Origin of the sequence: Pandoraea sp. ISTKB, assembly GCF_001721285.1 — a bacterium.
GTDB lineage: Bacteria > Pseudomonadota > Gammaproteobacteria > Burkholderiales > Burkholderiaceae > Pandoraea > Pandoraea capi.
On sequence record NZ_MAOS01000036.1, the window covers coordinates 1 to 96,993 of the forward strand.

Genomic DNA, 96,993 nt, shown 5'->3' on the forward strand with positions numbered 1-96,993 from the left:
ATAACGGCGTTCGTGACCCCTGGGCCCGACGTCACTAAAGCGACGCCAACCTTGCCAGTCGCCCGGGCGTATCCATCCGCAGCGTGAACGGCTGCTTGCTCGTGACGCACGAGAATATGCTCGATCTTTTCTTGCTGCCCCAGCGCGTCATAGAACGGCAGGACTGCGCCACCGGGATAGCCCCAGATCGTATCGACGTCTTCCCTCGCAAGCGCTTCGAGCACCATCCTCGCACCGCTTATCCTGGTAAGGCGGGCCTGTTCGCACGCACCTGCCGTGTACGCTGATTTCACGACTTCAGTCTTCATGATGACAGGCAAGTGTCGTTCATCGGCAACCTGATGTCCGCCAGGAATTTCCGGGCACGTGGGCTTTCCGGAGATCGGAAGAAGCGACTTGGCTCTGCGCGCTCGACAATGCAGCCCTGATCCATGAAGAGGATGCGATCGGAAACTTCTCGCGCGAAAGACATCTCGTGCGTCACGCAAACCATCGTCATTCCATCTTTGGCCAACCCCTTCATGACCTGAAGCACTTCGTTGACCATCTCGGGATCAAGCGCGGATGTCGGCTCATCAAACAACATGACGGGAGGACGCATCGCCAGCGCGCGTGCAATCGCCACGCGCTGCTGCTGCCCGCCCGAGAGTTGCGAGGGATACGACGCCGCTTTGCTTGGCAAGCCGACGCGTTCGAGCAGACTCATGGCGAACGCAACGGCGTCTTTCCTGCTCTGCCGACGCAGACGCATCGGGGCCATGATGCAGTTTTCCAGCACACTCAGGTGCGGGAAAAGATTGAACTGCTGAAACACGAAACCGATGTTGCTACGCAATGCATTCACGTCGATGCCACGCTCATAGATGTTTTTTCCATCGACGTGAATCGAGCCGGACTGGATCATCTCGAGGCGGTTCAACGTCCGGATCAGTGTCGATTTTCCAGAGCCCGACGGGCCGCAAATCACCACAACCTCGCCTTTGGAAATCACTTCGCTCACGTCGACAAGGGCGTGATAATCGCCGTACCACTTGTTGACACTCTCAATCTTGATCATCTTTAGACCTTTGACGAAGCGGTGCGAATCGCGAGCCGCTTTTCCAGTGTGAATGCCGAGCGGGTCAACGCGAAGCACATGAGGAAGTAGCTGATTCCCAGAATCAGATAGACCTCGACAGATTTCGACACGACCTGCGCAGATATCTGACTTGCGATGAATGACAGCTCCGGCAGGCTGATGATGTAGCCGAGGGAGGTTTCCTTTATCGTCGACACCAACTGATTCAGCAGTGACGGAAGCATGTTGCGCAGCGCCTGTGGAAGGATGATTTTGAGCATCGCGTCCATGTAGCTGAATCCTAGCGACCTGGCGCTTTCCATTTGCCCGCGCGGCAAGCCCTGAATCCCCGCCCGTACGATTTCTGCGAGATATGCGCCGTCGAAGATGACAAGCGAGACAAGCATCGTGCTGAATTGGTCCGTGCGATGGCCCGTCACCGACGGCAGCAGAAAATACGCCCAGAAGATCACCATCAGCAATGGCGTTCCCCTCACGGCAAAGACCAGGGCGGTGACGGGCACCCGCAGCACTGCGAACGGGCTCGTGCGGCACAGCCCGAAAATCACACCGACCGGCACCGCCAGCACCAGACCGGCAGCGGCCAGCAGCAGCGTGAGCGCCAGCCCGCCGAGTGGGCCGTTGGGGTACTGACCAATGAGGTAGTACAGGCCGTAATTGCGCAAAACGTCGACCATGCTCAAACGCTCCTAACCGGAAACTTCCGCTGATACCAAACCGAGAACGCACATATCAGAATCGATACGCTGAGGTAGGCGAACGTCGCGAACGCGAACGATTCGAATCCCCGGAACGTTGCGCTCTCGACCTGCTGCGACTGATACATCAACTCCGCAACGCCGATCACGGTCGCAATGCTCGAGTTTTTCCACAGATTCAGCGTCTGGTTGGCCAACGGCGGCACAATCACCCGAAGCGATTGCGGCAGCACGATCAGCCGCATCGAATGAAGAAACCCGAAGCCCAGCGCGCGGCTCGCTTCCAGTTGCTCTTTCGGGATGGAACGAATCCCGCTTCGGATGTCCTCCGCCATGTAAGCTGCCGTGTACATCACCAGTGCGATCAACGCACTGACAAACTCGACATTCATGCTGTAAAGCCAGACCTTGATCACGTGCGGAAGAATCTGCGGCGCCCCGAAATACCAGAACAACATGTGCGCCAGCAGCGGGATGTTTCGCACTGTTTCCACATAGAACTGGCCCACGGCCCGTAAGCCGCGAACCGGTGACAAGCGCAATAGGGCAATACTGACGGCGAGTGGCAACGCCAGGAAAAAAGCCATCAGCGAAAGCAGTAACGACAGCCTGAATCCGCTGATGAGCCACTCAATGTATTGCCCGTGCAACACTGTTGAGATGTTGAAAGTCGAGTCCATTGAGCGTCGAATTGGTTAGGAGAATTTGATCGACGCTCAGTCGTCGATCTTGTCCGTCTCGATCTTGAAGCTACGTACCGGGAGATTGATTTTCGTGCCCGTGCCGAACCACTTTTCATACGCCTTCTGTGCGTCTCCGCTCGCCTCCATGCCAATGAGGATCTTGTCCACCTTCGCTTTCAGACGCGGCTCGTTCTTGCGGATGCCGAGCGCGATGTGCTCCTTGGAGAAGTACTCCGGTAGCAGAACGTAGTCCTTCGCGTCGCTGCCGATCTTGACGAGATTGCCGACCAGACTGGTTTCGTCGTTGACATAAGCCACGCCCTTGCCCTGCTGAAGGGCAAGCAACGCCTGTGGATTCGTATCGAACGAAATCGTCTGCGCACCCTTGAGCTTCGCCGCGATGTTGGCCTCCATCGTCGAGCCCTTGATGGTCAGTACGCGCTTTCCGTCGATATCTGCGAGCTTGTGGATACCACTGTCACGACGCACCATCGCTTTCTGGCCGGAAATGAACGTGGAAACGGAGAAGTCGATCTGCGATTCGCGCTCTTTGTTATGCGTCAGGGAAGCGGCGATCAAGTCCACCCGTCCCTGCTGCAACTCGGGGATGCGCGCTGCGGCCGAGATCTGCTTGAGCGTCGCCTTCACGCCCAGGCCTCTGGCAACGGTGTTGCAAAGATCCACGTCGTAGCCGACGATCTCGCGCGTACTCGGATCTTTCATGTAGCTGAATGGCTCGTCGGTACCGAGCACGCCGCACACCAATTCCCCTCGTCGCATGATGTCGTCAAGCTGATCGGCCTTTGCCGTCAGCGTGGTCGCCGACAAAACGATGGCGAGCCACGACAGGTACTTCGCGCGGTTTTGATTCATCTCATTTCTCCCGGAGTATCAAGCAGTTGTTTTGTGGGTCAGGGTACGGAGCGCCCGATCGAGGTCGTCCATGAGGTCGTCGACGTTCTCGAGTCCGATGTGAAGACGCACGAGCATTCCCTCGTGTGTCCATGTCGTCGCCGTGCGTGTCTCACGGGGATCGCACGGCAGCACAAGACTTTCGAAGCCGCCCCAGCTGTAGCCCAGGCCGAACAGCGACAGCCGGTTCACCATCGACACGACAGCGGCGGCGTCATAGGTGTCGCGAAGCAACACGCCGAAAAGGCCGCAAGCGCCAGTGAAATCACGCCGCCAGATCTCATGACCCGCAAACGTCGGTAGTGCGGGATGCAGGACATCGGCCACTTCGGGACGGCCGTACAGCCATGACGCGACGTTGATCGCCCCTTTCTGATGGCATGCAAGACGGGCCGACAGCGTGCGAAGTCCGCGAAGCGCCAACGCGGCATCGTCAGCCCCCACCGCCAGCCCCAGTTCGCGATAACACGCGCGAATTTTTCCGTAGACCGGTTCCGACGCCAGGATCACCCCCATGCAAAGGTCGGCATGCCCGCCGATGTACTTCGACGCGGAGTGCACCGAAATATCGACGCCATGCGCGAACGACGCAAAATGAAGTGGGGTTCCCCAGGTGTTGTCGATCATCAGCAACGCGCCGTGCGAATGCGCGATCTGCGCGAGCGCGGGGATATCCTGCATCTCGAACGTGATCGAGCCTGGCGACTCGGCGACCACCAGACGCGTATTCGGACGCATGAGCGCACCGATCTGAGCGCCGATCGTCGGCGCGTAATACGTCACTTCCACGCCCCAACGACCGAGTGTCCGATCGCAGAATTCGCGCGTCGAGCTGTACACCGAGTCGGCCACCAGAATGTGATCGCCCGGACGCAGAACGGCTGAAATGGCCGTCGTAATGGCGCTCAGACCGCTCGGTGTGAGCATCGCGCCTGCCGCGCCTTCCAGCTCGCAAAGGATGCGCTCGATCTGGCGGGTCGTCGGATTGCCATGCCGACCGTAAGTGAACACGGAGCCCTTGACCGCATCGAGTTCGGCCACGGTCTCGAACGTCAGCGTCGACTGCCGGTAGACGGGGGGGCTCACCGGCGTGCCCGGCTGCGCGTGCGACGCATGGTGATCGTAGCTATTCGTCAGCCGGGTACTTTGCCCGACCGTACTGTCCAACCTGTCTTCCATCGCCCTGCTCCTCTCGCTGATCTTGTCATTCGATGACGCCGTCAATTTCTCGCGGCAATCGCATCGTCAGTCATGCATGAATGACTGACGTTGGCGGTGCGATCGGAGATGCCACGAAGATGATCGGCGCGCCATGATCGAAATGTCATTTTTGGCTCGCGGGAGGTCTATCAAGAAATTTCAACAACGTGCGCTTGTCAGCGAAAGGAACGTGCGTCGCCTTACCTCCATTGCAAGCGATGCTCGAAGAGGTAAAGCACGGGTCGCCGAGCCTTGAACGGCATTAATGAATATGCGATAGTGCTTCGCACTCGATTGCCAACGCATCCTGCCGATCAGGCCAATTGCGCGCTGAAAAGATCCTTCCTATAAGGGTTTACGCACTCGCAATTTGCGCGCCGAGGGCATCGAGGTCTATCACGAAATTTCTGGCACGTATGACTGCGGCATCGTTAATGTGGGGGTAACGCCGATGACAGCTCATGTCACGCTCGACGCACTGGCAGGACGCGTCAATGTCGAGCTTCTCCCAGCCGCGCCCTATAGTGCTGACGATCCCGTCGAATCGCAAACGCTTGGTATTTCGCTGGGTCGTCAGCGGGGCGTGCACGCCATCGACTCTGATCGAAGGACGGATTTCTCCATTCTCCCCGGCGTATTGGCCTATACACCGGCCGGTGTGCGTGTGTTCTCTGAATCCGGTTCGGGTGGCGAATACCTTGTCATGCGATGGCGTGAGCATCCGAATGAAGATACGGGCTCGGCATGCGGCCGGCGCGTTGAAGCCTCGGGACACAATGCGGCGCTCGATCTGGGATTCACCATACGCCGTGAATTGCTGGCTGAAGACAGAGATACGTTACGTCTGGACGAGTTGCTGGTAGCCTTTAACGCGTTGCGTCCCTGGCATATCCCTAGCCGTAGCGTCGTGCTTCGCGGAATTCCGGAAGCGATTCTCGACAAGATTCAAGAGGAATTCTGGCGGCCGCTCACGCTGTCCGAACTATCGGCAGACGCCGGACAATCCGAGCTGCAATTTCTGCGCGAATTCAGCCGGGCGCTAGGCATGACGCCGCATGCCTACATCATGGAAACCCGCCTCCAGGCAGCCAGGCAGATGATTGCCAGGACCGACGCCCCGCTATCGATCGTCGCGGTCGAATGCGGCTTCTCGCATCAGTCGCATATGGGACGCATGTTCCGCATGTCGCTGGGCGTTACGCCGCAACAGTATCGTCGGACTTATGTCGCGAGCGACCCGGCGTGAGTGCCGAAGCATGCCTTCAGGTGCGATCAGACCGCTACAAAGGCGCGGGCCATGCTCTCATTGCAATTTCCACCAATCGCTTTAACGTTTCCTCAGACGCGCCATCGCAGGCCTGTGCGGACATCCCCTGGACGACTGCGCCGTAAAAGCGTGCGAGCGAGTCGGTATCGGTCTCGCGATCGAGCTCACCTTCCGCGATCGCGCGATCCAGTCGAGCCTTGAGCGTTTGCAGCCCGAGTTCACGACGCGACGCCACCGCTTTCGCTACGTCCTCACTCTTCTCCGAGTATTGAAGAAATGCGGTCGATACCATGCAACCGCGTGGCCGTCCGGGGTCCGCGAAGCGGTACGCCGCATCAAGCAGATATAACGTTACGGCCTCGCGAGCCGCCATCTTTCCTTGTAGCGCCTCAAGACCGACCTTGGTCTCACGAACGCTGGCAAAGTCGAGCGCCTGACTAAACAGCTCGTCTTTAGATCCGTACATCGCATACAGGGAGGGCGGCGGAATCCCCATGGCCGACGTCAGATCGGCAACCGAGGTTCCCTCATATCCGTGCTCCCAAAACAATCTCGCAGCGATCTCAAGCCCCGCATCTCGATCCAACAGCCTGGGTCTACCTCGCTTCCGGCCTGGCACACTCATTTTTATATCGATCCCTATAAAAATAATTGACAGCTTTTTCTTCGCATCATTATTATAGCGAACGCTATTTAATTTGATCTCGAAGGAGTTCTTGATGCCCGGCAAGCTTACAGACAAAGTGGCCCTCGTAACGGGTGGCTCACGCGGTATTGGTCGTGCGGTCGCTTTGGCCTTCGCGAAGGAGGGGGCGGCACTCATCGGTGTGCATTACGCAAACCATGCCGAAGCTGCGCAGGCTACAGTGCGGGAAATCGAAGCTATCGGCTCGAAAGCCGTTGTCATTCAAGCCGATTTGAATGAGGGCAAAGCAGCCGCCGACAGCATTTGGGAGCAGTTCAGGAATGCGGCGATGACGACGACCGGCGGGCCTCATATCGACATTCTCGTCAACAACGCCGGCGTAGCGTCAGCAACGTCGCTGTCCGACACCGACGAACCTCTATTCGACGAGGTGATGACTGTCAATTTCAAAGCGCCGTTCTTCCTGATCCAGGCGATTGCCGATCACATCCGGGAGGACGGGCGCATTATCAATATTTCCACCGGCTTCACTCGCGTTGCCGCGCCGATGCATCCGGCATACGCCGCATCGAAAGGCGCGCTCGAGACACTGACGCTCGCGTTGGCTCCCGAATTCGGCTCCCGACGCATTACGGTGAATGCCGTCATGCCGGGTGTCACGGAAACGGACATGAATGCCGCATGGATCACCATTCCGGAGGCGCGAGCCAACGCCGAGGCAATGTCGGTTTTCTCACGGGTGGGTCAACCATCTGACGTGGCCGACGTCATCACCTTCCTCGCCTCGCACGAGGCACGCTGGACGACCGGACAGGTGATCGATGCAACGGGCGGCGCCAGACTCTGACGTCACGGGCCCCTGACGAATGTCGGGGCGCTCAGGCATCGATCTGGCGCTGGCATTGGTGGAGAGCGACGTCGGCTACCCCGTCGCCGCAGCCATCGCCAGGAATCACGAGCCCGCCTATGCTAATGCCGGCCAGACCGCATCGGTCGACGATCTCCGACCGAACATCCCGTACCTGTCCCAGCGGTACGGCGTTACGTCTATGGTCGCTTCACGGCCAAGAATGAGATCTGTGACAATACGCGCGGAGCCGCATGCCATCGTCCACCCCATTGCGCCGTGCCCGCAGTTGAGCCACAAATTCTTGTGAGCGGACTTTCCAAGGAATGGCAAATTATCGGGTGTCATGGGGCGTTGCCCGACCCATGGTATCGGCTCAATGCTGCGAACGATTGGATACACGTTTCCAGCGAACTGCTTCAGCGCCCGCAAACGAGCTTCAACTTTCGCGCGGCCCGGAACCCCGATATCCGCAAATCCAGTGAACCGCACCGTCGCGTCACCGAACGCTGCCCACGCCACTTTGTGAGGAATCGAAACGGCGCCGACGCAAGGACGCGACGTTCCATCAACATGATAAGAAAGCGAATAGCCCGTCACGGGATAGATGGGCAGCGAGTAGCCCGCCGTCGCCAGCAATTGCTTTGATGCCAGTCCCGCTGTGACCACGACGGCGTCGGCCTCGTAATACCCATGCGTCGTCTCGACACCGCACACCGCGTCGCCGCGCACTTCGAGGCGAAGCGCCTTTTCACCGAAATGCACTGCGGCCCCCAAACTAAGCGCTTGATTCAGTGATGCGGCGGCGTAACGCGCGGCATCGCCCGTACCATCGTTGGCACAGAACACCCCTCTTGCGAATTTCACCGACGCGGACCCGAGCATCGGTTCGCGCTCAATTAGTTTGACGTGATCGAGACTATCAAACGATTCTCCCGCCTCGCGCAGCAACGCCACATCGTATGGTCCAGGTTCATCGTTCTCGCCATACAAGTAAAGAATGCCGTCATGGCTCCCCCCGTAGGCTTCAAGCGGAATGTTCCGGTCGTCAAACAGCAAATTGCGTGAGTAAGCGGAAAGTGCGAGTGCCGCCCTTGAGTTCGCAAGCCAACGATCTCGCTTGCCTTCACGAGCGAAGAGCGCGCCCCAACGCCATAGCGAAGGCATCCATGGCGCACAGACACCGATGCCATCGCCCATGCCGAATAGCGACTTGAGCGCCATGCCTGCGATACCGGGCTCCGCCCAACTGAAACAATGTCCCGGCGAAATCAACCCGGCATTGGCCTGACTTGCCCCTCGCGCCACTTCGGCCGCGCCATCAAGGAGGAGGACCTCATGCCCCTCCCGCGAAAGTGCCAGCGCGGTTACCGTACCTGCGATGCCTGCACCAACGATTACGACTCTCATCGCTTCAAGCCCTCGAAAACGTATACTCACATGCGTATTCGCAAAAACTCGCCAGAGGCGAACATGATGCACCACCATAGCATATTTTGCGTTTACGCAAAATATTGCATGATTTCAACATTGCTGTTTCCGCGCAGCGGTCTCATAAGACGGGGGCTGCCGATGGCACAAAACATAGCCGCAAGGACGAATACTTCGTGAAGGCGAAAACAAATACCGAAAAGCAGTCCGGCACAGCCCTGTCACCTGCGGCGTTGGGGCAACGCTTGCGCACCGCGAGAAAGCGCCTGGGCTGGACGCTGACCCAACTGGCTGAAAAGTGCGATGTGTCGATTACCACGATCTCTCGTGCCGAGCGCGGACAATTGGCGCTTGGGTACGAAAACCTCACTGCGCTGGGGCGAGCACTGGACATCGATATTGGATCGTTGTTCGCAAGCAACGCAGGCCAGGCGCAGCCGACTCAGGGCCCCGTGGTGACGCGAGCAGGCGAAGGCGTTGCGTACCGTGGCCTGTCTTTCACCTATGAGTTTCTTGCGCCCAATGCACCCGGCAAGCCTTTCGAACCCGTACTGGGAACAGTCCATGCCCGCGAATTCAACGGCCCGCAGGACTATGCCCGGCATGCCGGCCACGAATTCGTCTTCGTTCTGTCGGGCGAGATTGACGTGCACTTCGAGAGCGGAGATACGGTAAGGCTTAGCAAGGGGGACAGTCTCTACTTCGACAGCCGCATCGGGCATGCCTACGTCACGAAAAGTAAGACGCTGGCGAAGGTCGTCGGCGCCATCACCGACGAAAGCGAGCACATCGCGTTTGCCCGCCTGGGACATCCGCAATCGTCGTACTGACGCCTATCCGCATCTGCCCGCCCCCTTCCCCCGCCGAGCACCGCCCTCTCGAGATTTGTGAATTCGCAATTATCCGTCGCACCGGAGGGTGACGGTGTTTACCATTATTTGCGTATACGCAAATTTAAAATCTAATCCAATCCTCAGACGAAGCGCTTGGATCACGCAGACTCCATCGCGACGAAGTGTGCTTTCTCAAACGGGCAAGCGGCGACGCCGCCTGGCACGAGACGGCACGCGCGGACCCGTGCCTAGCCCTCTAATCAGGCCCGACAATTCAAGGAGCGAGCTCTCGCTATGACGTCAAAGGATTCAAAACTACTTAGCCCCCGCCAGTTATCGTTCATGGCGTTAGGCATGGCCATCGGGGTCGGACTCTTTCTCGGATCCGCCTCGGCTATCAAGGCCGCCGGACCCGCTGTGCTCGCCGTGTATTGCATTTGCGGCGGCGTGATCTTTCTTGTGATGCGCGCCTTGGGTGAGTTGGCGGTTCGCAACCCGTCACAAGGCTCCTTTACGGCATACGCCCATCGGTATCTTGGCCCGTTTTCCGGCTATCTCGTGGGGTGGAACTACTGGATCACGATGGTCGGCGTGGGCATAGCAGAATCGACGGCTGTCGCCGTCTACATGAAGATGTGGTATCCCGATGTGCCGCAGTGGATATGGGTTTTCAGCGCAATTGCAAGCATCGGGTTGCTAAATCTGCTGGCGGTGAAGGTCTATGGCGAGATCGAATTCTGGTTTTCGCTCATCAAGGTCGTCGCGATTCTTGCGCTGATCGTTTGCGGTATGACGATCATCGTTTTCGGATGGGGAAACCATGGCGTTCCGTTAGGCGTAGCGAATCTGTGGCGTCATGACGGCTGGATGCCGCATGGCATCGCGGGAATGCTCAACGCGATTCCGATCGTCGCCTATTCCTTTGCCGGTATAGAAATGATCGCTATCGCGTCGGCGGAAGCCAGAAATCCGCAAACGACGATTCCTCGCGCGATCAATTCCGTCATCTGGCGCATTCTGCTCTTCTACGTGCTGGCGCTCGGCGTGATTCTCGCGATCTATCCGTGGAACCAGATCGGCGTGAACGGTAGTCCGTTCGTTGTGACATTTGAGCGCATCGGCATCTCGCAGGCCGCAGGGATCGTCAACTTCGTCATTCTGACGGCTGCGCTATCGAGCTTTAACTGCATCCTGTTCAGCGGCGCGCGCATTCTGCGCAATCTGGCATTGCAGGATCAAGCCCCGAGCGCGTTCAGCGCTCTTTTCTCGAATGGCATTCCGGGACGCGCGGTGATTGCGACGCTCGCCTGCACGGCGCTGGGAGTTGTCCTGAACTACGTGATTCCCGACAAGGCCTTCGGCGCCATGATGTCGATTCTCGCGTTCAACGTCGTTTTCAACTGGGTGTTCATCGTACTCACGCATATCGGCTATCGACGCGCGGTGCCGCTTGCGCAGCGCAACGCCGGATTCGTCTTGCGTGCGCCAAATCTTTCCGCCGCGATTTCTCTCGTGTTCTGCGGCTTCGTGCTGTACATGCTCGGCGCCGACCCCGAATCTCGTATTTCGATTTACGCGGGAACGGCATGGACGCTCCTTGCCGTCGGCGCCTACTTCATCAGATCGCGCGGGCGTGTAGCGGTCCCCCAATCCCGGACACTGCGTTAAGTTTTTCTTCCGCTGACGCAGGAGCGCGTCCATCGTTAAATTGATGTGGGCGTAGCCCGGCTCGTAGGAGCCGTGTGGACGCCAACATCTTCATCGACTCGAAGTCAAAGTTTCCCCCGTCAACGGACATTTGCGATAGCCGCAATCAGTAGCCCGGCTGCAACGGCCACGTGCTCCAGGGCAATTTGCATGTCGGCGGTGCGCTTGGGCTCATCGAACTGCCAGAACGGGTGTCCCAGCGGAATGCAGACCAGGGTGAAGCCCGCCAGCAGCATTGCGCCCAACCAGGCCAGTCCGCCAACATTGCTGATCAATAGCAACGATCCGACCAGCTGCGTCGCAATGATCGCCAGCGCCAGCAATCTTGGCGCGGGTAAGTGCACCGCCATCACTTCCTGCACGACCGAAGAAAAATTGAAAACGCCGAAGATTCCGGCGATGAGGAAGAACGATGCCAACATCACCCGCGCGGCGACCATGAGCACAGGACTGCCCAGCACTGCACTTGCCATTTCATTCATTTCAACCTCCAGGAAGCGTTGGTCACGATTGGTAATTCAAATTACCAAGCAGAGCGGATAATATCCGATAACTTGGTAATGTGAAATACCACCGTTGACCAAGGGCACCATGGCCATCGTGGAAACGAATAATGAGTACCCGAATGTCGAAAGCTTCCCCTCCGCCCTCGCTTGCCAACGACCGCACAGGCGAAATGCTCAGAGCCGCCACTGAGCTGTTCCTGGAGAACGGCTTCGCGGGCGTTTCGATCGACGCGGTCATGTCCCGCGCCGGAGGATCCAAGCGCGATCTCTATAATGAATTTGGCGACAAGGAGGGTTTGTTCCGCGCAGTCCTCGCACGCATCTGCGACGACATCATGACGCCGCTTCGCGCCATTCCCGCTGACGGCACCACGCTCGAGCAAGCGCTGCGGTCTTTCGCCAGGACTTTCCTGACATTCCTGCTCACCCCACGCGTTATCGCACTACAGCGTCTGGTAATGAGCGAAGCGATACGTTATCCGGACTTCGCTAAGGCGTTCGTCCGACTTGGGCCTGAGGCCGCTTATGAAACGCTGGAGCAACTACTGCTGCAGCGAGCCGAGCGTGATCGACTGGTGATGAACGCTCCGCGGGTGTGTGCTGCGGTTTTCTGCGACTCACTGGTGTCGGATCTTCAGTTTCGCGCGGTGGCGGGCATCGAGGTGAGCGCGCAAGACATCGAAGCACGGGTGGATACCGCAGTCTCGATTTTTTTGAAGGGGATCACGCCTCAAGCTTGACCTTCAAGTTTTGACTGACCCGGGAATTTCAAACCAATCGGGAGCAAGATGACTTGCTCCCGATTCTCGATGGCAACAGCTCGCGAATGACGAGCCGAGCTATCTGATTACTTCTTGCCTTCTTGCGCGCCGAACATGGACTTGGCGTAGAAGATGCCCAACCCGTGAGCGCCACCGTACTTCTGGGCGATATCGGTCACGGCCTTGTAGGTATCCTTGCGTGCCCAGTCGCGCTGGTATTCGTACAGAACCTGCATCCAGGAAACCGGCTGCGCACCCGCTTGCACCATGCGTTGCACGGCGGCGTCATGCGCTTCCTTGCTCGAACCGCCCGAAGCGTCCACGACGATGTAGACCTCGTAACCTTCGTCCAATGCGCTCAGCACCGGCAGCGTCAGACAGACTTCAGTCCACAGACCCGCCATCACCAGCTTCTTGCGGCCGGTCTTCTTGACCGCGCTTACCAGATTCGGATCCTCCCACGCATTCATGATGGTCCGATCGATGATCGGCGTATTCGGGAAGGTCTTGGTAATGCTCGGATCGAGCGGGCCGGCAAAACCCGCGGAGGTGATGGAAGTCAGCACCGTCGGGACATTGAATGCCTTGGCAGTTTCGGCCAACGCCGCCACGCTATTCATCAACATATGACGGTCCTGACTTTCCACGCCGAAATACATCTGCGGCTGATGGTCAATCAGGATGATGGCCGAATTTTCCGGGGTCAACAGCTTGGGGCTAGCCCCGGCGGCGATTGCCGACACCGAGGAAATACCAACCGCGAGAGCGGCCAGCACTTGCATTAATTTCTTCATCTTAATCTCTGCTTTGGAAATGAAATTGGCAACGTGACGCGTGTGCGCGGACCCCGCCTAAATGGGCCATCGAAAGTCCACCGGATCCGTGAAAAGACAGCGCTGAACTTTGACAGGACTCATTCTAGGGAGAGTCCTATATGTTTAAAATGGAAATTGTGGAAACTCATGGTTTCCTTTTTTTGCATCTTAAATAGTGCGAGGGGAGACGGTTCGAGCTAAGCGCACGACACTCGCCTGGAGAGCCAGGTCCCTCTTTTTGCAGCATGGTCGCGTCGGTTGCTTCCGACGGATGGGGAAGGCATGGATGCCGGCGTACGACACCGGGAGGTTTTCGCCATCCCGGTGATATCTGTCACTGACCGTGTGCCCATGGCGCATCGGTCATGCGCTCGACCAGATAGTTGATGAGCGCCTGAACCCGAGCCGGTCGCCTGCGCCCCGGTGGCGTCACGATATGCAGCGCAATGGGCTCGACCTGCCAGTCCTCCATTGCCACTTCGAGCTCACCTGTCTGCAACTCCCGCCACACCAGGAACTCCGCCTGCAACGCAAGTCCTTGTCCTGCCAGTAGCGCTGGCGACAAGGCGTCGGCATTGTTGGCGTGCAGTTGAGCACGCACGATCTGCGAGTACTCTCCGTGCACGGCATGGTGGAAGCGCCAGCTTTCGCCGCTGTGCGAGTTGCTGTACTGCAATGCGCGGTGATCGGCCAGATCGCGCGGATGTTCGGGACGGCCGTGATGTTCGAAATACTTCGGCGCCCCCACCAGGAGCACGCGCACCTGGCATATCCGCCTCGCCAGCAAGCTGGAGTTCTCCATGCTCGAGATGCGAAGCGCCAGATCGAAACGGCCCCCGATCAGATCGACCTTCTCATCATTGAACTGAACATCGAGGGTGACGTCGGGATGCATCTCCAGGAATTCGGGGAGCATCGGCGCCAGGCGAGAGATCCCAAATGACATCGGTGCGGCCACGCGGATCAATCCCTGCAAGCTTGTGGAGTTTTCCGCGACGGCCGCTTCCAACGCTTCGGCTTCCTCAAGAATTCGTGTCGCGCTTTCCAGCGCAGAAGCACCGCTCTCGGTCAGCGAGATACGCCGCGACGTACGATGGAACAACACCGTTTTCATGCGGGCCTCCAGACGCGATATCGCCTTCGATACCGTGGCCTGGGAAAGCGAAAGATCGCTGGCAGCTCGCGCAAAGGAACCGGATTCCGCTACCTTGGCGAAAATCGCCCAGGCCTCCAGATCGGGCAGCCTTTTCATACAGACTCCTTGGCAAACAATCGGAACGACAACGCGAGATAGCGCACGAGTGGTTACCGTTCCGCCCGATCGGTCTCGCCGCTTTCGAACGCCGTCAGCGAAGGCAATGCAATCGCGAGATAGTCGAGCAGCGCGCGCACGGCCGGCATGAGTCCCGTTCGATACGGGACCAGCGCCGTGATCCTGGCATCCGCCGCCATCCAGCCGGGAAGGACTCTGCGCAACGTTCCCGCCGTCAATTCCGACTGGCAGATGTAGCCGGGCAATGCCGCGATACCCAGATTCGCACACGCGGCCTCTTTCAACGAGATCAGGTTGTTGCTCTGAAATCTGGGTTCGATCGGCACGACCGCAACGAGGTCGTCGGGACCCGCCAGTTGCCACTGCTCCACGCCCTTGCCTGACAGCGCAACGATCGCGTGTCGGGACAGATCCTGCGGCACCTCTGGCGGTGGATTCTCGGTCAGATATCTGGCGCCCGCAAACAAGTACCAGGGCGCACGCGCAAGCGGGAGTTGAACGAGATTGGAATCCTGCAACTGAGAGCTATGGCCCCGGATCGCGAGATCAAAACCTTCACCCACGATATCGACCAGCCTGTCGGTGGACGTCTCGACGATCTTGACCTTGGGATGCTTTGCCAGAAAACCCGGCAGCACGTCACGTAGCAGGAACTGCGCAATCTCAGCCGCCGTCGTCATGCGAACGACACCGCTCGGCTCCGTCAGGCGCTCACGCATCGCCTCCTCGGCCACCTCGGCGCTGCGCAGCAGTGCCGTGGCGTACTGGTAAAACTCCGCCCCGACCTCGGTCATCGCGAATTGTCGGGAAGTGCGATTGATCAGACGAACGCCCAGCGACGCTTCCAGCGCTTTGAGTCGATGACTGAGCGTCGATTTCGGCAGACGCAGTACCTCACCGGCCGAAGTGAATCCACCCCGGTCGACTACCTGCACAAAGTAATAAACGTCCTTCAGGTCGAGCATGGAAAGAGATGTTGAGAATTCGTCGTCCGGGCAGCGCCGACACTGGGGGCGTCTCGGCAGCACGATCTTACGTCATCGCAGCAACGCTCGCCTACGCCTCATTCCATCGTTCGGATTTTGCGAACCTTCCGTGCAGGTTTTGACGCCTTCTCAAGCAAATTCCGGAGATTTAGCTTATCGGCAGGGACGCCATGCGCCACCTCTTCATATCGATACATCGGAGCAGACAATGTCAATCATCAAGGGATTCCACCACCTGACGGCCGGCGTGCGGCACGCGCAGGAAGACGTGGATTTTTACGTCAAATTGCTCGGGCAAACCCTCGTCAAAAAGACGGTGTTGCTCGACGGTGAAGACCCCATTTACCACCTCTACTACGGCAACGCGAACGGAGAACCGGGGACTTTGGTGACGTCGTTTCCGTTCCGCCAGCGCGGCGTGATGGCACGCCCAGGCTCGGGTCAGGTCAGGTTCATCAATTACTCGGTGCCGTCGAATTCCCTCGAATTCTGGCGCGAGCGCTTCACGGCCAAAGGCATTGCCTTCGCCGCTGAGATGACCAAGCGCTTTGGCGAGCGCCGACAGCGTTTCCAACACCCGTGCGGCATCGAATTCGATCTGGTCGAGACAGACCTCGACACGCGCCAGCCCTGCGTCGCCAATGACATTCCGACGAGGTATGCCATTCGTGGCGTGCACAGCATCACGCTGTCGTTGCGGGAGGTGGAAGAGTCGGTGCGTTTCATGAGCGACGCCATCGGCTTCCGTCTGGCGGCACAGTCCGGCCCTTACTTCCGCTTCGAGACCCACACGGGCGGTCCCGGCATGGTGGTCGAATTCCTGCACGAGCCCGACCGCCTGCAAGGCTCGACCGTCTACGGTGAGGGCACCATTCACCATGTCGCCTTCGCGGTCGACAACATGGACGACCAGATGGCGCTGAAAGAGAAACTCATGGCGCTCGGCTACATCGACACATCGGAATCGGTGAATCGAAACTACTTCCGTTCAATGTATTTCAAGATGCCTGGCGGGGTGATGTTCGAGGCCGCCACGACAGACATCGGCTTCGCCATCGACGAAGCGCCCGATCATCTCGGCGAAGAATTCCAGCTTCCGCCCTGGCTCGTGAATCGCAAGGACGAACTGCTCGCCCGACTTGAGCCCATCACCGTCTGACGCAGTCCGACGCGCCGAAACGCGCAGGTCCGGCCCGGCAGGGTCGGGCCGACGCACGCCCAAAAAATGAATAAGCCGCCCGCCGCTTCTCGTACGCGCCCGACACGACGAAAAGATGCGGAGCACGGCAAACGGAGACTTCCATTGAACACCCCTGAAATCCACGGCGCGACAAGCGCCCCCTCCCCTACCACCCGAAGGAACGTCGTTGCCGCGCTCATCGGCAACGCCCTCGAATGGTACGACTTCATCATCTACGGCTTCATGGCGCAGGTCATCGCGACCGTCTTTTTTCCTTCGGACGGAAATCGCTATGTGTCGTTATTGCTGACCACCGCCGTATTCGGCGCAGGTTTCGTCATGCGACCGGTCGGCGGCATATTGCTGGGCATTTACGCCGACAAGCGCGGCCGTAAGCCCGCGCTGCAAATGATCATGTACCTGATGAGCGCGGCCATTCTCATGATCACGTTTGCCCCGCCATACGCGGCGATCGGCATCGGCGCCCCCGTCATCATTCTGATTGCGCGGCTGCTCCAAGGCGCCGCCACGGGGGGTGAATTCGCAAGTGCGACGTCGTTTCTGACCGAGCTGGCCCCGCCCGGCAAGAAGGGTTTTTACGCATCGTGGCAGTTCTTCGGACAATTTCTCGCAGTCCTCGTCGGCTCTTCGATGGCCGCGCTGCTGAATCGAAGTCTCACACCCGAGAGTCTGGAGAGTTGGGGCTGGCGCGTAGCCTTTCTTGCCGGCCTTGCCATTGCCCCCGTCGCCATCTGGATGCGACGGCATCTTGAGGAAACCCCCGTCTTTCTCGAAGCTGAACAGCAGGCCCCGACGCAGACATTCACCGAGTCGCTGAAAAGCAACTATCGCGGCATCCTCGTCAGCTTCCTGCTCAACGTGCCGGGCACAGCCGTCTTCTACGTCGTGTTGGTCAACATGCCGGGCTACGTGAGCAAACAGTTCGGCATTCCTGCGGATCAAAGCTTCACGATTCAGATGATTGCGGTGCTCTGGCTGGTTATCCTGACACCGACCATCGGCTGGTTCTCCGACAAGGTCAGCAAGCGCGCCTTTCTGACTTTTGCCTACGGCGGCCTGCTTCTGAGCATCTATCCCATGATGCAATGGCTCGGCGAAAGCCCCAGTACCGCACGACTGCTCGTCATGCAGATCGTTCTGTGCACGTTCCACGCAATCGTCTGCGGCGTACTGGCGCCCGCCATGGCCGAGCAATTGCCCGTTCGCGTCCGATCTACCGGCATGACTATCGGCTACAACCTCGCGGTCATGGTCTTCGGCGGATTCGCACCGTTCACGCTGGTCTGGCTGACGCAAGCCACCGGCTCATCGTTCGCCCCGGCGTTCTATCTGATGGTCTGCGCACCGATCGGGCTGCTGGGTTGCGCCTTCATGAAGGGACGCAAGCGCGAGGCACACAGCTTGAGCCCCGCCAGTGAGCACACTCAGTCGCAAATCAATCGTCACGCCGTATCGAAATGAAAAAAGCCTCACATCGCGCATCGGATCTGGTTCAGTTCAGTGCTCTCGAATTGTCCGCGGCCATTCACGCACGCGACGTGTCGTGCCGCGAGGTCATGACGGCCTATCTCGACCAGATCGGGCGCATCAATCCGAAGGTCAATGCCATCGTGTCGCTGCAACCGGAAGCACAGTTGATGGCGCAGGCGTTGCGCTGCGACGAGCAACTCGCCAGCGGCGAAACCGTTGGCTGGATGCACGGCTTTCCGCAGGCCATCAAAGATCTTTCGGCCACAGTCGGCATTCCCAGCACCATGGGATCGCCATTGTTTCGCGACTTTCTCCCGACCAGCGACGGCATTGCCGTCGCTCGTATGAAGCAGGCCGGCGCCATCATCATCGGCAAGACGAACGTGCCGGAATTCGGCGCGGGCTCCCAGACCTACAACCCGGTGTTCGGCTCGACCAAGTGCGCATACGACGAGACACGCACAGCCGGTGGCAGTAGTGGCGGCGCGGCCGTCGCATTAGCCACGCGGATGCAGGCGGTTGCAGACGGCAGCGACATGATGGGATCGCTGCGCAACCCGGCAGCATTCAACAATGTTTTCGGATTCCGGCCAAGCTTCGGCGTGGTGCCGATCGGCTCCCCCGAACTCTATCTCCAGCAGTTGGCAACCGACGGCCCGATGGGGCGCAACGTGCCCGACATGCTGGCGTTATTGCGCACGCAGGCCGGCTACCACACGGGCGTGCCGCTCTCGCGCGATCTGCCTGCCTTTGGCGACGATCTGCGCCTGAATGGCGGCGACATTCGCATCGGATGGCTAGGCAACTACCGCGACTACCTGGCGATCGATCCCGAAATCCTCCGTCTGTGCGAGACCGCGCTAAAACAGCTCGAAGCGCTGGGGTGCCGGGTCGATGCCACGCACCCTGACTTCTCCATGGCCGAGCTATGGCATAGCTGGCTGACGCTTCGTCAATGGTCGGTGGCCAGCGCGCGATATGCCGACTATGAGGAGCCGGAAAGACGAGCGAAGATGAAGTCGGAAATCGTCTGGGAGATCAAGCGCGGACTGCAATTGTCCGCGCTGGACATCTATCAGGCCTCGGCCATACGAAGCCGTTGGTATCGCGCTGTGATGGCACTGTTCGACACCTACGACTTTCTGGTGCTGCCTTCGGCGCAAGTCTTTCCTTTCGATGCTGATCAGCATTGGCCGAGAGTCATCGGCGACCGGGCCATGGACACGTATCACCGCTGGATGGAAGTCGTGATTGGTCCCACGATGGCCGGTTTGCCTGCCGTCAATGTGCCGGTGGGCTTCGGCCCGCATGGACTGCCGATGGGCATGCAAATCATCGGACGGCCGCACGCGGACATCGAGGTACTCAAGATCGCCCACGCCTATGACGCCGTCACCGGATGGGTCGAGAAACGTCCACCGGCCTGCTGAGGGCAGCGTTTGTCGGCAGACTACCGTCTGAGCATGCGGCACTCCGCACTCAGGGCGAGCAGGTTGGGATCGCGTTCGCGATTCCGGGGCAGCATCAGCACGATGTTCTGGCTTCGCGCGTATCGCCCGATGAGCGGAATTAACTGCACCTTCGGGCTGAAATCGGCAACGCGCCGGGGCAGTAGCGCGTAGCCGATGCCGCCGCTCACGAGATTGATCAGTGAAAAGATGTCGCCCACCTGCATCGCGATATCGGGATCGAATCCTGCGAGGTCGAAGGCCGATTTGAAGTCGTGATACGTCGCGAATTCGTCGCCCAGCGACACGAACTTTTCATGACGTACGACCTTGAGGTCGATTGCGGCCTCTTTCGCATAGGGCGAACCCAGCGGCGCGGCGAACAGGATATCGTCCTCGAACATCGGCACGACCATCATCGCGGGGTTTTTCGGCGGTTCGCCAAGTGCAATCACGATGGCGTCCAGCAAGCCGTCATCCAGTTTGGACAGCAGGTCGCGGTTCGAGCCGAGGGTCAGGTCGATATCCAGCGCAGGCCTGCGCGTTTTCAGTCCCACCAGCAATCGCGGAATCGTTCCCACGGTCATTGAGTAGAGACCGCCGATCTTGAGTCGCGTGGACGTGAATCCGGCCGCCTCCCGCGTTCGCTGCACCCCCGTCTCGCATTCGCTGAGTATTCGCGCCGCGTGCTCCGAGAACACGTACGCGGTTGCGAGCGGGATCAACTTCCGGCCGTCCTTCTTGAACAACGGACAGCGAAGCCCCGTCTCGAGCGAATGGAGCGCGCGGTGCACGCTCACCGTACTCTGCCCGAGCACGTCCGATACCTGCGCCATGTTGCCCAGGGCCATGAACGCCTGGAAGACTTCCAGCTTCTTCAGAGTAATGCCGTCGTCGATTGCCATGCCGGTACCTCGCTCGGATTCGATGCAGCCTCCGATCTCGTGGCCGCTGACGCCAATTATTAACCTAAAGCTAATGAACCGACACCTAGGTTGATTGAAATGAAGGGTTTTGCCGAATATGTTTGACGTTACCGACGACTCGAACCGCTGGAACCCACGACATGCAAGAGATCCCCGCAATCCCCGCCAAGTGGCGTCGCCGACGCGACGAGAAGGAGCGCCGCCTCGCTGCGGCCCGCAGGATCGCCAACGGCAAGGTCATTGACACGAGCGACATCGTTGCGGCGCTGGAGGTGCTGATCACCCCGGGCGATCGCGTCGTACTCGAAGGCAACAACCAGAAGCAGGCGGATTTCCTCTCCCGCTCGTTAGCTCAGGTCAATCCCGGCGCAGTGCACGATCTCCATATGATCATGCCCAGCGTCGGCCGGGCCGAACACCTCGACCTCTTCGAAGCCGGCATCGCCAGGAAGCTGGACTTCTCCTTCGCGGGGCCGCAGAGCCTGCGCATCAGTCAGTTGCTTGCCGACGGTCAGCTGGAAGTCGGCGCCATCCACACCTACATCGAGCTGTACGCGCGACTCGTGGTCGATCTGATCCCGAACGTTGCGCTGGTCGCCGGGTTCAAGGCCGACCGCGCCGGAAACATCTACACCGGCCCGAGCACGGAAGACACGCCCGCGCTGGTCGAGCCTGCGGCGTTCTCGGATGGCATCGTCATCGTGCAGGTCAACGAAATCGTCGACGACGTTGCCGAACTGCCGCGCGTCGATATTCCCGCTTCGTGGGTGGACTTCGTTGTCGTCGCGGACAAGCCGTTTTTCATCGAGCCGCTGTTCACCCGCGATCCCCGGCTGATCAAATCCGTGCATGTGCTAATGGCGATGATGGCCATTCGCGGCATTTATGAGCGGCACAACGTGCAGTCCCTCAACCACGGCATCGGCTTCAATACAGCCGCCATCGAACTGATTCTGCCGACGTACGGCGAGCGCCTTGGGCTGAAAGGCAAAATCTGCCGGAACTGGACGCTGAATCCGCACCCGACGCTGATCCCCGCGATCGAATCCGGCTGGGTCGAAAGCGTGCATTGCTTCGGCACTGAGCTTGGCATGGAGCGCTATGTCGCCGCACGTCCGGACGTTTTCTTCACCGGCCACGACGGCTCGCTACGCTCCAACCGGATGCTCTGCCAACTCGCCGGTCAGTACGCGGTCGATCTCTTCATCGGCGCCACACTGCAAATCGACGGCGACGGCCATTCGTCCACCGTGACGCGCGGGCGGCTCGCCGGCTTCGGCGGTGCGCCGAACATGGGACACGATCCGCGTGGGCGGCGTCACCCCACCCCTGCCTGGCTCGACATGACGCAGCCAGACACCCTGCTGGAACGCGGCAAGAAGCTCGTGGTGCAGATGGTCGAGACGTTCCAGGAGGGCGGAAAGCCGACGTTCGTGGAGACGCTGGACGCCGTTTCCGTGGCGAAGCAAAGCGGCATGCCACTCGCCCCGGTCATGATTTACGGCGACGACGTCACCCATCTGCTCACCGAAGACGGCATCGCCTACCTCTACAAGGCACGCTCGCTGGAAGAGCGGCGCGCGATGATCTCGGCCGTGGCCGGCGTCACCGCCATCGGGCTGAAACACGATCCGGCCGACACCGCCGCGATGCGTCGCGACGGACTCATTGCGCTGCCGGAAGACCTCGGCATTCGCCCAACGGATGCCAGTCGTGAGTTGCTGGCGGCCAAAAGCATCGGCGAGCTGGTCGAATGGTCGGGCGGCCTCTACGACCCGCCTGCGCGCTTCCGGAGCTGGTAATGGACAAGGCCCTGATTCGACAGATCGAGTCGCCATCGCAGCCCATCGAACTCGCGACGAAACTCGCCACGCTCGTCGAATTCGCCTTGATCGACGAAGTGACCCTATCCCCGAAGCCGGGGCTGGTCGACGTGCGGGGAAGCGGTGCGCATCACGATCTCACCTGGGCGTTGATGGTGCGCTCCGCCAACGTTCTTCGCCCGACCTTCGAGGCGATGGCCAAGGCAGGCGTACTGATCGGCGACCCCATGCGTCTGCGCGAGCAAATCGGCCGCCTCGGGCGCCTCGGAGAAAAGGCCATGCTCGCGGCGACCGGCGGCGTCAACACCCATCGCGGTGCGATCTGGGCACTGGGTCTGCTGATCACCGCTGCCGCACAGGCGCCCAACACGCTGGGAGCGACAGCCGTCGCACGTCGCGCCGCAGCACTTGCCCGCCTGCCCGATCGCTTCGCGCCCTGCGCCACCGGACACAAAGGGGAACGCGCCTGTCTCGACTATGGCGTCGGTGGGGCACGGGGCCAGGCATGGGCCGGCTTTCCTCACGTCACGAAGGTCGCACTCCCCGCACTCAGGCGAGCTCGTGCGGCAGGGGTTCGCGAGGACCACGCCCGTGTCGACGCCCTGCTCGCCGTGATGGCGACGCTTGACGACACCTGTGTACTCGCTCGAGGCGGGCCCGACGGCCTGCATGCTGTGCAAAGCGGCGCGAGCGCCGTGCGCGCATGCGGGGGGCTATCGACGCCGCAAGGCCGACGCCGGTTCCGACAGTTCGAGTCCGACATACTCGCCCGCCATATCTCGCCCGGCGGTGCGGCCGACATGCTCGCGGCAGCCCTTTTCCTCGACCGGTTGTCGCGCAGCGCACGCCTTCGTCCCAATCACCGCTCTTAAGTCTTTCGGAAACACGCCCATGGAACGACTTCAATTTCATTTCTCCGGCGGCGCACCCAGCGCGGGCCGCACGTGTGTGGGGGTCGTCGGCTCGGGCGACCTGGAGGTTCTGCTGACCCCGGGAACGTCGGGCAGCATCCACGTCGAACTCACCACATCGCTCAATGGCATGTCCGGCATCTGGCAGGCACAGCTCGATCGCATCTTTGCCTCACACACGTGGCCGGCGCTCAACATCGAAATTAACGATTTCGGCGCGACCCCGGCCGTTGTTCGCCTTCGCCTCGAGCAGGCGCGCGAAGCGCTCGAATCTCTGCAATAAAGGCCAACGAGATGACGAAAACTCCGATACAACGAGACAGCTTCATCGAGCGCGACGCACGCCGCCGCGCTATCGCCTTGCTCGACGCCGGCACATTCCGCGAACTGCTCGATCCGTTCGAGCGTCTGTCCTCGCCCTGGCTGCCGCGTCAGGGCATCGTCACGCAGGCGGACGACGGCGTGGTCGTCGCGCGCGGTACGCTCGACGCGCAACCGGCCGTGGTCCTCGCTATCGAAGGCGCCTTTCAGGGCGGCAGCATGGGCGAAGTCTCCGGTGCGAAAATCGCAGGCGCGCTCGAGTGCGCCGTCGAGGACAACCGCAACGGGATTCCGACACGCGCCGTCATCGTCTTCGAGACGGGTGGCGTGCGGCTTCAGGAAGCCAATCTCGGGCTCGCCGCCATCGCCGAAATTCACGCCGCGATCCACGAACTCAGCACGTTCGGCCCCGTCATCGGCATCTCGGCGGGCGTGGTCGGCTGCTTCGGCGGCATGAGCATTGCCGCCGGCATGTGCAGCTATCTCCTTGTCACACGGGAAGCACGGCTCGGGCTCAACGGTCCGTCCGTGATCGAGCAGGAAGCCGGTGTCGAGGAGTACGACTCGCGCGACCGCCCTTTCATCTGGAGTCTGACTGGCGGAGAACAACGCATGGCGACGGGACTGGTCGATGCCTGCGTCGACGACGATATCGCGATCATCCGCACGCAGGTGCTGACATGGCTGCGCGATGGTGTCCCCAAGTCCCCGCGCAGCGAACGGATCGGGTATTACCTCGACCGGTTGATGCAGGTGGACGTCACGCATCAGCCTTCCCCGGAAGACGTGCGCACGCTCTATGCCAGCGCACGAGCAGGAGACCTCTCATGAGCAATTCCGAACGATCCCCACGCGGCGCCGTCTGGATGCGCGCGCTGACATCCGAGGCGGCACCTTGCATCGAAACCGGCGATTACGGCAGCACGTTGCAGGTGGTGGACGCGTCGCTGGGCGATTCTCCGGCGCGCTTCATCGCCGTGGTGCCCGACGCAAACAACCGGTTCCCGCGTGTGCGGAATGGCGAAGTCGGTCTGATCGAGGGCTGGCAACTGGCCCGCGCGGTGCGCGACGCCATGGCACGCGACCGGAACAGCACTCGCAAGTGCGCCATCGTCGCCGTCGTGGATGTCGCCAGTCAGGCTTACGGGCGGCGCGAAGAAGCCTTCGGCATCCACCTCGCGCTGGCCGCTGCGGCCGATGCTTATGCCGCTGCGCGTCTGGCCGGGCATCCGGTGATCGGGCTCATCGTCGGACGCGCGATGTCCGGCGCGTTCCTCGCGCACGGATATCAGGCCAACCGTCTGATAGCGCTCGATGACCCGGGCGTGATGATCCATGCCATGGGAAAGCACGCCGCCGCCCGCATTACCCAGCGCTCGGTCGGTGAGCTTGAAGCGCTCGCGCAAACGATTCCCCCGATGGCATACGACATCTCCAGCTTCGCGTCGCTAGGCCTCTTGTGGCGTCTGCTGAAGGTCAGCTCCGCACAACACCCCACGCCTCACGATGTAGGCGAAGTCCGCGATGTGCTGATACAGGCGCTGGCAGATATTCAGGCGGATCCGTCACGCGGTCTTGCCAGCCGGCTTGGTGCGCCATCGCGACGAGCCTCCTCGACCGTGCGCGAAAGAATGAAGGTGCTCTGGTAGCAGACATCCCCCCGACAACCCGGCACTTGCCATAACACCAGAAACGCCGGGTTGGCGTTACATCCTCCAGGAGACAGCAAGTGATTATTTACGGTACGACCCTGCTCGCGATCTGCCATCTCGCGGGCATCTTCCTCGGCGATCTGCTTGGTCAGGCCATTGGCGTCAAGGCCAACGTCGGCGGCGTCGGCATTGCCATGCTGCTATTGATTTGCGCCCGCCTTTATCTGCACCGGCGGGGCCTGATGCCGGCGGCGACCGAAGCCGGCGTGTCCTTCTGGGGCGCAATGTACATCCCCGTCGTGGTCGCGATGGCCGCCCAGCAGAACGTCGTGACGGCATTACGTGGCGGTCCGGTCGCGCTGCTTGCTGCGATCGGCGCGGTGCTCGTCTGCGGTGTCGCCATCGCCCTGATCAACCGGACAGGCAACGCGCAACCATTGCCGCCGCTGTCCGAGTCGGCACAACCCAACGCCTGAGGGGCAACCGCCATGCTATCCATGTTCGAGAAAGTCTTGCAGCACAACGGATTGGTCACAGCCTTCGCGCTCGTCGGCATCATCATGGGGCTTTCCATGTGGCTGTCCCGACGGCTGACGTTCGGGCGTGTTCACGGCTCGGCCATCGCCATCATGATCGGTCTCGTACTCGCCTATTGGGGCGGTGTCGCCGCAGGCGGGCAACAGGGGCTCGCGGACGTCTCCCTGTTCAGCGGCATCGGGTTGATGGGAGGTGCGATGTTGCGTGACTTCGCCATCGTTGCCACCGCGTTCGAAGTGCAGGTCGCCGAAGCCCGCAAAGCGGGACTGATCGGCGCGATCTCGCTGATTCTCGGGACCGTGCTGCCCTTTGTCGTCGGGGCGTCGCTGGCACATGCCTTCGGCTACACCGATGCCGTGAGCATGACCACCATCGGTGCGGGCGCCGTGACCTATATCGTCGGCCCTGTCACCGGTGCGGCCATCGGCGCGAGTTCCGACGTGATGGCGCTTTCGATCGCCGCCGGCCTCATCAAGGCCATCATCGTCATGGTCGGCACGCCGTTTGCCGCGCGTCTGCTCGGGCTGAACAACCCGCGCGCGGCGATGGTGTTCGGAGGATTGGCGGGTACGGTCAGCGGCGTGTCGGCGGGGCTTGCGGCAACCGATCGCCGGCTGGTGCCCTACGGTGCACTCGTCGCCACCTTCCATACCGGGCTGGGCTGCCTGCTCGGACCCTCGCTGTTGTTTCTTGCGACGAAGGCTGTCGTGCAATGACACCTGCCATCGCCACGCATCGGCCATCATTGCGTCCGCACGATCTGCTCTGGTGCGATGAACTGGTGTTTCCGCCAGAACCGTCCGTCCCGGCGTGGGCGCACGATGCGATGACAGCCAGCGTGCCGGTCGTTGTACGAAGGGCCCCCGACGCGCAGCCCGGCCTCGTGCCGGTGGGGTTGCGAGGCACGACTCGGGATCAACGTATCGCGGCGCACGCGTCGTATCGGGCGGTGCGGCGCGTGGTCACGCCGGAGTCGCTGATCGACGGGGTGCGCGATACGTGTAACACCGATGTACTGCCCTGTCTGACGGCGCTTCGCGAGCTTGCTCCCGCCCTGAATGCACTCGGCCTGCACTGGGGACCCACCGGGGGCGTCGGCTTTGCGCTGGCGACCGGGATGCCAGTGCTGCACGCGCAAAGCGATCTCGATCTCGTGGTTCGCCTGCCCTTTCGGCCAGCGGACTCGCAAGTCGATACGCTCGCATGGATCGCCCGCGACAACGTTTGCCGGCTCGACATACAGATCGATACGGGGGGCGGCGGCTTCTCGCTTCGCGAGTGGTTGGGCTCGCCGACGCGCACCCTCGTGAAGACCCAATGGGGACCGAAGCTCGTTGCGGACCCGTGGGACAACCCGGGAGACGCACCGTGAGCGTCGTGTTCACCTACCCCGGTCAGGGCGGGCAGCGCATCGGCATGCTGGATTCGTTGCCCGACACGCCGGAAGTTCGCAAAACGTTGGCTGAAGCGCGTGACATCATCGGCATCGATCCGTCGGCACTTTGCACCGAATACGCGTTTCGTTCGACGACGTCCGTACAGTTGGTGCTGTTGGTGGCGGGTGTCGCGATGACACGAGCGCTCACCGCCGTGCATGCGACGCCGGCCATCGTCGCCGGACACTCGATCGGCGCGTGGGCAGCGGCGGTCGCAGCGGGCGTCGTGAGCTTCGACGATGCGCTGCGGCTCGTTCGTTTGCGGGGACGTCTGATGGAGACCGCGTATCCGAACGGCTACGGGATGACTGCGATCACCGGGCTACCCGTTGCCACCGTGAGCGCGATCGTGCATCAGGTACACACCGCCGACACGCCTGCGTATGTGGCCAATCTGAATGCCGAGCATCAGATCGTCGTAGCAGGCAGCACGGGCGCACTGAACAGCGTTCGGCTTCTCGCATTGAAGGCGGGTGCCGCGAAAGCGGTTCGGCTTGCCATGACCGTGCCATCCCACTGCGAGTTGCTCAACAGGCAGGCAAAGACGCTGGCGGAGGCCACCGCAAACGTTCGCGTGCAACGGCCGAGAATGACCTACATCAGTTGCACACGCGCACGTGCGCTCTTTCATCCCGATGACATCGCCGAGGATCTCGCGTGGAACATGGCACGCCCGGTGAACTGGCAGGACACCCTTCGCCATGCCTATGAGCGCGGCGCCAGGCTTGCCGTCGAGATGCCAACGGGCGGCATCCTGACGCGACTGAGTCAGCCGCTGTTCGGCGACGGCGGCGCCATCGATAGCGATGCGATGACGCTGCCGTCGGTCTCAACGCGAATCGCTCAGATTCTGCGGGCAGATCAGTGCTGAAGGGCGCCGCGCAAGTTGGGTGAACGCCGGAGTTTAGTGACGATGCTTGAGCACAACCCTCCGGCCTTCCACGTTACGCGCTGCCCGGTTCAGCGCTATGCACCGATCACTGACGCCACCTGCTGTGCTATCTGTAACAGCCCGCCGTCGTCCCCCGGCTTACCGATGATTTGCATCGCCGCCGGAAGCGCGCCCGCCGTTGCCGGCAGCGGAATCGAGATCGCCGGGAAGCCGGCAAGATTGAACGGCGCCGTGTAGGTCATCAGCGCCTCGCGAAGCGTGCCCGACCAGGCGCCGATGCTGACCTCCTCGCGATGCCGTACCGGCGCGACGCACGGGCACGTCGGCAGCAACAGATAATCGATGTCCGCCATCGCGGCATGCAACCGTGCGGCGAATTGACGTCGGCTTTGCTGAGCGTCGGCGTAAGTGGCAAGACTCATCGCGCGGGCGCGCGTCAGTCTGTCGACGGTCTGCGCGCCGTAGCTGGTGACAATTCGCGCCCAGTCGTTGCGACGGAAGTGCTCGATCCCGCCCTCGACCAGCACGATACAGGCGAAGGCGTCGAATGCGCCGTCGAACAGACCGGACGTATCGATGGGTATGCACGGGAACGCGAGTTGAAGACGGTCCGTTGCGCTATCAAATGCCTCGCCCACGCCGGCGCTCAACGGCACCGGCGCGATCTCGCGGATCACGCCCAGCCGCAGGCTCGTGCGGGCATCACTGCCGGGCGACGCGATGTCGAGGGCGGACGCAAGCAAGCTGACGTCGCTCACCTCCCTTCCCAGCCATCCGACGTGATCGCACGACGGCGCCAGCGCAAACACACCCCGCGTCGACAATCTGCCCCACGTGGGCTTGAAGCCCACGACGCCGCACAGTGAGGCGGGAATGCGCACGGAACCGCCCGTATCCGTTCCCACCCCGGCCATGACGGCACCATAGGCGATCGCTGCGGCCATGCCGCCACTGGATCCGCCGGGGATGCGAGAAGGGTCGAGCGGATTGAGCGTGTCGCCGAATGCCTCGCTCTCAGTCGTCACGCCCCAGGCGAACTCGTGCGTCGTGGTCTTGCCGATGATGACAGCCCCCTGAGCGCTCAACGCCCTCACGATATCGGCGTCGACCGTCGGCACATTGCCACGGTAGGTCGCGGCCCCATAACAGGTCTCGACATCTTTCGTATCGATCAGATCCTTGACGGCGATGGGAAGGCCTTCGAGAAGGCGTGCCGTGCCGTTCGCGAAACGTCGATCGCTTTCCGATGCCGCAGCGAGCGCCCCGGTGTGGTCGAGTGCGGCGAATGCGTTCACGTCCCGCTTGCAGTGCTCCGCTGTCTCCAGCGCCTGCTCCGTCACCGCCACCGCGCTGATCGCGCCCATGGCCAGCGTCGTCCGAAGTTCGGCTAATCCGGGGGCCCGATGTTGGTGGGTCCTGAGCGATGGCAGCACTGACATCACCACAGCCGCTCCAGAAGGTCGTCGAGTTTCTCGGCGGCGTTGTCACCGAGATCCGACACCTCCGAGGGGTAATTCTGCTTGAGCAGCGCCGCCACCTCGGGCAAATTCGCCCGGTCGAAATTCAGATCCCGCAGGCGGCTGGGCAACGCCAGCGACGTGACAAGACCCGCGATTCGATCCGAGAGTTGAGCGGCGCCCGCCTCGCCGCCGATACCGTTCGAGAAGATGCTGAGCTTGTCGCCGTACGAAGCGCCGGTAGCCCGAATCACCGGCGCGAGCGTGACGCAGGACGTAACACTGTGCGGCAGCCCGAACGTGCCGCCGAGAATGTGGCCAATGCGATGGCTGAGACCGTAGATGACCGAGGCCGGATAGAAATAGCACTGCCATGCGGCCAGTTGGAGATTGAGCAGATCGTCGGGCGATACATCACCGCTTGCGAGCAGCGATTGCGTCTCCTGTTGCTTCGGCCACGATTGCAACACACCGACGAAGCGCTCTACACCCTGTCTGGCCAGAATCGCGTGCGGATGGTCGACACCGACCCGGCGCATGCCTTCCACCGCATGATCGATGCCCTTGATCGCCGAACTCAGCAACAGATGACGCGGTGTTCCGGCGATCAGCGAGGGATCGATCGCGACCAGTGTGGGGACCGTCTCTCTCACGGCATAGCTGCGCTTGAATTTCTGCGCCCCATCGGTCTCGGTCACGCCGAAGTAGTGAGAAAACTCAGCGCCGGATAAGGTCGTGGGGAACGCGGCAATCGGCAGGTAGTTTCCCGTCAGTTCGAAATGCTGCCACGAGACGGCCTTTGCGGCGTCCAGCACGGATCCGCCACCCACGGCGACGATCGATCTCGCGCCCTTGTCGACGCAGGCCTGAAGCGCCTCGCGCACAGCGAAGTCCGGCACATGCGGGGGCAGATTGACGTAGCGGCCGACTTCGTCGCGAATGCCGGGTTGCAGATGCTCGCGATGCCACGTCTCAAGGGACGAAATGGTAAATGTCATCGGCCGATGGATGCCGTAGTCCCCAAGCGATGCGGATACGGCCTTCACGATGTCGTGCCCCCAGATCACCTCCATCTGCGGCAAGCATTTCAATTGATTCACTTCTGACTCCATGTTCGTAGCGGGTGCGCTCAATGCCCCGATCTGACTGGAGAAGATAGGTGATCCCGCGCCCGGCGTAAGCATCCGAATGCGCAACTCAGCGTTCAAGAACGTGAACGCTGGAGGTCGGTCTTGTGTTCAATGGCTCCCGCCGGCGAGGAGACCTCGCCCTTGCCTTTACCTTTACCCGCCCCTTCGGCGCGACAACGGCGTGTCGATTCGCCTGAGGCAGTCAGGCCGCGGGCGGCGCCGTCGATTCGCGCACGACAAGCGTTGGCAACAGCATTCGGGTGATGGGCGTGGCGTCGGGAGAATCGATGCGCTCGATAAACAGCGCCGCCGCCTGCTCGCTCATTTCCTCCAGCGCAATGCGCACGGTCGTGAGCGGCGGATTGATCAGGTCGACGAGCGGCATGTCGTTATGGCCGACGAGCGACACCTGCGCCGGCACGGCAAGCTTTCGTGCTCGGAGCACGTCGAGGGCGCCAAGCGCGAGCAAATCGTTGGCCGCGAAGATCGCCGTAAACGGCGCGCCGTCTGCCATCAATTGCTCGGTCGCCGCTCGCCCTGCTTCGCGTGTGAAAGCCAGGGACTCGACGACCGTCGACGTGGTCAGATTCAACTCGCGGGCCATTTGTTCGAATGCGACGCGGCGCGCACTGCCGGTCGACGAAGTGCCCGGCCCGGCAACATGTGCGATATGGCGGTGCCCGAGCCCCGTGAGATGTTCGAGTACCTGCCGTACGCTCTCGCGATCATCGTTGACCACCGCGGCAAACTGGCGATCACCCGAGCCACGGTTGACGAGCACCGTCGGCAAATTGCTGCGACGGGCGGCGTGCAGCAACGGATCATGATTTTCCGCCGCCAGAATCATCAACCCGCTCACCTGACGGCTCGCCAGCGCCACGATCAGCGACTCACGCTCCTTTGGATCGCTCGGCGTCTGCACGATCAGCGACAGATGCCCGCGCGCGCGAAGCGAGCGCTCGATGCCCTGCACCATCGGCCCGAACACCGGGTTGCCGAGGTCCGGCACGATGATCGCCGCAAGGTTCGACTGGCGCGTACGCAGCGACGCCGCCAGCGCATTCGGCCGATAGCCCATTTCCCGGGCAATACGCTCGATCTCCTCACGACGCCGCGCCGACACCTTGCCGGGAACGCCGCGCAGCGCCCGCGACACGGTCGCCACATTGACCCCCGCTGCCAGTGCAATGTCCGTGATCGTCGGCGAACCGTTCGATTCAGGTTTCGACGTCGAATTTTCAGGGCTAGCGCGTTTCATAAAGGCCGAATTTGCAATGGTTTGCACATTCTGCCACATCTCGCACGAGAGTCACGCAACCAGGTATTTCAGAGCTTCGCCCAAAAAACCGTTTGACAGGTCACCCATCGATGTCTACGATTCAGAGCAAATAAAGGACAAACGTTTGCCTTAATTTTGCCCTCGAAAGGCACGACCCAACACGGAGACTTCACCTTGACCACGCCATCCGCATCGCCCCAGCCAGAGGCGTTGCTGGCTGCCGTACTGGCCGCCAACGAAACAACGACGAATCCGCGCCTGCGAACGATCCTGGCCGCGACCATCCGGCACCTGCACGCGCTCGCCCTCGAAGTCGAACTGACGCCCGACGAGCTACAGACCGGCCTGGACTTCCTTGTCGCCATCGGCCAGGCGACCGGACCGCGCAAGCATGAAGGCATTCTCCTCGCCGACATCCTGGGCCTCGCGACGCTCGTGCAACTCAGCAATGCGCGCGATGCTGTCGCAGCAGGTGGTACGGAGCCCGCACTGGTGGGGCCGTTCTGGCGCGCGCATCAACCGCTTCGCGCCAATGGCGCCAAGGTCTGCTCCGACGACACCCCCGGCGCGCCACTGCAAGTGCGTGGTCGGGTGACGAGCCTTGACGGCACGCCGCTGGCAGGCGCGCGCGTGGAGACGTGGCAGGCGTCGCCCGACGGGCTTTACGAGAATCAGGACGAATCGCAGCGCGACATGAATCTGCGCGCCCGCTTCGAGACCGACGCCGAGGGCCGTTTCTGGTTCGATAGCGTGCGTCCGGCCGGCTATCCGGTGCCGACCGACGGCCCCTGCGGCAAGTTGCTCGCCGCACAACGACGCAACGTCATGCGTCCGGCGCACTTGCATTTCATCGTGGCAGCCGAAGGACATAAGGTGCTCGCCACGCAGTTCTTCGACGCGGAAGATCCGCACGTGCATGAAGACGTCGTCTTCGGCGCCGTGGGCTCGCTGGTGCGCCATTTCGACTCAGACGGTCGCGGTGGCTATGTGCTGAACGTCGATCTTCGCGTGGAGCCCGGCGAAACCCATCTGCCCCACTGCCCGCTTCCTTGAGTGCTCATCGATATCGTTATGTCCCATCAACTTCTTTCTCCATTCCGGCCGCAGGATCGTCTCGACGACAAGATCGCGGTGATTACCGGCGGCAATGGCGCTATCGGAAGCGCCACGGCGCACCGGCTAGCCGCGCTTGGCGCACGCATCGTAGTGCTGCAACGCGATTGCCCGGAGACGACGACCTCGCTGCTGGCGTCGTTGCCTGGCAACGGCCATTTTGTGGTGCAGGCCTCCGTGACGTGCAGCGACGAACTCGCCGCAGCGGCGAAAACCGTGGAAGCCGCCGGCGGTGCGTCGATCCTCGTGAATGCCGCGGGCTTTACGAAACCGGTCCCGGCGTCCGATCTGAACGCGTTGTCGGACGATCTGATCGACGACATCTTTGCCGTGACGTGGCGCGGGTCCTTTGCATCGATCCGCGCCTTTGCGCCGCAACTGGCCAGCCGCGGCGACGGGCTGGTGGTGAATGTGTCGTCGATCGCCGCGTTCACCGGCATGGGCAGCAATCTGGCATATGCCGCAGCGAAAGCCGGGGTGGATGCCACGACGCGCGCACTCGCCCGAACGCTGGCGCCGTCGATTCGTGTGCTCGCCGTCTCGCCCGGCGTGGTGGACTCCGGCTTCGTGACAGGGCGCGACGCGGCGTTCAACGAGCGCGTCGGCGCCACGATCCCGTTGCAGCGCGTGGGCACCGCTGACGATGTCGCTGCCGCCGTGGTGGCTTGTGCGACGTCATTGCGCTACGCCACCGGCAGCATCTTCGTCGTCGATGGCGGTCGCCATCTGAACTGAATTCACCGCACCACGACATCATGAAACCCACGATTCTGACCTGCGCCATCACGGGCAATCTGACCAAGCCCGAGCAAACCCCGCATCTGCCGATCAGTCCGACACAGATTGCAGAGGAAAGTCTTGCCGCCGCGGATGCGGGCGCCGCGAGCGTTCACCTGCACGTACGCGATCCGAAGACCGGCGCACCGTCGATGGACCTCGATCTGTACGCCAGGGCTGTCGAGATCATTCGCAGTCATCGCCCCGAACTCATCATCAACCTGACGACCGGCCCCGGCGGACGCTTCGTTCCGGGTGAAGACGACCCGCGTGTCGCCGGCCCGGGCACTACGCTGCTGCCGCCGCTGGCGCGCATCGAACACGTGGTGGCGCTGCGTCCGGACATCTGCTCGCTCGATCTGAACACCATGAATTCGGGCGATCAGGTGGTCATCAACACGCCGAAGAACGTCGCAAAGATGGCCGAGGCCATTCGCGCCGCCGGCGTCATGCCGGAACTCGAATGCTTCGACAGCGGCGACCTCGTATTAGCCCGCAAGCTGATCGACGACGGCGTACTCGACGGTCCCGGCCTGTTCAGCTTTGTGCTCGGTGTGAGCTATGCGTTGCCGTTCTCGCCGGCGTCGGTGGCATTCGCCAGATCGCTCCTGCCGGACGGCGCGCAATGGACCGCCTTTGCCATCGGACGTCACGCCTTTCCCGCCGTCGCGCAAAGCTGGCTGCTCGGCGGACATGTGCGCGTCGGCCTGGAGGACACGATCTATCTGGAGCGCGGCGTGCTTGCACGAAGCAATGCCGAACTCGTGTCCAAGGCACGCCACCTGGTCGAATCGCTGGGCGGGCGTCTCGCGACATCGCAAGAAGCGCGTGCCGAATGGAAACTGCCCGCGACGAATGCTCGCTGAGCCCTGGGAATTCCTCGTTACTTTTTACTCATCTTTATCATCATGACGACCCACACTGCCAATAGCGCCCGCAAGCTGGTCTTGCACGCCCAAGCCCGCGACGCCGAAGCGCTCGCGCCTGAAATCGTCGACGTCGGATTGCCCGACGTTCCGCCCGACCATGCGCTGGTGGAAGTGCGCGCTGCGGCCGTCAATCCGAGCGACGTGAAGGCTGCGCTCGGCTACATGCCGAACGCCGTGTGGCCGCGCACGCCAGGGCGGGATTTCTCCGGTGTCGTTATCGACGGCCCTGCCGTCTGGCTCGGCGCGGAAGTCTGGGGAACGGGCGGCGATCTCGGCGTGACGCGCGACGGCACGCACGCCCGCCATCTGGTCCTGCCGATTCAGGCGCTCAGCCGCAAGCCGGCCTCGGTATCGGTCTCCGCAGCTGCCACGGTCGGCGTGCCGTTCATCACCGCCAGCGAGGGTCTGCGTCGTGCGGGGCTGCGCGGCAAAGGCCAGAACGTGCTCGTATTCGGCGCGAACGGCAAAGTCGGACAGGCGGCCATTCAGATCGCCACACGCGCCGGTGCGCATGTGGTCGCCGTCGACCGCAATACGGATCGCTATCTGGGCCATGCGAGCGGCACGGTCCAGATGTTCCGCTCGGACGATCCCGATCTGGCGGCCAAGCTCAAGGAAGCGCTGGGAGGACGTGGGGCGGACATCGCTTACAACACTGTCGGCTCGCCGTACTTCTCGCTGGCGTTCGAGAGTCTCGCCATCGGGGGTACACAGATCCTGATCTCGACCATCGAACGCAATGTGACGTTCGACATCCTCGTTCTCTACCGTCGCAACTTGCAGATCCTCGGCGTCGACAGCCTTAAGCTGACGGCCGTGGAGTGCGCTGCCATCCTCAGCGAACTGAAACCGGGATTCGACGATGGCTCGCTGCGCGCTTTCGACGTGGACGACGCTTCGCTCCTCCCGCTCGAAGAAGCCGGCAACGCCTATCGCAAGGTGCTGGCCGGGTCGATGGATCGCGTCGTTCTGGCGCCGTGAGGCACACAGCATGCATCTCGTCCGATATCGCAATGCGCCCGGTTATGACGCCCCGGGTCACGTGAACATGGAAATGCGACGCTTGCAAGGTCGCGAGGCGGGTCCGTCCGACACGGCATGGATCGGGACGTCGCTCATCGAACCGGGTGGCGGCACGACCGCCAGCGCGTCGGACGTCGAGAAGTTCTATGTCGTGATCGAGGGTGAGCTGCTGATTCGCACAGGGCTTGGCGACGACACGTCGACTGCCGTTCTCGGACCGTTAGACAGTTGCCGTATCCCCGCTGGCGAAGCGCGTGAATTGCGCAACGTATCCACACGTCCATGCCGCGTTTTGCTGGTGATGCCCAATGCCTGACTTCGACACATTCCCACACATGGCGCAGCAGCCGCGCGTCAGTGCAACAGCGTTCGTGGCGCCGGGTGCGGTCGTGGTGTACGACGTGGAAATCGCCGACAACGCTTCGATCTGGTTCGGCGCCGTGCTGCGCGCAGACGTGCAGGCGATTCGCGTGGGACGCGGCAGCAACATTCAGGACCAGAGCGTGCTGCATGCGAGCACCGGAGGTGAACCCTGCATCGTGGGCGACGGTTGTACCGTCGGTCACGCCGCCGTGCTGCATTCGTGCACGCTGGAGGACTACGCGTTCGTCGGCTTCGGCGCGCGCGTGCTCGACGGCTGCCGTATCGCCACGAACGGTGTACTCGCGGCAGGCGCAGTCCTCACGCCCGGCAAGCAGATCGGCTCGGGCGAGCTTTGGGCCGGCAATCCGGCGCGCCTGCTTCGCACGCTCACCCCGGCGGAGTCTGCGGCGTACCGAAAAATTGCCGGTCGCTACGTCGCGCTCGCCGCCAGCTATCGCTCCCCCACCCATACCTGATTCCGATGCATCGACATCATCCGACCATTTGACACACAGATTCCACCAGCTCAAGAGGAGACAAATCATGACGACACTGCGCACGGCCTACAGCACCTCGCCCACCAACGACCGCATCAAGGAGATTCAGACGAACCCGGCACGCGTGAAGGACATGCCTTACGCGCCGGCGATCCGACTCGAAGGCGTTGGCCCGGTGCTCTATATCTCGGGGGCGACCGCGTCTCCGCTGTATCACAAGCATCCGCACGAGGAGGATGAACATCACCATCACAACAGCATCCGCGAGCAGACCCGCCGCGCGATGGAAACCATCGGCAACATCCTGGCGCACGAGGGGCTGACCTGGACGGACGTCGTCAAGGTCACGAAGTACCTCACCGACATGCGCGATCAGGACGGCATGGTCGCCGTCATGAAGGAGTATTTCGGCGAATGGAAGCCCGCCAGCACCACGGTCTGCATCAACCAGTTGTCCACGCCGGGCGCGCGCGTCGAGCTGGAAATGCTGGCCGCTTATCCGGTGGCTTCCTCGCGCTAATTCGTCATTTTCATCACGTTCGCCACTTTCTACATTTCCATGGATAGCCTCGATCTCTTACGTCTCCTGCTGGCTCTTGCGTTGCTTTGGGCGGCGGCGCTCAACGCCGTCGGTCCGCGATTCATCCGGCAGGAGTATTCGGACTGGGGTTATCCGGACTGGCTGCGCCATGCGGTCGCGGTCGCAGAGGTAGCGGCAGCGGTGTTGCTGTTCAGCGCGAAGTCTTGGCTCGGCGCAGCACTTGCCCTGGCGGTACTCGCCGGCGTGTACGTGTCGCTCGTTCGCAGTCGCGCGTGGATGCGGCTTGAGTACCCGCTCGTGCTTGGCGCTATTGCCGCGTTTCTTTGCTTCGCACGATGAGGGGCTTGCCTGCCAACGGAGTGATGTCGCGATAAACACAGCAGGCGCAGCGCCACTTCACATTATTTGATGACTTTTCAGGCGTCGCAGAGCGCCGAATTCAGGAGACAACCATGTCCACCCAGACGGTCGATGTGCAGGCGTTCATCGACAAAAATCCCTTATCCGGAAGTCAGCGCTACCTGTTTGTGCTGTGCTTTCTCACGATGCTAATCGACGGTTTCGATACCGCCGTTATCGGCTACGCAGCCCCTTCGCTGATGCGCGAATGGTCACTCGACAAGCTGTCGCTGGGACCGCTGTTGAGCGCGGCCATGTTCGGCGTTGCTGCCGGATCGTTGCTAAGCGGTCCGATTGCCGATCGAATCGGGCGAAAGACCGTGTTGCTGGTCGCCGTGTTCGGCATGGGCGCCCTCACGCTCATTACGGCCTGGACGACGAACATCGCCGAGATGACCGCGCTGCGCTGCCTGACCGGCCTCGCGCTCGGCACGGCGATGCCCAACGCCGTAACACTGACCAACGAGTACTGCCCCGGGCCACGTCGCGCGTTGCTGACAAATGCCATGTTCTGCGGGTTTTCCGTCGGTGCAGGGATTGGCGGGCTAGTCGCGGCATGGATGCTGCCGATCTGGGGTTGGCGGAGCTTGTTCGTCCTCGGGGGCGCTTTGCCACTGGTGCTGACGGTGATGATGCTCAGGATTCCCGAGTCCGTGCGGTTTCTCGTGTCGCGGGCGGGCGATGGCGACAATGCCACCGCGCATGAACGGATTGCTGTGGTGCTCAGGAAAATCGCGGCGCTGCCGGATGGCGCTCTGCGTTTCGCCCTGCACGAAGGGCCGAAGACGAACGTTGACGGCATTGCACCCAAGCGTGGTCTGGCACTCGTCTTCTCGAAGGCCTATTGGGGCGGGTCGCTGCTGCTCTGGATCACCTATTTCATGGGGCTGGTGATCTTCTACGCGATCGTGAACTGGATGCCGTTGCTGTTCAAGGACGCAGGCCTCACGCCGACGCAGGCTGTCGTGGTCGCCGCCCTCTTCCCTTTGGGCGGTCTGGGCGCAGTGGTAAGCGGATGGCTGATGGATCGTTTCAATCACGACCGGATCGTTGCGGTGGGCTTTCTTTGCACGGCCGTGTTCGTCTTTGCTATCGGACGCACGCACGGGCAGCTTGCCGCACTTGTCGTATGCGTCATGCTGGCGGGGTTGATGGCGAACACGTCACAAGCGTCGCTGCCGGGTTTGGCGGCGTGCTACTACCCCACGCTCGGACGCGCTACCGGCGTCGCGTGGATGATGGGCATCGGACGATTTGGCGGCATCGCCGGCTCGTTCCTCGTGGCAGAGCTCGCACGTCGTCAGTTCACGTTCGAAGAGATGTTCATGGTGCTGGCTGTGCCGGGCGCCGTAGCCGCAGCGTCGCTTCTCGTCAAAAGCCTGATATTCGCAGGCACCGGCGTGAGTCGTCGTGAATTGCGCGACGATCCGGCCGCATCGATGCATTAAGCGCGTTGGTCGATTCGTTGGCATGCGGTGCTTCGCGGCATGCCAACGTTCGACGGTTTGGTGACATGCGTTAGCGGATCACGCTGTCGAAACGGCGGTAAGATGCGGCGATCCTGAATTGGCATCCGGTGGCAACATGAGCGATCTCCTCCAAAAACTCTCCTGGGATGATCTGCGCATCGTCGGGGCTATCGGCGAGAACGGCAGTCTGGTGGCCGCGGCGCAAGCGCTCGGCGTCAATCACTCGACGCTGACGCGACGGCTCGGCATCGTGGAAAAGGCACTCGGGACGCCGCTCTTCGACCGGCACCGCAGCGGGTACGTGCCTACGGTCGCGGGCACCGACATTCTGGCGCTGGCAAGCCGCGTCGAACTCGACATCTCCGGGGTTACACGTCGGGTGTCGGGGCGTTCCCAGGGGCTTAAGGGCGATCTGCGCATCACGACTTCAGACGCCCTGCTGCTGGACTTCCTTACCCCCATCATTGGCGATTTTCAACGGCAGCATCCGGGAATCCGTGTCGAGGTCATCGTCAGCAACAAGCCGCTGAACCTCGCGCGCGGCGAATCGGATATCGCATTGCGAGCGACGATCGCACCGCCGGAAAACCTCGTGGGTCGCAAGCTGGCAACGGTGGCGTGGGCAATTTACGGACGCAGGATCGACTTCGTCGGTAGCACGCCAGCGCGCGATGCACTCTTCCGTATGCGTTGGGCAGGCTACGGCAAGGGGGTTTCCCGACTGATGGCGTACGCGTTCGTCAACGAGCACGTTTGTGCCGAGCGCATTGCGTATCGCAGTGATTCGGTGACGGCGGTCGCGTCGGCCGTAGCGGCGGGTATTGGCATCGGAATTCTGCCGTGCATGCATGCGGATCTGCTGCCGAGTCTTGTGCGAGTCAGTCCGGTCGTGACCGAGGTGTACGACGAGCTGTGGATTCTCACGCATCCGGACATTCGCAAATCCGAGCGGGTGACGGCGTTCATGACCCACTGCTCGCGCGTCATCGGTGAGCAGATCGACTTTCTGGAAGGACGAGCATCGAATGGACAGGGGTACGTGGGCGAGTAGCGGCCAGCGTCGATCACTGCCAACCAACGTCCGCATTTATGCAGAATCATCTCTGCAAACATGCCGATTTTCTCCGCTGCAATGGCCCCTATACTCGGAAACAGCAACGTCTCGGGATACATGCAAGGCGTTGCGACCCCGCAAGGCGAGACGCTTTGCCGACATCAACGTCCGGAGTTTCGAGAGGTCCCTCGTTATGAGCATCCAAGCTGTCGCAAGACCTGCCAAATCGCTACTGAGCCCCAACGACCACGCTTTGCTCCTCATTGATCACCAATCGCAAATGGCCTTCAACACGAAGTCCATTGACGTCACCAATCTACGCGCGAATGTCGGCATTCTGGCCGACACGGCAAAAGGTTTCGGTGTACAAACGATCATCTCGACAATCTCGAAAGACACCTTCGCGGGGCCGCTGTTTCCGGAAGTCACGGCAGCATTTCCGAACGCCGACATCGTTGACCGGACGACATCGAATGCCTGGGAGGATGAGAACTTCGTCGCACGGGTCAATCGCACAGGCAAAAGCCGCCTTGTGATCGCCGGACTGTGGACGTCGGTCTGCTGCAACGGCCCCGTACTCTGCGCGCTGGAACAGGGTTTCGAAGTGTACGTGGTGGTCGATGCGAGCGGCGATTGCACGGAAGCGGCTCATCATGCGGCGGTACATCGTATGTTGCAGGCAGGGGCGCGCCCGATCACCTCCCTGACTTACCTGCTCGAACTCCAGCGTGATTGGGCTCGCACCGAGACATACGACCTCACGACCGGCATCGCCAAACATTATGGCGGCGCGTTCGGCATCGGCATTCAATACGTCAAATCGATGTTCGAAGCGAAGTAAATCTTCTCAACGCGACAGTCAATCCGAAGAGGTATCGGCTCAGGCCGATACCTCTTCGCTTATCTACGCCGCATCAGCACTCCAGCAGGAACGGCCGGACGAGGAAACGTGCGCGTGCTTCAACGATCCTTGCTTTTCAGACATAGCAAAGACCTATGAGCGCCCGGGATTAATTCAATTATTGGGGTCATCGATCCTTGCTACAGTCAGACGCGCAGTCCTTGCGTCTCTCTACCCCCACAGGAGCCAGCCAATGAGCCAGTCCGACAGCAATATCGCAAAGTGCCCGTATCACAGCGCGCTTACGCCAGAACAAGGCGCGCAGCAGCAGCGTGACCTCAGTACCACGCCGACGCAAAAGCAGGGTGATGCTCCGGTCACCCCGATGACAACCGCCTTCGGCGCCCCGGTTGTGGACAATCAGAACAGCCGTACCGCCGGTCCGCGCGGTCCGCTGTTGATGGAGGATGTGTGGCTGCTGGAAAAGCTGGCCAACCTGAACCGTGAAGTCATCCCGGAGCGTCGCATGCACGCCAAGGGCTCCGGCGCGTTCGGCACCTTCACCGTGACCCACGACATCACACGCTACACTCGCGCCAAGCTGTTCGGAAAGGTCGGCAAGCAAACCGAGATGTTCGCTCGCTTCACCACCGTGGCGGGCGAGCGCGGCGCCGCCGATGCGGAGCGCGACATCCGTGGCTTCGCGCTGAAGTTCTACACCGAGGAAGGCAATTGGGACCTGGTCGGCAACAATACGCCGGTGTTCTTCCTGCGCGACCCGCGCAAGTTTCCCGACCTCAACAAGGCCGTCAAGCGCGACCCGCACACCAACCTGCGCAGTGCGCGCAACAATTGGGATTTCTGGACGCTGTTACCCGAAGCCCTGCTGCAAGTCACCGTGGTGATGAGCGACCGCGGCATTCCGCGCAGCTTCCGCCACATGAACGGCTTTGGCTCGCACACCTACAGCTTTACCAACGCGAACAACGAGCGATTCTGGGTCAAGTTCCATTTCGTCACGCAGCAGGGTGTCGAGTCGCTGACCGATGCGCAAGCGCAGATCCTGGTCGGTCATGATCGGGAAAGCCACGGCCGCGACCTGTTCAACGCCATCGAAAACAGCGATTTCCCGAAGTGGAAGCTGTTCGTTCAGGTGATGCCGGAACTGGATGCGGAAACCTACCGCATCCACCCCTTTGACCTGACGAAGGTGTGGCCCAAGAGCGATTACCCGCTCATTGAAGTCGGTCAGTTCGAACTCAATCGCAACCCGGTCAACTGGTATCAGGACGTGGAGCAGTCCGCCTTCGCTCCCAGCAACCTGGTGCCGGGTATTGGACCGTCGCCCGACAAGATGTTGCAGGCTCGCCTGTTCGCCTATTCCGATGCACAGCGCTACCGACTGGGCGTTAACCACCATCAGATTCCGGTGAACGCTGCGCGCTGCCCGGTGCACAGCAACCATCGCGATGGCGCGATGCGCGTGGATGGTAATTACGATGGTCTGCCGCACTACGAGCCGAACAGCTATGGCCAGTGGCAGGAGCAGCCCGGGTACCGCGAGCCGCCCATGAAGATCCGCGGCGATGCCGACTTCTGGAACTTCCGCGAAGACGACGCCGATTACTTCAGCCAGCCGGGTGCGCTGTTTCGCAGCTACGACAAGGCGCAGAAGGAGCGCCTGTTCGCGAACACTGCCCGCGCCCTCGGCGATGCACCGCACTTCATCAAGCAACGTCACATCGACAATTGCAGCAAGGCCGACCCGGCCTACGGCGCCGGCGTTGCTGCAGCGCTAGAGGCGTTGGCCGGCCAGGTGGCGAATCCGTTCCAGCCAGCGCAACCTGAACAGGCATTCCCCTCTGCCACCCCGGGTGCGGAAGACATCGAGCTCTGATGCCCCGGTAGGGACCACGGTGCGGCGCCTCCAACCCATGGAGGCGCCGCCTTTTTGACTGCTTGTTGAAGGTAGCAGAGATGACGTTGGCGATTCTTGCCGTAATGATTGTGCTCGCCACCCGCTGTGCAGCGCTTAAATGGCGTCGAACAGGCAGAACGCTTTACGCGATCTCGATCGTCCTGTTTCTGACAATCGGCTGCGGCCCTGTTCCTGCATGGATGCTGAACAACCTGCAATCCGCCTATGACGTGAAACCGGCAATCGAATGGAGTCAACGCAACGCGATTGTTCTTCTGGGCGCAGGTACCGAGAAAGTTGCGCACACCAGTTCGGTCGAACCGGGAACGTTTTCATATGCGCGCATCGCTGAAGCCGTAGCACTCTACAACGACTGTCGGAAGACCGAATCGGATTGCAAGATTGTTGTCAGTGGCGGCGACGCGAAGAAAAACGGCGCGCCGGAAGCGACCGTCTATCGGATCGCCTTGCTCAATCTCGGCGTCAGGGCGGCTGACGTGCTTCTTGAGCCTCACAGCATGAATACCTGGCAGAACGCACAGTTCACGAGCGCTTTGCTTCAGCACTACGATGCCGGCCGAACGGTGCTCGTTTCGTCGGCTATCCATTTGCAACGCAGCATGCTGTATTTCTCGTACTTTGGCGTTAACGCGATACCGGTGCGCGCAGACTATTTACGCGCGACGCTGTCTGCGTTGCCACTGTCGTATAACTTCACCGTCGCGGATTTCGCGTTGCATGAATATACCGGCATTGCCCGTTACCACGTGTACAACGCGCTAGGCTGGAATCCAGTGAGGCAGCAGCCTGGCGACGCATAGCGATCTGCATCGCCTTGCGCATGAGGTTAAAGCAACTGTTCGTTTCCTCACGGATCGTTCTCGCCGATGCGCCAGGAAGACTATCGGTGATGTAGTCCACATGGAACGTGAGCCCAGCGGCACACACCACCGATAGTTTGACGTTGCGCAGACGGCCGCTGCGACGATCAGCCCTTCCACGCGGAAGCACGAATCACGCTGCAGAAATTTCCAGCATGGAAATGTGGCTCTTTGTCTGCGATGACGTCCGCCTTAACGTTGCCGAATGTCGTGTCAGGCTTATTTTTGATGCCGTCGTAGAAGGCCTGAATGATGTCCTCCTTGAAATTCGGCGTACGCGGATGCGCAGCGACTACAGCTTCTCGTTCGATGTCGGTGTACTGGTCGTAAGTCAATCCGAGTACGTCCATTTCGACGCCAGCCGTTACCAGCGCGATCACCGGATGCATATGCTGAGGAATGCCCGGCGTCGTGTGGAGGGCAATCGCGGTCCACACCACGTCGATATCCGCTTGCGTAATGCCTTTGCGCTTCAGGAAGTCTCTGGCGGCATTGGCGCCATCAACTTCAAATCGCTCGCAGGCACTGCTGTGTTGGTGCGTCAGCCCCATGTCGTGGAACATGCATCCGCAGTACAGCAGTTCAGGATCGAACTTCAAACCACGATGCTTGCCTGCAAGTGCCGCGAAGTAAAAGACGCGGCTCGAGTGATTGAACAACAGTGGTGACTCGGTGTCACGAACGATCTCCGTGATTTCGCGAGCGAACGCGCTGTCGGGAACAGCGATACCAGCAATATTTGCAGTCATTTGTGACCTCCGTGGAAAACGATTTCCATTCTCGGCGGTGATGTCGTTGACCGCTATCGACGCGCGGCGCCATATCCAGCCAGATTGGTGTGCATGTCGGCCACACCAAGCGGCGCCTCAATGACTGCGCGCCGGGTGCCTAATTCGGTGAGAAACCTATGATGACAATAGGCATTTTGAATTGTTCATCAGCGGGGTTTACGCGCCATAGTGATGCCGAAACGAGCGCATTTCTCCCACCGAAAATCAGTCACCTTCTATCAATTCATCTGGAGCCGAAGTGAGTCATTCAGAAATAAAATTTCGTAATACTAAATTTTCAGATCATGTCATCGGCATTGATCCACCGAAAGGATTGAAATCTCTTCTGGCGATGGCGAATATTTCGATTAATGGTGAGCGTGAATGGGATATTCGCGTAAGTGACCCGGACGTTTACCGGAAAGTGCTTGCGAGGTGGTCGCTTGGGCTGGGGGAATCGTACATGGATGAGCAGTGGGAGTGCGATCGCCTGGATGAGTTCTTCACCCGATTGCTTAGTGCTGACATCGACGACGCAGCTTCGGGCATGGCAAAGCTCCATCTCGCACTTACCCACATGCGCCACCGGTGGCTCAATTTGCAGTCGATAGAACGTGCTTTCCAGGTCGGGGAGCAGCACTACGATGCGGGCAACGATATCTTTGAAGCCATGCTCGACAGCCGGATGATTTATTCGTGCGGCTACTGGCAGCGAGCCGCCAATCTGGAGGATGCCCAGTTCGACAAACTGGACATGATTTGCCGAAAACTAGGTCTGAGGGCGGGCGAGACGTTGCTGGACATTGGCTGTGGCTGGGGCGGGCTCGCGCAGTTTGCTGCGGAAAACTACGGCGTAAAAGTCACCGGCGTCACCATTTCTAAAGAACAATTGTCTTTTGCCAAGGCCAGGTGCGCGCACCTTCCTGTGACATTTCTGCTGCAGGACTACCGCGAACTGCACGGCAGATTCGACAAGATCGTCTCCGTAGGGATGTTCGAGCACGTGGGGCCAAAGAACTATGAAACGTACTTCGACACTGTCAGTCGTCTCTTAGCCCCGAACGGACTCTTTCTTTTGCACTCGATCGGCATTGCGCAGACAAGCAAAGGGACGGATCCGTGGATTGAGAAGTACATTTTCCCCAACGGCAAATTGCCCTCAGCCAACGAGATCTCGCAAGCTGTCGAGGGACGGTTTGTCATCGAAGACTGGCATAACTTCGGGCCGGATTATGACCGAACGCTGATGGCGTGGTGGGACCGGTTTCAAGCCGCGTGGCCGCGCTTGCAGTCGCGCTATGACCAGCGGTTTTATCGCATGTGGAAATACTATCTGCTGAGTTGCGCGGGATTCTTTCGTTCGAGACAAGGGCAACTATGGCAATTGGTCCTCACACATCCTCAGCGTATGGGGACGTATCGGTCGTTCCGGTTTGACGCTGCGCAGGAGTGAGTGTCACTGGCCCTGCGGCCCTGCCCCGGAAGCTAGATGGCGCAGAAAACAAAAAAGCCCTTGATGACTCAAGGGCTTCATTGTGTGCTTGGCGGAGAGGGTGGGATTCGAACCCACGATACGGTATAACCGTATACCGGATTTCGAGTCCGGCGCATTCGACCACTCTGCCACCTCTCCAAGCGTTCTTGCTGCTTTGGTTCGCTGCCTGAGTGGCCTCAAGCAGCGAGAAAGAGATTATAGCCGAATTTCTTTTTCGGGCAACTCTTTTTTCGAAGTTTTTTACTTCGCCGCGCGTCCTGACTCAGGCCGCCGGTTCCAGACGCTCGATGCCGCCCATGTACGGGCGCAACACGTCGGGCACCGTCACCGAACCGTCCGCATTCTGATAGTTCTCCAGAACTGCCACGAGCGCACGTCCCACCGCCAGCCCCGAACCGTTCAGCGTGTGCACCAGCTCCGGCTTGCCCTGCGCATTGCGGAAGCGCGCCTGCATCCGGCGTGCCTGGAAGCTCTCCATGTTCGAACACGACGAGATCTCGCGATACGTGTTCTGCGCCGGAATCCACACTTCCATGTCGTACGTCTTCGCGCTGCCAAAGCCCATGTCGCCCGTGCACAGCACCAGCGTGCGATACGGCAGGCCCAGCTTCTGGAGAATCGTCTCGGCGTGGCCGACGAGCGCCTCCAGCGCGTCGTACGACTCGTCCGGGCGCACCACATGCACCAACTCGACCTTGTCGAACTGATGCTGACGAATCATGCCGCGCGTGTCCTTGCCGTAGCTGCCCGCTTCCGAACGGAAGCACGGGGTGTGCGCCACCATCTTCATCGGCAACGCATCGTTCGGCAGCAACTCGTCACGCACCAGGTTCGTGAGCGACACTTCCGCCGTCGGAATCAGATAGAAGTTCTCGATGCGCTCGCCCTCATCCCCGCCGACTTTGCGCGGCACCTTGAACAGGTCGTCCTCGAACTTCGGCAACTGGCCCGTGCCGCGCATCGACGCCGCATTCACGATGTACGGCACATACGTTTCCGTATAGCCGTGCTCGCTCGTGTGCGTGTCGAGCATGAACTGCGCCAGCGCACGATGCAGACGCGCAATCCCGCCCTTCATCACCGAAAAGCGCGCGCCGGCAAGCTTCGCCGCAGCATCGAAATCCAGCCCCAGCGCGGCGCCCAGATCGACGTGATCTCGCGGCGTGAAATCGAACTCACGCGGCGTGCCCCAGCGACGCACTTCCACGTTCTGTGTTTCGTCCGAGCCGACCGGTACGGTCTCGTGCGGCAGATTAGGCACGCCCAGCAGCAAGTCCGACAGACGCGTCTGAATCTCTTCCAGACGCACCGACGACGACTTGAGCGTGTCCGCAATGCCGCCGACTTCGGCGATCTCGGCCGAGGCGTCCTCGCCCTTGCCCTTCTTCATGCCGACCTGCTTCGACAACGCGTTACGACGCGCCTGAAGCTCCTCGGTTTGCGTCTGAATCTGCTTGCGCTCCGCTTCGAGCGCCGCGAACGCCGCCACATCGAGCGAGTAGCCGCGCGCCTTGAGTCGCGCTGCAACGCCGTCGAGATCCTTACGAAGAAGTTGAATGTCGAGCATGGTGGGAAATCTTTTGTGAGTGGCTCACGTCGGTGAGCCTTGAATTGGGTGTTGGCCGCTGCCTGGCAACCCCAGACGACCTTTCGTCGCGCAACGGCAATGGCGGGATTTTACCAAACGCGCAGCACGATGACGCGATTTAGCATCTCTCCCCTCGCCAGAAACGCGTATTTGCGGGATTCCCGAGGGACGCCGCCGGATGCACGCTGTTATCGACGCCACCGACCGAGCTACGGTCGACGTAGTTGCTGCAGCGTCTACGGCTCAATTATCGTCGTCAGCGCTCTGGTCAGGAGAGGCTTTTCCGGACGCGGACGATGGGGAAGGCGGCGACGATGCGGATGACGTGCTACCAGCCGCCGGCGCTTTCGCCGGTGCCTCGGACGACGCATTGGGTGACGCATTGGGCGAATTACGCCCCTTGGCATTGGCGCGACGCCATTCGGCATCGAGCGACTTCAGCCAGTTGAGCTTCTCGCCGATTTTCCCCTCAAGCCCGCGAGGCACCGGACGGTACCAGTTCTGCGCGCGCAGATCGTCGGGGAAGTACGTTTCGCCAGCCGCGTAGGCATCCGGCTCATCGTGGGCATACCGGTACTCGTGGCCGTAACCCAGTTCCTTCATCAGCTTCGTCGGTGCATTACGCAGATGAATCGGTACCGCGCGCGATTTGTCCTTGCCGACGAACGCCCGCGCCTGATTGTAGGCGTTGTACCCGGCATTCGACTTCGGCGCGCTCGCCAGATACAGCACCGCCTGCGCCAACGCCAACTCCCCTTCGGGTGTGCCAAGACGCTCGTACGTCTCCGCCGCATCGAGCGCGATGCGCGCGGCGCGCGGGTCGGCCAGACCGATATCCTCCCATGCCATGCGCACGATCCGGCGCGAGAGATACCGGGGATCTGCGCCGCCATCGAGCATGCGGCAGAACCAGTACAGTGCACCGTCCGGCGAACTGCCGCGCACCGACTTGTGGAGTGCGCTGATCTGATCGTAGAAGGCGTCGCCGCCCTTGTCGAACCGACGCAGATTCTCGGCAAGCACGCTGGCGAGCAGCGCCTCGTCGATCGTCTCCTGGCCCTGCGACACCGCCGCCTGCGCCACGATTTCGACGTTGTTCAGCAATTTACGCCCGTCGCCGTCGGCCGAGTCGATCAGCCCCTGACGCGCTTCGTCCGTGAAGCCGATGTCGTCGAGCTCATGCGCGGCGCGCGTGACCATCTCGCCCAGCTCTTCGTCGTTCAGGCTCTTGAGCACATAGACCGCCGCGCGCGAGAGCAATGCGCCGTTCACTTCGAACGACGGATTCTCGGTCGTCGCGCCGACAAAGATGAAGAGCCCGGATTCGACGTGCGGGAGGAACGCATCCTGCTGCGCCTTGTTGAATCGATGGACCTCGTCGACGAACACCACCGTCTGCTTGCCCTGCGCGCGCTGGATCTGCGCCGCTTCGACCGCGTCGCGAATGTCCTTTACGCCGGAGAGCACCGCCGAGAGCGCTATGAAGTAAGCCTTGAAAGCATCTGCCATCAGGCGCGCCAGGGTCGTCTTGCCCACGCCCGGCGGGCCCCACAGAATCATCGAGTGCGGACGACCCGCCTCGAACGCCACGCGCAAAGGCTTTCCCTTGCCCAGCAGGTGGCGCTGGCCAATCACGTCGTCGATGGTATGGGGGCGAAGGCGCTCGGCCAAAGGCACCGAAGCCGACAAAGGGGCGTCGTTTGGCATGTTCTCAAGCAGCGCGGCCGGGGAGTCCCCGGCCGCAGTCAGATAATCAGATGTCCCCATTATGCCAGCCTGACGACCGGCTCGCCCGTAACGCTTTCAGAGCATAGCCGCAGGCGGGAGGGGACAGAGAAGGCGCACGAGCGTCAGCGCACGCTCAGCCCTTGATCACGTCTGCCCCCTTGGGCACCGTGAATTTGAAGTTGTCGGCCGGCAGTGACGGGTTCTTCTGCATGTTGCCGAACGTGAGCAGCGTCACGTTGCCAAATGCGTCGTACAACTCCATCGCGGCCAGATTGCCATCGCGAAAACCGATGCCTACGCGCTGGAACTGCGTGTCCTGCGACTTCGGCCGGAGCTCCACCCAGTCGATGCCGTTCTTCACGCCGGCGTCCTTGAGCGTAAAGCTCTTTTCGATGTCGTTGCTGCCGAACAGAATCGCGGCCGGGCTGGCGCCCAGCGAGTTACCCAGCTTGCGCTCGGTGACCTGATTCAAATCCTTGTCGTAGACGTACAGCGTCGTGCCGTCAGCCTGCAACAACTGATCGTACGGCTTGGTGTAGTGCCAGACGAAGCGGCCGGGGCGCGAAAACTCGAACGTGCCGGACGCCGTGTTCGTCACCTTCAACGTGCCGTCCTGCTGCCCCTGCTGCTGCTTCACCTGCTTCTGCTCGAAGTCGCCACGCGCCGACTTGACCTGCTCCGCGAACGCCTTGAGTTGCGCCGTCCCACTGGCGTAGGCCGGGGCGACCAGCATGGCCAGCGTCATCCCAACGGCGCCCGCCATGAGCGGCAAACTGCGCTTGAATCCCAGCATCTTCCTTATTCTCCCTCGCGATTCGGCACCAGAATTTCCCGGTTGCCGTTGCTCGCCATCGCCGACACCACGCCGGACTGTTCCATCTGTTCGAGCAGCCGCGCCGCCCGGTTGTAACCGATGCGCAAATGCCGCTGCACCAGCGAGATCGACGCGCGGCGCTGCTTGAGCACCACCGCGACCGCCTGATCGTATAGAGGATCGGACTCGCCGCCCCCCTCGCCAGTTCCGCCCGCCGCACCATCGATGCCACCGTCTTCGCCTTCCGTCGCGCCGTCCAGAATGCCTTCGATGTAGTTCGCCTCGCCCTGCTCCTTGAGCCGCTCAACCACGCGATGCACTTCGTCGTCGGCCACGAACGCCCCATGAACCCGCAGCGGCAACCCGGTGCCCGGCGGCATGTAGAGCATGTCGCCCATGCCGAGCAGCGTCTCGGCGCCCTGCTGATCCAGAATCGTGCGCGAATCGATCTTCGACGACACCTGGAATGCCACCCGCGTCGGCACGTTCGCCTTGATCAGACCGGTAATGACGTCCACCGACGGACGCTGCGTCGCCAGAATCAGGTGAATGCCCGCCGCCCGCGCCTTCTGCGCAATGCGGGCGATCAGCTCTTCCACCTTCTTGCCCACCACCATCATGAGGTCGGCCAGCTCGTCGATCACGACCACAATGTACGGCAGACGTTGCAACGGCTCCGGTTCGTCCGGCGTCAGCGAGAACGGATTCGGAATATGCTCTTCGCGCTTGGCCGCATCGTCGATTTTGTTGTTGTAGCCCGCCAGATTGCGTACACCCAGCTTGCTCATCAGCTTGTAGCGGCGCTCCATCTCGGCCACCACCCAGTTCAGGGCATGGCCCGCCTGACGCATGTCCGTCACCACCGGGCACAACAGATGCTGGATACCCTCGTACATGCTCATTTCGAGCATCTTCGGATCGATCAGGATCAGGCGCACCTGCTCGGCCGTCGCCTTGTACAGCAGCGAGAGGATCATCGCGTTGATGCCGACCGACTTGCCCGAGCCGGTCGTACCGGCGACCAGCAGGTGAGGCATCTTCGCCAGATCGGCCACGACCGGCTTGCCGCCGATGTCCTTGCCCAGAGCAAGCGTGAGCAGCGACGACGAACTGTTGTAGACCTCGGAACCCAGAATTTCCGTCATCCGCACCGTCTGACGACGCGGATTCGGCAACTCCAGCCCCATGTAATTCTTGCCCGGAATGGTTTCGACCACGCGGATCGACACGAGCGAGAGCGAACGCGCCAGATCTTTCGCCAGATTCACGATCTGGCTGCCCTTCACGCCAGTGGCCGGTTCGATCTCATAGCGCGTAATGACGGGGCCGGGATAAGCGGCCACCACACTGACTTCGACGCCGAAATCCTTGAGCTTCTTCTCAATCAGACGCGACGTGAATTCCAGTGTTTCGCCCGATACGGTTTCCTGCGCCACCGGCGCGGCGTCGAGCAACGCCAGCGGCGGGAGGATGGAATCGGGCAGATCGGCGAACAACGGCGCCTGCTTTTCCTTCTCGACCCGCTCGCTCTTGGGTACGACCTTGACCGGCGGCACGATCTGCACCGGCTCGTGGACTTCCGCCCGCACACGGTTTTGCACCACGGCGCCCTCACGGGCGATGGCCGCCTCCTCGCCCAGACGCCGGTCCTGGCGCGCCTCACGGCGGCGACGGATGACGGTGCCGGTGTCGAGAATCAGGGCGCCGAGCTTCTCGGCGGCGGACAACCAGGAGAAATGGAACAGCAGCGACAGGCCGAACGCGAAGATCAGCAACAGCGCCAGCGTGCCGCCCGTAAAGCCGAGCGCATGCTGGAAGAAGCCACCGACGGTTTCGCCGATGACACCGCCGGACGCACGCGGCAATTGGGCCTTGAGGCGATAAAGACGCAGGGATTCGATGCCGGCGCTCGAGAGCAGGACCATCAGGGAGGAGACGATCTCGACCCAGCCGCCGCTGGCAAGACGCTCGCGCAGCGGGGGCGCTTCGCGGCGAGCGGAAATCCGGCGGTAGCCCGAGACCACGCGGCGCCCGATGAACACCACCAGCCAGTAGGCGGACAGGCCCAGCATGAGCAGCAGCATATCGGCGACCCACGCGCCGACGCGTCCCGCCCAGTTGGCGATACGCTCCACGTGCGCCGCATGTGTCCAGCTGGGGTCCAGGCGGCTATACGAGAACAGCGCCATCAACAGGAACACCATCAGCGCGACCTGCGCCATCCAGCGGATTTCATGGAAGAGGTGCGTCACCCGATTGGGCAACGACGATCCGGCACCAGCAGAGTAGGAAGATTTCGTCGTCATCAAGCCATGCGGTTGGGCGGGCAGACGGGCGGCCTGCCGCGCGGCAAGGCTCCATTGTAAACAACTATTACATTCGTATTCGCATGAAAAGGTGACAAGCGGTAACGCCAGTGTTTCCGGCGTCCCCGACAATCCCGTCCACGGCCCGCTCCGGCGGACGTGCGCCCCACAGGCTATCGCACCGATTGTGAGGCTCGATCAACGAAACGACGGCGGCCCTTTATAATGTCGGCTTGCGCTGCCCCCTGCCGTATCGGTGCAGGGTCAGGCGCCAGCCCCTTCTTTTTCCGGTGAGCAAGTCCATGTCTGCTGCCAAGCACGCCAAAGTCCTGATTCTCGGTTCCGGCCCCGCCGGCTATAGCGCCGCGGTATACGCCGCACGCGCCAACCTCAATCCCGTGCTGATCACGGGTATCGCCCAGGGCGGTCAGTTGATGACCACCACGGACGTCGAGAACTGGCCCGGCGACCCGACCGGGGTGCAAGGCCCCGAGCTGATGGCCCGTATGCAGGCCCACGCCGAGCACTTCAACACCGAGATGATTTTCGATCACATTCATACGGTGCATCTGAACGAACGCCCGCTGCGCCTGATCGGCGACTCCGGCGAGTACACGGCCGACGCCCTGATCATCGCGACCGGCGCCTCGGCCCAGTACCTCGGCCTGCCGTCCGAAGAAGCCTTCTCGGGCCGCGGCGTCTCGGCCTGCGCCACCTGCGACGGGTTCTTCTATCGCGGCAAGGAAGTCTGCGTGGTCGGCGGCGGCAACACGGCCGTCGAGGAAGCCCTCTACCTGTCGAACATCGCCAGCAAGGTCACGGTGATCCACCGTCGCGACAAGTTCCGCGCCGAACCGATCCTGATCGACCGTCTGCTGGAAAAGGCCAAGCAAGGCGTGGTCGAACTGAAGTACGACAGCGTGCTCGACGAAGTCACAGGCGACGACAGCGGCGTGACCGGCGTTCGTATCAAGAACACCAAGACGGGCGCGCACGAAGACATCTCGCTGCACGGCGTGTTCATCGCCATCGGCCACAAGCCGAACACCGATATCTTCGACGGCCAGCTCGAAATGAAGAACGGCTACATCGTCACGCACAGCGGCCTGAACGGCAACGCCACGGCCACCAGCGTGCCGGGCGTGTTCGCCGCCGGCGACGTGCAGGACCACATCTACCGTCAGGCCATCACCAGCGCCGGCACGGGTTGCATGGCCGCACTCGACGCCCAGCGCTACCTCGAGAACCTCGACCAGTAAGCGCGCCAGCGCCACCGGTTGCCGGCGGCGCCCTCGCTGTGTGATCTTTCATGCAGCGAGGGCGCCGTCCTCGTTTTGCCGTCCGGGAGTCGCCCAGCAGCCTCGTATGATGACGCTTGCGAGCCAGTCGCGTCATACGATCGGCTTGCACCTCCCGCCAGTCCCGTTATCATCGGCTCTGCCCCTCACCTTGTTCGCACGACCATGAGCAAGAAGCCCCCGAAACTCAGTCTCAGCGATCTCAACGGCCTGCGCGACACGCTTGCCAGGGAGAGCGCCGCCCGTGAAGCCGAACGTGTCGCTGCCGCCAAGCGGGCCGCGCAAGCCAAACGCGACGCCAACGTGTTCCGCGACAGCGTCGGCGACATCGCGCCGCTGACCGGCAAAGGCTCGGTCAATCGCGTCGAACACCCGCGTCTGCCGCCCGAGCCTGTCGCCCGTCAGACGCAGGAAGACGAAGCGGCCGTGCTGCACGAATCCCTGTCCGACGAATTCGACCCCGAAGCACTGCTCGATACGGACGACCGGCTGTCGTACCGCCGTCCCGGCATCAGCCACGACGCCGTGCTCAAGCTCCAGCGCGGCGAATGGGTCGTGCAGGCGCAAATCGATCTGCACGGCATGCGTCGCGACGAGGCCCGTGAGGCGCTCTCAGCCTTCCTGCACGACGCCGTCAAGCGTGGCTTGCGTTGCATACGCGTGATTCATGGCAAGGGCCTCGGCTCGGTGAATCGCGAACCGGTGCTCAAGGACAAGGTGCGCGGCTGGCTCGCGCAGAAGAACGAGGTGCTGGCGTGGGCACAGGCGCAAGGACGCGACGGCGGGGGCGGTGCGCTGGTAGTATTGCTCCAGGCTTCGCAGTCCAGAGCGTCCCGCGCTGGCGAGTGAGGCCGCATCTGCATCTTCCGCTTCGACGGTTTCACTCGCTTCATCCGCTTCATCTGCTTCACACGTGGATTCCGCGTCACCCGTTTGTCGCCGTTTGTCACCCGTTTATCACCCTGATCGCCGCTGACAGGATTTGCCGATGATTAACGAGATGAGCGCCCAACTGCATACGATCCTGGCCATCATGGAGGCCATCGCCGTATTGTCGTGCGCCATCTCCGGTTTCGCGGAAGCCCGCAAGCAGCACCTCGATCCCGTCGGCGCCTTCGTGCTGGCCTTTGCGACGGCCTTCGGCGGCGGCACGTTGCGCGACATCCTGCTCGACCATCGTCCCTTCTACTGGGTCCAGCATCAGTGGTACTCGGTCATCATCCTCGTGCTCTCGCTGTCCACGTCCATGGTGCTCAAGCTGGTGTCGCGCGTGGCGACCGAGCGGGTGTTGCTCATTACGGATGCCATCGGGCTGGGGTTCTTCAGCGCTTCGGGCACGTCGCTGGCGTTACAGACGGACATGTCGGCGTTCATGTCCGTGATGATGGGCGTGATCACAGGCGTGGGGGGCGGCGTGATTCGCGACATTCTCTGCAACGAGGTGCCGCTGGTGTTGCGCGACACGCGTCCTTACGCGGTGTGCGCCTTTATCGGCGGATGGATCTACATCGCGCTCACTTACGCCGATCTGGACCCGGTCTACACCCTGTCGATCAGCGCGTTTTCCGTGATTTTCGTGCGCCTGCTCACCGTCGCGTTCGATGTCCGGCTCAAGTCCTGATGCGGGTCTCCGTCACGCTCTCATAATCGTCCCAGCGGTCAACGCCATCAGCCGAAACACCCCCTGAAATGCCGAAGGGCGACGCCGCTCACGCAGCCGTCGCCCTTCTTTGTCGTTCCTTGTGCTGCTCCGCCCAGCGCCCTGGCACATCCCCGGCGCATCGCGGGCCGCGATCAGACTGCCTGCTCGCCCTCTTCGCCCGTACGGATACGGATCACGCGTTCGACGTCGGTCACGAAGATCTTGCCGTCGCCAATCTTGCCGGTGCGGGCCGCGCCCAGCACGGCATCGATGACCTGCTCGGCCTGCGCTGCGCTCACCACGACTTCGATCTTGATCTTCGGCAGGAAGTCGACGACGTATTCCGCGCCACGATACAGCTCGGTGTGCCCCTTCTGACGGCCGAAACCCTTCACTTCCGTGACCGTAAGGCCCGTGACGCCGACTTCGGCCAGCGCTTCACGGACTTCGTCGAGCTTGAAGGGTTTGATGATGGCAGTTACGCGTTTCATTGTCGCCTCGATATCTTGGTTGGATTGTTCTGAGAATTCGCCGGGCTATTGTACCGGTCCGGGACGGCACGCCGATGACAGCGCGTGCGCCCGTCCCCACAAGGGTTCACGCGTGCGGATCGTCCGGCACGGTGTCCAGATCCGCGAGCCACACCACCGACTCCGAATCGCTCGGCGCACGCCAGTCGCCGCGCGGCGAGAGCGAGCCGCCCGTGCCGACCTTCGGCGCATTCGGAATACACGAACGCTTGAACTGGCTGGTGCGGAAGAACCGATCCAGGAAGATGCGCAGATTGCGCTTGATCGCCACCAGATCATAGGCGTTGTGCGCCTGATGTCCCTCGTCCGGCCAACGCCCCCGAGAGGCGTCGTGCCACGCGCTCCACGACAGGAACGCCACCTTGCGCGGCGCGTAACCGAAGCGCAGCGTGTAGTAGAGGTTGAAGTCCTGCAATTCGTACGGCCCGATGAAATGCTCGGTGCGCTGCTCGGGCGCGCCATTGGCCTTGCCGGGCACGAGTTCGGGGCTGATTTCCGTCTCGAGAATATCGATGAGGACGTTGCGACGCGCAGCGCTATCCTTGCCTTCCTTGCCTGCCTTGGCAGCTTTCGCCGCCGCACCGCCCAGTTGCCCGGTCTCGGCCACCCACCGCACGAGGTGCATGATGAGCGTTTTGGGCACGCTGGCGTTCACGTTGTAGTGCGACATGTGATCGCCCACGCCGTACGTGCACCAGCCCAGCGCCAGTTCGCTCAGATCGCCGGTGCCGATCACGATGGCCCCGAGATGATTCGCCAGTCGGAACAGGTGATTGGTACGCTCGCCCGCCTGCACGTTCTCGAACGTGACATCGTAGACTTCCTCGCCCTTCGCGAACGGATGATCGAGGTCCTCCAGCATCTGCATGCAGCTCGGACGAATATCGATCTCGCGCGCCGTGCAGCCCACGACTTCCATCAGCTCACGCGCCTGACGCAGCGTGCGCTCACTGGTGGCGAACCCCGGCATCGTGTACGCCAGAATATTCGTGCGTGGCAATCCGAGCCGGTCCATGACCTTCGCGCAGACGAGCAGGGCATGCGTCGAGTCCAGCCCGCCGGACACGCCGATCACAACCTTCTGAATCTTCGACGACGCCAGACGCTGCATCAGCGCCTGCACCTGGATGTTGTAGACCTCGTGGCAACGCTCGTCACGACGCTGCGCGTCGGACGGCACATACGGGAAGCGGGCGATGGCGCGCGCGAGCGGCAGTTCCGTGTCGCGCGGCAGCGTGACGTCCACTTTGATCGTGCGAAAGCGGGCGACCTCGTCGGCATGACGCCGCACCGACACGCCGAACGTCGTCTGATGCATGCGCTCGCGCGCGAGCCGTTCCAGATCGACGTCCGCGAAAATCAGATGCGACTCGCTGGCGAAGCGCTCGGACTCGGCGAGCATGTCGCCGTTCTCATAGATGAGGGCCTGTCCGTCCCAGGCGAGATCGGTGGTCGACTCACCCTGCCCGGCGGACGTGTACAGATACGCCGCGAGGCAGCGCGCCGACTGCTGACCGACCAGTTGATGGCGATAAGCCGACTTGCCGACGACCACGTTCGAGGCCGAGAGATTGACGAGCACCGTCGCCCCGGCCAGCGCCGCGAAGGACGACGGCGGCACCGGCACCCACACGTCTTCGCAAATCTCGCAGTGAAAGCGCAGCAGCGGCTGATCGGCCGCTTCGAAGATCAGCGAGCCGAACGGCACGTCTTCGCCCAGCAGCGACACGGTATCGACACCGGCGTCGTCCGCCGCATTGAACTGACGCGCTTCGTAAAACTCGCTGTAGTTCGGCAGATACGTCTTGGGCACGACGCCATGGATACGGCCACGCGCCACGACGACCGCGCAATTGAACAACCGCTGCTGCACGCGCACCGGCATGCCGACAATCAGCGCCGCCCCGAGTTCGCGGCTCGCGGCCACGATCTCGGCCAGCGCGGCGTCGCAGGCATCTTGCAGCGCGCGTTGCTGGAACAGGTCTTCGCAGCTATAGGCGGGAATCCCCAATTCGGGGAAGGCAACGAGCACGGCGCCTTCGGCATCGGCCTGTCGGGCCAGTGCAATGGTCTGCGCGGCGTTGAAAGCGGGATCGGCGACGCGGCATTGCGGCACACCAACGGCCACACGCGCGAAATCGTGATTGTAGAGATTGAGGAATCGGTTGGTCATGTCGACGGCTATCAGGCATCGCCCGTGCGCCGTGGCGTCGGCAGGCGGGGCCGCCACGAAAGGGTCGGCCGGCGCGCCCGCCCGGCGCGAGCGGCGGACGTGTAAGACGTGAGGGACATTGGATTCGCCAGTATATTACGCGCGCCCCGCCCTTGCCCGGCCTCGTATCGGCAGCGTCCTGCCTATGCCAGCTTAAACCTGCCTATGCGACGGGGCGCTTGAACGGCGTGTGCGCCTCCAGCTCACCGATGTGCTCGTCCATCGCGGACGTCTCCCGGTCAAGAAAATCCTCGATCGCCTGAGCGAATCGCGCGTCGGCAATCCAGTGTGCGGACCATGTGGGCGTAGGCAGCAGCCCCCGCGACATCTTGTGCACGCCCTGCGCACCGCCTTCGAAGCTGCGCAATCCGTGCGCAATGCAGTACTCGATGCCCTGCGCGTAGCAGGTTTCGAAGTGCATGCCGGAGACGAAATCCGTGGTCCCCCAATAGCGCCCGAACATCGTGTCGCCGCTCACCACATTGAGCGCACAGGCCAGCGGCTCGCCCTCGCGCTCCGCCATCACGAGCAGCAAGGCGTCTGGCATTGCCGCATGCACCTGCGCGAAGAAGTCTCGCGTCAGATACGGGGCGTTCCAATGCTCGCGGTAGGTGTTTTCGTAGCACTGGTAGAAAAAGTCGAGTGCGGCGGCGTCAAGCTCGGCACCGCGCAGCCAGCGATAGGTCACCCCGGCTTCCCGCACGCGTCGCCGGTCCTGCTTCAACTTCTTGCGCTTTTCCTGATTCATCTGAGCGAGGAAGTCGTCGAACGTGGCGAAGCCCGGATTCTCCCAGTGAAACTGCACGCCTTCACGCAGCATGTAGCCGGCTTCCGTCAGCGCTGCCAGATCGTCGTCGTGCGTGAACAGCACGTGAATAGACGACAGTTCCAACTGCTTGGCAAACGCAATCGCGCCGCGCGCCAGTGCCACGCGATCGGCATGCGTGCGCGCGAGCAGACGCGGCCCCGTCACCGGAGAGAACGGCACCGCGCAAAGCAGCTTTGGGTAGTACTCGAGACCATGGCGCGCAAACGCATCGGCCCAGGCGTGATCGAAGACATACTCACCACGGGAATGCGATTTGACGTAGAGCGGCATCGCGCCGACGAGCACGTCGTCGGCATGCATCAGCAGATAGGTCGGCTGCCAGCCAGTCCCCTTCGACGCGCATCCCGTCTCATGCATGGCATGCAAAAACGCGTGCTGCACAAATGGGTTATCCCCCGCGAGCGCATTCCACGCGTCGGCGGGCACGTCTTCAATCGATTGCACTACACGGATGACTACGTCGCTGCTCACTTCTCACCTCGTCTGCAAACCGGACAACCCCGGGATCGCCAACCGGACACCGGCACCGGTATCGAACCCAATCACTGGCGGCCATTGTCGCCGAACTTGCCCTCGCCTTCAGACGAACATTGCGTGAAAAGACAACCTACCAAAAGTAAGTTACTATTGGTAACTTATTCTCTTAACCGGAATTCCTCATGCATGCACTCGTAGTCGTCGCGCATCCCGAACCGCACTCATTGACGCACGCCATCGCCGCCCAAATTGCGCACGGGATCGCTGCGTCGCCGCCCCTGCCCGGCAGTCATCTCGGGCACTCCGTCGAGATGGCCGATCTGTCGGCAGAAGGGTTCGATCCGCGTTTCACGCTTCACGACATGGCGGCATTTCGGAAATCCGGCACCGCCCCTGCCGACATCGTGGCCGAGCAGGCGCGCATCGATCGTGCCGACGCGCTCGTCATCGTCTACCCGATTTACTGGTGGTCGTTCCCCGCATTGCTCAAAGGATGGATCGATCGCGTATTCACGCAGGGTTGGGCCTATGAAGACGTGACGGTGGGCAAGTCGTTGAAAAAGCTACAACGTCTGCGCGTGCACCTCGTCGCCATTGGCGGCGCGGACCAGCGAACGATGGCGCGTCACGGCTACTTCGGCGCGATGAAGACCCAGATCGATCACGGGATTTTCGAATACTGCGGCGCACAGGTCGTCACATCGGAGTTGCTCTTGGCCTCCGACACCGGCTACCCTGAGGCCCATCTCGAGATGGCGCGCGGCTTCGGCAAAAAGGTCTTCGCGCATCCCGACTAACGCCTTTGCCCCGTTCGCATCAACGCTTCCCGACCATGAACCCAGCCACCGATGATCTACCCCGCCGCCGCCTGCCTCGTGAGGTACGCACGCGACAGTTGCTCGACGTGGCATGGGCGCTCATCGGCGAGCATGGGACCGATGCCCTCACGCTGGGGCGTCTGGCGCAAGAGGCTGGGGTGACGAAGCCGGTGGTGTACGATCACTTCGGCTCACGCAACGGCCTGCTGGCTGCGCTGTACCGCAGCTTCGACGAGCGCCAGACCGTGGTCTTCGACGATGCCGTCGCGGCGGCGAAAGCCAGCTTGCAGGACAAGGCCCGCGTGATCGCGTCGAGCTATGTGACGTGTGTGCTGACGCAGGGGCGCGAAATCCCCGGTGTGCTTGCGGCGCTGAGCGGCTCCACCGAGCTTGCCGCCGTGAAGCGTCAGTATCAGCAGTCGTTCATCGCGAAGTGCGCGGGAATTCTCGCGCCGTTTGCCGGGCCGGACGGCATCTCCACGCCGGCGATGTGGGGCATGCTCGGGGCCGCCGATGCGCTCTCGGATGCCGCCGTGACCGGAGATGTCACCCCCGACGACGCGCGCGCGGAACTTCAGCAGACCATCATCGCGATGGTCAGACGACACAAGGCGTGAGTCCGTCGCGGCACCCCGGCAGCGGTGACGCGCGATAGAAACATGAGCAACATGAGCGCATAAGCGGCACGACTGACCGCCCCGCGACGCCGTCAATACGTCTGATCGCCCACGCACCAACAAAAAACCCGGCACCTGGCCGGGTTTCTCATTGACGTCGACACGCGACGCCAGGGTAATGCAATCGCGGGAAATCGCTTACTTCTTGACGTTAGCGACGCCGTCGAGAATTTCCTTGTGGGCGGCTTCGATGCCTTTCCAGCCGTCGATCTTCACCCACTTGCCCTTCTCGAGCGCCTTGTAGTTCTCGAAGAAGTGCTTGATCTGGTCCTTGAGGTACTCCGGCACGTCGTCGATCGACTTCATGTGTGCCGTCATCGGGCAGATCTTGTCGACCGGCACGACGACCAGCTTGGCATCCACGCCCGACTCGTCGGTCATGTTGAGCAGGCCGAGGGCACGGCAGCGCACGACAGCGCCGGCGAGCAGCGGGAACGGCGTGATGACCAGTGCGTCGACGGGGTCGCCGTCGCCCGACAGCGTTTGCGGAATGAAACCGTAGTTGGCCGGGTAGCGCATGCCCGTGCCGATGAAGCGGTCAACCACCAGCAGACCCAGTTCCTTGTCAGCCTCGTACTTCACCGGATCGCTTTGCGCCGGGATCTCGATGATGACGTTGAAATCGTTGGGAAGGTCCTTACCGGCGGGCACGTTATTGAAGCTCATGATGGCATTCCTGTGTATGAAAGAGGGCGTGCCGTCGTGCAGCGCGAACCGTCATCGATCGCCGTTAATCAGAAGTGAATCCGAAATTAACCCGCCGAAGACGCCGCCGCCCGACGGCAATCGGGCGCGGAACATTATAGCGGGTTTGACCGATTTGCCCGTCCCGTCACAGCGACGGCAGCTTTGCCAGCCGCTGCGGCGTGAGGTCGTCCACACCGGCGCACCCGAGCAGTTGCAGCGTGGTGCGCAACTCGCCCAGCAGTAATTCGAGCACGCCCGCGACACCCTGCCCGCCGCGTGCGGCCACGCCGTACAACGGCGCGCGCCCGAGCAGCACCCCCTTCGCCCCGAGCGCCACAGCCTTGGCGACGTCGCCACCGCGCCGCACGCCGCCGTCGAGGAAGACGGACAAGGGCCGACCGCCCGCGTTCACGGCATCCACGATCATCGGCAACGCCTCGACCGGTGCGAGCGTGCTGCCCAACTGGCGTCCGCCATGGTTGGAGACGACGATGCCGTCTGCGCCATGGACCTGCGCCTGACGCGCATCGTCGACCGTCAGAATGCCTTTGACGAGCACTTCACCGGGCCAGTGACGCCGCACCCAGGCGAGGTCGTCCCAACTGAGCGACAGGTCCATCTGACGGCTGAGCATCGCCGCGTGACGCGCCAGATCGGCCCGCTCGCCCACGCTCTTCGCGATGTTGCGCAGTTGCGGCGCACCGCCCACGAGCATCTGCCAGCTCCAGTGCGGATGCCGCATGCAATCGGCCACCAGTCGCGGCGTAAAACGCAACGGCAGCTTGAAGCCGTTACGCGTGTCGTGATCGCGCTTGCCGTGGACCGGCGTGTCGACGGTCAGCATCAAGGTGCGAAAGCCCGCTTCGCGCGCCCGGCGCATCATGCTCTCGGCAATGCGCCGGTCCTGCTGCACATACAGTTGCAGCCACAACTCGCCGTCCGGCACGGCAGCGCGCACGTCTTCGAGCAAGGAGGTGGAGGCCGTCGAGAGAACGAAAGGCAGACCGGCGTCGGCCGCCGCGCGTGCCAGCAGTTCGTCGGCACGCGGCCAGAACAGGCCGTTGAGGCCCGTGGGACCGACGACCATCGGGGCAGCGGCGGCACGCCCCCAGAAGGTCGTCTGACTCGTCGTTTGCGAGATGTCCTGCATCACGCGCGGCGCAAATCCCCATTGCCCGAACGCCTCGCGATTGCGGCGCAGGGCCTCGCCATCTTCCGCCCCGCCTTCCAGATAATCGAACGCCAGCTTCGTCAGACGGCGGCGCGCCGCCAGACGGTAATCCTCCACGCAGGAAAACGCGTGCATTGCTCCCCCTGTCCTCATGTTCCCGATCACGTCCACAGGCTTTCGCCGTCGGCCCTGCCCTCAGGGAAAGTTCGCTACTTGGGCACAAACAATTGCATTACAATCACAATCATTACAATCCGAACATACTCGCACACCCCATGCCGCGCTCACCCGCCGGGTCGTCGCGCTCGACGCACGACACTTCCGCCGACTCCGCCAGCCCTGCTTCCGCAGCGTCTGCGACGGCGCCGTCCCCTTCGCGTTCGTCGCTCTTCGTCGGCTCGACCGAGAAGACGTTTCAGGTGCTGCACGCATTCGACGGCCCTGCGCGCTACATGACGCTGGGTGACATCGCAAAAGCGGCCGACCTCGACCGCAGCGCGACCCAACGGCTCGTGCATACGCTCGAAGCGCTCGGCTATCTCTTCCGGGTGCCGGAAACGCGCACCTACGGGCTGACGACCAAGGTGTTGCAGTTCTCGTACAACTACATCCGCGCGAACGAGCTGGTCGACAAAGCCTCGCCGTACCTGCTCGACATCAGTCGCCGTGTGGGCGAGACGACCAACCTCCAGGAACTCGACGGCCACGAGATCGTGTTCGTCGCGCGCTTTCCCGGTCAGCATCTCGTGAACATCGACATCGTGGTGGGCGCACGCCTGCCCGCCATGTTCACCGCCTCGGGCATCGCGATCCTGTCGCGCCTGCCGGATACGCGCGTGCGCGAAATCCTGTCGGGCACGGCGCTCGAACCCATGACGCCGTACACGCTGATCGACGAGAAGAAGCTGCTCGAACGGATTCAGATGACCGCGCGCCGCGGCTACGCCATCGTCGAGAACGAGACCGTGATGGGCGACATTTCAGTCGCCGCGCCGATCACCGATCACGACGGTCATGCCGTGGCCGCCATCAACATCTCGGTGCCGACCTCGCGCTGGACGCGTGAGCGCGCGGAAGCCGAACTCGCCCCGCACATTCAGGTCGCCGCCACCTCGATCTCGAAGTCGCGACTGTCGACGTTCCGACGCTGAACGTCGACACCGCCTTCGGGCGATGGCGCAACGCGCCGCCGCCCGAGCAGCATCGACGTCGCCAACCTAATCAACGTCCTTCGAAAATCGCCAGCTGACGCTTCAGTTCCTCGCGCAACTCGGCCGACAGCGCCGGTGCCGGCGGCACCAGCGGGGCGAGCATCGCCGGGGCGTTCACACCGATCAGATCCATCACCGACTTCATCGGGCCCGGGTTCGTTTCGGCGAATGCAAGATTCATCAGCGGAATCAGCGAGCGGTGCAGTTCCAGCGCATCGGCCGTCTTGCCTTCCGACGCCAGCGTGAAGATGCGTTGCCATGCCGTGGGCAGCAGCGACGCCGTCACCACGATCCCGCCACGCGCACCGGCCGCGATATGCAACGGGAACAGCGTGTCTTCCCCGCTCAGCACCGCAAACGATTCGTCGACACCCGCCACCGTGCGCAGGAAATGCCACATGTCGGTGTTGCATGCCTTCATGCCGATGATGTTCTCGTGGCGCGACAGCTCGTGCAGCACTTCCGGGGCGATCGCGATACGCGTGCGATACGGAATTTCGTAGATGAGGATCGGCAGCGGCGACTCGTCGGCGTAACGCAGGAAGTAGTCGCGGATACCGGCTTGCGTCGGGTTCGTGTAGTACGGCGTGAGCACCAGCAGCCCGTCGGCACCGGCAGCGGCGAAGTCGCGACCGGCCTCGATGGCGTCGTGATACCCCGGGTCGAGCACGCCTGCGATGACCGGCACGTCGCGGCCGTGCGCCTTCACTTCCTGCGCCGTGAGTTCGGCCATGCGCACCCGCTCGGCACGCGAGAGCGCGCCGTACTCACCGGTGCCGCCCAGCGGCACCACGCCGTCGATGCCCTGCGCCAGCAAGTAGCGCATGAGCGCGCGGGCGGCATCGGTGTGAATCGTGTCGTCGGCGTTCACCGGCGTGGGGATCGCCGGGAAAATGCCCTTGAGTTGTTCGGAGCGAAGCATGAGTTAAACGTCCGTGAATCGTGAGTTCGTGGAAATCGGATACCGCATCGGTTCAGGTAGCCAGGCTGCGACGGCGCAGACGCTCGGCCACCCAGATGAGTGCGGCGATGAAAAGGAACAGGCACGTGGAGACCGCGGCGATCACCGGCGAGATCTGCATCGTGATTTCGTCCCAGAATTGCTTGGGCAACGTGGTCGACAAGCCGCCCGACGTGAACAGGGCAATCGTCAGTTCGTCGAACGACGTGGCGAACGCGAACAGGAACGACGAGAGCAGACCGGCGCCGAGAATCGGGAACGTCACGCGACGCAGCGTCGCCCACGGACGCGCGCCGAGGCTATAAGCGGCCAGATCGAGACGCGTGTCGTAGTTGCGCAGCACCGCCATCATCGTGATGACGACATAGGGCACGGCCACGACGGTGTGTGCGAGCGTTAGTCCGACGCTGGAACCGACCAGCCCGACCTTGGCGAAGAAATAGAACACGCCCACGGCCAGGATCATGCGCGGCACAACGATGGGGGCGAGCACGAAGGCAAGCATTGCCGACTTGCCGCGCATGCCGCCACGCACCAGCAGGAACGCAGCCGGTGTGCCGATCAGCATCGACAGCAGCCCTGCACCGATGCCCACGAGCATCGAACGCGTGACGGCCTGCATCCACAGCGGCGAATCCCAGATCTGCTGATACCACTGGAGCGAGAAGCCCTTGGGCGGCCACGCCAGCCCCGACGCCGAATCGAACGACATCGGAATCATCAGCAGCGCGGGCGCAGCGAGGAACACGACCAGCAGGAAGACGACCACACGCAGCAACGGCCCGTCGCCCTGCTCGCCCTTGTGACGCGGCAACACACGCAGCAGCAGATCGGTGGCGCTGCCAAGCGTGGCGAGCACCTTCTCACCGAGCGAACGGCTCCAGCCGCCACGACGCTTGCCTGTCTTCGCGTCGCCCGCGCCGCCAGCCATCGTCGAGAGGCCGACCATGCGGTCGTAGACGAAGAACACGACCAGCACCACGGCAAGCAACAGCACGGAAATCGCACCGGCAAAGCCCCAGTTCAGCGCCTGCATCACCTGATCGATGATGAGCTGCGTGATCATGGTTTCGTGACGTCCGCCGAGCAGCGTCGGCGTGATGAAGAAGCCGATCGCGGTGACGAACACCATCAGCGCACCGGCCGCCACGCCCGGCAGCGACAACGGGAAGTACACGCGCCAGAAGACCGTACCGGGACGCGCGCCGAGCGTCGAGGCTGCGCTCGGCAGACGACGGTCGATGTTCTCCATCACGGAGAGCATCGTGAGTACCGCCAGCGGCATGAGCGCATGCACCATCCCCAGCACGACGGCCGGGAAGCTGTAGAGCAGCGAGAGCGGCTGATCGATCAGACCGAGATCGAGCAGCGTGCGGTTGACGACCCCGTTACGGCCGAGCAGCACCACCCATGCGAACGTGCGCACGAGGAAGCTCGTCCAGAACGAGAGCAGCAGCCAGAACAGCAGACGCTGCTTGCGCGCACCACTGAGCGTGGAGAGCCGGTAGGCAATCGGATACCCCGTGAGCACCGCGAAGAAGGTCGTGTACAACGAGACCTTCAGGGTAATGAGGAGCACCTCGACATACACCGACGAGGCGAACAGCCGCTGGTACTCGGCGAAGGTGAAACCGCTCTCGCCGCGAATGCTCAGCAGCAGCAACTGGCCGACCGGATAGATCAGCATCACCGCCAGGAGGATGACGATGGGCGCGGCCATGAACAGCGGGCGCAGACGCGCACGCCACGGCGAGCGGCGCGGCGTCGGCTGCACCGGTTGCGAGGGTTGGGAGGACGAAGGGCGAACCACGGCGGAAGCACTCATGACTTACCCCGCGATCGCCACGGCGTCGTCGGCGTGCCAGGCGAGGCCCAGCGTCTGACCGATTTCGTAACGGTTACCCTGGCGATGCGTCGGGAAGGCCGCCACGAGCGACTTGCTCGCGTCGCCGCCCGTCACCGCCGATTGCAGATACAGCTTCGTCATGCCGCCAGTGACCATGATGTCGGTGAGCTTCGCCGAAATCGTGGCCACACCGTCGGCGCCCGATCGACCGTCGTGAATGTGCAGGTTCTGCGGACGCAGCATGAGCTTGACCGGACGGCCGCGCTCGATCTGCGCGTCGTAGACCATCGCGCCGGCACCACCGGTGGCATCGACACCCGGCATCGCCACGCGCACCTGATCGCCCGCACGTTCGAGCACCGTGGCGTCGAGCAGATTGGATTCACCGAGGAAGTCGGCAACGAACACGCTCTTCGGACGGAAATACAGATCGTCCGGCGTGCCCAGTTGCGCGATCTCGCCGGCGTTCATCAGGCAGATGCGATCGGACATCGTCATCGCTTCTTCCTGATCGTGCGTGACGTACACGATGGTGGTGCCGAGCTCACGGTGGATGCGCTTGATTTCGAGCTGCATGTGATCGCGCAGCTTCTTGTCGAGCGCGCCCAGCGGCTCGTCCATCAGGATGATCGACGGCCGGTAGACCATGCAGCGCGCCAGCGCAATACGTTGCTGCTGACCACCCGAGAGTTCGCGCGGATAGCGCTCTGCCACGTGCGGCAGATGCACCATTTCCAGCGCGTTCATGACCATCTTGCGAGCCTCGGCGGCATCAACGCGACGCATCTGCAACGGGAACGCGATGTTTTCCGCCACCGTCATGTGGGGGAACAGCGCGTAGTTCTGGAACACCATGCCGATGTCGCGCTCGTACGGCGCACCGTACGTGACATCGGCCCCATTGATGCGGATAGCGCCCGCATCGGGCTGCGACAGACCGGCGATGAGCGAGAGCAACGTGGTCTTGCCCGAGCCGCTGGGGCCGAGCAAGGTCAGGAATTCGCCCTGGGCGACATCGAGATCGGTCGGCGCCAGCGCTACGAAATCGCCGTAGCGTTTGGACAGGCCCGAGACTTGAAGATTGGCAACGGTCATGAGATCAGCACCCCAAAAAACATGAAACGGAACGGCAGGTGAGGATCAGGTCAGGATCCAGCGGTTGAAACGTTCGAGCGCAACGCTCTGGTTCTGCTGCCAGAACTGGGCGTTGATGTGCACGCCGCTCTTCATGTTGTCCGGGAAGGTCGGGCAGTTCTTTGCGATCTCCGGCTTCACGTAGTTGAACGCTTCGGGCTGCGTCATGCCGGCGGGGAAGTACTTGACCAGTTCCGCCTGACGCTTCGGATCGCTCGCGAACTTGATGAACTCGCGGCAAGCGGCCGCGTTCGGCGTGCCCTTGAGAATCGACCAGTTATCGACACCCCAGATGTTCTGGTTCCAGACGATCTCGACCGGCACGCCGTTGGCCTGTGCCGACTGCGCACGCGAGGCCCACGTGGCGACCATGTCCACTTCGCCCGAGCCGAGCATCTGCTCGACCTGTGCACCGGTCGTCCACCACACGGCGACCTGCTTGGCGATCTTGTCCAGGCTCTTGAAAGCGCGGTCGAAGTCGCACGGATACACCGAGCCCGGCGCAACGCCGTCGGCGAGCAGCGCCTGCTCGATGGTGTCGAACGGATACTTGCGAATCGAGCGGCGGCCCGGGAAGTCCTTCACGTTCCACAGGTCGGCCCACGACGTCGGCGCCTTGCGGCCCTTGAACGCGTCGGTGCGATAGGCCAGCACCGTCGAGTAGACGTTGGTCCCCACGCCGAACGGCGACATGTACTGCTTCGGGATCTTGGCGATGGTCGGGTCCGACTCGAGACCGTGACGCTCCAGATACTCCTTGCCCCCGCCGGTCAGCAACAGGATCGCGGGCTGGCTGATCTTCGCCATGTCCCACGTATAGCTGCCGGCTTCGACCATGCTCTTGATCTGCGCGGTCGGCTCGGCGTTCGCCTGCACACCGACGACTTCGATGCCCGTCGCCTTGGCGAACGGCTTGTAGTACACGGCGTCGTACGCCTTCGTGTAGATGCCGCCGTCGTCACGCACGACGATGCGCTTGGACGCCGCACGCGACGGCGTCCACACGAACGGGAAGGCAACGGCGGCCGCGCCGACGAGCGCCGTCTTCATGGCCGTGCGACGGCCCGGTTGTGCGAGCGACGCTGCGTTGTTGTCTACGGAATCGAGCGGGCTTGCGGAGGTCTTGCGTTTCATCATGGTCTCCGGTCTTGACTGGGAGGGTGGGCGCGGCGACGGACGCGATTTCGGCACAGCCGCCGCGCGCGCAGTTATGGCAAAACAAACAGCAAAACGTGAAAAACGAAAATGTCGTGGATGTGCCGGCCGCTCAGGGAATGAGGCGCCCCGGGTTGAACAGCTGGTTCGGATCGAGCGCGGCCTTCACAGTGCGCATCAGGGCAAGCTCCGCCGGCGCCTTGTAGCGCTGCATCAGCGGCAGGCCCGTCTGGCCGACGCCGTGTTCCGCGCTGAACGTGCCCGACAGACGCGCCGCGACGTCGTTCACACAGGCGCGCATCGCGTCGCCCATGGCCGCGCTGTCGGCGAGCGCCGCCCACGCGGCGAACGAGAACATCGGAATGAAGTGCACGTTGCCGTCGCCCATGTGGCCGACGATGGCGATATCGAGCCCCGGCACGATGGCATGCACCGCACGCGTGGACGCTTCGATGAATTCGGGAACGCTCGACACCGGCACGGCGCAGTCGGTCGTGAGACCGATGGCGGCCTTCTTGTTCGCCTCGCTCACGCTGTGACGCACTTCCCACAGGTCGGCGCGCTGCGTTTCGTTCGCGGCAATGACGGCGTCTTCCACCAGCCCCTTCTCGATGGCGTCGCCCAACGTTTCGGTCAGTACGGCTTCGAGCCCTTCGGCGTCGCGCGTGTCGCCCAGTTCGACAAGCACGTGCCAGGCATGCGCGCCGGAGAGCGGATTGCGGCGATTCGGCACGTTCGCCAGCACCAGCTCCAACTGGTGACGATTCATGATTTCGAACGCGGACAGACGCGAGCCGCAGGCGTTCTGGAACATGCCGAGAATCTGCTGCGCGGCAGCCGGATCGCGCGGGGCGAACCAGGCAAGCGCGTGATGCGTGGGCAGCGGATGCAGCTTGAGCGCCGCCGCCGTGATGATGCCCAGCGTGCCCTCTGCGCCGATGAACAGATGCTTGAGATCGATGCCGGTGTTGTCCTTGCGCAGCGCGCGCAGTCCGTCCCAGACCGTGCCGTCGGCCAGCACGACTTCGAGACCCAGCACGTTCTCGCGGGTGTTGCCGTATCGCAGCACGCTCGTGCCGCCCGCATTGGTCGAGAGCGTGCCGCCGATCTGGCACGACCCCTCGGCGCCGAGACTGACCGGGTAGAGACGCCCGACGTCGGCCGCCGCATCCTGCACGGTTTTCAGAATGCACCCAGCTTCGACGACCATCGAGCCGTTGGCCGCGTCGATCTGACGGATATGACGCATGCGCGCCAGATTCAAGATCACAGGGGCCGGGCCGCCGGTTGCCGGCACCGCGCCGCCGCACAGGCTCGTATTACCACCCTGTGGGAGGATCGGCACCCCGGCAGCCGCGCACAGCTTCACAATGTCGCTGACCTGCTCGGTCGACGACGGCAGCACCACGCACAGGGCTTCGCCCCGGTAGCGCCCGCGCCAGTCTTCCGTGTAACCGGCGGTGTCGGGCTCGCTCGTGAGCACGGCATCCGCGCCCAGCGCGTCCTGCAACCGGTTCAACAGGGTCTCTTGCGTGACTGCGTCGTTCATTGCCTGCCTGCTCCTGAATGCGTCGGTTCGACTGCCCCGCTGCGTGCCTCGCCGTCTGCTATGACTGTACGCAACGAGCGGTGTTGCCATGCCAGACGCCCGTCTGGCGATTTGTTGTAATCAAGGATAGGCGAGAAAAAATTGCAATAAAATATCTTTAATTGCAATGCGCTCATTTTAGGTGTTTATGCGGATGTGACCCATACGGCGGTCAACGCTCTCGTGAGTTAAGTGATAATGGCTCCACCCTTCACACGAGGTGCCGTCGACATGCCCGAAGCTACACACTTCATCGGCAATCAGTGGGTTGCCCCCGCCAAACGCGCCGGGGTTTCCGCCGCTTCCGCAGGTGCCGCGAACACGGTCATTGCTGTCATCGATCCGTCCGACGGCCAGCCGTTCACCGAAATCGCCCGGGGCGACGCCGAAGACATCGACCGTGCCGTGCGCGCGGCGCGCGCCGCCTTCGACGGCGACTGGGGCCACACGGCCGCCGCCGAGCGCGGGCGCACGCTATACGCCCTCTCGACGCTGCTCGCCAAACATCAGGAAGAACTCGCACAACTCGAAGCCCGCGATACCGGCAAGCCGCTCAAGCAGGCGCGCGCCGACGCGGCGGCCATCGTGCGTTACTTCGAGTTCTACGCCGGCGCGGCCGACAAGCTCCATGGCGAGACCATTCCCTATCAGCAGGGCTTCACCGTCTTTACGGTGCGCGAGCCGCATGGCGTGACCGGTCACATCATTCCGTGGAATTACCCGCTGCAAATCTTCGGCCGTAGCGTCGCCGCAGCCCTTGCGACCGGCAACGCCTGTGTCGTCAAACCGGCCGAAGACGCCTGCCTGTCGCTGCTGCGGGTGGCCGAACTGTCGAAGGAAGCCGGTCTGCCCGCGGGCGCGCTCAACATCGTGACGGGTTACGGCGCCGAGGCCGGTGCGGCGCTCGCCCGGCATCCGGGCATCGACCACATCTCGTTCACCGGCTCGCCCGCGACCGGCACGCTGATCTCGCAGATGGCCGCCGAGCACCACACGCCGGTCACGCTCGAACTCGGCGGCAAGTCGCCGCAGATCGTCTTCGCCGATGCCGACATGGACGCCGTGCTGCCGGTCGTCGTGAACGCCATCGTGCAGAACGCCGGGCAGACATGCTCGGCAGGCAGCCGCCTGCTCGTGCAGCGCGACGCCTACGAAACCGTGCTCGCCCATCTGGCAGACGCGTTCGCACGCCTGCGCGTGGGACCGTCGCAGGACGATCTCGACCTCGGCCCGCTCATCAATGCCCGTCAGCAGCAGCGTGTGTGGGACTTCCTGTCCGAAGCGCAGCACGACGGCATTGCCGTCATGTCGCAGGGCGAAGTGATCGGCAGCGCGCCCGAAGCGGGGTTCTATCAGGCGCCCACGCTACTGCGCGACGTGCCGGACACGCATCGTCTGGCGCGCGAAGAAGTGTTCGGGCCGGTACTGGCGGCCATGCCCTTCACCGACGAAGCGGATGCCGTGCGTCTGGCCAACGGCACGCCTTACGGGCTCGCCGCCGGGGTCTGGACGCGCGACGGCGGACGACAGATGCGTCTGGCGCGCCACATCCGCGCAGGGCAGGTCTTCATCAACAACTACGGCGCAGGCGGTGGTGTGGAGTTGCCCTTCGGCGGCATGAAGCACTCCGGCCACGGCCGCGAGAAAGGCTTCGAAGCGCTTTACGGGTTCACGACGCTCAAGACCGTCGCCATCCGGCACGGTTGATACGCCGCACCCGGCAGTCCTCAGCATCACGCCACCTGAAGCAGATCGCAACGAACAGATCGCAGTGAAGCGCCAAAGGCTCCCTGACCACCGGGCGCTTCGCGTCGAAAAATGCACATCAGGGACCTTTGGAGACAAGGCATGCGTTTGCAAGAGAAAGTGGCTATCGTGACAGGCGCCGGATCGGGATTCGGCGAAGGCATTGCCAGGACGTTCGCACGCGAAGGCGCTGCTGTCATCGTGAACGATCTGAATCGCGAAGCCGGTGAGCGAGTGGCGCGCGAGATCGCCGACGCGGGCGGACGCGCCGCGTTCGTGTACGGCGACGTTTCCCTCGAAGGCGATCACGTCACACTACTCGACGAAGCCGTGACGCGCTTCGGACATCTCGACATCGTGGTCAACAACGCGGGCACCACGCACCGCAACAAGCCGTTGCTCGAAGTCACCGAGGCCGAGTTCGACCGTGTCTATGCGGTGAACGTGAAAAGCATCTTCTGGAGTGCGCGCGCGGTCATCCCGTATTTCCAGCAGCGCGGCGGCGGCGTGATGATCAACATCGCCTCGACGGCCGGGGTGCGCCCGCGTCCGGGCCTCGTCTGGTACAACGGCAGCAAAGGCGCCGTGATCACCGCAAGCAAGGCGATGGCCGCCGAATTCGGGCCGCAGAACATTCGCGTGAACTGCGTCAATCCGGTCATCGGCGACACAGGACTCACTGCCGAATTCATGGGTGTGCCCAACACGCCCGAGAACCGCGCCAAATTCCTCGCAGGCATTCCGCTGGGACGCTTCTCCACCCCCCAGGACATCGCCAACGCCTGTCTCTACCTCGCAAGCGACGACGCCGCCTTCATCACCGGCGTGTGCCTCGAAGTCGACGGCGGGCGCTGCATCTGAGGCGCGCTGCCCGAGTTCTCCCAACATCCGTACGCCGAAGTTCATTGCGTTTCCAGCAGTCGGTAGCACCCGTAGTTGTCACACAAACATAACTAGACAACACCTCGTCAAACCGGAGGAGATTCCGTATGAACAGCGTTCCGACGCCCCCCTCGTCAATGTCCGGCGCCCCCGATGCCGACTTCGAAGCTACCACGTACCGCAAGGTCGGCTGGCGGCTGATTCCGTTCCTGCTGCTGTGCTACGTGGTCGCGTATCTCGACCGCGTGAACGTGGGCTTCGCCAAGTTGCAGATGGTCGGCGACCTGCAATTCTCCGAGACGGTGTTCGGTCTGGGCGCCGGCATCTTCTTCATCGGCTACTTCATCTTCGAAGTCCCCAGCAACGTGATCCTGCATCGGGTGGGCGCGCGCGTGTGGATCGCGCGGATCATGATCTCGTGGGGCATCATTTCCGGCGCGACGATGTACGTCACCACGCCGTCGATGTTCTACGTCATGCGTTTCCTGCTCGGCGTGGCGGAAGCCGGTTTCTTCCCCGGCATCATCCTTTACATCACCTATTGGTACCCGGCGTCGCGGCGCGGGCGCATGACGGCGTGGTTCATGACGGCCGTGGCGCTCTCGGGCCTGATCGGCGGACCGCTCTCGGGCTGGATTCTCAAGGACATGAGCGGCGTGAACGGTCTGGCCGGATGGCAGTGGATGTTCCTGCTCGAAGCGATTCCGTCGGTCGTGATCGGCATTGCCGTGCTGTTCGTGCTCAACGACCGGATTCGCGATGCCAAATGGCTGAACGATGACGAGAAGGCACTGCTCGAACGCAACATCGCGAGCGACGTGCTGACCAAGGAAGACCTGCCGCTGCGTCAGGTGTTCTCCAGCCCGCGCGTGTGGATGATGAGCCTCATCTACTTCTCGTTCGTGATCGGCCTGTATGGCGTGGGCTTCTGGCTGCCGACGATCATCAAGAGCACCGGCGTGACGGACCCGTTGCAGATCGGGCTGCTCACCGCGATTCCGTACTTCTTCGCGGTGATCGCGATGGTGCTTGTGGGGCGTCGCTCGGATCTGCGCGGCGAGCGTCGCTGGCACATCGCGATTCCGGCATTCCTCGGCGCGATCGGCCTGTTCCTCTCGACAGTGTGGAGCCACAACACGCAACTCGCGATGGTCGCGCTCACGCTCGCCACGATGGGCATCATGATCGTGCTGCCGCTGTTCTGGAGTCTGCCCACGGCCTTTCTCGGCGGCACGGCGGCCGCCGCAGGTATCGCGATGATCAACTCGCTGGGCAATCTGGCCGGGTTCGTCGGCCCCTATCTCATCGGCTTTCTCAAGGACGCCACCCAAAGTACCAACAGCGGCATGTTCCTGCTCACCGTGTTCATGATTCTGGGCGGGTTGCTGACGCTGGCCGTCCCGGCGCGATTGGTGAATCAGTAGCCCGACTTGTCGGCACGACACACAGTTCGCTTGTCGAAACGGCGTCTTGATCGTCGAGACCGAGACGCCACGGGGCGACTGGCCGGGTCGCCACAGTGGGAGTAACATGTTTGGCAGAAATCAGGCCGTCCCCGCTCGGGACGGCTTGTTTTTTGCTCCCTGAGCGATTGCCCCCTGCCCCCTACGCTTCGCAGATTCGCATGCCCGCCAACGACTCACAGACGACGCCGGCCGGCGTCTCGCTCACGCCCAACGAGGTCAAGTCGATCCTCACGGGCCTGCTGCTCATCATGTTTCTCGGCTCGCTCGACCAGACCATCGTCGCGCCCGCCTTGCCGACCATTGCCCGAGACCTCGGCAGCTTCGACGCCGTCTCATGGGTCGTCACCGCCTACCTGCTGTCGTCGACGGCGATTACGCCCATCGTCGGCAAACTCTCCGACCTGTTCGGGCGACGCGTCGTGATCGCCGTGAGCGTCACCGTCTTTCTCGTGGGCTCGGTGCTGTGTGCGCTCGCGCCCAGCATGCTCGCGCTGATCCTTGCACGCGGCGTGCAGGGGTTGGGCGGCGGCGGATTGATCGCGCTGTCGAACACGGTGATTGCGGATATCGTTTCGCCGCGCGAGCGCGGCCGCTATCAGGGCTACATCTCGGGGATGTTCGCGGTCTCCGGCGTGGCCGGGCCGGTCACGGGCGGCGTGTTCGCCCAGTACCTCAACTGGACGCTCATCTTCTGGATCAACATTCCGCTCGGTCTGCTCGCGATCTATCTGAGCGACCGCGCGCTGCGACGTCTGCCGCGTCGCGACGGCAAGCCGAGCATCGACTATCTCGGCTCGCTGCTGCTGATCGTCGCCACCGTCTGCCTGCTGCTCGCGCTCACGTGGGGCGGGCATCGGTATGCGTGGGTGTCGGCGGAAATCGGCGGATTGGTCGTGGCTGCCGTGGTGATCGGCGCCGTGTTCCTGCGGCACCAACGTACGGTGCGCGAACCGTTGTTGCCCGTCGCGCTCCTCGCCAACCCGGTGTTTCGCATGACCTCGACGATGGCCGTGCTGGTGATGATGGTCAACATCAGCATCGGCATCTATGTGCCGCTCTATCTGCAACTGCAACGTGGTGAATCGGCCAGCAGTTCCGGGCTGATGCTGATCTTGCCGCTGCTCGGTATCGTGGTCGGCGCGCTTAGCGCCGGGCATTACATGCGCAAGACGGGACACTACAAGCGGCCGCCGCAGATCGGCCTGCCGGTGGCGTTTATCGGACTCGCGGTCATTGCCGCAGGGGTGCAGTCGTTGCCGCTCACGGTAATCGGCATCTGTCTCGGGTTGGTCGGGATCGGGTTCGGCTCTGCGATGCCGGTCATGACGGTGGCCACACAGAACGCCGTGGCGCCGCGCGACATCGGCATTGCCACGGCAGCGCATGCGTTCTTCCGCGCGCTCGGCGGCATGATCGGGGTGGCGATGTTCGGCGCGCTGATCGTCGGCTTGCTGGTCTCCGGCGACGACGGCAGCGCCCCGCGCGAACTCACCGACTTCCTGCGACCCGGCGGCGCCCCGGCCGGGATGACGGAACACCTGCGAATCGCATTCGGTGCGTTCTTCGGCGGCAGTGCGCTGATCGCCGCGCTGGCGATCGTCGCGCTGGGCCGTCTGCCGGAAATTCCGCTGCGTCAAAGCTCCGGGAACGAAGCGACGGCCATCGAGTAAAGCACGTCGGATCGCTCCGCGACGATCCGACAAGTCCTTCCAAGCCCGTCCAAGCCCTTCCCACGCGGGGATTTGCAGGTATCGCTCATCCCCGTACCGTTCCCCGTAGTTCGCCGACATTCCCGAAAGTGGTCCACCGATAGTGGCCTCACTGTGAGCACTCCTTTTCACACATCGAGGAGTTAGTCATGGGCGGCACTCAACCACTATCGGGGGCAAAGCCTACGAATCAAGTGCAGTATTCGACATTCGAACCGCAATCGTCCGGACCACCATCGGCAGTGGCCGGGCCGTCGCAGGCGATTCGACGGGATCTCAACGCCGTGCGTTCCGCTTCGCACAGTTCGACCACGTCGGGCAGCTTTCTCTCCAGCATCACGCAACGTGTTTTCGGCACGAAAGCGTCCTCCCTCTGCACGCCGAACTCGTCAGCGGCGGAGAAAGCCGCAGCGCGTGCACGCGGTGCCGCCGCATTTGCCAAGCTTCCCCCCGTCTATCAAGTACCCGCTACAGTGCCAGCATCGGCGTCCCCGGCATCCCGGCCCGCCGCACTGGGCGACTTGCTCACCGTCGCTGAGACAAACCGCTATGACGCGTGGTTTTATCTGATCGACCGGGAAGCCTGTCCAGCCGAAACCATGGCGCCCACCAAACTGGCGGCATTCGCGAACGCCATCGACCTCTTGCAGGAAGATCATCGACCGCCCGCAGCGGAATTCGTGATCTCGTATCTGCACAACTTCTACGTCACCATTGGCAAGCCCGGCGAGTTTGCGACGTATGTCGGCCAGATTTTCAGCGGCATGAAACAACTGGCGAGCGCTACGCCATTGATCGAGGCCTTTTTCCGGCAAACCGCGACCGTATTCGGCAACAAGCAGCATCTGGTCGCGTGGGGAATACAGCGAAATCTCACGGGCTTTAGCGCGGCCGACGCTGACAAGCTTTGGCGCGCTACCGCCATCTGGAAGCTTGAATACATGCGCGCCGAGCAGCGTTACGACGGATGGAACAAAGCCTTTGTGCAACTGGACCGCCAATCCATAGCGTCGACTACCGCCGACATTGCCCTTCACGGCAACGCGATCACACTGATCCCCGAAGGCGAAAACCGCCATCTGGCGGCCAGTCAGTTGGCCAAGCGCCTGATCGCATCGGCGACGCCACGCGCAACGCCCGCTGCCAGAATTGCGTTCGTTCATGAGGGACTGGCGATGATCGACGACAACGCGGTCCGGGCAGACGTTGCCGAAGGACTCATCGAGCACACACGAGCAGACGGCTCGGCGGTTCGAGAATACGTACACCGCGCCATCTCCGACAGATTCGACTTGTTCGATCCCGGCACCGGATTCCATCTGCAAAGCGTGCTCAAACGCCTGAACCCGTCGGCCCAATCAGAAAAGCCCTGACACGAGCGGCAAAGTCTCTCGCCGGACAACCCGGCACAGTGCTGGCTCCTTCATGACCTGTCAGGAGTCCGCATTGTTTCCTTCTTCACGTCTGACTCACACCGCATTGCCGGTCGATGCCACCACGGCGTGCAACACGACGTCGACCTCGACGTCGACCGCTTGCGTGACGACAGTGGCACCCTCTGGCACCCCACCCCCTACGACGCCCTCGCGCGCCCTCTTCCCTTACGATTTCTGGCAAGCGATTCAGGCGCCCCTCAGCCCACCTGCGGTGACCCCCACTGACGACACGCTGCCCGCCGTGCCGTCGCCACCTCCGCCGGCGTCGCTACCGTCGTTGGGCCTTGCGGCCAGCGATTGGCGCGTCGACTTCACTGGCCTGTTCGAACTCCCGTTGTCGACCGACGACGCCGCGAGCGTGACGCGTCCTGCCATCGGCAAGCGCGACTTCGCCACGGCCCTCGGTGGCGACGACGCCACCCACGCAGCGCACTGGAAGCGTCTGTCCGCCTTGCGCGAGATCCCGGCGCTCGAACCCAAGCCGTCGACCTCGGGTATGCGTTATCGCACCGGTCCGTCGATTCCGGAGCCGGTGCTGCGTAAGGCCCTGCTTGTGCTCGGCGATCCCGCTGCGCAGGCCTCCGACTGGTTTGCCACGCTGGCATCGCGCGCCGTCGATGTCGTGCTCGACAAGGGGCACTACGCCGATGCCCATCATCTGCTCGAAGGGCTGTTGCGACGTCTCGAGAGCGATCAGGCGCTTGCGCACTGGACCACGGCGTTCGAGCGCGTTGTCGCACTCACGATGCGCTTCGAGGCGCGTACGGAGCATGCCGCACGCGCCATGCTGCTCACTTGCAGCAAGACGTCGGGCGACGGCGCCCAGGCGCTGGCGCAAGCGTCGACGAATGCCAGCATCGAACATCTGGTGGCGCACCGGCTCCATGCGATTGCCGATGGGCCAGCCGACAGGCGCGCGAGCGAATGGCGCGACTTGCTCGACGGCATGCAGCGCTCGAGCGCGTGTACGACGGCGCAACGTCTCGTGCCCCTCGCACGCTTCATCGGCTTGCTGAGCGAGGCGGAGCAGACGCCTGCGGCCATGGCGCTCGTCGAGGCGGCATGTACGTTCGCCGGTCACGGCGGCTGGCGCGAACTGGCGTCCGAACTGTTCGGGGCGGTGCCGACCAGCGAGATGGCGGCGATTGCACGCACCCTCACGAGCAACGACCGGCGTATGTTTGCCGACGACGTGAAAGCCGTCGTCGAAGCCATCTCGGAGCGCGTTGACCGCCTGTCCGACGAAGACACGCGAGCGCTCATCGAACATCTCGAGCCGATCGTCATGATGCGCGGTGATTTCGACTATCTGGTCTTCGGGCCGGACGAGTGCGCCCAGATGCTCGACGACCTGCGCACGACATGCCGCCGCCGGGGCTTCGACGATCTGACGAGCCAACTGGACACAACCCTCGAAGCGGTCTGCGACGAGTACAAGCGCACGATGATGGACTGACGGCGCTACCGTACCGTTCATCGCGACACCCGCATCGACGCGGGTGTCGGTTGTGATTTCCCCTCACGCCGTTCACCCGAACGGATTGTGAAAGACGCGCCTGCGAGGCGTGTCGCACAGTGCAACGTTCGCCCCCATCAAGGAGAGACTTATCGTGCCGCCCCTAACCGGTCCCTCAGACGCTCGCCGGACACCGTCCAACGTCATCGAGACGCGTCAGACGCCAACCGACAGTCGCCCGTCGGCAAACACCCGACTCACGTTCTCAAACGATTTCAACAATGCCGGCCAAAGTGCCTTTGCATTGGGGGTAGCCCCGGGCGCAGCGGCATCGGCAGCCGGATTGAGGGCCTTGGCGCAGCGTTCGCAGCAGAAATTCCCATAAGCACCAGGCGATGCCGATGAGGGCCAACGAGGTAACGATCGGCGCGCCTGCGAAAGCGACACCGGGCGACATGCCGCAGCGCGTGAACGGTATGCATCCGGGCATGGGTCGATCGTTGACGACTGACTCACCATCGTTGCATTCGCCATAAACGACAACACCCGCTCGCGGCGGGTGTTGTCGGTCAAACATGGGCGCTCGGTATCTCAAGCCGTGGCGCAGGCCCGGTAGTGACGATTGGCCTGATCCATCTGCCCCAGCCCTTCGAAGAGTTGCGCCAGCGCCAGATGCAGACGCTGCTGCAAATGCCGGTCGTCGGTGTGACGCAATGCGCCTTCGAGGAACGTCTGCGCCTTGCCCCACAACCGCTGGTGCTGGCACAGCTTGCCCAGCGCGTAGAGCAGATCGGGATCGTTCGGATGCCGCTGCTGCCAGGCTTCCGCCTTCTGGATGAGCGGCAGGGCGTCGCCGCCCGCGCACTCGGCATAGCGACGCAGCAAGCGTGCGTCCCAATGCTCGGCCAACGCCGCTTCGACGATATCGCGCGCTTCACGCGGACGGTCCAGCGAAATCAGCAGTTCGGCGGCGACATCCGCGATACGCGCCGACGTGCGGGCATCCGCCGGCAGCTCGTGCCAGCACTTGAGCAGCGCATCCGCATCGTGACGATGGTCACGCAGAATGCCCTCGCTGGCCGTCTGCTTGAGCTTGGCCGCCAGCGCCGGGTGCAACGCCTCACGCTTTTCCAGCATCTTGAGCAGGTTCAGCACCTCGGGCCAGTGCTTGAGATGCTGATGTGCACGCAATGCCACGAGTTGCGCCTGCATGCGTCGCGCGCCCTGCGCACGCATCTCGGTCAGCGCATCGAGCGCGCCTTGTGCATCACGATTGTCGACACGCAACTCGGCCGTCTGCAACAAGCGCGCCTCTTCCAGATTCGCGCCCTGCGCTTCCGCCAGCCACGTATCTCGACGCGCGAACTCGCGCATGCGATGCGCCGCACGCGCACCGATGATCGCGGCCACACCGCGATTGTCGTCCTGCTCCGCCGCTTCGCGCGCCGCCTTTTCCGCACGCGTGTAACGTCCGGCGAAGAGGTTCGCCACCGCGTCGCGCAGCGCGATGTTCGCGCGACGGCTGCGTTGGCGATTGCGGTACGCAGCGACACGTTCCGGCATCTTGTAGATGTTGCGCAAAATCCGAATGATGACGTACAGCGCAACGAACAGGGCCAGCAGCGCCAGCACGAACAGGTTCAGCGATACGTCCACCCGGTACGGCGGCACCAGCATCACCACCTGCCCGTGATTGAACGTGGCCAGTACGGCAAAACCGGCCGCCACCGCGAACAGGAGCGTCAACCAGATCAGTCCTCGCATGCCCGGCTCCTTACGGCTTTTCCTTGACGTCCTTGACCTGACCGATGGCGGTCAGGCTGGCGTCAAGGGTCGGCAGTTCGATGGTGCGCGAGCCTGAATCGACCTGGTCGAGCAACGTTTTGACGGCGGCGATGCGGCGCGACTTGGCGTCGAAGTACTTGTCGAGCGCGGCCTGCGCGACCAGCACGTCGCTATGCACCGCCGACGCGTTGCGGGCGAGCAGCGCCAGTCGGGCGTTGAGCAAGCGCAGCTTGAGGTTCGCACGCAGGAAGGCGCCCTGCTCGGGCGCGACGAGCATCACGTCAGGATCGTCGAGGCGGCGTACCTGCACCAGTTGCTTGAGGCTGCCGAGCATCTCGCCGGACAGGCGGTGCCACGTGGCCGTCCAGCCGGTCTCGCCAGCACCGCTCGGGCCGCTGGCGTCCGTCTTCGGTGCGACGCGCTGTTCTTCGGCCTGCAACGGCAGCGTGTCGATCATGGCGATGGCCTGATCGAGCTTGCCGGTCAGTTGCGGAAGATCGGCCGCAGGCACCGCTTTGAGGCGGTCGATGTCCTTCTTCAAGGCATCGCGCACGCCCGCGAGTTGTGGCGCGCCAGTGCGGGCCAGACGCGCATCGGCGCCTTCCAGCGCGATCAATGCACCGCGCACGTTGCCCGTCAGTTGCAACTGTTGATTCGCACTCGTGACGATCTGCTCGGTCTCGGCGAGCACCCACTCGTCGCGGTTGTGCGCCAGTTCCTGATAGAGCTGTTCGAGCGCGGCCTGCTGACTGCGCGAGTCGGACACACGGCCTTCCAGCGCGGTGAGCCGGTTCTGGAGGTCGCGCTGGTTATCGAGCGCCTGCGCGGTGCGCACCTGCGCCTGCATCACCTGCGAGTCGCCCGCCTGCTGACGGCGCGCCATTTCCTGCTGCACGCGGTCGAGCTTCTGGTTGAGCGACCAGCCGCCGATGCCCGCGCCGGCGGACACCAGCACGAACAGCAGCCACGGCAGCGCCGCCCCCGAGCCGCGACGCTTCTGCGGTGGCTCGGGCGGTTGCCATGCCGGAGGACTGCCTGCGGCGCTATAGGTCGCCCCTGCGGTCGCGCCGCCGGTAGCGGGTGAATTCGCCGTCGTGCCGGTCGACACCGACGGGTTCTGGGAAGACTCTGGAACGCGATTATCTGTCGTCATGCTTGACTTGAATGGGATCCGCCCATGTTTTGAGTGCGGCCAGCAAGTTGTCGTCGCCGGGCGCGCACTGCGTAATCCTATCAAACCCCGCCGAGCGCGCGGCATCTGCGATGCGGGTATGCGAAGTAAAGCACGGTGCGGCAAGGATTTGGGCCAGCACTTGCGGGGTGCCCGGGGTATGCACGCCGTCACGGGTACCGTAGCGCGCCGCGAGTAGCGTAGCGAGGTGCCGGACCGCTTCCGAGCTGGTCAGCACCCAGGCACACCGCTCGGCGCCATCGTGCGAGGCGAGCCGGGCTTCGAGCGCGGCCCAGGCCGCCGCGTCGGGCGAGGGCGCACGACGCGTGTACGCGCTCACGATATCGAGCTGCGCGCCGTTCGCCCGCAGCGTATCGGCCAGCAATTCGCGACCGCCATCGCCCCGAACCAACAACACACGTCGTCCCGCGAGCGCGGGCAGATCGAGCTCCTCAAGCAACGCCTCGGAGTCGAAGCGCGCGTCGGGACCGCCCGGCGGCACGATGACACGATGTCCGGGCGACGCAATGCCGGCGTCGGCCAGCGCCTGCGCGCTGCCGGGGCCGACCACGGCCACGGGCAACGTTTGCGGCCAGCGCGCACCCGCTTCACCCACTCCCCTCACCTCGTCCGCGTTTGTCGTACCGTCGCCGTTCGCCGGTTGCAGATACGTCAGTCGCGCAAGCGCATGCATGACGGCATTGGGTGAGACGAATACAGCCAGCGCGTAGGACGACAGCGACGCTAGCGCCGCGTCGAGCGCCGCCAGCGCTTCGGGATCGGCTTGCGCGGCGATGTGCAGCAGCGGGAATTCGAGCGTATCGATCCCTTCGGCGTGCAGCGCACGGGCCAGCGTTTGGGCCTGCCCGTCCGGCCGGGTGAGGATCGCGCACGGTGCGGCGCTCACGGCCACGGTGCGCACGGGCGTGGCAGGCGTACCAGCCGTAGCGGCCGAGTTCGGCGACGCCGGTGGCAGCGGTGCGCGCGGCGTCAAACGGCGGTGTCCTTCGGCTCGGGCGGCGGCACCAGCGCCAGCCCGCCCGCGTCGATCAGTTCCTGCGCCACGCGCTGCCCCAGCGCTTCGGCGCCGGACACGTCACCCTGCGCCACCCGGGCGGAACCCGCCGCGCGCAGCACCGTCGCGCCGTCGGTCGAGGCAATGAACGCGCGCAACGCCAGTTCACCCTGCGGCGAGAATTCGGCGTACGCCCCCAAAGGCACCTGACACGAGCCGCCGAGGGCGCGCGACACGGCACGCTCGGCACTCACGGCCAGCGTAGTGTTGCCATCGTGCAACGGTGCGAGCCATTGCAGGATTTCGGGACGTCCGGCACGCACTTCGATGCCCAATGCGCCCTGACCGGCCGCCGGCAGGCTCGCATCGGTCGGAATGATCGCGCGGATGCGGCTGGCGAGCCCAAGGCGCTTGAGCCCCGCCGCCGCCAGAATGATGGCCGAGAAGTCGCCCCGGTCGAGCTTGCCGAGACGGGTATCCAGGTTGCCGCGCAACGGCGCGACCTTGAGATGGGGATAACGCGTGCGCAGGCTGACTTCCCGGCGCAGGCTCGACGTGCCCACGACGGCCCCGGCGGGCAAGGCGTCGAGGCTGTCGTAGTCGTTGCTCACGAAGGCGTCGCACGGGTCTTCGCGCTCGAGCACGGCCGCCAGTGTGAAGCCGTCCGGCAATTGCATCGGCACGTCCTTGAGCGAGTGAACGGCGAGATCGGCACGGCCGTCGGCCAGCGCCAGCTCGAGTTCCTTGACGAACAACCCCTTGCCACCGACCTTCGCGAGCGAGCGATCGAGAATTTGGTCACCGCGAGTGGTCATTCCGAGAATACTGACGTGACACTGCGGATATAATTTGTGCAGCGCGTCACGAACGTGTTCGGCTTGCCACATGGCGAGGCGGCTCTCGCGTGAAGCGATCACCAGGGTTTCAGGAGAAGCGAAGTTCATTCAGCAACCGCGTGAAGACCAAAAGAAAAAATGGTAACACGCTTGACCGGCCCGAACGGCTGGTCTCGAGAGGAGCGACATGAAGAGCAGCGCAAAGGCAAAAGCCCCGAAAGAGGGCCTGGCCAAGTCGGTCGGCAAGACGTCCCCCGCGAAGGCAGCACCCGCGGTTTCATCCCCCCCATCCCGCTCGCGACGTCCATCAGGTCAATCAAGTCCTGCCAGGACGGCACGCACTGGCGCGACATCGGTCGCGGCGGTCAAGGCATCCCCATCCACGGCAACACCCAAGGCCCGTCGCTCACGCGAGGACAAGGACGCCCCGCTGCGTGAGGACATCCGCTTCCTCGGCCGTCTGCTCGGCGACGTGCTGCGCGAGCAACAGGGGAGCGACGCCTTCGATCTGGTCGAGACCATCCGCCAGAACGCCGTGCGCTTTCACCGCGAAGGCGACCGCAGCGCGGCCAGGGCGCTCGACACGCTGCTCAACGGCCTGACCAACGAGAAGGCCATTCAGGTCGTGCGCGCGTTCAGCTACTTCTCGCATCTGGCCAATATTGCCGAGGATCGTCACCACAACCGCCGCCGCCGCGTGCATGCGCTCGCCGGCAGCCGTCCCCAGCCGGGCAGCCTGAGCGCCGCGCTGCAAAGCCTGAAAGACGCCGGGCGCGACGACCCCGCCACGCTGCAAGCCTTCTTTGCCAGCGCGCTCATCGTGCCGGTGCTCACCGCCCACCCGACCGAAGTTCAGCGCAAGAGCATTCTCGACGCCGAGCGCGAAATCGCGCGCTTGCTCGAACATCGTGACGACGCGCTCACCGAGCGCGAGTCGGCGCGCAACACGGAATCGATGCGCGCCTACGTCACCACGCTGTGGCAGACGCGCATGCTGCGTAGTTCGCGACTGACGGTGGCCGATGAAATCGAAAACGCGCTGTCGTATTACCGCAGCACGTTCCTGACGGAAATTCCCGCGCTGTACGACGACGTAGCCGCCGAGCTGCACGACGCCGTGCCGAGTGTGCGCTCAGAAGGTCTCGGGCGCTTTCTGCAAATGGGCAGCTGGATCGGCGGCGATCGCGACGGCAACCCGAACGTCACCGCACAGACGTTGCAACTGGCGATCACGCGTCAGGCCACGGAAATCTTCGCGCACTACCTCGAACAGGTGCACTTGCTGGGCGCGGAACTCTCCGTCTCGCACCTGCTCGCCGGTGCCAGCGACGCCCTGCTCACGCTCGCCCGCCGCTCGCCGGACGACTCCCCGCACCGCACCGACGAGCCCTACCGCCGCGCGCTGATCGGCGTGTACGCGCGACTGGCGGCGACTGCGCGCGAGTGGGTCGGTCACGTGCCGCATCGCGGTGCCGTCGGCAATGCCAGCCCGTACCTCGACGCCAGCGAATTCATCTCCGATCTGAACACGGTCGTCGCATCGCTCATGGCGCATCACGGCAGCGCACTGATCTCTCAGCGCCTCGGACCGCTGGTGCGTGCTGCCGAAGTGTTCGGTTTCCATCTCGCGAGCATCGACCTGCGTCAAAGTTCGGACGTTCACGAAGCGGTCATTGCTGAGTTGTTCGCAAAGGCCGGCGTCGAAGCGAATTACGCGAAGCTCGACGAGCACGAGAAACTCGCCCTGCTGCTGCGCGAACTACGCGAAGCGCGCCCGCTCTTTTCGCCGTATCTCGAATACTCGCAACGCACCCGCGACGAACTGGCCGTGTTCTCCGCCGCGCGCGACATCCGCGCCCGGTTCGGAGCGCGCGCCGTACGCAACTACATCATTTCGCACACGGAAACGGTCAGCGATCTGGTGGAAGTCATGTTGCTGCAAAAGGAGACGGGCCTCTTCCAGGGCGCGCTCGGCAGCGACGGCACGAAGCCGGTCGAGCCGAAGGTCGGCGCGATGGTCATCCCGCTGTTCGAGACGATCGCCGACTTGCGCAACGCGCCGGTCATCATGCGCGAGTTCTTCGACATCCCGGGCATGCCGGCGGTCGTCACGCAACAAGGCGGCGAGCAGGAAGTCATGCTCGGCTACTCCGACAGCAACAAGGACGGCGGCTTCCTCACGTCCAACTGGGAACTCTATAAGGCCGAACTGGCGCTGGTGCGGCTGTTCGAGGAGAAAGGCATCCGCCTGCGGCTGTTCCACGGCCGGGGCGGTACGGTCGGTCGCGGCGGTGGCCCGACCTATCAGGCCATCCTGTCGCAGCCGCCGGGCACGGTGAACGGGCAGATCCGTCTGACGGAGCAAGGCGAGATCATCGCCAGCAAGTTCGCGAACCCGGAGATCGGACGCCGCAATCTGGAGACCATCGTCGCCGCGACGCTCGAAGCCACGCTGCTGCCGAGCCGCAATCAGCCGCCGCGTCTGGCCGCGTTCGAAGCGGTCATGCAGACGCTCTCCGATACGGCGTTCGCCGCGTATCGCGATCTGGTGTACGAAACGCCCGGCTTTACCGACTACTTCTTCTCGGCCACGCCGATTGCAGAAATCGCCGAGCTGAACATCGGCTCGCGTCCCGCGTCGCGCAAGTTCTCCGATCCTAAGCATCGCCGCATCGAAGACCTGCGCGCCATTCCATGGGGATTCTCGTGGGGCCAATGCCGTCTGCTGCTTACCGGCTGGTACGGCTTCGGCAGCGCGGTGAGCGCCTATCTCGACGGCGACGGCGGCAAGTCCGGCAAGCCCGCGAAGGCCAGCAAGGAAGACAAGGCAGGTCGCGACAAGCGTCTCGACACGCTGCGTCAGATGGTCAAGCGCTGGCCGTTCTTTGCCAACCTGCTCTCGAACATGGACATGGTGCTCTCGAAAACGGATCTGGCCGTGGCATCGCGTTACGCCGAGCTGGTACCGGATGAGAAGCTGCGCAAGCGCGTGTTCAACCGCATCGTCGCCGAATGGCAGAGCACGTCGCAAGCGCTCGCGCTCATCACCGGGCACGAGGAACGTCTGGCGGATAACCCGATGCTCGCGCGCTCGATCAAGAACCGCTTCCCGTATCTCGATCCGCTCAATCACTTGCAGGTCGAGTTGCTGCGTCGGCATCGCGCAGGGGAATCGGACGAACGGGCGCGTCGCGGCATTCACCTGTCCATCAACGGTATTGCCGCCGGGCTGCGCAATACCGGCTGACGTCCGAAAAAGCCGGCCGCTTCTGCCCCGTGCCGACGCTGGCGCGGGGCAGGCACACCGGACGGATGGGGACGGGATACCTAAAGGTGGCTCATGCGCCCTTGGGAATCTCCTCAACGACAGCCCATGGATAGCGCGGTATATTTCGACGCATTCGACTCGATGGCTGCCGGGGGGCCAATCCATCATGCATTCCGATCATTTCCTTAATGCACTCCGGGCGGACCGGGCGGACCGGACGCATCCGGTGCATCCGGTGCCGACGCGACCTGCGCACGCAACCTTGACACGACGGGTAGCCTGGCTCGCGGCGTGCGTCGCGACCACGGCGTCCACCGCATTTGCCGTCAGCACCAGCGCGCATGCGGCACCCGCCAACGGCGCCGCGCCAGAGCAGAGCGCCCGGGCGTCCGCCCTCTCGTCCTATGCCATTGCGACCGCACCGCATGGCGTGCGCGGATTCGCGGCGCGTGTCGTCTCGCAAACGCTCGCCGCATCCCCGTCGGAGCCGTCGAAGCCCCGGCCCGTCGTCGACCCGGTGCTGGATCCGTTGATGAACGGCATTCTTGCGCGCCTCGCGATCAGCGAAGCGGTCGCCAGAAACAAGTACGCCTCGGGCAAGCCGGTGCAGGACACGCCGCGCGAGCAGGCGCTGCTCGACAGCGTGGGCGAGCGCGCCAGCCAGTTCGGGCTGACACCTGCGCAGGCGCGCACCTTCTTCCGCCTGCAAATCGAAGCGGGCAAGCTCGTGCAGACGGCCTTGCTGGCGCGCTGGGCCCGCGACGGCAGTGCACCGGGCGAGCCGGTCGACCTGAGCACCCGGCTGCGGCCAGCGCTCGACAAGCTCGGCACCTCGCTGATGCACGACCTCGGACGCCTTTGCGCCCTGCCCGACGATCCGACACGGCTGGCCCGCATCCATCAGGCCCGTGAGCGCATCGCCAAAGCGGCGAAACTCGAAGCCTTGCAACGGGCAGCGTTCGACGAAGCGACCTCCGGCCTGTGCCTTTCGGCGCCGCCGCGCGTCTGGACGTTATCGATGGCGAACTGAGCCGTAACGCGGCCGGCCCCTGTCCCGGGGTCGCCGCAGGCCGCCTTCCCGGCGCTGGGCTGTCGTAGCAAGGGCCCCGGGGCTGTATAATCGCGGTTTGCCGTGCTTTGCCACGGTTTGCGCCCACGGGCCTGAACGGGCCCACGATTAGCCACGCTACGACAATGACCTCCCAACTCCACAAGAAAGGCGAAGCCTGGTCGGCACGCTTTTCCGAACCCGTTTCCGATCTCGTCAAGCGCTATACCGCGTCGGTGTTCTTCGACAAGCGACTCGCGCTGTTCGACATCGAAGGTTCGCTCGCTCACGCCGACATGCTGGCTGCGCAAGGCATCATCAGCGCGCAGGATCTGGCCGACATCCAGCGAGGCATGACGCAGATTCGCAGCGAGATCGAAGGCGGTCAGTTCGAGTGGCAACTGGATCTCGAAGACGTCCACCTCAACATCGAAGCCCGTCTCACCGCGCTGATCGGCGACGCCGGCAAGCGCCTGCACACCGGCCGTTCGCGTAACGATCAGGTCGCCACCGACATCCGCCTGTGGCTGCGCAGCGAGATCGACAGCATCGGCAAGCACCTCGGCGATCTGCGCCGTGCGCTGCTGGATCTGGCCGAGCAGCACAGCGCCACGATCCTGCCGGGCTTCACGCACCTGCAGGTGGCACAGCCGGTGACGTTCGGTCACCACCTGATGGCTTACTTCGAGATGTTCAGCCGCGATGCCGAGCGCATGATCGACGTGCGCCGCCGCGTGAACCGTCTGCCGCTGGGCGCCGCGGCGCTGGCCGGCACGAGCTACCCGATCGATCGCGAGCGTGTTGCCGCGACGCTCGGCTTCGAAGAGGTCTGCACGAACTCCCTCGACGCGGTGTCGGATCGTGACTTCGCCATCGAATTCACCGCCGCCGCAGCGCTGGTGATGACGCACGTCTCGCGCTTCTCGGAAGAACTGGTGCTGTGGATGAGCCCGCGCGTGGGTTTCATCGATCTGGCCGACCGTTTCTGCACGGGCAGTTCGATCATGCCGCAGAAGAAGAACCCGGACGTGCCCGAACTTGCCCGCGGCAAGACCGGTCGCGTGAATGGCCACCTGATGGCGTTGCTGACGCTGATGAAGGGCCAGCCGCTCGCGTACAACAAGGACAATCAGGAAGACAAGGAACCGCTGTTCGATACGGTCGATACCGTCATCGACACGCTGCGAATCTTTGCCGACATGGTGCCGGGCATCAAGGTGCGCGAAGCCAACATGCGCAACGCTGCGCTGCAAGGCTTCTCGACGGCGACCGATCTGGCCGACTACCTCGTGAAGAAGGGTCTGCCGTTCCGCGACGCGCATGAGATCGTCGCCCACGCAGTGAAGATCTGCTCGGATCGCGATATCGATCTGGCCGACCTGTCGCTCGCCGAGTTGCAGAAGTTCTCGCCGCTCGTCGGTGAAGACGTCTTCGAATACCTCACGCTCGAAGGCTCGGTCGCCAGCCGTAACCACATCGGCGGCACGGCACCGGCGCAGGTGCAGCGCGCCATCGCGGCGGCGCGCGCGAAACTGGCGAAGTAAGCACCAGGGCGCAGCGCGCACGCATCTGCGCTTCTGCACCAAAGAAAAATGCCACCCTCGGGTGGCATTTTTTTCGCACTCAGAACACTGGCAACGACAGGAATCCCTTGATGACGAGGGCGTTGAGAATGTCGATGAAGAACGCGCCGACCATCGGCACGATCAGGAAGGCGATGTGCGACGGACCGAAGCGCTCCGTCACCGCCTGCATGTTGGCAATGGCCGTGGGCGTCGCGCCGAGACCGAAGCCACAGTGGCCCGCAGCGAGCACCGCTGCATCGTAATTTCGCCCCATGGCGCGGAACGTGACGAAGATCACAAACGCCGCCATCGCCACGGCCTGCACGACCAGAATCACGATCATCGGCAGCGCCAGCGTCGAAAGATCCCACAGTCGCAGCGACATCAGCGCCATCGCCAGAAACAACGACAGGCTGACGTTGCCCAGCACCGACAGCGAACGCTCGAAGACTTCATATCCCACGAGCGACAACACGTTGCGCACCACGACACCGGTGAACAGCACGCACACGAAGGTCGGCAACTCGAACGGCGTCTCCGACAGCCAGCGCGCCACGACCTCCCCGCCCAACAGGCAGATGGCGATCATCGCCACCGTCTCGATCAGCGCCTGCGCCGTAATCAGACGCACCGTGTGTGGCTGCTCGAAGCCCTCAGGGGCGGCATCTTTCGCGGCATCGACCCCGGGCACGCTCACGCCCGCACGCCCGAGTCGCCCGACCAGATAGCGCGCCACCGGACCGCCCAACAGGCCGCCCAGCACCAACCCGAAGGTCGCGCAGGCCATCGCGATTTCCAGCGCCGACTGCACGCCATAGCGCGTGGTGAGCGTCTCACCCCATGCCGCGCCCGTCCCATGTCCGCCCGCGAGCGTGATCGAACCACCCAGCAGCCCAACACCCGGCGGCAATCCCATCGACATCGCCAGCCCTACGCCAATGGCGTTCTGCATGACGAGCATCGCCGCCACGATCCCCAGAAACAGCACCAGACGCTTGCCACCGGCACGTAGGCTGGCCAGATTCGCCGATAACCCGATGGTCGCGAAGAACGCCAGCATCAGCGGCCCTTGCAAGGTCGTATCGAACTTCAGTTCGACGTCGCCGACCTCGCGCAGCGTCAGCGTGCCGAGCGCGACGAGCAACCCTGCGGCCACTGGCTCGGGAATGCTGTAAGTCCGCAGCGGACCGATCCACCCGACCAGCTTGCGTCCGAGTAACAGTACCAACGTGGCGCAAACCAGCGTGCCGTATGTGCCGAACGCCAATTCCCTGGTGATTTCCATGCATTTCCCCGCGACAAAAAGTGCGACGAGTTTAGCAATCGACACCGTGCGAATTGATGGGAAACATCCCAAAAATAGCGAAGTCGAGTCGGGCCACAAAACTCGGGTTTTGTGCCGCATCACATCGATTTGCGGAAATTTGGCGTGATTTCACCACCGCTTGTCCCGATTTTCGACGCGTACGTTCGACCGCGCTATTGACGCACGAGCACTTGACGCAAGCTATCACATCGAAAACGGCGTATAGCGCGCCGCGTGGATGACACGCGTCATGCCAAACACAGCGCATAAAGCAAAACGGCCCCGCGCTTTCGCCTGGGGCCGCATTGCCGTTATCTGCACGGTGAGCGCTGTCACCGGACGTCGCTTATTGACGCACGCAGTCCACGAAGTACTCGGGACGTCCGTCCACATCCTCGACCACCAGACCGTGGATATCGGTATGGAAGCCCGGGAAGCGCTCGTTGAAGTCGCGCGCGAAACGCAGGTACTCGATGATGGCCGCGTTGAAACGCTCGCCCGGAATCAGCAGAGGAATGCCCGGCGGATACGGCGTGAGCAGCACGCTCGTGACACGACCTTCCAGTTCGTCGATAGGCACCCGGTCGATCTGGCGGTGAGCCAGCTTCGAGAAGGCATCCGTCGGCTTCATGGCCGGTTGCATGTCCGAGAGATACATTTCGGTGGTCACGCGCGCAACGTCGTTCGCCTTGTACACGCTGTGGATCTGATCGCACAGGTCGCGCAGACCGATACGTTCATAGCGCGGGAACTGCGCCACGAACTCCGGCAGCACGCGCCACAGCGGACGGTTGTGATCGTAGTCGTCCTTGAACTGCTGCAACTCGGTCACCATCGAGTTCCAGCGACCCTTCGTGATACCGATCGTGAACATGATGAAGAACGAATACAGACCGGTCTTCTCGACGATGATGCCGTGCTCGGCCAGATACTTGGTAACGATGGCCGCCGGAATGCCACTTTCGCCGAACTCGCCGTCCACGTCCAGCCCCGGCGTGATGATCGTCGCCTTGATCGGGTCGAGCATGTTGAAGCCGTCGGCCAGATCGCCGAAGCCGTGCCAGCGGTCGTTCGCGCGCAGCACCCAGTCGTCGCGCTGAATCGTGCCCTCGTCGCCCAGATTCTCCGGGCCCCACACCGAGAACCACCACGAATCGCCGTACTCCTGATCCACCTTGCGCATGGCGCGACGGAAGTCGAGCGCCTCGACGATCGATTCCTCGACCAGCGCCGTGCCGCCCGGCGGCTCCATCATGGCCGCCGCCACGTCGCACGACGCGATGATCGCGTACTGCGGCGAGGTCGACGTGTGCATCAGGTACGCCTCGTTGAAGCGGTACGTATCGAACGTGCGCGCATCCGAATCCTGCACCACGATCTGCGACGCCTGCGAAATGCCGGCGAGCAGCTTGTGCGTGGAGTGGGTGGCGTAAATCGTCGCTTCCGACGAACGCGGACGACCTTCGCCGATGGCGTGCATGTCGCGATAGAACTCGTGGAACGCGGCGTGCGGCAACCAGGCTTCGTCGAAGTGCAGCGTGTCGATGTTGTTGCCCAGCACGTCCTTGATCATTTCGACGTTGTAGATCACGCCGTCGTACGTGCTCTGCGTGATCGTCAGGATGCGCGGCTTGGCGTTCGGGTCACGCTCCAGCACTTCGCGGGCGAACGGGTTCGCTTCGATCTTGGCGCGAATGACTTCCGGTTCGAATTCCGACTTCGGAATCGGGCCGATGATGCCGAGGTGGTTGCGCGTGGGCGTGAGGAACACCGGCACGGCGCCCGTCATGGTGATCGCGTGCAGGATCGACTTGTGGCAGTTACGGTCGACGACCACGATGTCGCCCGGCGCCACGGTGGCGTGCCAGACGATCTTGTTCGACGTCGACGTACCGTTCGTCACGAAGAAGAGGTGATCGGCATTGAAGATGCGTGCCGCATTACGCTCCGACGCCCCCACCGGGCCGTTGTGATCGAGCAATTGGCCGAGTTCTTCCACGGCGTTGCAGACGTCTGCACGCAGCATGTTCTCGCCGAAGAACTGGTGGAACATCTGCCCCACCGGGCTCTTGAGAAACGCCACGCCGCCCGAGTGCCCCGGGCAGTGCCACGAGTAGGAGCCGTCGGCCGCGTAGTGCGTGAGCGAGCGGAAGAACGGCGGCGGCAGCGAGTCGAGATACGACTTGGCTTCACGGATGATGTGACGCGCCACGAACTCCGGCGTGTCTTCGAACATGTGAATGAAGCCGTGCAGCTCGCGCAGGATGTCGTTCGGGATGTGGCGCGAGGTGCGCGTCTCGCCGTACAGGAAAATCGGAATATCCGGATTGCGACGGCGCACTTCCTGCACGAACGCACGCAGGTTGATGATGGCCAGCGCCAGTTCGCCCTCGCCTTCACCGCCCGCTTCACTCGAGAACGTGCCGAACTCGTCGTCGTCGATGGACAGGATGAAGCTCGACGCGCGGCTGGCCTGCTGCGCGAACGAGGTCAGGTCACCGTAGCTGGTGAGACCGTTGACTTCCATGCCCTCGGCCTCGATGGCCTCCGCCAAGGAGCGAATCCCGGATCCGGAAATGTTCTCGGAGCGGAAGTCCTCGTCAATGATGACGATCGGAAAACGGAATTTCATTGGCGTTCCTTCGACAAAAGAACGAGCCACGGTCCGACATGGCCGTGGCTCTGGGGCATTGCGATATTGAGGATGCTCACCGGCGGCGAGTGTCTAGCGTATCAGGCTAGGTTTTCGGCAGCGTGACACCACGCTGTCCCTGATACTTGCCGCCACGATCCTTGTACGAGGTCTCGCAGACTTCGTCGGATTCGAAGAACAGCACCTGAGCCACGCCTTCGTTGGCGTAGATCTTGGCCGGCAGCGGCGTCGTGTTCGAGAACTCCAGGGTCACATAGCCCTCCCATTCGGGTTCGAACGGCGTCACGTTCACGATGATGCCGCAGCGGGCATACGTCGACTTGCCGAGGCACACGGTCAGCACGCTGCGCGGAATACGGAAGTATTCGACGGTGCGGGCGAGCGCGAACGAGTTCGGCGGAATGATGCAGACATCGCTCTCGACATCGACAAAGGACTTCTCGTCGAAGTTCTTCGGATCGACGATCGTCGAGTTGATGTTCGTGAAGACCTTGAATTCAGGCGCACAGCGGATGTCGTAGCCGTAGCTCGACGTGCCGTAGCTGACGATCTTTTGCCCGTCCTGGGAATACCGGATCTGCGACGGCTCGAAGGGCTCGATCATGCCGTGCTCTTCGGCCATACGCCGGATCCATTTGTCGGACTTGATGCTCATGTCTGGGCCTGAATTGGGGTGGTACGTAAAAAGTGGGCGTATTTTACGCGATTGTTGCGGTGCGGTGAGGTTTTCACTCGCACCGCCCCGCGCGAGGCCGCCCGGCCCCGGCAGCGCCGTCCTTACGTGTTCTGAACCACGATGGACGGGAACTTGCTGGTCATGTCCTTCTGCTTGGCCGCGATCTTGACCGCGACCTTGCGGGCGATGGCCTTGTACAGCTCGGCCACGCGACCGTCCGGGTCGCCCACCACGCTCGGCATGCCGGCGTCGGCATGCACGCGGATGCTCATCTCCAGCGGCAGCTTGCCCAGCAGGTCGACGTCGAAATCGTGGCTCATGCGCTCGCCGCCGCCCACGCCGAAGATCGGCTCTTCGTGACCGCAGTTCGAACAGATGTGCAGGCTCATGTTCTCGATCAGCCCCAGAATCGGCACGCCGACCTTTTCGAACATCTTGAGACCCTTGCGCGCGTCGAGCAGCGCCAGATCCTGCGGCGTCGTGACAATGACCGCGCCCGTGACGGGCACCTTCTGCGCGAGCGTGAGCTGAATGTCGCCCGTGCCCGGCGGCATGTCGACGATCAGGTAGTCGAGGTTTTTCCAGTTCGTCTGGTTGAGCAGTTGCTCAAGCGCCTGCGTGACCATCGGGCCGCGCCAGACCATGGGATTGTCCGGCTCGATGAGAAAGCCGATGGAGCTGGCTTGCAGGCCGTGGCCGACCATCGGTTCGAGCGTCTTGCCGTCCGTCGACGCCGGCTTGCCGTGAATGCCCAGCAGCGTCGGCAACGACGGGCCGTAGATATCGGCGTCGAGAATGCCGACCGTGGCGCCTTCGGCGGCGAGCGCCAGGGCGAGGTTCACCGCCGTGGTGCTCTTGCCCACGCCGCCCTTGCCCGAGGCCACGGCGACGATATTCTTGACATTGGGAAGGAGCTTCACCCCGCGTTGAACGGCGTGCGATACGATCTTCTGGTCAATGTGCACGGCAACGCGCTCCACCCCGGGCAGCTTGCCGACGGCGTCGGTAATGCGGGCGCGCATCGCTTCGAACTGGCTTTTGGCGGGATAGCCGAACTCGATTTCGATCCCGACGTGACCGTGCCCGGCATCGACCTGTTTCACATACTTTCCGGCGATCAGGTCCAGGCCCGTGTCCGGGTCGACGATGCCACGCAGCACTTCATTGATTTGGGCGACTTCCATATGGGTCTCTCGCTCTGTCGAGGCGCCCCGGGCGGGCCCGGCATGGCGCTAACAACTTGTAACAACCGTGGCGCACGCTCTCGACTAGCATTCGAGGCGCGCGTGTTATGGGGAACCAGCCGTCGCGGCAATTTGTCCTTGCCTGCGGTTGAAGCTCAGCGCTATTGTAAAAGACGTCGCGCCGACAGGTTTAAAACCCCTGCGGCGCGCGCGTGCTTCGACGAAGTGCTTACGCGTGTTTCATCACAGCTAGCTAATCGATAAGGAGCCTCAAATGAACAAGAACACTCTGCGCGCTTCCGCGCTCGTACTGGTCGCAGCCGCCATGCTCGCCGGGTGCCAGACGCAGCAAGGCACGAACACGGCAGTCGGTACCGGTGTCGGTGCGGCCGTCGGGGCGGGTCTTGGCAACCTCATCGGTGGCAATACCACGGGCACCCTGATCGGTGCTGCGGTCGGCGCGGCCGCCGGCGGCGCCACGGGCTACAACTGGCAATCGATCAAGAACACGCTGGGCGGCCACACGGCCGGCACCGGCACGCAGATCTCCGAGCGTCCGGACGGCCAACTCCAGGTCAACGTGCCGAGCGACGTGACGTTCGATACCAACCAGTACGCCATCAAGCCGAACTTCGCGGCAGTGCTCACCGATCTGGCCAACTCGATGAACCAGAACCCGGGCATCACCGCACGCGTGATCGGGCACACGGACAGCACGGGCGGCGACCGGATCAACATTCCGCTGTCGCAAAACCGCGCCAACAGCGTCATTCAGTTCCTGACCAGCCGTGGCGTGGCCGCAAACCGTCTGCAAGGCGTCGGCGTCGGATCGAGCCAGCCGGTCGCCTCGGATGCGACCGCCGAAGGCCGTGCCCAGAACCGTCGCGTCGAAATCCTGCTGCAAGCCCCGCAACAACAGCAAG

The 96,993-nt window shown here is 62.8% G+C and carries 85 protein-coding genes, 1 tRNA gene and 1 pseudogene; 47 read left to right on the forward strand and 40 right to left on the reverse strand.

What is annotated here, in order from left to right; all coding sequences use genetic code 11:
* The 6 genes from A9762_RS13575 to metC all read right to left on the reverse strand — a co-directional run.
* The coding region (locus A9762_RS13575; protein ID WP_256388780.1) for a thiamine pyrophosphate-binding protein at nucleotides 1–308 on the reverse strand (308 nt) is incomplete at its 3' end.
* The gene (locus A9762_RS13580; RefSeq protein WP_069342549.1) at nucleotides 305–1,057 is read right to left on the reverse strand and encodes an amino acid ABC transporter ATP-binding protein; all 753 of its coding nucleotides are present in this window, start codon (nucleotides 1,055–1,057) and stop codon (nucleotides 305–307) included. The genes A9762_RS13580 and A9762_RS13575, both read right to left, overlap by 4 nt.
* A 2-nt stretch (nucleotides 1,058–1,059) precedes the next feature.
* Entirely contained in the window at nucleotides 1,060–1,755 is a 696-nt protein-coding gene (locus tag A9762_RS13585; RefSeq protein WP_069342550.1) for an amino acid ABC transporter permease, read from the reverse strand.
* A 2-nt stretch (nucleotides 1,756–1,757) separates the two neighbouring features.
* Nucleotides 1,758–2,456 (reverse strand): amino acid ABC transporter permease, encoded by a 699-nt coding sequence (locus A9762_RS13590; protein WP_069342551.1) that lies wholly within the window; start codon nucleotides 2,454–2,456, stop codon nucleotides 1,758–1,760.
* Nucleotides 2,457–2,492: 36 nt separating this feature from the next.
* Complete coding sequence (locus tag A9762_RS13595; RefSeq protein ID WP_069342552.1) at nucleotides 2,493–3,332, reverse strand: ABC transporter substrate-binding protein; 840 nt, start codon at nucleotides 3,330–3,332, stop codon at nucleotides 2,493–2,495.
* 18 nt (nucleotides 3,333–3,350) lie between these two features.
* Entirely contained in the window at nucleotides 3,351–4,550 is a 1,200-nt protein-coding gene (gene metC / locus A9762_RS13600; RefSeq protein WP_083253909.1) for a cystathionine beta-lyase, read from the reverse strand.
* A gap of 391 nt (nucleotides 4,551–4,941) precedes the next feature.
* Between metC and A9762_RS13605 the strand changes: the two genes are divergently transcribed.
* Entirely contained in the window at nucleotides 4,942–5,817 is an 876-nt protein-coding gene (locus A9762_RS13605) for a helix-turn-helix domain-containing protein (protein ID WP_240493553.1), read from the forward strand.
* A 34-nt stretch (nucleotides 5,818–5,851) separates the two neighbouring features.
* Here the strand turns inward: A9762_RS13605 and A9762_RS13610 are convergent, their stop codons facing one another.
* On the reverse strand, nucleotides 5,852–6,580 hold the full coding sequence (locus A9762_RS13610) for a TetR/AcrR family transcriptional regulator (protein ID WP_240493554.1): 729 nt from the start codon (nucleotides 6,578–6,580) through the stop codon (nucleotides 5,852–5,854).
* On the opposite strand from A9762_RS13610, the gene A9762_RS13615 reads away from it, so the two are divergent.
* On the forward strand, nucleotides 6,558–7,331 hold the full coding sequence (locus tag A9762_RS13615; protein WP_069342553.1) for an SDR family NAD(P)-dependent oxidoreductase: 774 nt from the start codon (nucleotides 6,558–6,560) through the stop codon (nucleotides 7,329–7,331). The two genes, A9762_RS13610 and A9762_RS13615, sit on opposite strands and share 23 nt — an antisense overlap.
* A gap of 117 nt (nucleotides 7,332–7,448) precedes the next feature.
* On the opposite strand, the gene A9762_RS13620 is transcribed toward A9762_RS13615, so the two are convergent.
* Nucleotides 7,449–8,741, reverse strand: coding sequence for an FAD-dependent oxidoreductase (locus A9762_RS13620; protein ID WP_069342554.1), 1,293 nt, complete (start codon nucleotides 8,739–8,741; stop codon nucleotides 7,449–7,451).
* A 104-nt stretch (nucleotides 8,742–8,845) separates the two neighbouring features.
* Here A9762_RS13620 and A9762_RS13625 point away from each other — a divergent pair, with 104 nt between their 5' ends.
* Nucleotides 8,846–9,592: a helix-turn-helix domain-containing protein gene (locus A9762_RS13625; protein WP_371442912.1), complete on the forward strand. Its 747-nt coding sequence runs from the start codon at nucleotides 8,846–8,848 to the stop codon at nucleotides 9,590–9,592.
* Nucleotides 9,593–9,889: 297 nt separating this feature from the next.
* Entirely contained in the window at nucleotides 9,890–11,263 is a 1,374-nt protein-coding gene (locus A9762_RS13630; RefSeq protein WP_069342555.1) for an amino acid permease, read from the forward strand.
* A 119-nt stretch (nucleotides 11,264–11,382) separates the two neighbouring features.
* On the opposite strand, the gene A9762_RS13635 is transcribed toward A9762_RS13630, so the two are convergent.
* Nucleotides 11,383–11,784 (reverse strand): DoxX family protein, encoded by a 402-nt coding sequence (locus A9762_RS13635; protein WP_206093580.1) that lies wholly within the window; start codon nucleotides 11,782–11,784, stop codon nucleotides 11,383–11,385.
* Between the two features lie 143 nt (nucleotides 11,785–11,927).
* Between A9762_RS13635 and A9762_RS13640 the strand changes: the two genes are divergently transcribed.
* Nucleotides 11,928–12,548, forward strand: coding sequence for a TetR/AcrR family transcriptional regulator (locus A9762_RS13640; protein ID WP_069342556.1), 621 nt, complete (start codon nucleotides 11,928–11,930; stop codon nucleotides 12,546–12,548).
* Between the two features lie 107 nt (nucleotides 12,549–12,655).
* Here the strand turns inward: A9762_RS13640 and A9762_RS13645 are convergent, their stop codons facing one another.
* The 3 genes from A9762_RS13645 to A9762_RS13655 all read right to left on the reverse strand — a co-directional run bounded on the left by A9762_RS13645 (nucleotide 12,656) and on the right by A9762_RS13655 (nucleotide 15,622).
* Nucleotides 12,656–13,351, reverse strand: a complete 696-nt coding sequence (locus A9762_RS13645) for a hydrolase (RefSeq protein WP_069342557.1) — start codon at nucleotides 13,349–13,351, stop codon at nucleotides 12,656–12,658.
* A gap of 367 nt (nucleotides 13,352–13,718) precedes the next feature.
* Nucleotides 13,719–14,636, reverse strand: coding sequence for a LysR family transcriptional regulator (locus A9762_RS13650; protein ID WP_069342558.1), 918 nt, complete (start codon nucleotides 14,634–14,636; stop codon nucleotides 13,719–13,721).
* Between the two features lie 53 nt (nucleotides 14,637–14,689).
* The gene (locus A9762_RS13655; RefSeq protein WP_069342559.1) at nucleotides 14,690–15,622 is read right to left on the reverse strand and encodes a LysR substrate-binding domain-containing protein; all 933 of its coding nucleotides are present in this window, start codon (nucleotides 15,620–15,622) and stop codon (nucleotides 14,690–14,692) included.
* Between the two features lie 229 nt (nucleotides 15,623–15,851).
* Between A9762_RS13655 and A9762_RS13660 the strand changes: the two genes are divergently transcribed.
* The 3 genes from A9762_RS13660 (at nucleotide 15,852) to A9762_RS13670 (ending at nucleotide 19,744) form a co-directional block, all read left to right on the forward strand.
* Nucleotides 15,852–16,802 carry a ring-cleaving dioxygenase gene (locus A9762_RS13660; RefSeq protein WP_069342560.1) on the forward strand — a complete coding sequence of 317 codons (951 nt, stop codon included), beginning with the start codon at nucleotides 15,852–15,854 and terminating at the stop codon, nucleotides 16,800–16,802.
* Between the two features lie 144 nt (nucleotides 16,803–16,946).
* Complete coding sequence (locus A9762_RS13665) at nucleotides 16,947–18,305, forward strand: MFS transporter (protein WP_170836236.1); 1,359 nt, start codon at nucleotides 16,947–16,949, stop codon at nucleotides 18,303–18,305.
* The gene (locus tag A9762_RS13670; protein WP_069342561.1) at nucleotides 18,302–19,744 is read left to right on the forward strand and encodes an amidase; all 1,443 of its coding nucleotides are present in this window, start codon (nucleotides 18,302–18,304) and stop codon (nucleotides 19,742–19,744) included. The genes A9762_RS13665 and A9762_RS13670 overlap by 4 nt, the downstream gene beginning before the upstream one ends.
* Nucleotides 19,745–19,764: 20 nt before the next feature.
* Here the strand turns inward: A9762_RS13670 and A9762_RS13675 are convergent, their stop codons facing one another.
* Nucleotides 19,765–20,667: a LysR family transcriptional regulator gene (locus tag A9762_RS13675; RefSeq protein ID WP_069342562.1), complete on the reverse strand. Its 903-nt coding sequence runs from the start codon at nucleotides 20,665–20,667 to the stop codon at nucleotides 19,765–19,767.
* Nucleotides 20,668–20,828: 161 nt separating this feature from the next.
* On the opposite strand from A9762_RS13675, the gene mdcA reads away from it, so the two are divergent.
* The 9 genes from mdcA (at nucleotide 20,829) to mdcH (ending at nucleotide 28,239) form a co-directional block, all read left to right on the forward strand.
* Complete coding sequence (gene mdcA / locus A9762_RS13680) at nucleotides 20,829–22,490, forward strand: malonate decarboxylase subunit alpha (protein WP_069342563.1); 1,662 nt, start codon at nucleotides 20,829–20,831, stop codon at nucleotides 22,488–22,490.
* Nucleotides 22,490–23,383, forward strand: coding sequence for a triphosphoribosyl-dephospho-CoA synthase (locus A9762_RS13685; protein WP_069342564.1), 894 nt, complete (start codon nucleotides 22,490–22,492; stop codon nucleotides 23,381–23,383). Before mdcA ends, A9762_RS13685 begins: the two co-directional genes overlap by 1 nt.
* Nucleotides 23,384–23,402: 19 nt before the next feature.
* The gene (locus A9762_RS13690) at nucleotides 23,403–23,705 is read left to right on the forward strand and encodes a malonate decarboxylase subunit delta (protein ID WP_069342565.1); all 303 of its coding nucleotides are present in this window, start codon (nucleotides 23,403–23,405) and stop codon (nucleotides 23,703–23,705) included.
* An 11-nt stretch (nucleotides 23,706–23,716) separates the two neighbouring features.
* The gene (locus A9762_RS13695) at nucleotides 23,717–24,574 is read left to right on the forward strand and encodes a biotin-independent malonate decarboxylase subunit beta (RefSeq protein ID WP_069342566.1); all 858 of its coding nucleotides are present in this window, start codon (nucleotides 23,717–23,719) and stop codon (nucleotides 24,572–24,574) included.
* Nucleotides 24,571–25,392, forward strand: coding sequence for a biotin-independent malonate decarboxylase subunit gamma (gene mdcE, locus A9762_RS13700; protein ID WP_069342567.1), 822 nt, complete (start codon nucleotides 24,571–24,573; stop codon nucleotides 25,390–25,392). The genes A9762_RS13695 and mdcE overlap by 4 nt, the downstream gene beginning before the upstream one ends.
* 80 nt (nucleotides 25,393–25,472) lie before the next feature.
* Nucleotides 25,473–25,871, forward strand: a complete 399-nt coding sequence (gene madL, locus A9762_RS13705) for a malonate transporter subunit MadL (RefSeq protein ID WP_069342568.1) — start codon at nucleotides 25,473–25,475, stop codon at nucleotides 25,869–25,871.
* 12 nt (nucleotides 25,872–25,883) lie between these two features.
* Nucleotides 25,884–26,648, forward strand: a complete 765-nt coding sequence (madM, locus tag A9762_RS13710; protein ID WP_069342569.1) for a malonate transporter subunit MadM — start codon at nucleotides 25,884–25,886, stop codon at nucleotides 26,646–26,648.
* Entirely contained in the window at nucleotides 26,645–27,304 is a 660-nt protein-coding gene (locus A9762_RS13715) for a malonate decarboxylase holo-ACP synthase (RefSeq protein ID WP_069342570.1), read from the forward strand. Before madM ends, A9762_RS13715 begins: the two co-directional genes overlap by 4 nt.
* Complete coding sequence (gene mdcH / locus A9762_RS13720; protein WP_069342571.1) at nucleotides 27,301–28,239, forward strand: malonate decarboxylase subunit epsilon; 939 nt, start codon at nucleotides 27,301–27,303, stop codon at nucleotides 28,237–28,239. The genes A9762_RS13715 and mdcH overlap by 4 nt, the downstream gene beginning before the upstream one ends.
* A 95-nt stretch (nucleotides 28,240–28,334) precedes the next feature.
* On the opposite strand, the gene A9762_RS13725 is transcribed toward mdcH, so the two are convergent.
* From A9762_RS13725 to A9762_RS13735, 3 genes are all read right to left on the reverse strand, one after another.
* Nucleotides 28,335–29,624, reverse strand: a complete 1,290-nt coding sequence (locus A9762_RS13725) for an amidase (protein ID WP_240493556.1) — start codon at nucleotides 29,622–29,624, stop codon at nucleotides 28,335–28,337.
* 74 nt (nucleotides 29,625–29,698) lie between these two features.
* Nucleotides 29,699–30,817: an iron-containing alcohol dehydrogenase gene (locus A9762_RS13730; protein WP_069342622.1), complete on the reverse strand. Its 1,119-nt coding sequence runs from the start codon at nucleotides 30,815–30,817 to the stop codon at nucleotides 29,699–29,701.
* 232 nt (nucleotides 30,818–31,049) lie between these two features.
* Nucleotides 31,050–32,105 carry a LacI family DNA-binding transcriptional regulator gene (locus A9762_RS13735; RefSeq protein ID WP_069342623.1) on the reverse strand — a complete coding sequence of 352 codons (1,056 nt, stop codon included), beginning with the start codon at nucleotides 32,103–32,105 and terminating at the stop codon, nucleotides 31,050–31,052.
* A 195-nt stretch (nucleotides 32,106–32,300) separates the two neighbouring features.
* Here A9762_RS13735 and A9762_RS13740 point away from each other — a divergent pair, with 195 nt between their 5' ends.
* The 13 genes from A9762_RS13740 (at nucleotide 32,301) to A9762_RS13800 (ending at nucleotide 43,871) form a co-directional block, all read left to right on the forward strand.
* Complete coding sequence (locus A9762_RS13740) at nucleotides 32,301–33,179, forward strand: dioxygenase (protein WP_069342573.1); 879 nt, start codon at nucleotides 32,301–32,303, stop codon at nucleotides 33,177–33,179.
* A gap of 18 nt (nucleotides 33,180–33,197) precedes the next feature.
* Nucleotides 33,198–33,974, forward strand: a complete 777-nt coding sequence (locus A9762_RS13745) for an SDR family NAD(P)-dependent oxidoreductase (protein WP_069342574.1) — start codon at nucleotides 33,198–33,200, stop codon at nucleotides 33,972–33,974.
* 20 nt (nucleotides 33,975–33,994) lie between these two features.
* Nucleotides 33,995–34,882, forward strand: coding sequence for a 3-keto-5-aminohexanoate cleavage protein (locus tag A9762_RS13750; RefSeq protein WP_069342575.1), 888 nt, complete (start codon nucleotides 33,995–33,997; stop codon nucleotides 34,880–34,882).
* Nucleotides 34,883–34,924: 42 nt separating this feature from the next.
* Nucleotides 34,925–35,926, forward strand: coding sequence for a zinc-binding alcohol dehydrogenase family protein (locus A9762_RS13755; protein WP_069342576.1), 1,002 nt, complete (start codon nucleotides 34,925–34,927; stop codon nucleotides 35,924–35,926).
* 10 nt (nucleotides 35,927–35,936) lie between these two features.
* Nucleotides 35,937–36,284 (forward strand): cupin domain-containing protein, encoded by a 348-nt coding sequence (locus A9762_RS13760; protein ID WP_069342577.1) that lies wholly within the window; start codon nucleotides 35,937–35,939, stop codon nucleotides 36,282–36,284.
* Nucleotides 36,277–36,807, forward strand: a complete 531-nt coding sequence (locus A9762_RS13765) for a gamma carbonic anhydrase family protein (protein WP_069342578.1) — start codon at nucleotides 36,277–36,279, stop codon at nucleotides 36,805–36,807. The genes A9762_RS13760 and A9762_RS13765 overlap by 8 nt, the downstream gene beginning before the upstream one ends.
* 67 nt (nucleotides 36,808–36,874) lie before the next feature.
* Nucleotides 36,875–37,348, forward strand: a complete 474-nt coding sequence (locus tag A9762_RS13770) for a RidA family protein (protein ID WP_069342579.1) — start codon at nucleotides 36,875–36,877, stop codon at nucleotides 37,346–37,348.
* Between the two features lie 39 nt (nucleotides 37,349–37,387).
* Complete coding sequence (locus A9762_RS13775) at nucleotides 37,388–37,708, forward strand: DoxX family protein (RefSeq protein ID WP_069342580.1); 321 nt, start codon at nucleotides 37,388–37,390, stop codon at nucleotides 37,706–37,708.
* A gap of 113 nt (nucleotides 37,709–37,821) precedes the next feature.
* Nucleotides 37,822–39,216 carry an MFS transporter gene (locus A9762_RS13780; protein WP_069342581.1) on the forward strand — a complete coding sequence of 465 codons (1,395 nt, stop codon included), beginning with the start codon at nucleotides 37,822–37,824 and terminating at the stop codon, nucleotides 39,214–39,216.
* A 136-nt stretch (nucleotides 39,217–39,352) separates the two neighbouring features.
* Complete coding sequence (locus A9762_RS13785) at nucleotides 39,353–40,288, forward strand: LysR family transcriptional regulator (RefSeq protein ID WP_069342582.1); 936 nt, start codon at nucleotides 39,353–39,355, stop codon at nucleotides 40,286–40,288.
* Nucleotides 40,289–40,484: 196 nt separating this feature from the next.
* Complete coding sequence (locus tag A9762_RS13790) at nucleotides 40,485–41,132, forward strand: hydrolase (protein WP_069342583.1); 648 nt, start codon at nucleotides 40,485–40,487, stop codon at nucleotides 41,130–41,132.
* Nucleotides 41,133–41,517: 385 nt separating this feature from the next.
* Nucleotides 41,518–43,029 carry a catalase gene (locus A9762_RS13795; protein WP_083253920.1) on the forward strand — a complete coding sequence of 504 codons (1,512 nt, stop codon included), beginning with the start codon at nucleotides 41,518–41,520 and terminating at the stop codon, nucleotides 43,027–43,029.
* Nucleotides 43,030–43,109: 80 nt separating this feature from the next.
* The gene (locus tag A9762_RS13800) at nucleotides 43,110–43,871 is read left to right on the forward strand and encodes a YdcF family protein (protein ID WP_069342585.1); all 762 of its coding nucleotides are present in this window, start codon (nucleotides 43,110–43,112) and stop codon (nucleotides 43,869–43,871) included.
* Between the two features lie 167 nt (nucleotides 43,872–44,038).
* On the opposite strand, the gene A9762_RS13805 is transcribed toward A9762_RS13800, so the two are convergent.
* Nucleotides 44,039–44,680, reverse strand: coding sequence for an HD domain-containing protein (locus A9762_RS13805; RefSeq protein ID WP_069342586.1), 642 nt, complete (start codon nucleotides 44,678–44,680; stop codon nucleotides 44,039–44,041).
* 295 nt (nucleotides 44,681–44,975) lie between these two features.
* On the opposite strand from A9762_RS13805, the gene cfa reads away from it, so the two are divergent.
* The gene (cfa, locus tag A9762_RS13810) at nucleotides 44,976–46,154 is read left to right on the forward strand and encodes a cyclopropane fatty acyl phospholipid synthase (RefSeq protein WP_371442936.1); all 1,179 of its coding nucleotides are present in this window, start codon (nucleotides 44,976–44,978) and stop codon (nucleotides 46,152–46,154) included.
* Between the two features lie 89 nt (nucleotides 46,155–46,243).
* Here the strand turns inward: cfa and A9762_RS13815 are convergent.
* The 5 genes from A9762_RS13815 to A9762_RS13835 form a co-directional block, all read right to left on the reverse strand.
* Nucleotides 46,244–46,334, reverse strand: a tRNA-Ser gene (locus tag A9762_RS13815).
* A 124-nt stretch (nucleotides 46,335–46,458) separates the two neighbouring features.
* The gene (serS, locus tag A9762_RS13820; protein ID WP_069342587.1) at nucleotides 46,459–47,763 is read right to left on the reverse strand and encodes a serine--tRNA ligase; all 1,305 of its coding nucleotides are present in this window, start codon (nucleotides 47,761–47,763) and stop codon (nucleotides 46,459–46,461) included.
* A 264-nt stretch (nucleotides 47,764–48,027) separates the two neighbouring features.
* Nucleotides 48,028–49,491, reverse strand: coding sequence for a replication-associated recombination protein A (locus tag A9762_RS13825; protein WP_371442924.1), 1,464 nt, complete (start codon nucleotides 49,489–49,491; stop codon nucleotides 48,028–48,030).
* Nucleotides 49,492–49,645: 154 nt separating this feature from the next.
* Complete coding sequence (gene lolA, locus A9762_RS13830) at nucleotides 49,646–50,305, reverse strand: outer membrane lipoprotein chaperone LolA (protein WP_069342588.1); 660 nt, start codon at nucleotides 50,303–50,305, stop codon at nucleotides 49,646–49,648.
* A 5-nt stretch (nucleotides 50,306–50,310) separates the two neighbouring features.
* On the reverse strand, nucleotides 50,311–52,632 hold the full coding sequence (locus A9762_RS13835; protein WP_069342589.1) for a DNA translocase FtsK: 2,322 nt from the start codon (nucleotides 52,630–52,632) through the stop codon (nucleotides 50,311–50,313).
* Between the two features lie 302 nt (nucleotides 52,633–52,934).
* On the opposite strand from A9762_RS13835, the gene trxB reads away from it, so the two are divergent.
* From trxB to A9762_RS13850, 3 genes are all read left to right on the forward strand, one after another.
* Entirely contained in the window at nucleotides 52,935–53,891 is a 957-nt protein-coding gene (gene trxB / locus A9762_RS13840) for a thioredoxin-disulfide reductase (protein WP_069342590.1), read from the forward strand.
* Nucleotides 53,892–54,095: 204 nt separating this feature from the next.
* A complete protein-coding gene (locus A9762_RS13845; protein WP_069342591.1) occupies nucleotides 54,096–54,779 on the forward strand; it encodes a Smr/MutS family protein in 684 nt (227 codons plus the stop codon).
* A gap of 151 nt (nucleotides 54,780–54,930) precedes the next feature.
* Entirely contained in the window at nucleotides 54,931–55,551 is a 621-nt protein-coding gene (locus tag A9762_RS13850) for a trimeric intracellular cation channel family protein (RefSeq protein WP_069342625.1), read from the forward strand.
* Nucleotides 55,552–55,724: 173 nt separating this feature from the next.
* Here A9762_RS13850 and A9762_RS13855 read toward each other — a convergent pair whose 3' ends face one another.
* From A9762_RS13855 to A9762_RS13865, 3 genes are all read right to left on the reverse strand, one after another.
* Nucleotides 55,725–56,063, reverse strand: a complete 339-nt coding sequence (locus A9762_RS13855; protein WP_010805431.1) for a P-II family nitrogen regulator — start codon at nucleotides 56,061–56,063, stop codon at nucleotides 55,725–55,727.
* 106 nt (nucleotides 56,064–56,169) lie between these two features.
* Complete coding sequence (locus A9762_RS13860; RefSeq protein WP_069342592.1) at nucleotides 56,170–58,275, reverse strand: NAD(+) synthase; 2,106 nt, start codon at nucleotides 58,273–58,275, stop codon at nucleotides 56,170–56,172.
* A 202-nt stretch (nucleotides 58,276–58,477) separates the two neighbouring features.
* Entirely contained in the window at nucleotides 58,478–59,614 is a 1,137-nt protein-coding gene (locus tag A9762_RS13865; RefSeq protein WP_069342593.1) for a GNAT family N-acetyltransferase, read from the reverse strand.
* A 188-nt stretch (nucleotides 59,615–59,802) separates the two neighbouring features.
* Here A9762_RS13865 and A9762_RS13870 point away from each other — a divergent pair, with 188 nt between their 5' ends.
* Nucleotides 59,803–60,417, forward strand: a complete 615-nt coding sequence (locus A9762_RS13870) for an NAD(P)H-dependent oxidoreductase (protein WP_069342594.1) — start codon at nucleotides 59,803–59,805, stop codon at nucleotides 60,415–60,417.
* A gap of 35 nt (nucleotides 60,418–60,452) precedes the next feature.
* A complete protein-coding gene (locus A9762_RS13875) occupies nucleotides 60,453–61,055 on the forward strand; it encodes a TetR/AcrR family transcriptional regulator (protein ID WP_069342595.1) in 603 nt (200 codons plus the stop codon).
* Between the two features lie 198 nt (nucleotides 61,056–61,253).
* Here the strand turns inward: A9762_RS13875 and ppa are convergent, their stop codons facing one another.
* Together ppa and A9762_RS13885 are read right to left on the reverse strand one after the other, a co-directional pair.
* Nucleotides 61,254–61,781: an inorganic diphosphatase gene (ppa, locus tag A9762_RS13880; protein ID WP_069342596.1), complete on the reverse strand. Its 528-nt coding sequence runs from the start codon at nucleotides 61,779–61,781 to the stop codon at nucleotides 61,254–61,256.
* Nucleotides 61,782–61,947: 166 nt separating this feature from the next.
* Entirely contained in the window at nucleotides 61,948–63,108 is a 1,161-nt protein-coding gene (locus A9762_RS13885; RefSeq protein WP_069342597.1) for an alpha-hydroxy acid oxidase, read from the reverse strand.
* Nucleotides 63,109–63,248: 140 nt separating this feature from the next.
* Between A9762_RS13885 and A9762_RS13890 the strand changes: the two genes are divergently transcribed.
* The gene (locus tag A9762_RS13890) at nucleotides 63,249–64,124 is read left to right on the forward strand and encodes an IclR family transcriptional regulator (protein WP_069342626.1); all 876 of its coding nucleotides are present in this window, start codon (nucleotides 63,249–63,251) and stop codon (nucleotides 64,122–64,124) included.
* 70 nt (nucleotides 64,125–64,194) lie between these two features.
* Here A9762_RS13890 and dapA read toward each other — a convergent pair whose 3' ends face one another.
* The 5 genes from dapA to A9762_RS13915 all read right to left on the reverse strand — a co-directional run bounded on the left by dapA (nucleotide 64,195) and on the right by A9762_RS13915 (nucleotide 70,829).
* A complete protein-coding gene (gene dapA / locus A9762_RS13895; protein WP_069342598.1) occupies nucleotides 64,195–65,106 on the reverse strand; it encodes a 4-hydroxy-tetrahydrodipicolinate synthase in 912 nt (303 codons plus the stop codon).
* 52 nt (nucleotides 65,107–65,158) lie between these two features.
* Entirely contained in the window at nucleotides 65,159–66,865 is a 1,707-nt protein-coding gene (locus A9762_RS13900; RefSeq protein WP_083253921.1) for an ABC transporter permease subunit, read from the reverse strand.
* Between the two features lie 108 nt (nucleotides 66,866–66,973).
* Entirely contained in the window at nucleotides 66,974–68,086 is a 1,113-nt protein-coding gene (locus A9762_RS13905; RefSeq protein WP_069342600.1) for an ABC transporter ATP-binding protein, read from the reverse strand.
* Between the two features lie 45 nt (nucleotides 68,087–68,131).
* On the reverse strand, nucleotides 68,132–69,259 hold the full coding sequence (locus tag A9762_RS13910) for an ABC transporter substrate-binding protein (protein WP_206093581.1): 1,128 nt from the start codon (nucleotides 69,257–69,259) through the stop codon (nucleotides 68,132–68,134).
* 133 nt (nucleotides 69,260–69,392) lie between these two features.
* A complete protein-coding gene (locus tag A9762_RS13915; protein WP_069342601.1) occupies nucleotides 69,393–70,829 on the reverse strand; it encodes an FAD-binding oxidoreductase in 1,437 nt (478 codons plus the stop codon).
* A gap of 270 nt (nucleotides 70,830–71,099) precedes the next feature.
* Here A9762_RS13915 and A9762_RS13920 point away from each other — a divergent pair, with 270 nt between their 5' ends.
* The 6 genes from A9762_RS13920 to A9762_RS13945 all read left to right on the forward strand — a co-directional run bounded on the left by A9762_RS13920 (nucleotide 71,100) and on the right by A9762_RS13945 (nucleotide 79,563).
* Complete coding sequence (locus tag A9762_RS13920) at nucleotides 71,100–72,575, forward strand: aldehyde dehydrogenase family protein (protein WP_069342602.1); 1,476 nt, start codon at nucleotides 71,100–71,102, stop codon at nucleotides 72,573–72,575.
* 141 nt (nucleotides 72,576–72,716) lie between these two features.
* On the forward strand, nucleotides 72,717–73,475 hold the full coding sequence (locus tag A9762_RS13925) for an SDR family oxidoreductase (RefSeq protein ID WP_069342603.1): 759 nt from the start codon (nucleotides 72,717–72,719) through the stop codon (nucleotides 73,473–73,475).
* 128 nt (nucleotides 73,476–73,603) lie between these two features.
* Nucleotides 73,604–74,920 carry an MFS transporter gene (locus A9762_RS13930; RefSeq protein ID WP_069342604.1) on the forward strand — a complete coding sequence of 439 codons (1,317 nt, stop codon included), beginning with the start codon at nucleotides 73,604–73,606 and terminating at the stop codon, nucleotides 74,918–74,920.
* Nucleotides 74,921–75,120: 200 nt separating this feature from the next.
* On the forward strand, nucleotides 75,121–76,632 hold the full coding sequence (locus tag A9762_RS13935) for an MDR family MFS transporter (RefSeq protein ID WP_069342605.1): 1,512 nt from the start codon (nucleotides 75,121–75,123) through the stop codon (nucleotides 76,630–76,632).
* Between the two features lie 281 nt (nucleotides 76,633–76,913).
* A complete protein-coding gene (locus tag A9762_RS13940; protein WP_069342606.1) occupies nucleotides 76,914–78,044 on the forward strand; it encodes a hypothetical protein in 1,131 nt (376 codons plus the stop codon).
* A gap of 73 nt (nucleotides 78,045–78,117) precedes the next feature.
* On the forward strand, nucleotides 78,118–79,563 hold the full coding sequence (locus tag A9762_RS13945; RefSeq protein ID WP_139133216.1) for a hypothetical protein: 1,446 nt from the start codon (nucleotides 78,118–78,120) through the stop codon (nucleotides 79,561–79,563).
* A gap of 591 nt (nucleotides 79,564–80,154) precedes the next feature.
* Here the strand turns inward: A9762_RS13945 and A9762_RS13950 are convergent.
* The 4 genes from A9762_RS13950 to hemC are packed head-to-tail and all read right to left on the reverse strand — an operon-like array spanning nucleotide 80,155 to nucleotide 84,478.
* A complete protein-coding gene (locus tag A9762_RS13950; protein WP_069342608.1) occupies nucleotides 80,155–81,327 on the reverse strand; it encodes a heme biosynthesis HemY N-terminal domain-containing protein in 1,173 nt (390 codons plus the stop codon).
* Between the two features lie 10 nt (nucleotides 81,328–81,337).
* Nucleotides 81,338–82,501 (reverse strand): uroporphyrinogen-III C-methyltransferase, encoded by a 1,164-nt coding sequence (locus A9762_RS28135; RefSeq protein ID WP_170836237.1) that lies wholly within the window; start codon nucleotides 82,499–82,501, stop codon nucleotides 81,338–81,340.
* The gene (locus A9762_RS28140; RefSeq protein ID WP_083253918.1) at nucleotides 82,488–83,513 is read right to left on the reverse strand and encodes a uroporphyrinogen-III synthase; all 1,026 of its coding nucleotides are present in this window, start codon (nucleotides 83,511–83,513) and stop codon (nucleotides 82,488–82,490) included. The genes A9762_RS28135 and A9762_RS28140 overlap by 14 nt, the downstream gene beginning before the upstream one ends.
* On the reverse strand, nucleotides 83,510–84,478 hold the full coding sequence (gene hemC, locus A9762_RS13960) for a hydroxymethylbilane synthase (RefSeq protein ID WP_069342609.1): 969 nt from the start codon (nucleotides 84,476–84,478) through the stop codon (nucleotides 83,510–83,512). Before hemC ends, A9762_RS28140 begins: the two co-directional genes overlap by 4 nt.
* Nucleotides 84,479–84,557: 79 nt before the next feature.
* Here hemC and ppc point away from each other — a divergent pair, with 79 nt between their 5' ends.
* The 3 genes from ppc to argH all read left to right on the forward strand — a co-directional run bounded on the left by ppc (nucleotide 84,558) and on the right by argH (nucleotide 90,230).
* Nucleotides 84,558–87,617: a phosphoenolpyruvate carboxylase gene (ppc, locus tag A9762_RS13965; RefSeq protein WP_069342610.1), complete on the forward strand. Its 3,060-nt coding sequence runs from the start codon at nucleotides 84,558–84,560 to the stop codon at nucleotides 87,615–87,617.
* A 283-nt stretch (nucleotides 87,618–87,900) separates the two neighbouring features.
* Nucleotides 87,901–88,668: a gamma subclass chorismate mutase AroQ gene (aroQ, locus tag A9762_RS28145; protein WP_170836238.1), complete on the forward strand. Its 768-nt coding sequence runs from the start codon at nucleotides 87,901–87,903 to the stop codon at nucleotides 88,666–88,668.
* Between the two features lie 164 nt (nucleotides 88,669–88,832).
* Nucleotides 88,833–90,230, forward strand: a complete 1,398-nt coding sequence (argH, locus tag A9762_RS13975) for an argininosuccinate lyase (RefSeq protein ID WP_069342611.1) — start codon at nucleotides 88,833–88,835, stop codon at nucleotides 90,228–90,230.
* A 79-nt stretch (nucleotides 90,231–90,309) separates the two neighbouring features.
* Here the strand turns inward: argH and gltS are convergent, their stop codons facing one another.
* The 4 genes and pseudogenes from gltS to apbC form a co-directional block, all read right to left on the reverse strand.
* Nucleotides 90,310–91,536 (reverse strand): sodium/glutamate symporter, encoded by a 1,227-nt coding sequence (gene gltS, locus A9762_RS13980; protein WP_069342612.1) that lies wholly within the window; start codon nucleotides 91,534–91,536, stop codon nucleotides 90,310–90,312.
* Nucleotides 91,537–91,903: 367 nt separating this feature from the next.
* Nucleotides 91,904–94,189: an arginine/lysine/ornithine decarboxylase gene (locus tag A9762_RS13985; RefSeq protein ID WP_069342613.1), complete on the reverse strand. Its 2,286-nt coding sequence runs from the start codon at nucleotides 94,187–94,189 to the stop codon at nucleotides 91,904–91,906.
* A 106-nt stretch (nucleotides 94,190–94,295) separates the two neighbouring features.
* Nucleotides 94,296–94,865 (reverse strand): dCTP deaminase, encoded by a 570-nt coding sequence (gene dcd, locus A9762_RS13990; protein ID WP_039373928.1) that lies wholly within the window; start codon nucleotides 94,863–94,865, stop codon nucleotides 94,296–94,298.
* Nucleotides 94,866–94,987: 122 nt separating this feature from the next.
* Nucleotides 94,988–96,076, reverse strand: a pseudogene (gene apbC, locus A9762_RS13995) (iron-sulfur cluster carrier protein ApbC); the annotation flags it as partial.
* A 268-nt stretch (nucleotides 96,077–96,344) separates the two neighbouring features.
* Between apbC and A9762_RS14000 the strand changes: the two are divergent.
* Nucleotides 96,345–96,993 (forward strand): OmpA family protein (locus A9762_RS14000; RefSeq protein ID WP_069342615.1); only part of this gene is annotated, 649 nt, incomplete at its 3' end.

Coding starts and splice junctions, on each gene's coding strand:
- A9762_RS13580 (WP_069342549.1), bottom strand. CDS start 1,057: ATGATCAAGATTGAGAGTGTCAACAAGTGGTACGGCGATTATCACGCC.
- A9762_RS13585 (WP_069342550.1), bottom strand. CDS start 1,755: ATGGTCGACGTTTTGCGCAATTACGGCCTGTACTACCTCATTGGTCAG.
- A9762_RS13590 (WP_069342551.1), bottom strand. CDS start 2,456: ATGGACTCGACTTTCAACATCTCAACAGTGTTGCACGGGCAATACATT.
- A9762_RS13595 (WP_069342552.1), bottom strand. CDS start 3,332: ATGAATCAAAACCGCGCGAAGTACCTGTCGTGGCTCGCCATCGTTTTG.
- metC (WP_083253909.1), bottom strand. CDS start 4,550: ATGGAAGACAGGTTGGACAGTACGGTCGGGCAAAGTACCCGGCTGACG.
- A9762_RS13615 (WP_069342553.1), top strand. CDS start 6,558: ATGCCCGGCAAGCTTACAGACAAAGTGGCCCTCGTAACGGGTGGCTCA.
- A9762_RS13620 (WP_069342554.1), bottom strand. CDS start 8,741: ATGAGAGTCGTAATCGTTGGTGCAGGCATCGCAGGTACGGTAACCGCG.
- A9762_RS13630 (WP_069342555.1), top strand. CDS start 9,890: ATGACGTCAAAGGATTCAAAACTACTTAGCCCCCGCCAGTTATCGTTC.
- A9762_RS13635 (WP_206093580.1), bottom strand. CDS start 11,784: ATGAATGAAATGGCAAGTGCAGTGCTGGGCAGTCCTGTGCTCATGGTC.
- A9762_RS13640 (WP_069342556.1), top strand. CDS start 11,928: ATGTCGAAAGCTTCCCCTCCGCCCTCGCTTGCCAACGACCGCACAGGC.
- A9762_RS13645 (WP_069342557.1), bottom strand. CDS start 13,351: ATGCAAGTGCTGGCCGCTCTCGCGGTTGGTATTTCCTCGGTGTCGGCA.
- A9762_RS13650 (WP_069342558.1), bottom strand. CDS start 14,636: ATGAAAAGGCTGCCCGATCTGGAGGCCTGGGCGATTTTCGCCAAGGTA.
- A9762_RS13655 (WP_069342559.1), bottom strand. CDS start 15,622: ATGCTCGACCTGAAGGACGTTTATTACTTTGTGCAGGTAGTCGACCGG.
- A9762_RS13660 (WP_069342560.1), top strand. CDS start 15,852: ATGTCAATCATCAAGGGATTCCACCACCTGACGGCCGGCGTGCGGCAC.
- A9762_RS13670 (WP_069342561.1), top strand. CDS start 18,302: ATGAAAAAAGCCTCACATCGCGCATCGGATCTGGTTCAGTTCAGTGCT.
- A9762_RS13675 (WP_069342562.1), bottom strand. CDS start 20,667: ATGGCAATCGACGACGGCATTACTCTGAAGAAGCTGGAAGTCTTCCAG.
- mdcA (WP_069342563.1), top strand. CDS start 20,829: ATGCAAGAGATCCCCGCAATCCCCGCCAAGTGGCGTCGCCGACGCGAC.
- A9762_RS13685 (WP_069342564.1), top strand. CDS start 22,490: ATGGACAAGGCCCTGATTCGACAGATCGAGTCGCCATCGCAGCCCATC.
- A9762_RS13690 (WP_069342565.1), top strand. CDS start 23,403: ATGGAACGACTTCAATTTCATTTCTCCGGCGGCGCACCCAGCGCGGGC.
- A9762_RS13695 (WP_069342566.1), top strand. CDS start 23,717: ATGACGAAAACTCCGATACAACGAGACAGCTTCATCGAGCGCGACGCA.
- mdcE (WP_069342567.1), top strand. CDS start 24,571: ATGAGCAATTCCGAACGATCCCCACGCGGCGCCGTCTGGATGCGCGCG.
- madM (WP_069342569.1), top strand. CDS start 25,884: ATGCTATCCATGTTCGAGAAAGTCTTGCAGCACAACGGATTGGTCACA.
- A9762_RS13715 (WP_069342570.1), top strand. CDS start 26,645: ATGACACCTGCCATCGCCACGCATCGGCCATCATTGCGTCCGCACGAT.
- A9762_RS13725 (WP_240493556.1), bottom strand. CDS start 29,624: ATGGGCGCGATCAGCGCGGTGGCGGTGACGGAGCAGGCGCTGGAGACA.
- A9762_RS13735 (WP_069342623.1), bottom strand. CDS start 32,105: ATGAAACGCGCTAGCCCTGAAAATTCGACGTCGAAACCTGAATCGAAC.
- A9762_RS13745 (WP_069342574.1), top strand. CDS start 33,198: ATGTCCCATCAACTTCTTTCTCCATTCCGGCCGCAGGATCGTCTCGAC.
- A9762_RS13750 (WP_069342575.1), top strand. CDS start 33,995: ATGAAACCCACGATTCTGACCTGCGCCATCACGGGCAATCTGACCAAG.
- A9762_RS13755 (WP_069342576.1), top strand. CDS start 34,925: ATGACGACCCACACTGCCAATAGCGCCCGCAAGCTGGTCTTGCACGCC.
- A9762_RS13760 (WP_069342577.1), top strand. CDS start 35,937: ATGCATCTCGTCCGATATCGCAATGCGCCCGGTTATGACGCCCCGGGT.
- A9762_RS13765 (WP_069342578.1), top strand. CDS start 36,277: ATGCCTGACTTCGACACATTCCCACACATGGCGCAGCAGCCGCGCGTC.
- A9762_RS13770 (WP_069342579.1), top strand. CDS start 36,875: ATGACGACACTGCGCACGGCCTACAGCACCTCGCCCACCAACGACCGC.
- A9762_RS13775 (WP_069342580.1), top strand. CDS start 37,388: ATGGATAGCCTCGATCTCTTACGTCTCCTGCTGGCTCTTGCGTTGCTT.
- A9762_RS13780 (WP_069342581.1), top strand. CDS start 37,822: ATGTCCACCCAGACGGTCGATGTGCAGGCGTTCATCGACAAAAATCCC.
- A9762_RS13785 (WP_069342582.1), top strand. CDS start 39,353: ATGAGCGATCTCCTCCAAAAACTCTCCTGGGATGATCTGCGCATCGTC.
- A9762_RS13790 (WP_069342583.1), top strand. CDS start 40,485: ATGAGCATCCAAGCTGTCGCAAGACCTGCCAAATCGCTACTGAGCCCC.
- A9762_RS13795 (WP_083253920.1), top strand. CDS start 41,518: ATGACAACCGCCTTCGGCGCCCCGGTTGTGGACAATCAGAACAGCCGT.
- A9762_RS13800 (WP_069342585.1), top strand. CDS start 43,110: ATGACGTTGGCGATTCTTGCCGTAATGATTGTGCTCGCCACCCGCTGT.
- A9762_RS13805 (WP_069342586.1), bottom strand. CDS start 44,680: ATGACTGCAAATATTGCTGGTATCGCTGTTCCCGACAGCGCGTTCGCT.
- serS (WP_069342587.1), bottom strand. CDS start 47,763: ATGCTCGACATTCAACTTCTTCGTAAGGATCTCGACGGCGTTGCAGCG.
- A9762_RS13825 (WP_371442924.1), bottom strand. CDS start 49,491: ATGCCAAACGACGCCCCTTTGTCGGCTTCGGTGCCTTTGGCCGAGCGC.
- lolA (WP_069342588.1), bottom strand. CDS start 50,305: ATGCTGGGATTCAAGCGCAGTTTGCCGCTCATGGCGGGCGCCGTTGGG.
- A9762_RS13835 (WP_069342589.1), bottom strand. CDS start 52,632: ATGACGACGAAATCTTCCTACTCTGCTGGTGCCGGATCGTCGTTGCCC.
- trxB (WP_069342590.1), top strand. CDS start 52,935: ATGTCTGCTGCCAAGCACGCCAAAGTCCTGATTCTCGGTTCCGGCCCC.
- A9762_RS13845 (WP_069342591.1), top strand. CDS start 54,096: ATGAGCAAGAAGCCCCCGAAACTCAGTCTCAGCGATCTCAACGGCCTG.
- A9762_RS13850 (WP_069342625.1), top strand. CDS start 54,931: ATGAGCGCCCAACTGCATACGATCCTGGCCATCATGGAGGCCATCGCC.
- A9762_RS13855 (WP_010805431.1), bottom strand. CDS start 56,063: ATGAAACGCGTAACTGCCATCATCAAACCCTTCAAGCTCGACGAAGTC.
- A9762_RS13860 (WP_069342592.1), bottom strand. CDS start 58,275: ATGACCAACCGATTCCTCAATCTCTACAATCACGATTTCGCGCGTGTG.
- A9762_RS13870 (WP_069342594.1), top strand. CDS start 59,803: ATGCATGCACTCGTAGTCGTCGCGCATCCCGAACCGCACTCATTGACG.
- A9762_RS13875 (WP_069342595.1), top strand. CDS start 60,453: ATGAACCCAGCCACCGATGATCTACCCCGCCGCCGCCTGCCTCGTGAG.
- ppa (WP_069342596.1), bottom strand. CDS start 61,781: ATGAGCTTCAATAACGTGCCCGCCGGTAAGGACCTTCCCAACGATTTC.
- A9762_RS13885 (WP_069342597.1), bottom strand. CDS start 63,108: ATGCACGCGTTTTCCTGCGTGGAGGATTACCGTCTGGCGGCGCGCCGC.
- A9762_RS13890 (WP_069342626.1), top strand. CDS start 63,249: ATGCCGCGCTCACCCGCCGGGTCGTCGCGCTCGACGCACGACACTTCC.
- dapA (WP_069342598.1), bottom strand. CDS start 65,106: ATGCTTCGCTCCGAACAACTCAAGGGCATTTTCCCGGCGATCCCCACG.
- A9762_RS13900 (WP_083253921.1), bottom strand. CDS start 66,865: ATGGCCGCGCCCATCGTCATCCTCCTGGCGGTGATGCTGATCTATCCG.
- A9762_RS13905 (WP_069342600.1), bottom strand. CDS start 68,086: ATGACCGTTGCCAATCTTCAAGTCTCGGGCCTGTCCAAACGCTACGGC.
- A9762_RS13910 (WP_206093581.1), bottom strand. CDS start 69,259: ATGAAACGCAAGACCTCCGCAAGCCCGCTCGATTCCGTAGACAACAAC.
- A9762_RS13915 (WP_069342601.1), bottom strand. CDS start 70,829: ATGAACGACGCAGTCACGCAAGAGACCCTGTTGAACCGGTTGCAGGAC.
- A9762_RS13920 (WP_069342602.1), top strand. CDS start 71,100: ATGCCCGAAGCTACACACTTCATCGGCAATCAGTGGGTTGCCCCCGCC.
- A9762_RS13925 (WP_069342603.1), top strand. CDS start 72,717: ATGCGTTTGCAAGAGAAAGTGGCTATCGTGACAGGCGCCGGATCGGGA.
- A9762_RS13930 (WP_069342604.1), top strand. CDS start 73,604: ATGAACAGCGTTCCGACGCCCCCCTCGTCAATGTCCGGCGCCCCCGAT.
- A9762_RS13935 (WP_069342605.1), top strand. CDS start 75,121: ATGCCCGCCAACGACTCACAGACGACGCCGGCCGGCGTCTCGCTCACG.
- A9762_RS13950 (WP_069342608.1), bottom strand. CDS start 81,327: ATGCGAGGACTGATCTGGTTGACGCTCCTGTTCGCGGTGGCGGCCGGT.
- A9762_RS28135 (WP_170836237.1), bottom strand. CDS start 82,501: ATGACGACAGATAATCGCGTTCCAGAGTCTTCCCAGAACCCGTCGGTG.
- hemC (WP_069342609.1), bottom strand. CDS start 84,478: ATGAACTTCGCTTCTCCTGAAACCCTGGTGATCGCTTCACGCGAGAGC.
- ppc (WP_069342610.1), top strand. CDS start 84,558: ATGAAGAGCAGCGCAAAGGCAAAAGCCCCGAAAGAGGGCCTGGCCAAG.
- argH (WP_069342611.1), top strand. CDS start 88,833: ATGACCTCCCAACTCCACAAGAAAGGCGAAGCCTGGTCGGCACGCTTT.
- gltS (WP_069342612.1), bottom strand. CDS start 91,536: ATGGAAATCACCAGGGAATTGGCGTTCGGCACATACGGCACGCTGGTT.
- A9762_RS13985 (WP_069342613.1), bottom strand. CDS start 94,189: ATGAAATTCCGTTTTCCGATCGTCATCATTGACGAGGACTTCCGCTCC.
- dcd (WP_039373928.1), bottom strand. CDS start 94,865: ATGAGCATCAAGTCCGACAAATGGATCCGGCGTATGGCCGAAGAGCAC.